Origin of the sequence: Streptomyces sp. NPDC048277, assembly GCF_040652235.1 — a bacterium.
Taxonomy (GTDB): Bacteria; Actinomycetota; Actinomycetes; order Streptomycetales; family Streptomycetaceae; genus Streptomyces.
Window position 1 is genome coordinate 176,155 of record NZ_JBEZLQ010000007.1, and the last position, 85,653, is coordinate 261,807.

Below are 85,653 nucleotides of genomic sequence, written 5' to 3' on the forward strand. Positions count from 1 at the left end.
GGCGCCCGCGGCTCCGCCCGCGCCGTCGTCGTACGGCTACCCGCAGGCGCCGTCTGGTCCGGCGGCTCCTTCGCCGGGTGCGTCGTCGTACGGCTATCCGCAGGGGTCGGCCGGTCCCGCCGTACCGCCGTCGGGTGCGCCCGGCTATCCGCAGGCGCCCGCGGCTCCGCCCGCGCCGTCGTCGTACGGCTACCCGCAGGCGCCGTCTGGTCCGGCGGCTCCTTCGCCGGGTGCGTCGTCGTACGGCTACCCACAGGGGCCGGCCGGTCCGGCCGCGCCTCCGCCGGGTGCGTCGTCGTACGGCTACCCGCAGGGGTCGGCTGGTCCCGCGGCACCGCCGTCGGGTGCGCCCGGCTATCCGCAGGCGCCCGCGGCTCCGCCCGCGCCGCCTTCTTACGGCTATCCGCAGGCGCCGGCCGGTGCTCCCGACGCGCCCCGGCCCCCGGCGGGACCGGACGCTTCGGGGCGGCCTCTCGCGCCGAACGCCGGTGACATAGCGGACGTCGCGACGAGCAAGGCCGCGCCTCCTCCGCGCAGGGCGCGCGGTGCGGCCGGTGCGCCGCCGCCACCGCCGGGCGCCCCCGGGATGCCGGGTGCACGCCCCGGGGGTACGCCTCAGCCGCCCGCGCCGGGTGCACCGGCGGGCGGGTACGCGCCGACGCAGCTGGTGTCGGCGTCGGGTTCCGAGGGGCCCGCTGGTCCGGCCGGTGCGGGTGCGGTGCAGACGCCGGGCGCCCCCAACTCACCTGGTGCGCCGGGTACTCCGGGTGGCACGCCCCCCGGCGCCGGCCATCACGCGGCCACGATGCTGGCCGACCCGAGCGGGATGGGGGGTGGGGTCGCGCCGCAGCCTCCGGGCGCCCCGGGCATGCCTGGTGCGCCGGGCGCGCAGGGCGCACCGAATGCCTCGGGGGTACCGAACCCGCCCGGCGCTCCTGGAACTCCCGGAGCCCCTGGCACCCCGGGCGTGCCCCCCGCCCCGGGGGCGCCACAGCCCCCGAGTGCTCCGGGTGCACCTTTCGCCCCGGGCGCACCGCAGGCTGCCGGTGTCCCTGGCGCACCCTTTGTCCCGGGCGCACCGCAAGCCCCCGGTACCCCCGGCGCTCCTGGCTCACCTTTCGCCCCCGGTGCTCCCGGCTCACCTTTCGCCCCCGGCGCCCCGCAGCCGTCTGGTGCCCCCGGTATGCCTCCCGCGCCCGGCGTGCAGGGGTCTGCCGGTGGGGCGGTTCACCATGCGGAGACCGTGCTGGCCGCGCCTCCGGTGGGCGCCCCGGGCGCATATCCGCCCCCGCCCTCCTCCGGGGCACCCGCGGCTGCCCCGGGCGCCCCCGGTATGCCGCAGGGCGCTCCGCGGATGCCGCCGCCGATGCCGGCCGGTGCGATGCCGCCGCCCCCCGTTCCCGGGCAGCAGCCCCCGGCGTACGGCTTCCCGCAGCAGGGGCAGCCGACGGTGGGCCCCGGCTACCAGGCGGTGCTGCGCTACCGGGCGCAGGACGGTTCGGAGCAGCAGCTGATCCGGCGTTCGGCGCCGGGGACACCGCATCCCGAGTGGCAGATCTTCCATGAGCTGCGGGCGATGAACGTGCCGCCGGACCAGGTGCTGGAGCTGCACACGGAGCTGGAGTCGTGCGAGCTGCCGGGTGCCTACTGCGCGCGGATGATCCGGGAGCAGTGGCCGCAGGCGCGGCTCGCGAGCATCGCGCCGTACGGGACGGATCACGCGAGCCGGCAGCAGGGGATGCGGCAACTGCTGGCGCACCAGGGCGAGTTGCACCAGGTGGCGGCGGGCCCCGCGCGGCCCGCGCCGGTGCGGGCGCCGTTGCCGCAGGTGCAGTCCGCTCCGCCGATCCCGCCGGAGGGGATCGCGCAGGAGCTGGCGGCGGCGTTCGGGCCGGGCGTGTTCCGGTTCGAGCAGGCCGCGGTGGACCGGCAGGGCGTGCCGCCGATCGTGGCGCACACGCTGGTGGCGGCGGGGCTGCCGCTGGACATGGGGCCGTTCTTCTGGGCGCAGGCCCAGCCGGGCCGTCCGGTGCCGACGCTGGCGGAACTGGCCCAGGAGCGCGGTGTGCAGCCGGCGCCGGACGCGGCGTCGTACCTCGTCATGGGCACCGACTTCGGCAAGGCGGTCTGTGTGCAGTACGGCACCGCGAACATCGTGGCCGTACCGGTGGAGGCGGGGCCGGGCGGGACGTCCGTGCCGCCGCAGTTCGTCAACACCGGGCTGCCGGAGTTCGCGCGCTGCCTGGCGCTGCTGGGCCGGATGTGGCGGCTCAGGTTCGGCCTGAACCAGGAGCAGGCGGGCCGCTGGACCGTCGACTTCCAGGCCCAGCTGGCCTCCCTGGACCCGGCGGCGCTCGGTTCGCCGGAGAGCTGGTGGTCGGTGCTGCTGGAGCAGATGTGGGACGGGCTGCTCTAGCGCGACGCTAGGACGACCGGTGGGGCCGGTCCGGGCGGATGTCCGGACCGGCCCCTCGTGCGTGTGCGTGTGTGTGCGTCTTCGCCACCCGGCGCGTGTGCTGCGCGGGCATGATGGGCGGGTGGACTTCGAGCCGTACCGGGGCGAGTTGGTGGCGTACTGCTATCGGATGCTGGGCTCGTTCCACGAGGCCGAGGATCTGGTGCAGGAGACCATGCTGCGCGCCTGGAAGGCCCGTGACCGCTACGACCCGGCGCGGGCGTCGGTGCGGACCTGGCTGTACCGGATCGCGACGAACGCGTGTCTGACGGCGCTTCAGGGGCGCGCCCGGCGGCCGTTGCCCTCGGGGCTCGGGGCGCCCGGCACGGATCCGGAGGCGCCGCTCACGCCGGTGCTGGAGGTGCCGTGGCTGGAGCCGTTCCCGGATGCCCGCTTCGACGTGGAGGCGCGTGCCGATCTGCGGCTCGCGCTGGTGGCGGCGCTGCAGGTGCTGCCCGCGCGGCAGCGCGCCGTGCTGGTGCTGCGGGAGGTGCTGGAGTTCAGCGCGGCCGAGGTCGCCGACCAGTTGGAGACGTCGGTGCCGGCCGTGAACAGCGCACTGCAGCGGGCGCGCGCCGCTCTTGCGCGCGTGGGCGCCGTGGACGAGGTGACCGAGCCGGACGATCCCGAGGTGCGGGAGACGGTCCGGAGGTATCTGCGGGCCTTCGAGGCGGCCGATGTGCCCGCGCTCGTGCGGCTGCTCACCGACGACGCGGTCCTGGAGATGCCGCCGCTGGCGCTCTGGTACCGGGGCCGTGGCGACTACGGCCTGTTCATGGAGCGGGTGTTCCGGCTGCGCGGAACCGGCTGGCGCGCGTCCCCCCTGACCGCCAACGGACAGCCCGCGCTCGCCGCGTACGCCCAGGAGCCCGGCGGCGGGCACCGGTTGCACAGCGTGCAGCTCCTCACGGTCACCGGCGGCGGCCGGATCGCGCGGAACGTGGTGTTCACGGACCCGCGCGTACTGGCGGCGCTGCGGTAGCGCCCCGTCAGGGGCGCGGGGCTGTGTCGATATGCGGCTCCGCCGCGTGGGCGCGACCAGCCCCACTGCCCCGCACCGGTAGGTCCGTCGAACAAGTTCCCCGAAGAGGTTCCGTCCCCGCCGATGAGTCCGCCCGGTGGCGCCGGTATGTACCGGTGACCATCGAGCGAAGGGACAACCGTCATGAGCGTTGTCGTCATCCAATTCACCACCCTGGACGGGATCGTGTCCGACCCGGACGGTTCCGAGGGCACCCCGTACGGCGGCTGGCTCTTCCGGTACGGCCGGGAGGAGATCGCCGGGGACAGGTTCCGCCTGGGCAGCACCCTGGACGAGGGGGTCGTACTGCTGGGACGGTCCACCTGGGAGGCCTTCTCGCGGCTGTGGCCGGGCCGTGCCGACCCCTTCGCCGCGCGCCTGAACGCCGCACCGAAGCTGGTCGCCTCCCGCACCCTGTCCGACGTGTCCGCGTGGGCGAACTCCCGTCTCGTCGAAGGCGATCTCCTGGACGCCGTCAAGGCCGAGCGGCGGGACGTGATCGTGATGGGCAGCATCGGTGTGGTCCACGCGCTGGCGGCCGCCGACCTGGTCGACGAGTACCGGCTGGTGGCCTTCCCCACCGTGCTCGGCACCGGCCGGCCGCTCTTCCCGGCCGGCGGCCCGCATGCCGAACTGGAGTGCGTGTCGGCGGAGCGGTCGGGCGCCACGGTGCTGACCCGCTATCTGAGGGCGCGCGGCTGAGCGTTCACGCCCCTTGACGCGCTTGTGCCCCCGGGCGGCGGTCTGTGGTGATTCGGCCGTGACGTATCTGCGGAGTGTCGCGTTATGAACACTTAAGCCCTATCCATCAAGATGTGCGCGAAATAATCATTTCGTGCGGGTCCGGTGGAGAGGGGTTCCCAGGGTGAGCAGCGCATCGCCGTCGCCGTACTGCTTCGTGACCGTCCGGGGGCGTGGCTACCGCCCCGAGCAGGTCGACACGTTCACGGCGGCGCTGTCGGACGACCGGGACGCCGCGTGGGAACGCGCCGCGCGGCTCACCGTCCTGGCCAAGGACATGGAGAAGGAGGTCGAGCGGCTGCGGGCCGTCGTCGCGGAGCTCCCGCCGCAGATGTACGAGTCGCTCGGGGACCGCGCGCAGCGGGTGTTCCGGCTCGTGCTGGAGGAGGCGTCGGCCCTGTGCGGCAACGCCCGGCGGGCGCTCACGGACGGGGTCGCGCAGGCCGCGGCGAGCGCCGAGGAGACGCGCTGTACGGCGCAGGAGCAGGCCGACACACTCCGCGCGGACACCGAGGAACGCGCCCGCCAGCTGCTCCTGGCCGCGCGCGCCGAGGCCGACGACATCCGCGTCGGCGCCCGGCTCGAGGTGAAGGAGCAGCGCGGCGAGGCGCTCGGGGCGCTGCGCGAGCTGCGGCTGCGCACCACCGGGATGCTGGCCGAACAGACCAAGGAGCACGCCGAACGCTGGGCCGAGGCCGAGCGCGAGGAGGTCGCGAGCGCCGCCGCGGTGGACGCGCACAACGCCGAACGCATCGCCCGTGCCGAGGCCGCCCTGGCCGAGGCGCAGTGTGCCCTGGCCGAGGCGGAGGAGTCCGCGCGCCGCTCGGAGGAGGCGGCACACGCGCGTGCCGCCGAGATCCTCGCGGAGGCCCGGACCCAGGAGGATCGCGTCGCGCGGGAGACCGAGCGGGTGCTGCGCGCGCACGGGGAGACCTGGGACGGCGTCCAGGCGCACATGGACCGCATGCGCAACAGCCTCATGTCCCTCACGGGCCGCGCGGCGGCGGCGGAATAGCGCCCCCGGCCCCGCCACGCGCCCTTCCGCGCGCCGTCAGCTCCCCCTGCGCACCGCGCCCGCCAGGATCCACCCCTCCACCGCCTCGTACTGCCGCCGCTGTTCCGCGGCCCTGCGCCGGCCGGAGACCACGGTCCCCAGCCAGCCCAGGAAGAACCCGGCCGGGATGGAGACGATGCCGGTGGTGGTGAAGGGGAACCAGTTGAAGTCGGCGTGCGGGAAGGCGGCCCCCGCCGAGCCGGAGACCAGGTTCGTGCCCGGCATCAGCAGCAGCACGGTGAGGGTGCCGCCGAGGAGCGTGCACATCAGGCCGGTGCGGGTGTAACGGCGCCAGAAGAGGCCGTAGACCAGGGCGGGGGCGAGGGCGGAGGCGCCGAGGCAGAAGGAGAGGGTGACCAGGGGCTGGAGGCTGTGGTGCTGGACCAGGGTCGCCAGGAGGACCGTGGGGACCCCTATGGCGAACGCGGAGGCGCGGGCCAGGTTCATCTCGCGGCGGACCGGCATCTCCTGGACGCGGGTCGCGAAGACGTCGTGGGCGAGGGAGTTGGCGCAGGCGAGGATCATGCCGGCGACGGAGGCGAGCAGGGTCAGGAAGATCGCCGTGGTGACGGTCGTGAACAGCAGCGTCCCGGCCGTCGACACGTCGGTTCCGAACGCCGCGCGGGAGCCCAGCAGATAGGCGGTGTTGCCCTGCGGGTCGGCGGCGGCGATGGCGGTGCGGCCGACCAGGGCGGTGGCACCGAACCCGACGACGCTGATGAGCAGCACGAACAGGGCCACGCCCGACACGGCCCAGGACATCGAGCGGCGGACCTGGCGGGCGCTGGAGGCGGTGTACATGCGCATGGTGACGTGCGGCAGACAGGCGCCGCCGAGGACGATGGTCAGCTCCGAACTGATCATGTCCAGCCGGGGCGCGGGGCCGCCCGTGAACTGGAGACCCGAGTGCAGGAAGGCGTCGCCGGCGCCGCTGCCCCTGGCCGCCGCGGCGAGCAGGGCGCCGGGGTCCCAGTCGAAGCGGTGCAGGATCAGCAGGGCGACGACGGTGCCGGAGCCGAGCAGCATGACGATCTTCAGTATCTGGATGAGAGCGGTGCCCTTCATGCCGCCGATGGCCGCGTAGCCGATCATCAGGGCGCCGAGCCCGACGACACAGCCGGTCTGCACGGCCTCGTTGGAGAAACCGAGGATGAAGGCCATCAGCTGTCCGGCGCCGGCGAGCTGGACGAGCATCAGCGGCAGCAGGGCGGCGACGGTCACCGCGCAGGCCGTGATCCGTACGCAGCGGCCCGGCATCCGGCGGGCCAGCGCGTCGCCCATGGTGAACCGGCCCGCGTTGCGCAGCGGTTCGGCCAGCAGGAACATCAGCAGCATCAGGGACAGCGCCGTGCTGAGGGCGAGGACGACGCCGTCGTAGCCGCACAGGGCGATCACGCCGCCGGTGCCGAGGACGGTGGCCGCCGAGATGTAGTCGCCGGCGATGGCCAGGCCGTTGCGCAGCGGCGAGAGGGAGCCGTAGCCGGTGTAGAACTCGTCGAGGTCGTCGCGGTCCGGGCCGGTCAGCACGCACAGCAGGAGGGTGAGGGTGGCGACGGCGGTGAAGGCGACCAGGGACATGGACTGCGCGGAGTCGCTGAAGCCGGTCACCGTACGGCTCCCCGCCTGGCGTCCAGCTCCGCCGTTCTGCGGATGCGGTCGGCGAGCGGGTCGACATGGCGGCGCGCGGTGTGCTCGTACAGGGCGATCGCCAGCCAGGTGACGGGGAGCTGGAGGAGCGCGAGGAGGAGGCCGGTGGGGACGCCGTCGGCGACGGTGCTCGTCATCACGCCCGGGGCGAACGCCGACAGCACCAGGAACACGGTGAAGTAGCCGAGCGCGGTGAGCGTCGCGGTGCGCCGCTGCAGCCGGTAGGCGCCGCGTAGCACCCGCAGGTCGCTGTGGTGCCCGATCGGCTCCCGGTGCGGCGCAGGGCGCGGCCGCGGCGGCTCGGGCGGCAACGGCTGCCAGGGGTAGGTGAGAGGTGAGGGCTCGCGCGGGGAGGGGTCGTAGGACATCCCGGTGCTCCTTGCGTGGCTCGGGTCCGTGGCGGCGGACCGCAGGGAGAGGAGGGAGCGGGGGACGCACGTTACTCGCAGGTATACGGGGCCCGGGGCGTTTTCCCCCAACTGGCCGGTCGGTATGCGCTTACTGTGCGAGGGCGTGTCTGACCTCGGCTGTTACCCGCGTTAACTCCGTGGCGGGAGTCAGTCCTTGAGGACCGGGAAGCGTCGCGGTGCCACGAACAGCAGGACCAGGAACGCCAGTGCGGCCGCGCAGGCCGCTCCGAAGTACACCGTGTGGACCGCGTCCGCGACCGCGTGGCGGGTGGCTTCGGGGGCCGTTCCGTCGTCAAGCGTGCGCGTGACGGAGTCCAGGTCGCCCGCGCCGCCGAGACGGGCGGCCAGCACGCCGTTGGCGATCGCGCCGAACACCGACGCGCCGATCGTCTGGCCGGTCTGCCGGCAGAAGAGCACCGACGCGGTCGTCGTGCCCCGCTCCTCCCAGCCCACCGTCGACTGGACGCCGACGATCAGGGGGAGTTGGAAGAGGCCCAGCGCGGCGCCCAGCAGGAGCATCAGCAGCGTCGGCTGCCAGGCGGAGCCCGGGTAGGGCAGGAAGGGGAAGGCGAACAGGATCAGCGCGGCCGTGCCGATGCCGATCAGCGCGGTGTCGCGGAAGCCGATGCGCCGGTAGACGTGCTGGCTGAAGGCCGCCGAGATCGGCCAGCTCAGCGTCCACACCGACAGCACGAACCCGGCGGCCACCGGGGCGAGCCCGAGCACCGCCTGCGCGTACGTCGGCAGGAACACCGTCGGTGCCACCATCAGCAGGCCCAGCGTGCCGAGCGCCAGGTTGACGGCCGCGATCGTCCGGCGGCGCCACACCCACCCCGGGATGATCGGCTCCGCCGCCCGGCGCTCGATCCACACCACGAGCCCCACCAGCGCCAGCCCGAGGGCGAACAGCGCGCACGACGGCGCGGACCACCACGCCCACGCCACCCCGCCCTGCACCAGCGCCGTCAGCAGCACGCCCCCGCACGCGAAGACCGCCAGCGCGCCCGCCCAGTCCACCCGCGGGGGCGTGCGCCGCGCGCGCTTCGGCTCGTGGAGATGACGCACTATCAGCCAGAGCGCCGCCACCCCGATCGGCAGATTGACGAGGAAGATCCACCGCCAGTCCGCGTACGCGGCCAGCACCCCGCCGATCCCCGGTCCGGCGACCGCCGACACCGCCCACACCGTGGACAGCTTGGACTGGATCTTCGGGCGCTCCTCAAGGGGGTACAGGTCGGCCGCGAGGGTCTGCACGGTGCCCTGCAGCGCGCCCCCGCCGAGGCCCTGCACGATCCGGAACGCGATCAGCGCGCCCATGTTCCAGGCGAGCGCGCACAGCAGCGACCCCAGCAGGAACACCGCGGCGCCGGCGACCAGCACCGGCTTGCGGCCGAAGGTGTCGGAGAGCTTGCCGTACACCGGGAGGGTCACGGTGACGGCCAGCAGATAGCCGGAGAAGAGCCAGGAGAAGACGGAGAAGCCGCCGAGGTCGCCGACGATCTGCGGTACGGCGGTGGAGACGATGGTGGAGTCCAGTGCCGCCAGCGCCATCGCGAGCATCAGGGCGGCCACCACGGCCCCCCGCCGGCCCGTCCCGGTCTCCCGCCCGGCCGCGCGTATCGAGGGTTGCGTGCTCCCCACCCCGGATCCCCTCCCCATGTGTCCCCCATGCATCTATGTCGTGTACGACAGCTTCCCATCCGTTTCCGGGTGGCGGGAGTACGCATCCGCATGGTGGGAGCGTGCCGCCGGGGCGTGCGCGGGAATCCGCTTGACCCTGACGCGGCGCGAGGGTGGAAGCTGCCTGGACCGACGGGTGGAGCCCGACCCCGAGAAGCGCTCCACCCGTCGGTGGACGTCCCCTAGGGGGTCCTCCGTACTACGGCTCGGGGAGGGTTCGTACCGCCGGAGGAGGAGACGGCACCCCGGTCGTCCTTAACCTGGCTTTACGCCGCCGGGGGGCTGTTGGCCGCACCGGCGGGGGTGGGGTTTTCCCCCGGGCAAGACGGGGCTTCGCACCAGCGCGGGACAGCCCCGCGCACCGCCAGACTCATCGTCGTACCAACCACTCGGCAACAGGACGCAGCACCGCGCTGTCCGTTCGCCGACCGACTTAGGAGACATACCGTGACATCGGCTGTGACCATTCCCAGGCACGGGGGTACTGGAGGGCGTCCGGCCGTTGCCGCACGGGCGCGGCAGGTCGTCAAGGCGTACGGGGCCGGGGAGACCCGTGTCGTCGCCCTCGACCACGTCGACGTGGACATCGCGCGGAGTCAGTTCACCGCGATCATGGGCCCCTCGGGGTCCGGCAAGTCCACCCTGATGCACTGCCTCGCCGGGCTCGACACCGTGACGAGCGGTCAGATCCACCTGGACGAGACCGAGATCACCGGCCTGAAGGACAAGAAGCTCACGAAGCTGCGCCGGGACCGGATCGGGTTCATCTTCCAGGCGTTCAACCTGCTGCCGACGCTGAACGCGCTGGAGAACATCACGCTGCCCATGGACATCGCCGGGCGCAGGCCCGACAAGGAGTGGCTGGGGCGCGTGGTCGACACCGTGGGGCTCGCGGACCGGCTCAAGCACCGTCCCGCCCAGCTCTCGGGCGGCCAGCAGCAGCGCGTGGCCGTGGCGCGCGCCCTCGCCGCACGCCCCGAGATCATCTTCGGCGACGAGCCGACCGGAAACCTCGACTCCCGCGCGGGCGCGGAGGTCCTCGGCTTCCTGCGGACCTCCGTCGACGAGCTGGGCCAGACGATCGTGATGGTCACGCACGACCCGGTGGCCGCCTCCTACGCGGACCGCGTGCTCTACCTCGCCGACGGCCGGATCGTCGACGAGATGTTCAAGCCGACCGCGGACACCGTCCTGGACCGTATGAAGGACTTCGACGCGCGGGGGCGTACGTCATGACCGTCATGAAGACCTCGATGCGCAACTTCTTCGCGCACAAGGGGCGCATGGCCCTGTCGGCGGTCGCCGTGCTGCTGTCGGTGGCGTTCGTCTGCGGCACGCTGGTGTTCACCGACACGATGAACACGACGTTCGACAAGCTGTTCGCGGCGACCTCCTCCGATGTGACGGTCAGCGCCAAGAGCGCCTCCGACACCGGTCAGACCACCTCCGACAACGGCAGGCCGCCGGTCCTGCCGGCCTCGGTGGTGGCCAGGGTCCGCGCGGCGGACGGCGTCAAGTCGGCGGAGGGGACGGTCTTCTCGACGACCGTGACCGTCGTCGACGCCAAGAAGGACAACCTGTCGCCGTCCAGCGGCGCCCCGACCATCGTCGGCAGCTGGAACGGCAACGACGCCCGCACCATGAAGATCAGCTCCGGTACGGCGCCGGAGAACTCCGGCCAGATCATGGTGGACGCCGACACCGCCACGAAGCACCACCTCGGGCTCGGCGACGAACTCGCCGTCATCAGCGCGGTCGGCACGCACACCGCGAAGATCTCCGGCATCGCCGACTTCACCGTCACCAACCCCGGTGCCGCGATCTTCTACCTGGACACCAGGACGGCTCAGCGGACGCTCGTCGGGCGGACCGGCGTCTTCACGAACGTCAACGTGACGGCGGCGCCCGGGGTGACCGACCCGCAGCTGAAGAAGAACGTGATCGGCGAGCTCGGTTCCGCCTACAAGGTGCAGACCGCCAAGGAGACCGCCGACGCCAACCAGAAGGACGTCGAGAGCTTCATGAACGTCATGAAGTACGCGATGCTCGGCTTCGCCGGGATCGCCTTCCTCGTCGGCATCTTCCTGATCATCAACACCTTCTCGATGCTGGTCGCCCAGCGCACCCGCGAGATCGGTCTCATGCGGGCCATCGGCTCCGGCCGCCGCCAGGTCAACCGGTCCGTGCTCGTCGAGGCGCTGCTGCTCGGCGTGGTCGGCTCGGTCCTCGGCGTCGGCGCGGGCGTCGGCATCGCGGTCGGCCTGATGAAGATCATGGGCTCCATGGGCATGCACCTGTCGACCAGCGATCTGACGGTCGCCTGGACGACCCCGGTGGTCGGCCTCGCCCTCGGCGTCATCGTCACCGTCCTGGCCGCCTACCTGCCCGCGCGCCGCGCCGGCAAGGTCTCCCCGATGGCCGCGCTGCGCGACGCGGGCGCCCCCGCCGACGCCAGGGCGAGCGTCGTACGCGCCTTGGTGGGCCTCCTCCTGACCGCCGGCGGCGGCTACGGCCTCTACCTGGCCTCGACCGCCGGCAAGGCCACGGAGGGCGCGAGCTGGCTCGGCCTGGGCATCGTGCTCTCGCTGATCGGGTTCGTCGTCATCGGCCCGCTGCTCGCGGGCGGTGTCGTACGGGTCCTGGGCGCCGCGCTGCTGCGGATGTTCGGCCCGGTCGGGCGCATGGCCGAACGCAACGCGCTGCGCAACCCGCGCCGCACCGGTGCGACGGGCGCCGCCCTGATGATCGGGCTCGCGCTGGTCGCCTGCCTCTCGGTGGTCGGCTCCTCCATGGTCGCCTCCGCCACCGACCAGCTCGACAAAACCGTCGGCACCGACTTCATCATCCAGTCCGACGGCGGCCAGCGGATCACCCCGCAGGCGGTCAAGGCGGTCAAGGACACGCCGGGGCTCGCGCGGGTCACCGAGTACCGGAACACCACCGCCGACTACACCACCCCCGACGGCAAGACCCTCAAGGACACCGACATCACGGCCGCCGACCCGACGTACGCGACCGACCTGCGCACCAAGACCGTCGCCGGGAACCTCAAGGACGCCTACCTGCCCGACTCGATGTCCGTGCACGACAAGTTCGCCAAGGCGCACGGCATCCACCTCGGCTCGAAGATCGCCGTCAAGTTCAAGGACGGGCGTACGGCCCACCTGACGGTCCGCGCGATCACCAGCAGCGACGTCGTCATCGACCAGGGCGCCAAGTACACGTCGATCGCCACGCTCGCCAAGTACGTGCCGGCCGACAGGATGCCGCTGGACCAGCTGGTCTTCGCCACCGCCAAGGACGGGCAGCAGGACGCCGCGTACAAGTCCCTCAAGTCCGCGCTGCACGACTACCCGCAGTACAAGGTGCGCGACCAGACCGACTACAAGCAGGCGCTCAAGGACCAGATCGGCCAGCTCCTGAACCTGATCTACGGCCTGCTCGCCCTGGCGATCATCGTCGCGGTCCTCGGCGTGGTGAACACCCTGGCGCTGTCCGTCGTCGAGCGCACCCGTGAGATCGGCCTGATGCGGGCCATCGGCCTCTCCCGCCGCCAGCTGCGCCGCATGATCCGCATGGAGTCCGTGGTCATCGCCCTCTTCGGCGCCCTGCTGGGCCTGGGGCTCGGCATGGGCTGGGGCGCGACGGCCCAGAAGCTGCTCGCCCTGCAGGGCCTGAAGGTCCTGGAGATCCCCTGGCCGACGATCATCGGGGTCTTCGTCGGCTCGGCCTTCGTGGGCCTGTTCGCCGCACTGATCCCGGCGTTCCGCGCGGGCCGCATGAACGTCCTGAACGCGATCGCGACGGACTGAACGGCCCGAACGGACCGAGGGGACAAAGAGACCACCGCATACGGGGGTTGCGGGGGACGTCCGGCGCCGAGGAGCCACGGGGGCTTCTCGGCGCCGGACGCGTCTGTGCCGCTCGGTTCAGTCGAGTACGGCGGTCGCCTCGACCTCGACCAGATGCTCGGGTACGTCCAGTGCCGCGACGCCGATCAGGGTGGCCGGCGGGACCGGGGTGACGCCCAGCGCCGTGGCCGCCCGCGAGATGCCCTCCAGAAGGGCGGGCATCTTGTCCGGGGTCCAGTCGACGACGTAGAGGGTCAGCTTCGCCACGTCGTCGAAGGAGGCGCCGGCCCCCGCCAGGGCGGTGCCGACGTTGACGTAGCACCGCTCGACCTGGGCGGCGAGGTCGCCCGCGCCGACCGTGGCCCCGTCGGCGTCCCAGGCGACCTGCCCGGCGACGAAGACCAGCCGCGACCCGGACGCGACCGCCACCTGCCGGTAGACGTCAACCGTGGGCAATCCGCTCGGGTTCACCAGGGTGATGGACATGCCGTACCGCCTCCGTGCTCTCTTGTGGTTACTCGGAAACCGTAGGAGAGTGAGCGCTGACGTGGAAGAACGCACTTTTCGGTGACTGGGGAACCAGATGGTGACCAAGCAGCTCGACGGCCTGCCCGAGGACGCGGACCTCAGGCGCGCGGACTCGCTCGCACGGGAGATCTTCTCGGACGTCGCCAACAAGTGGGCGCTGCTGATCATCGAGGCGCTCGGCGACGGCACCCGGCGCTTCAGCGAGCTGCGCGGCGAGGTGGAGGGCATCAGCCACAAGATGCTCACCCAGAACCTGCGGATGCTGGAGCGCAACGGCCTGGTCGGGCGGACCGTCCACCCCACCGTGCCGCCCCGGGTCGACTACACCCTCACCGAGGCCGGTCACGGACTGCGGGCGACGGTCGACGGGATGTGCGAGTGGACCCAGCGCCACCTCGCCCACATCGAGACGGCCCGGCGGCGCTTCGACGGCTGACGGTGCCGCCCGCGCCGCACCGCGGGCGTGGCATACGCGCGGCATATGTGACGTGAGGTGTTCGCGCCGGAGGTTGTCCACAGCCCCGGCGGTCGCGTCGGCGTCGTCGTACGCTGGAGACCCCCCGGCCGCAGCCCGCGCCGGGCCATTCGCGTTGCCCACCCCCGGACGAAAGCCGCCCTGAATGAGCCTGCACGGTCTGCTCGACGCCGTAGTCAAGGACGCCGCACTCGCCGAAGCGATCAAGGCGGCCACGGACGGCAACCGCATGCACGTCGACCTGGTCGGCCCCCCGGCGTCCCGCCCCCTCGCGGTCGCCGCCCTCGCCCGCGAGGCCGGCCGCCCCGTGCTCGCGGTCACCGCCACCGGCCGCGAGGCCGAGGACCTGGCGGCCGCCCTGCGTTCGCTGCTGCCGTCGGAGGGCGTCGTCGAGTACCCCTCCTGGGAGACGCTCCCGCACGAGCGGCTCAGCCCGCGCAGCGACACCGTCGGCCGCCGCCTCGCCGTTCTGCGCCGCCTCGCCCACCCCAGGCCCGACGACCCCGAGACCGGCCCCGTCTCCGTCGTCGTCGCGCCCGTACGATCCGTGCTCCAGCCGCAGGTCAAGGGCCTCGGCGACCTGGAGCCGGTGGCGCTGCGCACCGGGCAGAGCGCCGACCTGAACAACGTCGTCGAAGCCCTCGCCGCGGCCGCCTACGCGCGCGTGGAGCTCGTCGAGAAGCGCGGCGAGTTCGCCGTCCGCGGCGGCATCCTGGACGTCTTCCCGCCCACCGAGGAACACCCCCTGCGCGTGGAGTTCTGGGGCGACGACGTCGAGGAGATCCGCTACTTCAAGGTCGCCGACCAGCGCTCCCTGGAGGTCGCCGAGCACGGCCTGTGGGCGCCGCCCTGCCGCGAGCTGCTGCTCACCGACGACGTCCGCGCACGCGCGCGTGCCCTCGCCGAGGCCCACCCCGAGCTGGGCGAACTGCTCAACAAGATCGCCGAGGGGATCGCGGTCGAGGGCATGGAGTCCCTCGCCCCGGTCCTGGTCGACGACATGGAACTGCTGCTCGACGTGCTGCCCAAGGGCGCGATGGCCGTCGTCTGCGATCCGGAGCGGGTACGCACGCGTGCCGCCGACCTGGTGGCCACCAGCCAGGAGTTCCTCCAGGCCTCCTGGGCGGCCACCGCGAGCGGCGGCGAGGCGCCCATCGACGTCGGCGCGGCCTCCCTGTGGTCCATCGCGGACGTCCGCGACCGCGCACGCGAGCTGGACATGATGTGGTGGTCGGTGTCGCCGTTCGCCGCCGACGAGGAGCTGTCCGCCGACACCCTCAAGCTCGGCATGCACGCCCCCGAGACCTACCGCGGCGACACCGCGAAGGCCCTCGCCGACACCAAGGGCTGGCTGGCCGACGGCTGGCGCACGGTCTTCGTGACCGAGGGCCACGGCCCCGCCTCCCGCACGGTCGAGGTGCTCGGCGGCGAGGGCATCGCGGCCCGCCTGGACGTCGACCTGGCCGAGCTGAGCGCCTCGGTCGTGCACGTGTCGTGCGGCTCGATCGACTACGGCTTCGTCGACCCGGCGCTCAGACTCGCCGTCCTCACCGAGACCGACCTGTCAGGGCAGAAGGCGGCCGGCAAGGACGGCGCCCGGATGCCCGCCCGCCGCCGCAAGACCATCGACCCGCTCACCCTGGAGCCGGGCGACTACATCGTCCACGAGCAGCACGGCGTCGGCCGCTACATCGAGATGGTGCAGCGCACCGTCCAGGGCGCCACCCGCGAGTACCTGGTCGTCGAGTACGCCCCCGCCAAGCGCGGCCAGCCCGGCGACCGGCTGTACATCCCCACCGACCAGCTGGAGCAGATCACCAAGTACGTCGGCGGCGAGGCGCCCACCCTGCACCGCCTCGGCGGCGCGGACTGGACGAAGACCAAGGCGCGCGCCAAGAAGGCCGTCAAGGAGATCGCCGCCGACCTGATCAAGCTCTACAGCGCGCGCATGGCCGCGCCCGGACACGCCTTCGGCGGGGACACGCCCTGGCAGCGCGAGCTGGAGGACGCGTTCCCGTACGCGGAGACCCCCGACCAGCTGACCACCATCGCCGAGGTCAAGGAGGACATGGAGAAGTCGATCCCCATGGACCGCCTGATCTGCGGCGACGTCGGCTACGGCAAGACGGAGATCGCGGTGCGGGCCGCCTTCAAGGCCGTCCAGGACGGCAAGCAGGTCGCCGTCCTCGTGCCCACGACCCTGCTGGTGCAGCAACACTTCGGGACGTTCTCCGAGCGGTACTCGCAGTTCCCGGTGAGCGTGAAGGCGCTCTCCCGCTTCCAGACCGACACCGAGGCGAAGGCGACCCTGGAGGGTCTCCACGAGGGCGCGGTCGACGTCGTCATCGGCACGCACCGGCTGTTCTCCTCGGAGACCAAGTTCAAGGACCTCGGCCTGGTCATCGTCGACGAGGAGCAGCGCTTCGGCGTCGAGCACAAGGAGCAGCTGAAGAAGCTGCGCGCCAACGTCGACGTGCTGACCATGTCCGCCACCCCGATCCCGCGCACCCTGGAGATGGCGGTCACCGGCATCCGCGAGATGTCCACGATCACCACGCCCCCGGAGGAGCGCCACCCCGTGCTCACCTTCGTCGGGCCGTACGAGGAGAAGCAGATCGGCGCGGCCATCCGCCGCGAACTGCTGCGCGAGGGCCAGGTCTTCTACATCCACAACCGGGTGGAGTCCATCGACCGCGCGGCGGCCCGACTCCGCGAGATCGTCCCCGAGGCGCGCATCGCGACGGCCCACGGCCAGATGTCGGAGTCGGCGCTCGAGCAGGTCGTCGTCGACTTCTGGGAGAAGAAGTTCGACGTCCTCGTCTCGACGACGATCGTCGAGTCCGGCATCGACATCTCCAACGCCAACACACTGATCGTCGAACGCGGCGACACCTTCGGCCTCTCCCAGCTGCACCAGCTGCGCGGCCGCGTCGGCCGGGGCCGCGAGCGCGGGTACGCGTACTTCCTCTACCCGCCGGAGAAGCCGCTCACCGAGACCGCGCACGAACGCCTCGCCACCATCGCCCAGCACACCGAGATGGGCGCCGGCATGTACGTGGCGATGAAGGACCTGGAGATCCGCGGCGCCGGAAACCTGCTCGGCGGCGAGCAGTCCGGACACATCGCCGGCGTCGGCTTCGACCTGTACGTCCGCATGGTCGGCGAGGCCGTGGCCGACTACCGGCGGCAGCTGGAGACCGGCGAGATCGAGGAGGAGCCGCCGCTCGAGGTCAAGATCGAGCTGCCCGTCGACGCCCACGTCCCGCACGACTACGCGCCCGGCGAGCGGCTGCGCCTCCAGGCGTACCGTTCCATCGCCTCCGCCAACTCCGAGGACGACATCAGGGCGGTCCGCGAGGAACTCACCGACCGCTACGGCAAGCTGCCCGAACCGGTGGAGAACCTCCTCCTGGTCGCCGGTCTGCGGATGCTCGCGCGCGCGTGCGAGGTCGGCGAGATCGTCCTCCAGGGCACCAACATCCGGTTCGCGCCGGTGGAGCTGCGCGAGTCGCAGGAGCTGCGGGTCAAGCGCCTGTACCCGGGGACCGTCATCAAGCCGGCCGTCCACCAGCTGCTGGTGCCCCGCCCGAAGACCGCGAAGGTGGGCGGAAAGCCGCTGGTCGGGCGGGAACTGCTGGGCTGGGTCGGCGAGTTCCTGGCGTCGATCCTGGGGTCGTAGCGTCGATCCTGGGGTCGTAGCGTCGCTCCCGGGGTCGTAGCGTCGCCCCGGGGACGGGGGGAGTAACACCGGCGGACGCGGCCCGGTCCCGCGGCACCGGCCGCCGGCACCGGCCGCGCCGCTCCCCATACCCATGGCGGGCGACGCCTGCAGTCAAGTCCGCCTGCGGGGTGAGCGGCGAGGGGTGGAGCGGGGCGGGAGCCGGGCCGTGTTCGCCTCCCTGCCGGGCGTGAACCGTGTAGGCCGGGGCATTCGGATCCGGTGGGGCGTGAGCGGGCGCGTCGGTATATCGATCGGGCTTCAAGGCTGCGTCAACACGGCGAGGATTAGGGCAAGTTGTGCGTATTGGCCGCATTGGATGCCATCTGGCCCGAACCGTCTGGCGGTTACCGTGGGACCAGGAGAGATCCGCCCGTACGGAGGCGGATCGGGGTAAGCAAGAGGGGGCGCATGTGGCGCGTCTGAGGGGCGGGGCGGTCGCCGTCGGCGTCATGGTCTTCGCCGTGGCCGGCTGTACGGACCTGCAGGACAAGGGGACTTCGGGCGCCCCGGGCACCGGAAGCGGGGGAGTGGCCCTGACCGCCGCCGACTCGCTGACCGTCAAGGGCCGGGCGCCGAAGACCGGGTACACCCGGACCAAGTTCGGCTCCGCCTGGGCGGACACCGACTCCAACTCCTGCGACACCCGGAGCGACATACTCAAGCGCGACCTGAAGGACGTGAAGTTCACCGACGGGGACTGCAAGGTCTCCTACGGTCTGCTGGACCCGGACCCCTACTCCGGCAAGAAGGTCACCTACCGGCGCGGCCGCAGCCTGGTCGACATAGACCACCTCGTCGCGCTCTCGGACGCCTGGCAGAAGGGCGCGAAGTACTGGGACGCCAGCAAGCGCATAGCCCTGGCCAACGACCCGCTGAACCTCCTGGCCGTCGACGCGAGCGCCAACCGTGGCAAGGGGGACGGCGACACGGCCACCTGGCTGCCGTCCAACAGCTCCTACCGCTGCACCTATGTCGCCGCGCAGGTGGCCGTGAAGAAGAAGTACGGCCTGTGGGTGACCGCCGCCGAGAAGACCGCGATGAAGAAGGTCCTCGCCACCTGCCCGGGGCAGAAACTCCCCTCGGGCGGCAACCCGACCAAGGCGCCGTCGCGTTTCAAGGCGCGTTGAGACACCGGCCGTGCATGGCAAACACAAAACGCAGCCACAAGTGCATAACAGCTTCACGTAACGACCATGATGAGATAGTAAGGAAATAATAAAGCCCAAAAGGCGTCAGTCGCGATAAGTCAGGGCCGGTTCGGTAAGGACCGGTCAAGATCGTTCAAGGGCTTCTCTTCCCTTCTATTCACGGCGTGTCCACGACAGGCAGGATCACTGCGTTTTTGTTGCCGCTCCTCGCCTGTTGGAGTCATCACCGTGCGCATCCGGCCGTTCCGCCGTGCCCGCTCCGCCCGCAGCACCCAGCGCCGACGCCGCTTGGCCGCGCTCCTCGCTCTGGTCGGACTGGCGCTGACGCTGACGACCCAGCAGGCCGCGGCGGCGGGCGCGGTGCTCGGATCCGTAGAGCTGCCCAGCCTCAGCCTGAAGTCGCTGGCGTCCTGGTTCGAGGACCCGCACTGGGGCAGGCTGCCGCACCAGCAGTCCGGCACGGCCGCGGGCAGGAAGCACCACGTCTCCGCCGAGGCCACCGCCGCCCACCGCGGCAAGGGCCGGAAACCGGGCAAGGGCCACGGCGAGCTGTCCGCCTACCACGCGCACAACGCCCGGCCGGCGCACGGCCGCAGCGGCGGCGGGCACTTCAACGCCAGGACGAGCAAGCGCAGCGCCACCGAGTCCACGCGCACCGAGACCGTGTACCAGAACGCGGACGGCAGCACCACCCGCGAGATGTACACCAGCCCGGTGAACTACCAGGTGGGCAAGGGCAGATGGGCGCCCATCGACGTGGACCTGCGGGCCGGCCCCGACGGCCGCTGGCACGAGAAGGCCAACTCCCTCGGCGTCGACTTCGCCGCCGACGCCACCGACTCCGCCCTCGCCTCCCTCACCGACGGCAAGGGCCACCGCGTCGCCTACGCCCTCAAGGGCGCCGCCTCCGTCAAGGGCACCGCCGACGGCTCCACCGTCACGTACCACGACGTCCTCGCCGACACCGACCTCGCGCTGGCCCCGACCGCCACCGGCGTCAAGGAGTCCGTGGTCCTCGGCTCCGCCGACGCCGGCAACACCTGGACCTTCCCCCTCACCCTCAAGGGCCTCACGCCCGTCCAGCAGCAGAACGGCTGGACCGACCTGCGCGACCCGGCCGGCCGGACCGTCGAGCGCATCCCTCCGGCGTACGCCTACGACTCGAAGGTGAACCCGCGCTCCGGGGACCCGGCCACCACCCACGACGTCACCACCGAACTCGTCCGCACCGGCAGCGGTTACGCGCTGAAGATCACCCTGGACGAGGGCTGGCTGCACAGCGCCGAGCGCGTCTTCCCGGTCGCCGTCGACCCCACCGTCGACGACGGCTGGACCACCACCTACGCCGAGTCCGGCTACGCCGCCCAGGACCGCTCCTACGAGCAGACCATCAAGGTCGGCTCCTACGACTCCGGCACCCACAGCGCGATCAGCTTCGTCAACCACTGGGACACCGCCTGGGACGCCAGCGGCGCCACCGTCACCGAGTCCCACCTCGACGTCTTCGACACCTGGGCCGCCACCTGCACCGCCGAGCGGTTCGACGTCGCCCTGGTCACCGAGAAGTGGACCCCCGAGGGCGTCACCACGTACCCGGGTCCCGCCAAGGGCTCCTCCATCGGCAACCTCACCCCGAGCGTGCCCAACGCCTGCGCCAACACCTCCGCCGACCGCACCGTCGGCGACTGGCTCCAGGTCCCGCTGTCCACGTCCGCCATCCAGGGCTGGTTCAGCGGCACCACCGCCGACTACGGCCTCGCGCTGTACGCCTCGACGAGCGACACCCTGCACTGGAAGCAGTTCGGCTCCTTCAACGACCCCGCGGACGGCCCGCACATCCTGGTCACCTACACCGGCAACACCGCGCCCCAGCTCTACGAGCAGTTCCCGGCCGACAACGCCGTGCAGTACACCACCACGCCCGAGCTGACCGCCTGGGCCGGCGGCGCCAACTCCACCAGCGGCTCCGCCAACCAGTACCTCTTCCGCGTCTACGACTCCAGCGGCACCAAGGTCGCCGACTCCGGCCTGGTCTCCACCGGCGACTGGACCGTGCCCGCGGGCAAGCTGGCCTGGAACAAGAGCTACACCTGGACCGCGCAGGCGTACGACTCCACCACCGGCCTGTACTCCACCGCCACGCCGTACGCGATGTCCGTGGCGGTCCCGCAGACCGTCATCACCTCCGGACTGTCGCAGAACAGCAGCGACCACGGCTTCGACGCGACCAGCCGCAACTACACGACCAACGACACCGACGCGTCCATCTCCACCGTCGGCCCCTCCCTGGACGTCGAGCGCGACTACAACTCCCGCGACCCGCGCGCGACCGGAGCGTTCGGCGCGGGCTGGTCGAGCATCTTCGACGCGCGGGCCGTCGAGCACTACACCGCCTCCGGCGCGGTCTCCAGTGTCTTCGTCACCTATCCCGACGGCTCCGAGGTGGGCTACGGCAAGAACAGCGACGGCACCTTCACCCCCGGCAACGGACGCTTCGCCACCTTCCAGACGGTCACCGCCGGCGGCTACACGCTGACCGACAAGGACGACACCGTCTACGCCTTCACCAAGAGCCTGGGCTCCGGCGCCTACGGCCTGGACTCGGTCACCGACGCCAACGGCCGGTCCGTCGCCTTCACCTGGACCAGCGGTCACATCACCCTGATGAAGTCCGCCGTCTCCGGCCGCTCCCTCGCCCTGGGCTGGTCCACGCCCAGCGGCGCCTCGGCCGCGCACGTCGCCACCGTCACCACCGACCCCGTCACCGCGGGGAACTCGTCCACCACGGAGACGTGGAACTACGGCTACACCGGCGACCAGCTCACCACCGTGTGCTCGCCGCTGTCGACCACCAAGTGCACCGTCTACGGCTACACCAGCGGATCGCCGTACCAGACCGCCTCCCTCGACCTCGACCCGCACGCCTACTGGCCGCTGTCGGAGGCTTCCGGCACCACCATCGCCAAGGACGCGGTCGTCGCCAACGAGGGCACCACCGACGCCACCTACGAGAACGTCACCTCCGGCGCCGGCCCGCTGACCGGCTCCTCCGCCACGGCCGCCACCTTCAACGGCACCACCTCCGACATCGCGCTGCCCAAGAACCTCGGCAACGACACCGACTCCGGCGCGATATCCCTGTGGTTCAAGACCTCGGCCGGCCCCGGTGTCCTGTACTCCTACGCCTCACAGCCCATCAGCTCCGGCCAGGCGGCGGGCTTCTACACCCCGTCCGTCTACGTCGGCACCGACGGCAAGCTGAACGCCGAGTTCTGGTACAGCGGCGGCGAGAACCCGATCCAGACCTCCGCCTCGGTCGCCGACGGCAAGTGGCACCACGTCGTGCTGTCCGCGGCCGGCAACTCGCAGACCCTGTACCTGGACAACACCAAGATCGGCTCGCGGACCGGCACCGTCTCCATCAAGAGCGCGGACGCGTTCGGCAAGAACCAGGTCTACAACTACCTCGGCACCGGCTTCCTCGGCGGCGCCTGGCCCGACGAGCCGAACTACTCCACCTCGTCCTCGGCCGGCCTCGCCAGCTACTTCACCGGCTCCATCGCCGACGTCGCCTGGTACAGCCGCCCGCTGATGGCCGCCGACGTCAGCGACCTGTACAAGTACGGCACCCACAGCACCAGCCTGCTGAACTCGGTCAAGCGGCCGTCCGGCAAGACCTACGCCGCGATGACGTACGACACCGACTCCACCGCGCTCACCCAGCTCACCGACGAGAACGGCGGCGTGTGGAAGCTCGGCACGCCCACCGTCACCGGCTCCAGCGACACCTACCGCGGCGCGGTCCTCGGCGGCGCCCCCCTCCAGTACTACCGCTTCGGCGAGGCGGCGGGCGCGACCAGCGCGCTGGACGAGGTGCGCGGCGGCACCGGCACGTACAGCGCGGTGACACTCGGCGCGAGCGGCCCGTTCAGCGACCACACCACCGCCACCTTCGACGGCAGCACCTCGTACGTGGAGGTGCCCGCGTCCCTGCTGCACGCGAAGAGCGACCGCAGCGTCGAAATGTGGTTCAAGACCGCCACGCAGGGCGTCCTGATCGGCGACCAGTCCGTCGCCATCGCCGGCGCGACCTCCGCGTCCGGCACCTGGACACCGGTGCTGTACGTCGGCAGCGACGGCAAACTGCACGGCCACTTCTGGTCCGGCAGCGGCTCGGGCTCCACGGCGTTCGGCTCCACCGGCACCGTCACCGACAACGCCTGGCACCATGTGGCGCTCACCGTGAGCGGCACCACCCAGACGATGTACCTGGACGGCATCAAGCAGGCCGACTACACCGGCGCGCCCAACGACCAGTCCAACAAGCACCTCTACATCGGCGCCGGTTTCGCCAAGAGCTGGCTGGACACACCGGGCGAGGTCAGCCACTTCACCGGCTCCATCGCCGAGGTGGCGTTCTACGGCACCGGCCTCACCCAGGACGACGTCGACGCCCATGTCGAGGCCGCCAAGGACTCCACCGGCCTGCTCCCGGTCAAGACGGTCAAGGTCACCACCCCGACCACCGCCACCACCACCTACACCTACGACGTCCTGCACGACGACCGGGAGCTGAGCGAGACCGACGCCCTCGGCAACACCACCCGCTTCGGCTACGACACCGCCGGCTTCGAGCACACCGTCACCGACCCCAACGGGGCGATGACCACCACCGGCCACGACGTGCGCGGCAACATCGTCTCCTCGACGACCTGCCAGGACCAGGCCGCCGACAAGTGCAACACCGAGTACTACACGTACTACCCCGACGACACCACGGCCCAGCTGACCACCGCGGACCCGCGCAACGACCAGCTGCTGACCGAGCGGGACGGCCGCTCCTCGTCCGCGACGGACAACACCTACCTGACGTCGTACACGTACGACTCGAAGGGCGACCAGACCGCCATCACCGGTCCCGCCGTCCCGGGCTTCCCGAGCGGCCGCACCACCGGCACCGAGTACAGCGACGGCACCAGCACCTACCCCTCCACCGACGGCGGCGTGGTCCCCGCCGGCCTGCCGGTCAAGACCACCAGCCCCGGCGGCGCCGTCAACAAGGTCGCCTACTACGCCGACGGCGACGTGGCCTCCACCACGGACGCCATCAGCCTGGTCACCTCGTACAACTACGACGGCCTGGGCCGCGTCACCAGCCAGAGCGTGGTCTCCGACACCTACCCCGGCGGTCTGGTCACGTCGTACAAGTACGACGCCGCCGACGAGGTGGTCGAGGAGCACGACCCGCAGATCACCGACCGGCGAAGCGGCGCCACCCATGCCGCGGTCACCAGCACGGTCTTCGACGACGACGGCAACGTCACCTCGCAGACCGTCGCCGACGCCAGCGGCGGCGACAAGTCCCGCACCCAGGCGTGGACCTACGACACCTACGACCACGTCCTGACGGAGTCCGACGCCAACGCCGCCGACGGCGCGAGCAACGGCAACACCGACACGTACACCTACGACTCCTCCGGCAACCGCACGAAGGAGGTCGCGTCCAACGGCGACGAGAACCGCTACACCTACGACGCCGAGGGCAACCTGCTCACCAAGGGCCTGATGTACACGGGCGACCCGGTGAACCCGGGGACCGCGAGCCTGCTCACCGAGGAGTCGCGCGCCTACGACCCCTCCGGCCGCCTGGCGTCCGTCACCGACGCCATGGGCAGCACCACGTCGTACACCTACACGGACGACGGCCTGCTCTCGACGGCGACGAAGAAGAGCGCCGACGGCACCGGCAGCTACGTCCTGGAGTCGGACTCCTACGACGCGGCCGGCAACATGGTCGCGCAGACCACGGACAACGGCGAGACGGTCACCGACTACACGGTCGACGCGGCCTCCCGCACCACCTCCACCACGGTCGACCCGACCGGCGTGGACCGCGTCACCAGCGTCTCGTACACGCCGGACGACCAGGTCGCCACCCAGAACGACCACGACTCCACCGGCGCCGACCGCACCGTCACCAGCACCTACGACGACATGGGCAACCTCCTCGGCGAGACGCTGTACGGGGACGCCTCCGGCCACCCCGCGGGCTGGTGGAAGCTGAACCAGACCACCGGCCGCTCCGTCACCGACTCCTCCGGCACCGGCAACACCGCCACCGCCGGCAGCGGCGTGACCTGGTCGGACGACGCCGCCCAGTTCAGCGGCGACACCTCCGGCAGCGGCGACATCATCGCCACCAACGGCCCGGTCCTGGACACCACCGCCTCCTACACCGTCTCGGCGTGGGTGAAGCTGCACGACACGTCCACCTTCCGGACCTTCGTCGCACAGGGCGGCACCAACCGGGCCTCCTTCTACCTGCAGTACGCGTCCAGCCAGGGCGCCTACCGCCTCATCTCCCCCAGCCAGGACTCCTCCGGCACCCCGTCGGCGTACTACAACGCCTCCGCCTCCAGCGCCCCGGCGCTGGACACCTGGACCCAACTGGTCGGCGTCTTCGACGCGTCGACCGGCACCATGAGCCTCTACGTCAACGGCTCCCTCGCCGGCACCGCCGCCAACACCTCACCGTGGACCGGCACCGGCCCGCTGACCATCGGCGGCATGAAGACCGCCGGCGGCACCGCCGGGAACGTCGTCAACGGAGCGGCCGGCAACGTCCAGACCTACCAGCGCGCGCTGTCCGCCTCCGAGATCTCCTCCCTCTACGGCAAGGGCCGTTCGGGCGGCACGGTCGGCTCCTCCGACCAGCAGACCACCAAGTGGACATACGACAAGCGCGGCCTGCCGACGTCCATGACCGACGCCGACACCGACACGACCAACTACGCCTACGACGAGGCGGGCAATCTCGCGCTGACCACCGCCCCGGCCGTGCAGGTGGAGAAGGACGGCACCACCCCGGACACCGAGCGCCCGACGACCACCTCCGGGTTCAACACCTTCGGCGAGGCGGTCGAGGAGCAGGACCCGGACGGCAACACCACGACCACGGCGTACGACGCGGACGGCAACAAGGTCTCCGAGACCCTGCCGTCGTACACCCCGGCGGGAGCCGCGTCGCCGAACGCGGGCACCACGGTGTGGACGTACGACAGCCAGGGCAACCAGACCTCGGTCACCACCCCGGGCGGCAGGACGACGTCGTACCTGTACGACCAGATCGGCGACCTCGCCCAGATCACCGAGCCGGACACCACGAAGACGCACGCCACCTACGACGCGGCCGGCGACCAGCTGACCGCGACGGACGGCACCGGCGCCCAGACGCAGGCGACCTACGACTTCCTCGGCCGCCAGCTCACCCAGACCACCCTGGAGCGCTACCCGTCGACGCGCACGCTGACGACGCACTCCTCCTACGCGGTCACCACGGGCAACCCGTACGGGGCACACCTGTCCTCGGCGACGTCCCCCGCCGGGGTCGTGACGTCGTACGGCTACAACCGGGCCGGTGACACCACCTCGGTCACGGACGGCGCGGGCAACACGACCCGCTACACCTACGACTTCGCTGGCAACCAGCAGAAGACGATCCTCGCGGACAACACCTACACCCAGACGGACTACAACGCCTCCGGCGACCCGGCGCAGACCACGCAGTACGACGCGAACGGCACCGTCCTCGCGCAGTCCTCGATGACCTACGACGGCGTCGGCAACGTCACCTCGGTCACGGACGCCCGCCAGCACACCAGCCACTTCAGCTACGACGCGGCGGGCACGGTCACCCAGGAGATACAGCCGGTCGACGACACGACGTCGATCACGACGACGTTCGGCTACGACGCGGCCGGCAACCGCACCCGGTTCACCGACGGCCGCGGCAACTCCTGGCGCTACACGTACACACCGTGGGGCCAGCAGGAGAAGGTGATCGCGCCGACGACGGCGCAGTACACGTCGGCGGCCGACTCGACGACGACCTACGCGTACGACAACGACGGCCGGCTGACGAACGTGACGCTGCCCGGCGGTGTGACGACGTCGATGTCCTACGACTCCGTCGGCCAGCTCAAGTCGATGTCCGGCTCCGGCGCGGACGCGGCCACGGCCACCCGCAGCTTCACCTACGACTCGGACGGCCGGGTCCTCTCGGCGGACACGGCCGAGGCGGGCACCACGGGCGCGGCCGACCACCAGGCGTCCACGCACGACGCGTTCACGTACGACGACCGCGGCGACCTGCTGACGGCGTCGGGTTCGGCAGGCTCCTCCAACTTCGGCTACAACGACGACAGCCAGCTGCTGTCGCGCACGGACGCGGCGGGCACGACGAGCTACGGCTACGACACCGCGGGCAGGCTGTCGTCGCTGAACGACGCGGCGACGGGCACGCAGCTGACGTACTCGTACGACAACCTGGACGAGGTGTCGTCGATCAAGTACGGGTCGACGGGCCAGACCAGGTCGTTCACGTACAACACCGCGCACGAGCTGACCGCCGACACCCTGGTCCAGGGCGCGTCGACGGTGGCGAGCTTCGCCTACGGCTACGACAAGAACGGCAACCTGACGTCGAAGACGACGACGGGCGTCACGGGCGCGTCGGCCAACACGTACACCTACGACTACGCGAACCGCCTCACGTCGTGGAACAACGGCACCACGACCACGTCGTACGCGTACGACGCGTCGGGCAACCGGATCCGCAACGGCGCGGACGTCTACACCTACGACGCACGCGACCAGCTGACGTCGGACGGCGTGAACTCCTACGCGTACTCGGCGCGCGGGACGATGACGCAACAGTCGTCCACGTCGGGCACGGTGGCGCTGAAGGCGGACGCGTTCGGCGGCCAGATCGTGGCGGGCTCGCAGTCGTACACGCTGGACGCGACGGGCCGGAACATCACGGACACGAACACGACCGAGGGCACGTCGCGCACCTTCGCCTACTCGGGCGCGGACAACACGATCGCGTCGGACGGCGACACGAGCTACACCTACGATCCCTCGGGCGGCCTGGTCGGCATCAAGGCGACCGGCGGGACCGGCGCGCTGGCCCTCACGGACCAGCACGCGGACGTGGTCGGCACGTTCGCCTCGGGCGCGACGACACTGTCCGGTTCGACGACGTACAGCCCCCTGGGCAAGGTCCTCGCGTCGACGTCGACGGCCGGCCACCTCGGCTTCCAGTCCGGCTGGACCGAACCGGGCAGCGGTGACGTCGGCACCGCCTCACGCTGGTACGACCCGGACACGGGCCAGTTCCTGAACAAGGACAGCGTGTCGCTCGACGCGGTGCCGAACTCGGTGTCGGCGAACCCGTTCGCCTACGTCAACGACAACCCGATGGCGGGGACGGACGAGTCGGGCCAGTGCTCCATGTGGGACCTGGTCTGCGGCGTTCAGAAGGTCGCCCATCACGTCTCGCACGCCTACCACGCGGCCAAGCGCGCGGTGACGCACGTGTACCACCGGGCGAAGGCCGCGGTGCACCGTGTGATCAAGAGGGTGAAGCACGTGGTGCACAAGGTGGTGCACTACGTGCATGACGTGTACCGGGCGTCGGTGCGCTATACGCATCGCGTCTACCACTACGCGGCCCGGCACGTCAGACGCGTGGTTCGGGCCGCGGTGCACGCGGTGCACTCCGCGTACCACCGGGTCTCCCATGCGGTGCACCGTGTGGTGCACGCGGTCGAGAAGGCCGCGCACAAGGTCGCCCATGTGGTGCGGAAGGCCGCCCACGCGGTCGCCCATACGGCGCGGACGGCCTACCACGCGACGGTGAAGGCGGTGAAGGCGACCGAGAAGTTCGTCAAGCACCACGAAGCCGCCATCGCCTCGATCGTGGTCTCCACGGCGGTGTTCGCCGGCTGCGAGGCGGCCACGTGGGGAGTCGGCACGGTCGGCTGCGCGGCACTGGCAGGCGCGGCGGGTTCCCTCGTGGAGCAGGGCTTCAAGTGCGCGGACAACGGCGGCGGCGACTGCAGTGTGGGCGCGTTCGCGGGCTCGGCGGTCGAGGGCGCGGCGGCCGGTGCGGTGGGCGGCGCCCTGGGCGAACTGGGTGGCCAACTCCTGGCGAAGGCGGCCCCCAAGGCGATGAGCGCGGTGGGCGGCCTGTTCGGCAAGGGGGCCGCGGAAGCGGGGGAGTCGGCAGCCGCAGACGCCACGGACGGGGCGGCTTCGGCGGGCGAGGCGGAGTCGGCGGGGACGCATGCGCAGTCGCATTCGAATGAGCCGGCGGCGGAGGAGTCGGGCGCGAGCTGCCCGATTCCGCACAGCTTCACTGGATCGACCCGGGTGCTGATGGCGGACGGTTCGACGAAGGCCATCGACCACGTCAAGCTCGGCGACACGATCGCCAACTCGGTGCCGGGTGTGAAGGGCACGGAGGCGCACAAGGTCACGGCGGTGATCGTGACGTACACCGACCACGACTTCGTGGACCTGACCATCAAGCAGACGGCCTCCGAGGCGACGGCCAAGTCGACGCTGAAGGCGGGGGCGAAGGCCCTGGCCGGGAAGATCGCCAAGAAGGCGGCGCGTAAGGCGGCGTTCGGCCTGGCGGCCTCCGCGGCGGTGCTGGGCGCGCTGTCGGCGGGCCACGGCCACGCCACGGCCGACCAGCCGACGACGGCGACGGTAGCGGCGGTCAGCGACGCGACCAAGGCTCACCACGCCAAGGTCGCGGAGACCGCAGGGAACCGGGACGCGCGTCTGACGACGACGTTCCACCACCCCTTCTACGACGAGACCCAGTCGGCCTTCGTCGAGGCCAAGGACCTCAAGGCCGGCGACGTCCTCCAGACCCCGACCGGCACCGCCGAGGTCACGGGTGTGCGCCTGTACCACGCACACACCACGACCTACGACCTCACGATCGGCACCCTTCATACCTACTACGTGGAAGCTGGGGACACGCCCGTCCTCGTCCACAATATTTCGCTTCCCTGTCCAGAGGATCAGGAAGCGGGCCTGGAGAAGGCCAAGAACGCGGCCTCTCGGTTCAGGGAACCTGGAGGTATGTCCGGGTACACGGAATTGGACAACGGCGTTTCTTCCAATCTTTCTTCGGGTGGAGACGGCCGTAACCTCCGGCCTGACTGGGAGGCGCCGCCGGGGACGACAGACAAGAATTTCCATCATCTGGAAAATCAGACGGCAGCACTGATGCGTAAGACAGGAGCCAAAGAAGGGTATTTGTACCTGCACAAGGCTGAGGGGGCTGCTTACGGGCCTTGCCCTGGAGTGGATGGGTGTCTGGCCAACATGCGGGCCATGCTTCCGGAAGGAGCCAAGTTGATGATCATATGGCGAAATGCTGCCGGTCGTATCGAAAATCGAGTCTTTGTGGGCGGTGCGGATTAATTACATGGGGGAGAAACCTCTCCCCGCTTCACCGCTCAGGCTGGGTTAAAATCAACACGCAACGTCGCTGATAGATCGCGGTTGAAACACAGCGCTCGCGGGACGAACCAAGAGGACGTCGTGCGAGCGCTGTGTCTGATGGTAAGCGAGTATGGTTGCATCTGCGCTACCATGTGGGGATGATTGATCCGGCAGACATTGACATCTCTAACTTCCTGACCAAATGGTATGGCGTTCCTGATTCTAAGGAGCAGGAACGGTCTCACTGTGCATGGCTACCCGATCCGCTCAGAAGTTGGTATGACCTCATCGGACGCTGGACAAAATTTCTGTCAGCGGGTGTTCGAATTTATGATCCTCAGCAGATCCGGGTGGATAAGGGGAAGGCCGTGTTTATGGCCGACTCAACCGGGGACTGGTTCTGGGCTTTCGATGCCAAAGATTTGAAGACTGTTTACGAAGCCGAATTGCGTGGTGAATGGCGGCTGATTCCCGAGTCCCTCCCAGAGTTCCTTGTTCATCTGACGCTAATGGTGGCAGCTGACACTGCGAACTGTGCTCGACTGTGCTCCCAAGTGTCCAATGAAACTCTGCCTGCGGTGCTGGTGGCAATGGAGGAAATCGGATTTGGTGGCTGGAGATGGCCTCGTCCGGGTCGTCGAATGTTCATGAGTGAAAAATTGATTGCGAACGTTGGACCGGCGATGGATTTTAGGGCACCATGGCGCAATAGGGAGGGTTTCTCTTCTGTCGGCATTTCCGGAATTAACCAACAAGATCTTGAGTATTTGGACGGTATCACCTCGATCAAATGGGTGATTCCTGATCTGGGCGACTGTGTTTCGTAGATTGTGTGACAATTTTCCCAACTGGAATTGCTTCACTGTGAGCCCTGTCTCCGAGAGTGTTTTCTCGAAGATCTATGCGCTTTGCGCCGCGACATTGGTTACGCTCATCGAGGTTCCTGAACGGTGCCTCCAATTTTCGTTCCGGTGGGGAAAATGGTGGTTCGCATTCAGGTGAGGCGGGTGAACGGTGAAGGTCACCATGGACCTCGCGCGCCGGATCGAGCGGTTCCGTGTGGTGTTGGAACGGTTCGGGCCCATCGTGGAAGCAGGGCTTTCGCGGGAGTGGACCGAGACAGTCTCGAACGAGCCTGACTGGTTGGCATTGCGTGACCTGATGTCGAGGTTGCATGACGAATCCTCCCCGGTGAGAATCGATGATGTCGCCAGTCTTCTGGAGTGCATTGGAAATCTTCTTGATCTGTGGGACGAGGATCCGATGGCATCTACCTACTATCCCTACAAGGCTGCTGAACTGATCGAGCTACATGGCCGAATGGTTACCGGAGATCTTTCTGACAACGCACGGTTGGTTTGAACGAGTGGCTCGGTCGCTTTGCCCGTCACGTCGACTGGCAGATGGCCAAAAGCGGGATGAATCTGGAAGATCAGCAACGCTTCGCTACTCTTGAGGAATCGCTGAAGGTGGAGCGGCAGCAACTGGATGGAACGGACGTAGCTGCTTTCCGCAGGGCGATGGAAGCGTCGCAACGAGAAGCAGACCGATACGTCGAAGCGCTGCGTTCGGCTCTCGCCGATTCTCTCGGGCCTCGGTGAAGTAGCGCGCCCAAACGATGTCGGCGCTCCCTCAGTAGTTCCTGATGCGATAGTTCTCACCCTCAACCGAGTCGGCGGAATGCCAGATGCAACTCGAACGGGCAGAGGGGCATCTCGCGGAGTCCGGCGGCGGTGTCGGTGTGGTCGGCGGCTCGGAAGTGGGGGATGGCGAGGTGGAGGTGGGTGCTGAAGTGTGGTCTTACACGGTTGAACACGATGATCTCGTCATCCCGGTGGGGCCGGCCGGGAACGAGGAGAACATAAGGCTTGCCCTGGAGACTCTCATCATTCCGTTCGGGACTAGAGCGGAAAGTGCAGAGATCTACCTTCGAGAGTGGCGGAGGATGTGGCAAAGCTTTAAATCCGAGTACATTCTCGGGACGGCTAGTGCGACCGTGAAAAGAGTCGACTCGGGCCAGGTCGAGATTGGGGATTTTTACGGGCAGTTCGAGACGTGCATCATGAACGTGGAAGAATTTGAGCGTTCATTGGAATTCTTGATCCATTTTCTGAGGCTTCGGCATTCGCGATCGGCTGACCCCAGGAAATAGAGCGCCCGATGATATGTCGAAGTCCGAAGGAGACCAGCATCGTGCCATTCCTCAGAAAGGACCAGCACCCCGGAAAACGGAGCGCCCCGCCCGTTGCGCCATGAGGGAAGATGCACGGGCGGGGCGGCCGACACGCTGAGCGTTGTTGCTCGCCGTCACTCAGCGGGCCGGGGTCATTCGTCCCGGGTGACGCGGGCGTAGTCGGTCGCGACGCGGCGGAAGAGGTCATGGCCCGTACGGCCGGTATGACGCAGGCACCAGTTCTGGGCCGTTTCCTGTTCCTCCTGGAGGCCGGATGTCTCGTCGCACCCGGACCTCACACAGAAGGCCTCGAAGGTGACTCCGCCGTCCGGTGCATGCCGGATCGTGTGGGGTACGTAGCGCAGAACGACGCGGCTCATGCGGATGTCTCAACGGGACGCGAGGGGTCGTCTTCGTCCTCGTCCTCGATCACGTCGGGGTCATTCCATGCGGGATCGGGCAGGCGTGCGCCCCGGCTTTCCGCGACGCGGTGCACGTCGGTGAGAGCTTCGGCCAACTGAACGGCCAGCAAGTGGAGTTCACCCGGTGTCCATGAGCGCCCGTCGAGGATTCTCCTGGCTTCCTTCAGGAGGCCGGCGGCCAGGCCGAGTTGCACCGCCTCCATGTTGTCCGCGAGACGCGAGAGATAGTTCCCGGAGCCGTCCCCGGCGAGATAGCACGGCTTGCCTTCCGGACCCGCCCACGGCAGGAGTCGCACTACGTTGATGTGTCCGCTCACGCCGACGCCTCCACACCGTGGATCATGCGCGCGGATTGGTGGCACCTCGGAGAAGGGGGCCGGAGCCGCAACGGCGACTCGGCGAAGCGGGCGATACCTTTGCTCATGTCGACCTGCTCTTTCAGGTTGTCCATGCCCCCGGACCGTTCGCGCGGTCGCGGGGGTTTTGTCTCTCACCACACTTCCGTCCCCGGTGGTGCGTTCCTACTTCGTTCCGCGACCGTTAGGCACGGAGTACGCCTACCGTGTGAAGCGTGCCTAACGTCCCTGGGGGTACCAGTGAACGAGGCTCTACGCCGTGCGATGCTCCAAGCCCGCATGACAGACCGTCAGTTGGCGGAGAAGTGCGACGTCGATATCAAGACCGTTGGCCGATGGATTACCGAGACAGGGCGGGTTCCCCGTGCCCGCCACCGGTGGGCCGTCTGCGAAGCACTCGGGGAGGATGAAGCGGTGTTGTGGCCGGCAGCAGCGAAGAAGGCGATCAAGGTTGGTCCGGACCGTGAGGTCGTATCCGTCTATCCGTACCGGTCCGGTTGTCCGGCCTCTCTCTGGCGGTCACTGATCACCAAGGCCGAACGAGAGCTGACCTTCGCCGGGTACACCAACTACTTCCTGTGGCTGGAACAGGCCCGGTTCGGCACCGCGCTGCGGCGGAAGGCCGCACAGGGGTGCCGAGTCCGGTTTCTGATCGGTGACCCCGACAGTGATGTGACGCGGTCGCGTGAGCGGGATGAAGACGTTGCGCTCACTCTGTCCACCCGTATTCGCGTGACGCTCGCCGAGCTTGAGAAGATCAGAAGCCGGCCGGGCATTGAGGCGAGGTACAGCGACGGCCACGCCCACCTGTCCGTGTTCCGCTTCGATGACGACATGATCGTCACGCCCTTGCTGACGCACCGGGTCGGACACGACGCCCCCACGCTGCATCTGCGTCGTCACCAGGACGACGGCATGTTTGATCGCTTCGCGTCACACGTCGACGAACTGTGGAACCGGGGTACTCCGGTATGGGAAGGGGAAGCGAATGGCTAGGCGCGATTACGAGGACGATCCCGACGCGCCGGCCGCGAACAGCCTGGTTCCCGCCGCCTCCACAGTCGTTGTCGACGACACCGGGCGCATCCTCCTCCAGCGTCGCCGTGACAACGGCATGTGGGCCCTGCCCGGCGGTGCCATGAACATCGGAGAGTCGCTGCCCGACTGCGCCGTCCGCGAGACCCGCGAAGAGACCGGATTCGATGTCGAGATCGTCGGCATCGTCGGCACGTACACCAACCCTGGCCACGTCTTCGCCTATGACGACGGCGAGGTACGGCAGGAGTTCTCCATCTGCTTCCTGGCGCGGCCCGTAGCCGGGCGACTGGCGGTGTCCGAAGAATCGACGGATGTCCGCTGGTTCCGGCCCGAGGAGATTGACGCGCTGCCGATACTGCCCAGCATCCGCAAGCGCGTGAACGACTGGCGCGACGGCAACATGCCCGCAGCCCGATAGCCGGAAGAGGCGAGAACGCGAAGCACCCGCCCAGAATTGATGATTTGGTACGTGATGGGAGGCAATGATGCTGCTCTGGGACTACGAGAGCGATGGCTGGGATTCGTTGATCTCAGGCATGACCGAAGAGTTGCGAAGGGATTTGTCTCTCACCTGCATCGAGGGTACGACGGAAAGCTTTCACCCCTCGCTTGAAGCATCGTTCCGTGCCCATACTGTCAACTTCATTAGGGCTGCCTTGCGAGACTTCAGGGATAATTTGGGGGATTCTGCTTCCAGTATCGCTGTGAGGGATGAAGAGGTGTTCTTTGACGACCTTCATGCCTTGATCGATGAAGATCCAGCGCCAGGTCTCGCTGCACTCGTGATGGCTTTTTCCGATTATGCAGATTGCTTGCGGAATCGGCCACTGGGTAACGAGGATGTTCTGGGTATTCTTTCATCCTGTTATGAGGCAATCCTCAACGAGGAACGCATTCCAAGAGTTACCCCCGAAACTGAACGCGAAAACGAGAATTGTCGACGTGCGCTTGAAGCCCAACGTGACATGGTGATCAATTTCTCCAGGCGACAGTGATGCAGTAGCTGCACCGATCTGTAGCGAGGATTCGCGGCACTGTATCGATGGTCTGCAATGCCCGTGGGCGTGTTGGCGGTTCGCTCTCCGACTTGCACCCAACGACCTGCCTGCGTCCGCGCTGGCTCAACGAAGGCGCTCGCTGGCTCTTTCGTTGAGCCGCTTCTCCAGTGGAAGATGTTCGGGTTCGCGGACTCGTCGATCAAGGGCGCAGCCGCGATCGACAGGATGCGAGAGTCTACGCCGACCATCGACGCCTTGTGCCTGATGCGCTTGCTGCCGTTGCTTGACGTGCTTGAGTCCTCGGCGCGACAGCCGGTTGACGACGTCATTCACGGATGCCTGGGCTCCGATGGGATCGCTGACAGCGTCCTGATCAGCCTCGACGAATTCTGCGAAGCAGTCGGGCAGTTGGAGGCTGCGGCGGATGTTGAGCGTGCCGGTGGCCGCGTCGAGGCAGACGGTCGTGCGCGGGTGCGTCGTAGCGCGGGAATGAGTGGCTACCGCGGATGGGTGCCTTCTCGGCCGGGCCCCTGGAGAACCCTGGTCCGGCGAAGCTGCACGACCGAGGAGGGACTCACCCGCTTCGGCCGGTCGTGTGCCGATAGGCCGGTCGGTAACCCGCACAACAGGGAGGGCTGTTGCCGCTGAGGTTGAAAAGGCGGGGTGACAGCGGGCGTTGGCGGTGCTACATCCTCGTCATGAGGTAAGCGGATCGCGGCGGCCTGACCGCTGCGGGGCGGGCGAAGCGCGAGGCAGTGCGCTTCGAGGCCGCGGAGATGTTCGAGCGAGGCGTGCGTCCGCTGGAAGTGGCCCGCAGGTTACGGGTGTCGCGGAAGTCGGCGTACGCCTGGCGCGAGGGCGGCAGCGCGGCCCTGGCCTTCAGGGGGCCCGGCGGCTTCCCGTGTCAGCTCGGCGATGTACAGGCGGAACGACTGCAGGCCGAGCTGGAGGCGGGGCGGGCGGCGCATGGCTGGGCGGAGGACCAGCGGTGGACACTGGCGAGAGTCGCGGAGCTGATCCATGGCCTGTCCGGCTACCGGTACACCCTGCGTGGGGTGTCGTATCTGCTGCACCGGCTGGGCTGGTCACCGCAGGTCCCCGCGCACAGGGCCGTCGAGCGCGATGAGCGGGCAGTGGCCAGGTGGCGGACGGAGCAGTGGTCACGGGTAAGAGGACGGCCCAGCTCCTGGGCGCGTGGATCGTCTTCGAGGACGAAGCCGGGCAGGATCTGAAGCCCGGCAAGGGCCGCACCTGGTTAAGGCGGGGCACGACGCCGCTGGTCAAAGTGGTGGGCAAGGGTTCGGGCCGGGTCCTGATGGCCGGGATGATCTGCGTCCGGCCAGGCCACGAGACCCGTCTGATCTACCGGACCCAGACGTACCGGGGCCGTACGGGCGAGAAGAAGGGCTTCAGGGCCCGCGAGTTCGCGGACCTGTTGGCCTCTGCCCGCCGGCAGCTCGGCGACGTCTCGCTGATCGTGGTGTGGGACAACGCCAGCACCCATCAAGCCAAGCCCCTGCGGGAGTTCTGCGAGCGCAACAGCGACTGGCTGACCATCGTCAAGCTCCCGCCCCACGCGCCCGACCTCAACCCCGTCGAAGGCGTCTGGGCTCACGCGAAGAAGTCCCTGGCCAACCTCGCACCTCGCGCTAAGGCAGAGTCCCGGCAGGGGGCCACTGCCGATGAAATGGTGGCTGTCACCTCGGTGAGTGATGGTCGCTACCTCGTCTGTCTGTTCATCGTTGTTCCTTTTTGGCCCTGATGCCGTTTCTCCAGGGACGCGGCCGCGGCATCGGCCACGTCCGTCCTGGGGCCTGCTGCACAGGACTCCAGGAACGTATGGACTCGGTCACCGGGCCATTCTGTGGCCCCGACCGCGGCCCAGTAACGTAGCCCGTCATACGGATCCAGCGGATCGAGGAAGTCCAGGAGGCGGTTGACGCTCCCGGCGTCCGGAACCGCGTGTAATGCGGCAATGGCGCGAAGGACACCGTCGACAAGCGATGGATCTCCACGATCCAGACACCATTCCAGTGGGGCTGCGAAACCGTCTTGAGAGCTTCGCAGCCGTACGATCGAGTCCCCCAGGGCCAGGTACAGGGCGGTGTCGTCCGTGGGTTCCTGGGCTATTTCGGCCAGGAGTCCGATGGCGGGCCGGTAACCGCATGCCCCGAGGGACATGATTATTTCGTACTGGGTTTCCCAGGTACGGCGGTCGCCGATTTCGCGTTGGAGTGCGTGCAGCAGCGCCGGGCCCGCTGTTTCATTCGCCAGTTTGCCAAGCCGCTTCGCGGCCGAACGACGTTTCGCCGATGCTCTGTTGCTGAGCTGATTGATCGCCTCTTCCAATGTCAGCGCCATCGTCCATCCTGCTGAGAGTCCTTGACCGTGCATCAAACGCTAGACGATGTGGAAAGCGGGCCCGGGTCATGGCGCGGTCCACCAGTCGGCGACGGTGGCGGCGGTCAGCGATGCGACCACGGCCCATCACGCCAAGGTCGCGGAGAAGGCCGGGAACCGGGACGCGCGTCTGACGACGACGTTCCACCACCCCTTCTACGACGAGACCCAGTCGGCCTTCGTCGAGGCCAAGGACCTCAAGGCCGGCGACGTCCTCCAGACCCCGACCGGCACGGCCGAGGTCACGAGGGTGCGCCTGTACCACGCGCACACCACGACGTACGACCTCACGATCGGCACCCTCCACACCTACTATGTGGAGGCTGGCACGACCCCGGTCCTCGTCCACAATTGCGATGATGGAGAACTCCGGGATCTCCATAGCAAGCTTCCACAGAGGTCTGCAGGCGGACAAACTTCGGGCATTGCCAGGGATGGCAATGGCAACACGAGCAGCGTCATTACGAGCGACAAGGGGGCCCACAGGAATCTGATCGATCGAGCGAATAGCCGATTGAGCCAGTGGGGCTTCAATGCGCCTGCTGCGCGCGCCAGTGATGTCGAGCAAAAGGTTGCCGCCAGTATGCTCAATCCAGACGGAAGTTCGCGCATTGCAAGTGCAGACCTGGTGATCAATCACCCGGGCGGCCCGTGCACGGAGCCCTGGGGTGCGATATGGTGCTGCCATATATCCTCAACAAGGGGCAAACGCTATCGGTTCACTTTATTGACGACCTCGGGTGTGTGGAACAGCCATGTATACCAAGGGTTGGCTGACTTTGGCTAAGAAGGGATACGTGCGATGGTGATCGACAATCGGCTGGAGGCTCGTTATCGTCGCACTGACATGCAGAACCCTGTTCTGCTTTCCACGTCGGATGACGTGGATCGCCTCATCGATGCTCTGTTGACGGGGCCGGCACTCCATGACGCGGCACATATCCTGTCAAGGGCTCGATCACGAATGTCGGCAGGGATATTAATGTGGGTGCGCTAGCTCTAACGGCGCCCGAGGTCGGACATATTGCTTCAGTGGGTGCCCCTGGCTCTCGCAGGGGTGTCGCATACCATGTCGCCGGGCATTGGGCTGAGTTTCCAGATGATTCGGAGATTCCAGTCCTTTTCGTTCGAGAGGCGGTTAAGGAGTTATTGCACTCCGGGGGAAGTATTCCGACTTGCGTTGAATGGAAGCCCTTTGAAATTGCCGATGAAGGTGTCGAGGATGACCCTTGGGGGTCCCTTCCTGACCAGTAAACCTCGGCGCGATGCCCAAGTCATACCGGCAGAAGCGCTGAACTTGGTCGATCTCCAGGCCAAGGTGCTGGGCATCTTGACGGCAGCGCTAGTGGATGGTGGCGAGATATGTTTCCTCAAGTCGGCAGTGAAGTCATCGTCTCGTGTGAGTCGGCAAGTGCTCGGGTCGCTGCGGTAAATTCACGGTATATTACGCTGGAATGGCCGTGGAGGGTGATCGACAACTCCACGAATTTCCGGTGGAACGGAATGTTTTCGTTGCCGTACGGTGAATCTCATTCGGAATGGGTCCCGTATCAACTTGAGCCGGCCGCGTCCGAGCTTCGCGCGGGAGACGTCTGTACGGTTTCTATCCCGCCAACGCGTCTGTATGTAGGGCATTACGAGGAGTATAATCCTCCGCGCAATCTGGGCTGGGCTCCTGCACCCACTGCCGGCATCTATGTGATCCCGCCGGAAAACTCTGACGACGAGGACGCGGGATGCATGCTCTATCTAGGGGGTGCTGATCCTATTCACGTAGAGCCAGCCGAGGACTGAGATGAACTCCGAAATGTTCACTTCCTTGCATTCTTGGGATACCGGCGAGTGTGGTGGTGAGCCCGGTGGACTGGCGTTTTGACGACGTGTTGACGGCGGAGATCCGGAGAATGGACCGGGCTCAGCGGCACAAGGTCGTACTTTTTGCATTGCGCCGACTGCAGGCACCGCTGACGGACATCAGCATGCCGGAGGAGTGGGGCGTTGACCCAGCAGAGGTTGAGGTTCTCCTCCGCCAAGGTGCATCCCGGTTGGATGGTGAGACTGACAATTCCTTCCAGCAGGCCCTTGACTGGCTTAGCCAGGCACCCCTGTTCGGGTTGGAGCTCGATCCAGAGATTGCCGAGAGTTTCCAACTGGAAGCCCTCGGCGGTTGGATGATGGCGAGTGAGGCCGTGGGCGAGATGAGCGAGGGCCAAACGGACACCATCATCGTCCTCACCCGGGAACTGGCCGACTACCTTGACAGGTGCCTGAACGACACGCTGACAGTAGTGGCGGGAGACGAAGACCGCGAGCGCTACCTTGCGAACGTCGCCGTCCCTCTCCGAGCTTACGGCTTGGGCTATTTCGCCACCAGGAATCTCGAAGTCGAGGGGCAGTGCCACGAGGCAATCGTGGCTACCACGGACGGCACGGAATTGCTGAACTCCGCGACCGGACGTGATCTGTTGGCCCTCTGTGACGAATACAGCCGCGAGATGGTTTCGGTGCTCAAAGCGTTCCCATCCGACTGAGGTGCGGGTCGATCGCTGCAGACAGAAGTGCCGAACGCGATATCAAGCGGTCCGCCGCCCTGCGTGGGCCGGTCGGCTGGCGTGCTACGGATCGGGGCGATGCACTTGGGCGAGCCGGTGAAGCTGTGTGGAGTCGGACAGCCCCGTGGCTTCTTCCCGAAGTGCGACTGGACTTCGCAGTCCCCGCTGGCAGAGAGGGTGCCCGGCACTCAGCCTCGGCTGTACCGGGCCACCGTGTAGGCGGTCGAGCCGGTGAGCCCTTCCCCAGTGCCATCGGTCATGTCCAGCACCTCAAAGCCGGCACTCTCCGCGTAACGCTCCAGCTCGCGGGGGAACAGAACGCGCCTGCGGATCTCGTCCTGGGCCTCGTCGCCGGAGGGGAGCACCCAGTGCCGGTACATGGTGTTGATCTGGGTCCGAAGGTCCCACTCGTGGCGGATGGTGACTGTCGCGGGTCCAGTCGAGGTGTCCACCGTGGCCGCGACCGGCTCGGGTCCGGTCAGTGGGGCGACAGGGGAGCACAGCGCGAGCAGGGCGCCCGGCCGGGCGTGGGCCGCGAAGGTCGCGAAGACCTGACTGATCTCCTCGTTGTCGTGCACGTAGGCCAGGCTGTTGCCCATACAGGTCACCACGTCCATGCGCCTGCGGAGTCGTACGGTGCGCATGTCCCCGGCACGGATGTCCAACCCCGGCCGGGTTCGGTGGGCGTAGTCGACCATGCCGGGCTGGAGGTCCACGCCGATGCACTCGAAGTGCTTGGCCAGAATCTCCAGATCCCGCCCGGTCCCGCATCCGAAGTCGACCAGTGTTCGGGCGTCCGGCCGGTACGACTCGATCAGCGCCTGGCACATCCCGGCACTCGTGCTGTCGGACTGGACCACGTCATAGAGCTCCGGGTCCCGATAGAGGAGATTCGTGGCTTCCACGTGCTCGGCTTCCGTGTCGGGTCGGTCACATGAGGCTCCGCAGTCCGACCTCCAGGGCGAGCACATCGCACAGCAGATCGGGGACGACTGAAGCGGAGTCGGCATCCCTCCGTGCGTCAGCGAGCGCCTTCCCGTCAACGTATCCGAGATCCACCAGGATGGACTCCTTCACCATGTCTTCCAGCGCGGCCAGGCCGTAGGAACGCAGACCCTTCTCCAGGACAGCCAGGAAGTTCTCCGGCTCGGCCGGCGCTGCCACCCACCCGGGCAGCCCGGCCCGCCTGATCCGTTCACGGAACAGCGCCTTGCCGCGCTTGTGCTCGTGCGGTAGCTGCTCCATGAACCGCACGATCCGCGGGTGCACGAGCGGACTCATCGGCCAGACTCCGGCCCGGAGGAATCCGGGGATGTGCATCCCGAACGCCATCAGGGTCGGCACGGGCAGCACCGGGATGGGGGGCCAGGTGCTCGTTCACCTCGGCGAGCGATCGGGTCGCCAAGTCGCCGAGCCACGGCACGGGTTCCGGTTTCGGCAGCTCGGCCTGCGTCCGAGAGTGATGAGCGTTGATCTCGTCCCCGCCGCTGCCGGTGAACATGACCTCGCACCGCCGGGCGGCCGCCTGCTCGCGTACGAGGTCGAACGCCTCCTGGTAGAAAGCTCCCGCCGGGTCATGCGGCTTGCCCAGGGCGCGCACGCCTCCGGGGCAGAAGGGTGGATGCCGTATGGCGGGGGTGGCCGTGTCTTGGAAGCCGCAGTACTCCACGAGAGCCCGGCGCCGCGCGCACTGCTGCCTGCCAGTGCCTCCACCCACTAGCAACCCGAAGCTGTACACCTCAGGGAAGTGAGCGGCCTTCACGGCCAGGGCTACATTTCCGGAGTCCGCGCCGCCCGACAGCCCGACGCCCACGCACCCGGTTGCCGTCGGCGCCTGACGGATCACGTCAGTCAGCAGCCCGTCCAGAGCGGCGAGTGGATCAACGCCGGGCCGCAACGTACGCGGCTCAAGCACGTGTTCGGCAGGCTCTGGGACCTGGTCTACCTGACCGGCTACATGGCCGTGGACGAAGGTCTGCACGGTCTTGCGCAGCGCTACTACGTCAAGGCTTTGGAACTGGCGGGTGCGGCCGGGGATCACCTGACGTACTGCACGACCCTGCGAGGGATGAGCGTCCAGGCGGTCGACCTCCGCCACGGAGCGAAAGCCATGGAACTGGCCGATGCCGCTGCCGCCGCCTCCCCGAAGGCCGGGCCCCGGATGCGGGCCTTCCTCGTCGGTCAGCAGGCTCACGCCGCCGCACAGACGGGCGACCGGACGGGCGCGCTGCGCTACATCCGCGAGGCCGAAGCGGCCATGGACCGTGCCGAGTCACGCGGAAAGGCGTTCGGCTCGTACGATCCCTCTTCGCTCAACTACCACGTCAGCCAAGTACGTTACGAACTCGGTGACAGGATCGGAGCCGTCGAAGCCATGCAACAAGCGGACCGGCTCCGCCCCAGCGTGTACCAGTGCACTCGAGTACACCGTCGTGGCCTGTTGGCCGAGCGGCAACTGGAGCTCGGCCACTTGGAAGCGGCCTGCGCCACCTGGCACCAGGCCCTCGACGACTACCCCAAGGTGCAGTCAGGCCGCGCCGACGACCGCGTGAAGGCGATGGTCGGTCTCCTGCGCCCTCATCTGAAGAACACGGCGGCCCGCGACCTGTATGAGCGGGCACGGACGATCGCGCCACCCCCGCTGGTTGCCTGATTCCTCGCGGCTTCAAGCTCAGCCACAGAAAGCAAAGCCAGCCACGCCTTTTCGTCCAGGATCAGAAGATGGCCCAGGCTTCCCTCGGCAGGTAGTGGTAGACGTCGTCCATGGCCTCGGCGGCAAGGAAGACGGGGCGCGTGAGCAAATGATCGCCGGCTCGCTGTACGCAGAGAACCACCCCAAGAGTCAGCGATCCAGGCTCCGCGCCCGGCAGATAGAAGAGCTCCGCAAATGCTTCCCGGCTTTCCGCGCGATCGAACAGCCACTGTTCCAACTCGGAGGGAACCTGTCCGACCAACGCCCTCTCATCCGAATGGACCTGTGGTCCCCGGCGCGCATCGAGCGAGACGCCACACAAACCCTCAGCCGCGAAGTAGAGCTTCAGACCCAATGTGGAGTACGTGTGGCATGTGACGTCCCAACGCGCGCAATGTTCACGCACGGTCGCGGAGACACCGCCGAGTGCAGCGGGCGCCTCGTCGGCAGTCATTCCAAACCGCAGTGGACCCACGCTCACGAACGGACCGAAGGTCCACTGCTGTCGTTCACAGTCCGGCAAAACATCCCACAAGCCCATGCGCCGCAGCCTACGACGTGGCGCACGGCCAGGTTCCAGGGCCCCGCTCAACGCAACCGCATGATCGGCCGGACAGCTCCCAGCCCTGCACGGTCACCGCTCGCGGACCGTTCGAACGTCGAGACCGTGGTTGTGGATCGAAGCGAAGAGGAGACCATGCCTTCTGCTGGACGACAGATCCAGGTGCTGTTGTTGCCCGAAGACGAAGATCAAGTAATGCGAGCGATTCAGGCCATACATCCGGAGGTGCAACTCATCGACTATGTCCCATGGGTGGATGAGGAAACCCCGCCCGTGCGGGAGTCGGTCGGTTGCTGTGGAACCATCGCGACCATTTGGAACCCCACCCTTCATCCCAGATTGCCTGTGCGTGTCGGTTCGGATGGTGCGATTACTGGACCTGGAGTCGGGCCTGTAATCCAATGGGTGAGAAGTTTGGAGAAGGCGCCCGGAATCCTGGACAAGGAAAGGGATCCGGAAATGGCCTCCTTTATCAACTCCCTTTGGAGGGTACTGAATCGCTTCACTGTAAATCGATTGGAGCGTACAAAAGGGGCGGGACCGGATGCTTCTCCTGTTGCTCCTGAGCGACGTTTCAGGGTGGGTCGGAAGGCTGCACAGCGGGCATTGGAGGGCAGCCTGATGCTCCGGTCGGGGGCGATGTATATGCGCCCTGAGGTCGGCTGAGGCGATGACTCGTACGTCGTGCGTCCATCACGCGGAACTCGACGGCGAACGACATCGGACTCGACCTCACCGCGTCACCGCGTCACCGCCAACCCCGCCACGAACCGCGGCCCGTCCCCCCGGTGCTGCACCGGGAACGTCACCTTGAGGCCGCCCTCCTGTCCTGCCACCGACAGGTGCGTGACGTACTGCATCCCCAGGAACGCCTTCTTCGAGCCGCCCGCCGAGACGTACGGCCGGGGCAGGTTCAGCAGCAGCTTGCCCGGTCTGCCGCCCCGGTTGCCGTCGAAGAAGAGGAGGCGCTGGTCGGTCATGACTATGTACAGCGGGCGGGGCGTGACCGTGGCCATGACCGTGCCCGCGGTGAGGATGCCGACCGCGGCCGCGGTGAGGGCCTGCTTGCGGACGGAGACCGAGCCGACGCCCGCGAGGGAGGTGAACTCCACCTGCTCGCCCTGGAGCAGCAAGGGGGCCGCGGTTTCGAGCAGTTGGCGGGCGCGGCGGGCGTTGAGGGCCATGGGGGCTCCAAAGTCGTGAAGAAGGCAGACGGAAGAGAAGGGCCCGCGGTCATGGGCGGGCAGAAGGTGCGCAAGCTAGGGACATCAGGTGAACAGGAGTTGGCCGGACGGTGCGGCAACGGTCAAGCCGTACCCCTGGTTTGACCAGGTCGGAGCCCGTTTCGCCCGGCGGACCCACTGTCACAGCCCTCGCTTAGGATCCGCCGCATGTCGCACCCTTCCGCCCTGCCGCCTCCCGTCTTCGAACTCGCCTCCGCCTTCCCCGAGGCCGCCTGGCTGCAGCAGGCCGCCGCCGTGTCGGACTGGGCGGCGATCCGGCAGTACGTCGACGGGCTGCCGTACGGGACGGACCGCAGCTTCGCCGTCAGCGTGCTCTCGGACGTGGCCGGGATCGAGGAGTGGCTGCGCCCCCTCGTCACCGCCGCTCCCGAGGACGTGCTCGCCCTCACCGTCCTCGGCGCGCGTGAGGTGGGTATCGGCTGGGAGATACGGACCTCGGCGCGTGCCAAGGACGTCAGCCGCGCGCAGTTCGCCGGGCTGCACGCGCATCTGCGGCAGGCCGAGCAGCTGCTGATCCGGGCCACCGCGCTCGACCCGTCGTACGACGCGGCCTGGGCCGAACGGATCACCACCGCCATGGGGTTGCAGCTCGGGCAGAACGAGGCACGGCGCCGTTACGACCGGCTGGCCAAGCACCACCCGCACCACTTCAGCGCGCAGGGACGGTTGTTGCAGCAGCTGTGCCCCAAGTGGAGCGGGAGCTGGGAGGCGGCCCACGGCTTCGCCCGGGAGTGCCTGCTGGCAGCACCCGAGGGGGCCATGAACGGCTGCCTGGTGGCCGAGGTGCACATGGAGCACTGGCTCGCCCTGCGAGGGCAGGAGCGCGAGCAGTATCTGCGCCAGGACCACGTGCGCACCGAACTCGTCGAGGCCGCCGAACGCTCCGCCCTTCACCCGTACTTCCACCGCGGCTACGGCTGGGTCACCGGACAGGGCTACTTCGCCGCGATGTTCTCCCTCATGGGGGACACGGCACGAGCCGCCGCCTGCTTCCGCGCACTCGGCAACCTCGCCTCCAGCTACCCCTGGAGCGACCTGGGCAAAGACGCCGCCGCGACCTACACGAGCCACCGGGACAAAGCCCTCGCCCGAGGATGACCACCGATGCAGAGAACGAACAGAGGCCGAAGATGAACCACCAGGCCCACCAGGCCCACCAGGCCCCTCAGGACGGTCAGGCCCCTCAGGCCCACCACGCTCACCAGGCCTCCGCCGACCCGTCCCGGGCCGCCCTCCACCTCACCCAGGTCGACGGCATTCCCACCCTCTTCGCGTACGCCACCGGGCCGATGCGCGCGGGCCTCGTCTTCCGTGTCGGCGTCGCCGACGAGACCCTCGCCCGCGCCGGCGTCACGCATCTCGTCGAGCACCTCGCCCTGCACCGCCAGGGCCTGGCCGACTACCACTTCAACGGCGCGACCAAGGCCGCCTTCACCCACTTCCACGTGGAGGGCGCCGAACACGAGGTCGTCGCCTACCTCCAGGGCGTCTGCGCCTCCCTCGCCGACCTGCCCATGGACCGCCTGGAGACCGAGAAGGAGATCCTGCGCACCGAGGAGTCCCGGCGGGAGAACCCCCAACTCCCGCTGTGGCGCTACGGAGCCCAGGGGTACGGCCTGGTCAGCTATCCGGAGTGGGGCGTACGGAACCTGCGCCCGGACGACGTACGGCACTGGGCGCACACCTGCTTCACCCAGGGCAACGCCGTGCTGTGGATCGCCGGCGAACGACTGCCCGCCGGGCTGTCGCTCAAGTTGCCCGCAGGGGAACGCCGTCCGATGCCCGTCGCCACCTCCGCGCTTCCCACCACCCCCGCCTACTTCTCGGACGGCCGGGGCGGTGTCCTGCTGGACTCCGTCGTCACCGACACCACCGCCGCCCGGCTGTACGCGGGCGTCCTGGAACGCGAACTCTCCCGCGCACTGCGACAGGAGGGCGGCTATTCATACACGGCGGCCACCGACCACACCTCCCGGCGCGACGGCTTCGCCCTGCTCACCGCCTTCGCGGACGCCCTGCCCGCCAAGCAGGACGCGGTGCTCGGCGGCTTCGTCGACGTCCTCGCCGGGCTCCAGGCGGGCCGGATCGCGCAGAGCGACCTGGAGGCGGTGCGCACACGCCTCGACGCGACCCTGACCGGGGCCGACGCGGCCGTACGACGGCTGCCGGGGGCGGCGGAGGACCTGCTCGCCGGGCGGCCGCAGCGCACTCTCGACGAACTGCGCTCCGAGCTGTGGGCGGTGACGCCGGGTCATCTGCACGCGGTGGCCGTGGAGGCCGCCGGAACGGCGCTGCTGCAGGTGCCCGCGGGCCACAGCGCGGACTGGGCCGGGTACACGGCGGCCCCGACGAGCTCGCCGTACGCGGTCACCGGGCGGCGGTTCGCGTCCGTGGGCGGTGACGGTCCGGCGCTGGTGGTCGGGGACGAGGGCGTCAGCCTGACGGCGGGGACGAAGGACGGGACGCAGCAGGCGGTGACCGTGCTCCACCGTGCCTGTGCCGCCGTACTGAGCTGGCCCGACGGAGGCCGTCGGTTCGTCGGCACCGACGGCATCGTCGTCGAAGTGGAGCCCGCCCTGTACGGCGTCGACGCGCACACGATGGCGGCGATCGACGCCGCCGTACCCCCGGCGGCCGTGGTCCGGCTGCCGCCGCGACAGCAGCCGCCCGCACCGAAGCCGCAGCCGGCCGGCGCGCCCGAGCAGGAGCGGAAGCAGACACCGGCCCGGCCCACCCCTGCCCCCGCCCGGCGCACCGGACGGCAGACGGCCGCACTGGTCGTCTTCGGCCTCCTCGGCGGACTCTTCGCCTTCCTGGCCCTCGCCATGACCGTCTTCGGCGGCAGCGATCCCGAGACCAGCACGGGGGAGTGGATCGCCATCGCGGGCTTCCTGTGGGGCGTCACCGCGCTGTTCGGCTGGCCCGTTCTGCGGATCCTGCGGCGCACCCGGCGGGCGTGAGACGTGCTAGCGCAGGTACGGATTCCCCGGCACCGGCGGCGGTGCCATCGCGCCGTATGCCTGCCCGTGCACCTGCCCCTGCGGATTCGGCAACCGCTTGTCGAACAGGGCGAACAGGAGCATGCCCGTCGCGATCAGCATGGTCAGGACGAACACCGCGCCCAGCACCGCATCGCCGTTGCCGTCGGTGACGTCCTGCCACGACAGGACCACCGCCTCGTAGAGCGCGAACGACGCGAAGGCTCCCCAGTCCGAGCCCCGGCCGCGGCGGATCGCCGCGTACAGGAACGGCACCCAGACCAGCAGGCCCAGGGATCCCCAGGCCAGGGCCGCCCAGGCTATTCGCTGGAACCAGCCGGCCTCGAGACGCTTTTCCATGTCGCCCTCTCCCCGCCCCCGCAGCGGAGGCGGAGGGTGTGGCGCAAGGCTAGAGCAACGGCTCGGTGCTGTCAGCGAACGCCGGTTCGGCCGGAGCGCGCACCGCTCCTCGAAGGTTTGCCGTGTCTTGGGTGAATCTTGTGGCGGACCGGGAATCTGCTTTTCCGATCTTGGTGGTGGCATCGGTTACTGTGCGATGCCTCTGCGGTGCCGCGTGACGTGTCATCGTCAATCCGGCGTACCGTCTCGGGGGTTCGAAGGTTTTCAGCGGGCGTACGCCGTCGCCAGACGCCGCGGTACGCCGCTCAGACGCGTACGGGAGAGACGTACGCATGAAGGGGTGGGGATGGCCGAGCATCGGCAGTCCAGGAGACGCAGGTACATCACGTGGGGGGTGGCCGGGGCGGCCGTCGTCGCGGGGGCCGGGATCGCGGCGCAGACCTCGATGGCGGCCACGGCGTGGCCCGCGCAGAAGACGTACACCGGGCACGCCTTCGACACCTGTGCCGCGCCCTCGCTGAACGCGATGACGGCCTGGAAGGGCGGCCTCTACGGCGCCGCCGCCGTCTACGTCGGCGGCAAGAACCGCGGCTGCAGCCAGCCCAACCTCACCGCCTCCTGGGTCAAGTCGGTCAACTCCCTCGGCTGGAAGCTCATCCCGCTCTACGTCGGCGCCCAGCCGCCCTGCCAGAGCGGCTCCAACCCCGAGAAGCTCACCGCCTCCACCGCCGCTTCCCTCGGTGTGAGCGACGCCAACGACGCGGCGGCCAAGGCGTCGGCGCTCGGCATGAAGGCCGGCAGCCCGATCTACCTCGACATGGAGGCGTACGACACCACGAACACGTCGTGCAACAACGCCGTGCTGACGTACGTGCGCTCCTTCTCCAAGACGCTGCGCGCCAAGATCTACCGCAGTGGCTACTACGGCTTCACCAGCTCCAGCGCCAAGGCCGTCGCCACCGCGACCGACAAGACGGACCTGCCGGGCAACCTCTGGTACGCGCTGTGGGACAAGCAGTACACGACCACCTCGGACTGGCCGTGGGGATCCACCCAGTACACCGGCCACAGCCGCGCCCACCAGTACATGGTCAACAGCAAGGAGACGCGCGGCGGTTACACGATCACCGTGGACCGCGACGCGTGGGACGCGCCGGTCGCCATCATCGGCTGAACAACGCCATCGTCGGCCGAACCGGAACGAGCAACCAGGGAGCGGGATATGAAGCTTGTCGCCATGCCGGCCCTGCGCGGGGTCGTGGTGCGGACCGGGTTCGCGGTGCTGCCCCTGGTCAGCCTGGGGCTGCTGTGCAACGTCCCCTCCCTGGTGCTCGCCCTGCGGCGGCGCTCCCGCGCCGACTGGTGGGCCTTCGCCGGGTTCAGCGCGGTCCTCGTGGCCTGGGTCAGCGAGATCGAACTGACCCCGGAGGACAACCACGGCATCCTGTTCGCCACCGACCTGGTGCTCATCCTGCTGTCGATGGTGGGCGCCTCCCTGCACGCGTGGCTGGTCTGGCCCCGGCGGGCGGGGCGCCGCTGACGCAGACGCGGGCGGGGACGGGGACGCTGACGCGAGCGAGGTACAGGGCAAGGACCGGAAGCGGGCAGGCAAGTGGTCAAACAGGTCAGGCAGGTGTCACAGGCGCGTCCGGCTCCGCCGGAGCGGGCCGGGCGGGGCGCCGCCGTGGGACGCGCGGTCGTCACGCGGCTGCGCGCCCTGCGCGGGCGCACCGTCGTACTGGCGGCGGTCGCGGCCGCGGTCGTCGCCGGGGTGGTCGTGACGGTCGTACTCCTCTCGGACGGGGACGGCAGGCCGCCCGTCCCCGACACCCGGGCCCGGCACTACACCGAGGTCGACGCCTGTCTGCTCACCGACGAGAAGGGCATCACCGGCGGGACCGCCGCCGAGGTCTGGCAGGGCATGCAGGACGCCTCCCTGAAGACCCACGCGCGCGTGAGCTACGGGCAGGTGATCGGCGCGCAGAGCACCGGCAACGCACGCCCCTTCCTCAACAGCCTGCTCCAGCGCTCCTGCGATGTCGTCCTCGCCGTGGGCCGGCCCGAGGTCACGGTCGCGGCGCAGTCCGCGCCCACGCACAAGAAGGTGGGCTTCGTGCTGGTGGGCGGCGGCGGGACGGCCGCCGCCAACGTGACCACCGTCTCCGCCGGTGACGGAGTGCGGGCCGATGTCGCCGGAGCCGTGGAGCGGGCGGTGGCCGGACGGGACTGAGTGCCGCCGCGTTCCAGGGGTGCGAGGCGGTGCCCAATGTGCGGGTGAATCGTTGGTCGAATGGGTTGGCCAGAGCCTGCCCACTGCCTACCATCGATCACCGCAAGACTTTGTGCGCCCGCCCGTCGCCCGACCACCACCCCTGAACGAGCCGCTACGCGGCACACCTGTCTTCTCAATCTCCTCGGGAGGCACCCTTGCACCGCCGCCGTCGCACCGCGCTCGTCCTCTCCGCCGCGATCGCCGCCGCGGCCCCCTTCCTCACCGCCTGCGGAAGCGACGCGCACCCGGGCGCTGCGGCCGTCGTCGGCGGTCAGCGGATCACCGTCGCGCAGCTCCAGAACCGCGTGAACGAGGTGCGCCAGGCCCAGCGGGCCGCGGTGCCGGACGACACGCAGTACCAGCAGGTCCTGTCCACCACCAGCAGCCTCACCCGGGACACCCTGTACAACATGGTCCTCGACCAGGTGCTGCACCGGGCCGCCCAGGACGCGGGCGTCACCGTCACCCGCAAGGACGTCGAGGAGATGCGCTCCGGCCTCGAACAGCAGGTCGGCGGCGCCACGGCACTGCAGACCGCCTGGCTCCAGAAGTACGGCATTGCCCCCAAGCGCCTGGACGACAACCTCCGCTTCCAGGTGGAGGCCAAGAAGCTCGCCGCGCTGCTCGGCACCGACACCTCGCAGCCCGCCTTCTGGAAGGCCCTGGCCAAGGCCTCCGAGGAACTCCACGTCGACCTCAACCCGCGCTACGGCTCCTGGGACGTCCAGAAGAGCAGCCGGGTGGACGCCAAGACGCCGTGGGTACGGGACGTCACGTCGGGCGGGACACAGGTGTCGGCGTAGAGCGGCGGCCCCGGGCGCGGGCGGGGGCGAGCCGGCATGAGCGGTCACGAGTGGTCATGGGTGGTCATACGATCACTTGATCGTCCCGGCTCTGTGGACAGACCGCGAGGTCGGCGGCGGTGGTGCGTTACGTTCGGAGCGTGAACACCACCAGCCCCGAACCCACCACCCCGGAACCCCCTACTACGCCCGCGGCCGCCGACACCGAGCCCGCCGCCGCTGTCGGCGTCGGCCGTGTCGTCCTGCTCACCACCAGCCACCGGGTCGCCCCCGGCCTGTTGTCCTGGCCCGCCTGGCAGGCACTGCGCACGGCCGACCAGGTGCTGTGCGCGGACGGCGCGCATCCGCAGCTGCCGTATCTGCGGGAGGCCGGAATAGCCGTGGACGAGGCCGCCCCCACCGCCCAGGAGCTGGTCGACACCTGCGCCGGCGGCCGGACGGTGGTGGTCGTGGCGACGGGCGAGGGCGAGCCCGCCCTCACGGACGGCCTGGCCCGCCTCGCCGGCTCCGGCCGCGTCCGGATGCCCGATCTGGAGCTGCTCCCCGCCTCCTACGACCTGCCCGGCGCCCGCCTCCTCGACCTCGTCCAGGTCATGGACCGCATCCGCGCGGAGTGCCCCTGGTCGTCCCGGAAGACCCACAAGGGCCTGGCGAAGTACGCCATCGAGGAGGCGTACGAACTCGTCGAGGCGATCGAGGACGGCGACCGCGACGAACTGCGCGAGGAACTGGGCGACGTACTCCTCCAGGTCGTCTTCCACGCACGCATCGCGGAGGAGGACCCGGACGCCCCCTTCTCGATCGACGACGTGGCGGGAGGCATCGTCGCGAAGCTCATCCACCGCCACCCGCACGTCTTCGGCGAGGAGACCGCGACGACACCGGAGGAGGTCAAGGAACACTGGCTGCGCACGAAGGCGGTGGAGAAGCAGCGCGCGTCGGTGACGGACGGGGTACCCCTCGCCCAACCGGGTCTCGCCCTGGCGGCGAAGCTCGCCTCACGGGTGCGGACGGCAGGCCTGGAGGTGCCGCTGCCACAGGCGCAGGACATCGGCTACGAGCTGCTCGCGCTGGCGGTCCGGGCCGAGTCGGAAGGCGCCGACCCGGAGGCGGCACTGCGGGCGGCGGCGCGGGCGTATCGCGATGCGATCAGAGAGACGGAGGGCTGAGAGACCGCCGCGTCCGGTACGGGGACGGACCACGCCGCGCGGCGGGGCAAGCCGCAGGCTGCGGGCCCGACGGGCCTCCCGGCGACGTTCCCCCGCCACCCGGCCGTACCCCGTCCGGTGATCCGGATACCGTCAAGGAGTGACCGACCAGCCCATCCCCGACGACACCACCGCTCCCGACCTGTTCACCTGGGAGTTCGCGACCGACCCCTACCCCGCCTACGCCTGGCTCCGTGACAACGCCCCCGTCCATCGCGCCACGCTGCCCAGTGGCGTGGAGGCCTGGCTGGTCACCCGGTACGCCGATGCCAAGCAGGCACTCGCCGACCCCCGTCTCTCCAAGAACCCGGCGCATCACGACGAGCCCGCGCACGCCAAGGGGAAGACCGGGATCCCCGGGGAGCGCAAGGCCGAGTTGACGACGCACCTGCTGAACATCGATCCGCCGGACCACACGCGGCTGCGACGGCTGGTCAGCAAGGCGTTCACCCCGCGCCGGGTGGCCGAGTTCGCGCCGCGGGTGCAGGAGCTGACCGATCGGCTCATCGATGGGTTCGCGGACAAGGGGGAGGCCGACCTCATCCATGAGTTCGCGTTCCCGCTCCCCATCTACGCCATCTGCGACCTGCTCGGCGTCCCCCGTGAGGACCAGGACGACTTCCGGGACTGGGCGGGGATGATGATCCGGCACGGAGGAGGGCCCCGGGGCGGGGTCGCCCGGTCCGTGAAGAAGATGCGCGGGTATCTGGCCGAGCTGATCCACCGCAAGCGGGAGGCGCTGCCGGCCGAGGCCGGTCCGGGCGAGGACCTGATCTCCGGGCTCATCCGGGCGTCGGACCACGACGAGCACCTGACCGAGAACGAGGCCGCCGCCATGGCCTTCATCCTCTTGTTCGCCGGCTTCGAGACTACTGTGAATCTCATCGGCAACGGGGCGTACGCCCTGCTCACCCACCCCGAGCAGCGCGCCCGCCTCCAGGACTCCCTCGCCGCCGGGGAGCGCGGGCTGCTGGAGACCGGAGTCGAGGAACTTCTGCGCTACGACGGTCCGGTGGAGCTGGCCACCTGGCGGTTCGCCACCGAGCCGCTCGGCATCGGCGGGCAGCGGATCGCGCCGGGCGACCCGGTTCTCGTCGTACTCGCCGCGGCGGACCGGGACCCGGAGCGGTTCGCCGAGCCGGACACCCTCGACCTCTCCCGGCGGGACAACCAGCACCTCGGATACGGCCACGGCATCCACTACTGCCTCGGCGCACCGCTCGCCCGCCTGGAGGGCCAGACCGCGCTCGCCACCCTCCTCACCCGGCTCCCGGACCTGCGACTCGCGGTGGACCCGGGCGAGTTGCGCTGGCGCGGCGGGCTCATCATGCGCGGACTGCGCACGCTTCCCGTGGAGTTCGCATCGCAGGCCCGGTAAGCCCCTTACCAGCCAAAGGTGACCAGCACTCAAGTCTGTGATCTTCACGTGATCTGCGCGGCATTAACTTGTGACAAGTGATCGTCTGCCTATACGTTCACCCATCAGTGCGGGGCCCTGCGGGACCCGCCGCACCGGTCATCGCTGTCGCTCGAAAGGTTTCCGCATGCTCTCCGGGAACGGCCGTCATCGTCGCCCCCGCCAGGCTCCGGCCCTCCTCGTCGCGGCCGGCGTGACCGGCTCGGCCATCGCCATCCCGCTGCTCGGCGCGGCGAGCGCCAACGCGGCCGACGGCACCACGTGGGACAAGGTGGCCAACTGTGAGAGTGGCGGCTCCTGGAGCGCCGACACCGGCAACGGCTACTACGGCGGTCTACAGATGTCCCAGCAGGACTGGGACAAGTACGGCGGCTCGGAGTTCGCCACCACGCCCGACCAGGCGAGCCGTTCGCAGCAGATCTCGGTCGCCGAGAAGATCCTCGCCGACCAGGGCACCAAGCCCTGGCGGACCTGCGCCCTGCTCGCCGGGCTCTCGTCGGACGACGCCTCGGTGAACGTCGACACGGGCGTCGACGGATCGGATGATTCATCCGGTTCCTCCGACTCGTCGGACTCGTCTTCAGGGCTCTCGAATTCGTCCTCTTCGTCCTCCGCCTCTGATTCCGGCTCCTCCTCGGGCGCCGCGGACTCCGGGGACAGTTCCGCCACTCCCGCCCCCAGCGCGAGCGCGAGCACCGACTCCAAGGCGGACACTCCCAGCAAATCCGCCAAGACGGATAAGTCGGGATCTTCCGACTCCGGCGCCTCGAAGGCCGGTGAGAGTCCCGTCGTACCCGAAACCGACAACTCGGATAATTCCGGCCAGGCCGAGGGTTCTTGGAGTCTGGTCGACACGGGTGCCGTCACCAGCGGTGGCAAGCACCGCGGCGGCTCGGCGGACGAAAGCGTGACAAACGGTCAGAGTGCCGCATCCTCCGGCCGTCACGCCTCCCGGGATGCCGGCACCTACACCGTCCGGGACGGTGACACCCTCGCCTCCATCGCCGACTCCCTTGGCCTCGACGGCGGATGGCGTGCGCTCTATGCCGCGAACAAGGCGGACATCGGTACCGACCCGAACAACATCACCCCCGGTCAGACCCTGAAACTCGGCAGCGAATCGGGCGAAAAGTAGCGGGAGTTGGTGCCCCACTTGAAAGCCAAATGTCCGGTTTGGTGAAAGTGTGGGATGAGTCTCAGAAGCCCTGATCATCTTTGAAATTCACCGGATCGCCTGTTTACGGTCGAGGCCGCTCGTCACCGCGAGCCCCGGCCGTCGCAACGCCGAGTCCTGCCAGCGGCCACCCGGGAACAGTCGTCGCGTCATGCGCCGTAGGCAGGAGCGGGGGACCCAAGGTAAGTGCCGGGTCCGGTAGTTGAGCCCTCAGGGGCCTCACGGCCGAAAGGCCGCCGGAACCGGCTTGGGGTGAAGCCGCGCACCGATGGACAGGTGTGCGGCCGGGCAACTCAACCGGCCCGAACCCGACAGCTCACCTCGCAGGCGTCGGTGAGGGGATCCTCCATGCTGTTCTCCGGCAAGGGCAAGCACCGTCGTCCGTCCAAGGCCGTCCGCGCCATCGCTGTCGCCGGTGTCACCGGTGTCGCCGTCGCCGCCCCGCTCATGGCGGCCGGCAGCGCCTCCGCCGCCACCGCCTCCGAGTGGGACACGGTCGCCAAGTGCGAGTCCGGCGGCAACTGGTCCATCAATACCGGCAACGGCTACTACGGCGGTCTCCAGTTCTCCGCCTCCACCTGGGCCGCGTACGGCGGCACCGCCTACGCCCCGCAGGCCAACCAGGCCACCAAGGCGCAGCAGATCCAGATAGCCGAGAAGGTCCTCGCCGCGCAGGGCAAGGGTGCCTGGCCGGTCTGCGGCACGGGCCTGTCCGGCGCCGCCTACACCGGCAGCGGCTCCAGCTCCGCCGGCTCGTCGAGCAGCAGCACCGGTACCCGCTCGGCCGACACCCAGGCCGCCTCCCGCTCCGCCGAGCGTCCGGCCGCCAAGAAGACCGTCACCACCCCGACCGGCAAGAAGGTCAAGAAGGGCGACGGCGAGTACAAGGTCGTCAAGGGTGACACCCTCAGCTCGATCGCCGAGAAGCACAAGGTCAAGGGCGGCTGGCAGGCGCTGTTCAAGCTGAACAAGGACATCGTCGCCGATGCCGACTTCATCTACCCGGGCCAGCAGCTGCACCTGAAGTAAGACTCAGCTGAACCACAGCCCCCACACAGCCGTGGTCCCCATAGTGGAGACCGCGTGAGGGTCACCCCCGTCCCCCACAGACCCCCGCTCCGGTGCGTTTTCCCCCGTACGCACCGGAGCGGGGTTTCTCTTTGGCCCGTTCTTCTCCCGTTCTTCATCCGGCCCCCCTTTGTTCCGAGCGTGAACAATAGATACCGTCAGTCCTTGTCCACGGGACGGTCGGTCGACGGCCGACGGCCCCGGGACGGTTAGGCTCTAGTCGCAAGGCTGAGCAAGGGCCGACAAGGCTCACGTGCGCCCCGCACGACCAGCGTCACATCCCAAGAAGGAGATGCTCGTGCCGTCCATCGACGTCGTCGTAGCCCGGGAAATCCTGGACTCCCGAGGCAACCCCACGGTCGAGGTCGAGGTCGGCCTCGACGACGGCAGCACGGGTCGTGCCGCCGTTCCGTCCGGCGCCTCCACCGGCGCCTTCGAGGCCATCGAGCTCCGTGACGGTGACCCCAACCGCTACCTGGGCAAGGGCGTCGAGAAGGCCGTCCTCGCCGTGATCGAGCAGATCGGCCCGGAGCTGGTCGGCTACGACGCCACCGAGCAGCGCCTGATCGACCAGGCCATGTTCGACCTGGACGCCACCGACAACAAGGGCTCGCTGGGCGCCAACGCCATCCTCGGTGTCTCCCTCGCCGTCGCGCACGCCGCCTCCGAGGCGTCCGACCTGCCGCTGTTCCGCTACCTCGGTGGCCCGAACGCGCACCTGCTGCCCGTTCCGATGATGAACATCCTCAACGGCGGCTCGCACGCGGACTCCAACGTCGACATCCAGGAGTTCATGATCGCCCCGATCGGCGCGGAGTCCTTCTCCGAGGCGCTGCGCTGGGGTGCCGAGGTCTACCACACCCTCAAGAAGGTCCTGAAGGCCAAGGGCCTGTCCACCGGCCTCGGTGACGAGGGCGGCTTCGCCCCGAACCTGGAGTCCAACCGCGCCGCGCTCGACCTCATCCTGGAGGCCGTGAAGCAGGCCGGTTACGTCCCGGGTGAGCAGATCGCGCTCGCGCTCGACGTCGCCGCGTCCGAGTTCTACAAGGACGGCAAGTACGAGTTCGAGGGCAAGTCCCGCTCGGCCGCCGAGATGACCGAGTACTACGAGGAGCTCGTCGCCGCGTACCCGCTGGTCTCCATCGAGGACCCGCTGTTCGAGGACGACTGGGCCGGCTGGAAGGTCATCACCGACAAGCTCGGCGACAAGGTCCAGCTCGTCGGCGACGACCTGTTCGTCACCAACCCGGAGCGCCTCGCCCGCGGCATCGAGGAGGGCACCGCCAACGCCCTGCTCGTGAAGGTGAACCAGATCGGCTCCCTGACCGAGACCCTGGACGCCGTCGAGCTCGCCCAGCGCAACGGCTTCAAGTGCATGATGTCCCACCGCTCCGGCGAGACCGAGGACGTCACCATCGCCGACCTCGCCGTCGCCACCAACTGCGGCCAGATCAAGACCGGCGCCCCGGCCCGCTCCGAGCGCGTCGCCAAGTACAACCAGCTGCTGCGCATCGAGGAGATCCTCGACGACGCGGCGGTGTACGCCGGCCGCAGCGCGTTCCCGCGCTTCAAGGGCTGAGCGGATTCAGGGGCTGAGCAGACCGGACCGGTAATCGGTTAAGACTCAGCCAGTCGTACGTACGTCCCCGTACCCGGTCCCGTACCGTGTCCGGGGACGTACGCACGTATCAGGGAGGCGGGGACATGGCCGTGAAGGACCGGGACCGGTTCTCCACCGCGACCAGGCTCAAGCTGCTCGGCGAGCAGACGGCGGCCCGGGTCTACCGCTCCCAGACCCGGCGCCAGGCCCGCCGCTCCCGGCTCACGGGCCGCGCCGCGCTCCTCGCGATCGTGCTCTGCACGATGGTCGTCGCGCTCGCCTATCCGATGCGCCAGTACGTCTCGCAGCGCGCCGAGATCTCCGACCTCGAACGCCAGCAGCAGCAGGCCCGGCAGCGGGTCGAGCAGCTGCGGGACATCAAGGCGCGGTGGCAGGACGACGCGTACGCCGAGCAGCAGATCCGGCAGCGGCTGCACTATGTGATGCCGGGGGAGACGGGGTACGTCGTGATCGACCCCGGTGTGGCCAGGCAGGCGCACGTCTACCTCGGGGCGGCCGACCGGCCCTGGTACGCGAACGTCTGGGACGGCGTCGACAGGTCCGACGCGTCCGGCCGGTGAGCGGCGGCGCAGCGGCGCAGTAGGGCAAGCAGCGCAGTAGAGCAAGCAGCAGAACAGAAAGACGGGCATGGAAACGCCTCCTCCCTCCACTCCGCGTACCGAGCCGACCGACGCGGACGTCGAGGCCTTCAAGCAGCAGCTCGGGCGGCCGCCGCGCGGACTGCGGGCGATCGCGCACCGGTGCCCGTGCGGGCAGCCGGACGTCGTGGAGACCGCGCCGCGGCTGCCGGACGGGACGCCGTTCCCGACGCTGTACTACCTGACGTGCCCCAAGGCCGCGTCCGCCATCGGGACCCTTGAGGCCAACGGCGTGATGAAGGAGATGACGGCGCGGCTGGAGAGCGACCCGGAGCTGGCGGCGGCGTACCGAGCCGCGCACGAGGACTACATCCGGCGCCGCGACGAGATCGAGGAGCTCACGGGCTTCCCGAGCGCGGGCGGGATGCCGGACCGGGTGAAGTGCCTGCACGTCCTCGTGGCGCACTCCCTCGCCGCCGGGCCGGGCGTGAACCCCCTCGGCGACGAGGCGATCGCGATGCTGCCGGAGTGGTGGGCCAAGGGGGCGTGCGTGACGCTCGCCGGTGACAACACGTCGGCGCACACCCAGGAGGACGACCAGGAGGACGACCAGGAGGACGACCAGGAGGACGACCAGGAGGACGACCAGTGACCCGCGTCGCCGCCATCGACTGCGGTACCAACTCCATCCGGCTGCTCGTCGCCGACGCCGACCCGGAGACCGGGGAGCTCGTCGACCTGGACCGGCGGATGGTGATCGTGCGGCTCGGGCAGGGGGTCGACCGGACCGGGCGGCTCGCGCCGGAGGCGCTGGAGCGGACCTTCGCGGCCTGCCGGGAGTACGCGGCGGTCATCAAGGAGTACGGCGCGGAGCGGCTGCGGTTCGTGGCCACCTCCGCGTCCCGCGACGCCGAGAACCGGGACGACTTCGTGCGCGGGGTGCTGGACATCCTCGGTGTCGAGCCGGAGGTGATCAGCGGCGACCAGGAGGCCGAGTTCTCCTTCACGGGCGCCACCCGGGAACTGGGCGGCCGTGACGACCTCGCCAAGCCGTTCCTCGTCGTGGACATCGGCGGCGGTTCGACCGAGTTCGTGGTCGGCGACGAGCATGTGCGGGGTGCGCGGTCCGTGGACGTCGGCTGCGTGCGGATGACCGAGCGGCACCTCGTGCACGAGGGGCATGTCAGCGACCCGCCCACCGACGCCGAGATCGCCGCCATGCGGGCCGACATCGAGCGCGCCCTCGACCTCGCGGAGGAGACCGTACCGCTGCGCGAGGCGCGGACCCTCGTCGGTCTGGCCGGGTCCGTGACGACGCTCTCCGCCATCCACCAGGATCTGCCGGAGTACGACTCCGCCGCCATCCACCACTCCCGCATCCCCTACGTCCGGGTCCGGGAGATCACCGAGTGGCTGCTGCGGTCGACGCACGCCGAGCGCGCGGCGATCCCCTCCATGCACCCCGGCCGCGTCGACGTGATCGGGGCCGGTGCGCTCGTCCTCCGGTCGATCATGGAGCGGGTGGGCGCGGAGGAGGTCGTGGTGAGTGAGCACGACATCCTGGACGGCATCGCCTGGTCCGTCGCCTAGCCCTGTTCCGGCCTTGCTCCAGCCCTGTTCACGGCCTCGGCTGAGCAGGTCAGGTGTCGGATGAGCGGCTTTTCGGCCCGCGACACGCCGTGCCACGACACCCCGTCGGAAAACTTCGTGAAGTTCTTCACAAGGAATTCGGTGCAGGTGAGGGGTCCAAGGGGCCCCACTGGCCCGTTCGGGGGCTCAACGGGCCCTTGTGCGTACTCAGGAGAGCGTGCCGGGGGTGTTCCGGGAGGTGCTCGTGAGGGTGATATCGGGTGCCCTCACGGTGCCCCCGGAAGCCTGGAGAGGCAGCTCACGCGGCATTGACAACGGGTCGTATCGGAAGTGGGTTCCCGCTGTTGACCATGACCTGGGTCACGTGGGTCGCGGAGTGTAGCACGACCCGTGTGGAAGCTTGTGAAGGGGCGCACGAGCGGCCCCCTCGGGGCGGGTGGATACTCGATGCCATGAGCACCACGGAGCGTCCCAGGATCCTCGTAGTAGGCGGTGGGTACGTAGGCCTGTACGCAGCTCGGCGCATCCTCAAGAAGATGCGCTACGGCGAGGCGACCGTCACGGTCGTCGACCCCCGGTCGTACATGACCTACCAGCCCTTCCTCCCCGAAGCCGCCGCCGGCAGCATCTCCCCTCGGCATGTCGTCGTCCCGCTGCGACGCGTGCTGCCGAAGGCGGAGGTCCTCACCGGCCGGGTCACCACCATCGACCAGGACCGCAAGGTCGCCACGATCGCCCCGCTGGTCGGCGAGGCGTACGAGCTGCCCTTCGACTACCTGGTGATCGCGCTCGGCGCGGTCTCCCGCACCTTCCCGATCCCCGGCCTCGCCGAACAGGGCATCGGTATGAAGGGCATCGAGGAGTCCATCGGCCTGCGCAACCACGTCCTGGAGCAGCTGGACAAGGCCGACTCCACGACCGACGAGGAGATCCGCCGCAAGGCCCTCACCTTCGTCTTCATCGGCGGTGGCTTCGCCGGCGCCGAGACGATCGGCGAGGTCGAGGACATGGCCCGCGACGCGGCCAAGTACTACAAGAACGTGTCCCGTGAGGACATGCGCTTCGTCCTCGTCGACGCCGCCGACAAGATCCTTCCCGAGGTCGGCCCCAAGCTCGGCCTGTACGGCAAGGAGCACCTGGAGAGCCGCGGTGTGGAGATCTACCTCTCCACCTCGATGGACTCCTGCGTCGACGGTCATGTCGTGCTGAAGAACGGCCTCGAGGTCGACTCCAACACGATCGTCTGGACGGCCGGCGTCAAGCCGAACCCGGCGCTCGCCCGCTTCGGTCTGCCGCTGGGCCCGCGCGGTCACGTGGACACCGCCCCCACCCTCCAGGTGCAGGGCACGGACTACATCTGGGCCGCGGGCGACAACGCCCAGGTGCCGGACGTCGCCGCCCGCAAGGCCGGTGTCGAGAACGCCTGGTGCCCGCCGAACGCGCAGCACGCGCTGCGTCAGGCCAAGGTCCTCGGCGACAACGTGGTCTCCGGTATGCGGGGCTTCCCGCAGAAGGAGTACAGCCACGCCAACAAGGGCGCGGTCGCCGGTCTGGGTCTGCACAAGGGCGTCGCGATGATCGTCCTGGGCAAGACGAAGATCAAGGTCAAGGGCCGTCTCGCCTGGTACATGCACCGCGGCTACCACGGTCTGGCGATGCCGACCTGGAACCGCAAGATCCGCATCTTCGCCGACTGGACGCTCGGCATGTTCCTCAAGCGCGAGGTCGTGTCCCTGGGTGCCATGGAGAACCCCCGCGAGGAGTTCTACGAGGCCGCCAAGCCCGCGCCGGTCGCCGCCCCGAAGACCGAGGAGAAGGCCAAGGCCTCCTGACGCCAGGGCCGTTCCGGCCCCGGTCACCGGTCGCTGAACCACCCGAAGGACCTCCCGCCATCCGTGGTGCGGGAGGTCCTTCGGCGTTTCCGGGTACCTGCACAATTGCATGTCGGCTACATCTTTTTTGCCCAGTCGTAACTCCTTTGCGGGACTGCGCTGCTGCCTCCACGGTGTTTACGTGGTAACCGGCATCCGGGATCGATGTCTTGGAGGTGTGCGCCATGGCCGACGCCGCGTCGCGGCTGGGGAGAGTTGCCGAGCAGGTGCTGGGGGTCCCGCTCCCGGTACGGCTGCGGGCCTGGGACGGATCGCAGGCCGGACCACCGGACGCGCCGACGTTCGTCGTGCGCAACCGCCGTGCCCTGCGCCACATGTTGTTCAAGCCGGGGGAGCTGGGCCTCGCCCGGGCCTGGGTGGCCGGTGATCTGGACATCGAGGGCGACCTGTACACCGCGCTGGACGCGGTGTCGGAACTGGTCTGGGAACGCGGGGAGGACAGCCGTACGCTCCTCCAGGCCCTGCGCGACCCCGCCGTACGCGCCGCCGTCCGGGAGCTGCTGAGGCTCGCCGGACCGCCCGTCCCGCCGGCCCCGCCCCGCGAGGAGGTCCGCAGGAGCCGCCATCTGCACACCCGCCGCAGCGACAGGCAGGCCATCAGCCATCACTACGACGTGGGCAACGACTTCTACGAGATCGTCCTCGGGCCGTCGATGGTGTACTCGTGCGCCTATTGGGAGGACGACGGGACGCTGGAGACCGCCCAGCGCGACAAGCTCGAACTCGTCTGCGTGAAGCTCGGTCTGACCCCCGGTCAGCGGCTGCTCGACGTCGGCTGCGGCTGGGGCTCGATGGCGATCCACGCGGCCCGGGAGCACGGCGTGAGCGTCGTCGGGGTCACCCTCTCCCAGGAGCAGGCCGCGTTCGCCCGTAAACGGGTCGCGGACGAGGGTCTGACGGACCGGGTGGAGATCAGGGTCCAGGACTACCGGGACGTCAGGGACGGGCCGTACGACGCGATCTCGTCGATCGGGATGGCCGAGCACGTGGGGGCCGAGCGGTACCTGGAGTACGCGCAGAACCTGTACGGGCTGCTGAAGCCCGGCGGGCGGCTGCTCAACCACCAGATCGCGCGGCGGCCGCAGCTTGACGAGTCGGCGTACAACGTCGACGGGTTCATCGACGCCTATGTCTTCCCGGACGGCGAGCTCGCCCCGATCGGCACCACCGTCACCCTGCTGGAGCAGGCCGGGTTCGAGGTGCGGGACGTGGAGTCGCTCCGCGAGCACTACGCCCGCACGCTGCGGCGGTGGGTGGCCAACCTGGAGGCCGACTGGGCGCGGGCCATGCGGCTGACCAGCCCCGGCCGGGCCCGCGTCTGGCGGCTGTACATGGCCGCCTGCGCCCTCGCCTTCGAGCGCAACCGCATCGGCGTCAACCAGGTGCTGGCCGTGAAGGCCCCCGGATCGGGCGTCTCCGGGCTGCCGCTGCGCACCCGTACCTGGAACTGACGGCACACACGGAAGGGGCCCCACGGCGAACGTGGGGCCCCTTCGCGCCGTACCTCGTGCCGCTACTCGGACTTGATCGCCGACAGCATGTTCAGCCTCGCCGCCCGCCGGGCCGGCCACAGGGCCGCCAGGACGCCCACGGTGCCGGCCAGGAGCAGGAAGACCGCCATCCGGGTCCAGGGCAGGACCAGTTCGTACGTCGGCATCTTCGCGCCGACCAGCTGACCGGCCGCCCAGCCGAAGAACACGCCCAGGCCGATGCCGAGGACCCCGCCGAAGAGCGAGATGACCAGGGACTCCAGGCGGACCATCCGCTTGACCGCCTTGCGGTCCAGGCCGATCGCGCGGAGCATGCCGATCTCCTGGGAGCGTTCGAAGACCGACATGGCCAGGGTGTTGATGACCCCGAGGACCGCGACGATCACCGCCATCGCGAGCAGGCCGTAGACCATGTTCAGGATCAGCGTGAACACCTGCGCGATGGAGTTCGACAGGTCCTTCTTGTCCTGGACCTGGATCGCCGGGTTGGAGCCGAGGGCCTTCTCCAGCCTGTCCTTGGTGGCACTCGTCGCGCCGTCCGCCGTCCTGACCATGACCTGCATGTCGGCGGGGTCGGTCAGGTGCGGGGTGAGGACGGCGTTGTCGATCATGATCCCGTTGATCATCTGGTTGCCCTGGTAGACCCCGGCGACCGTCATCTTCTGCGCCTTCCCGTCCTCGTAGTGGACGGTGAAGGCGGAACCGGCCTTCCAGCCGTGCGACTTGGCGGTGTCGTCGTCCACGACGACGTCCGTGCCGCCGACCCTGAAGGTGCCGCTGTCCATGGTGAGGTCGGTCAGCCTGCCGATCGACGAGCCGTCGACGCCCGCGAGGGACTCGGTTCCGCCGTCGATGCGGGAGGCCGCGTTGCGCAGCGGGCTGGAGGCGGTCACGCCGTCGGTGGCCGCGAGCTTCTTCGCGACGTCGGGGGAGAGCGGGTTGCGGTTGGCCATCGAGACGACGTAGTCGGCGCGGATCGCCGCGCTCGCCATCCTGTCGATGGACTTCTGCAGGCTGCCCGCCATCACCGTCATGCCGGTGATCAGGGTCAGGCCGATCATCAGCGCGGACGCGGTGGCGGCGGTACGGCGCGGGTTGCGCACCGAGTTCTGGCGCGCGAGCTTGCCGGCGACGCCGAACCCGCGCAGCAGCGGGGCCGCGGCCGCGATCAACGGGCGGGAGAGCAGGGGCGTGAGGACGAAGACGCCGATGATGAGGAGGACCGCGCCCAGCCCCATCGGGGCCTGGCCGCTGTCGCCGCTCATCGACGTGGCCGCCACGACCACCGCCACGCCCGCCGCCGAGAACAGGGCGCCGATCGTGTTGCGCAGCACCAGGGACTTGGCGGTCGGGGCCGAGTGGAGCGCGCTCATCGCGGCGACCGGCGGGATCTTCGCGGCCCGGCGGCCGGGCAGCCAGGCGGCCAGCATGGTGATGACGACGCCGACGGCGAGCGCGGCGGCGACCGTGCCGGGGCTGACGACGAGCGGGCCGTCCGGGACGGACGCGCCGAACGAGCCCATCAGCGCGCGCAGTCCGGCGCCGATGCCGATACCGGCGGCCAGACCGGTCACCCCGGCCACCGCGCCGACCACGAACGCCTCGATCAGCACCGAGCGGGTGACCTGGCGGCGGGAGGCGCCCACCGCCCGCAGCAGCGCCAGCTCCTTGGTGCGCTGGGCGACCAGCATGGTGAAGGTGTTGGCGATGATGAACGTACCGACGAACAGGGCGATGCCGGCGAAGACCAGCAGGCCCTGGCGCAGGCCGCTCATGCCGTCGGCGATCTGCTTGGCCTGGTCGGCGGCGAGCTTCTTGCCGGTGGTGGTCTCGACGAGCTTCTGCGGAAGTGCCTGGTCCAGCTGGGACTTGAGGGCGGCCTGGCCGGTGCCGGACTTCGCGGTCACGTCGATCTCGTCGTACGCGCCCTTCGTGCCGAACAGCTGCTGCGCGGTCGCCGTGTCGAACAGGGCGAGGCTGCCGCCGGCCGTGACGTTGCCGTCGTCGGTGGTGAAGATGCCGGCGATGGTGGGGGTGAGGACCGGGCCGTTCACCGAGATGCGCACGGTGTCGCCGACCTTGTAGCCGGCCCGCTCGGCGGTCTTGGAGTCGATCAGGACCTCGTTCGCGCCGCTGGGCGCGTGGCCGCCGACGAGGGGGTAGCGGGCGTCCTTGGTGCCCCAGTAGTTGCCGCCCGCGGACTGCCAGCCGCCGCCTATCAGCTTGCCGTGCTTGTCGGCGATCGCGGTGAAGCCGGAGACCACGCCGGTGGCGGAGGCGGCCCCCGGCACCTTGGCCGCCTTGTCGAGCAGGGCCTGGGTGAGGTCGGGGGTCTTGCCGACCTTGTCGCCCTTGGAGTCCTGGTACTTGGCCTGGACGGCGACGTCGACGCCGTCGAAGCCCTTGGCGGAGCTGTTCTGGTAGGCGTCCGAGATGGTGTTGGTGAAGACGAGGGTGCCGGAGACGAACGCGACGCCGAGCATCACGGCGAGCACGGTCATCAGCAGCCGGGCCTTGTGCGCGAGTACGTTGCGCAGGGCGGTGCGGAACATCAGCTGGTGCGGCCCTTCGCGTCGAACTGCTTCATGAAGTCCAGGACGGTGTCCGCCGTCGGCCGGTACATCTCGTCGACGATCCGGCCGTCCGCCAGGAAGACCACGCGGTCCGCGTACGACGCGGCCACCGGGTCGTGGGTGACCATGACGACGGTCTGGCCCAGCTCGCGCACCGAGTTGCGCAGGAAGCCCAGCACCTCGGCGCCGGAGCGGGAGTCCAGGTTTCCGGTCGGCTCGTCACCGAAGATGATCTCAGGGCGGGAGGCGAGGGCGCGGGCGACGGCGACGCGCTGCTGCTGGCCGCCGGAGAGCTGCGAGGGACGGTGGCTGAGCCGGTCCTTGAGGCCGACCATCCGGATCACGCTGTCCAGCCACTCCTTGTCCGGCTTCCGCCCCGCGATGTCCATCGGGAGGGTGATGTTCTCCAGGGCGGTCAGCGTCGGCAGCAGGTTGAACGCCTGGAAGATGAACCCGATCTTGTCCCGGCGCAGCTTGGTCAGCTGCTTGTCCTTCAGGGAGCCCAGCTCGGTGTCGCCGATCCGCACGGAACCGGAGGAGAAGGTGTCGAGGCCGGCCACGCAGTGCATCAGCGTGGACTTGCCGGAACCGGAGGGGCCCATGATCGCGGTGAACTCGGCCTGCCGGAACTCGACGGTGACCCGGTCCAGGGCGACCACCTGGGTCTCGCCCTGGCCGTAGATCTTCGAGAGGTCCGTGGCGCGAGCGGCCACGGAGGTGGTCCGCCGGTCGGCGATGGGTGTGGTGGACACGGAAGGACGCTCCTGTCGGGACGGCGGTGTTCTTACGGCGGGACCATCGTCTCGGGCGTTCGGGCCCGTGTAGTCAGCCGCAGTTCCGGTTCCGGGGGCCGACCAAGGGCGGACCGGAGTGCCGTCGAGTCATACCTGGGGATGACACCGAACCCTGAGAGCCCGATCCGGAAGCGCTTGCCCCCGGTTGCCGAGAACAGGTGGAGCCCCCTTGTTCGGACGGTGAAATTCCGTCATTCCGCGTACGCGCGTACCCACCGCGCGTAACGCTATTGGCAAGTGCGGATGGCTCGTTCCGGGGGCTGATGCTCCCTCAGACGTCAATAAAATAAGACAACATCGGGTCGCCCGTCCGCTGTTCGGGGGACGCCTCCCGATAGGCTCGGAACCTCGTAGCGGAGCCCATGGCCTGCCCGGATGGTGGAATGCAGACACGGCGAGCTTAAACCTCGCTGCCCCTCGCGGGCGTACCGGTTCAAGTCCGGTTCCGGGCACTTACGCTGCCTTTGCACCTGATCTGCCGATAAGGCCGGTCGGCATGGTCACCCGTGCGTGTCGCCGGCGCACCGGTGGCGCACCCCTTCTCTGTCCGCAGATCCGCTTCGGGGTCCCGAAGAACCAAGTCGATCTCGTACGGCTCCAGTGAACCCTGCACCGCCGCCAGGCCGGGCCGACGAGGGCAGTGACGGCACTGTGACGTCGGGGTGACGGGGCCAGGCCACCATCGCCGTATGCGTATCCGGGGTGGAAGGTGCGGTGGGTGCCGGTGACTGGTGTGACGGATGCTCCGCGGGCGTTGCGGGGTGCGCTGGTCTCGGTGGACGAGAGCAACCCCGTGGCTTCCATGGTGGTGTTCCAGTACAACCCGGAGGAGATGACCCGCCGGCTGCGGGCGCGATCGGCCGCCGGGACGGACGGCGACACGTACGGCGGGGCCCGCGACGAAGCGCTGCGGCTGGAGGGCGCGCCGGTCGAGACGATCTCGCTCGCCGTGGAACTGGACGCCAACGACCGGGCGGCCGCGGAGGATCCGGCGGCCGCGCTGCTGGGGGTGTATCCGCAGCTCTCGGCTCTGGAGATGATGCTGTACCCGAAGAGCGCGACCGTCCTCGCGAACAACGCGCTCGAACTGCTGGGAACGATCGAGGTGGTGCCGCCGCGGGCGCCGCTGACGCTGTTCGTCTGGGGCCCCGGCCGGGTGCTGCCGGTGCGGCTGAGCGACTTCTCGATCGCGGAGCAGGCCTACGACGCCGATCTGACCCCGCTGCGCGCCCGGGTGGAGCTGGAGCTGCGGGTGCTCTCCTACAACGATCTGCCGGTCACCGACCCGGGGTACCACCTGTTTCTCGTCCATCAGGTCGCGAAGGAGGCGCTGGCCGTGCTCGGCAGCGTCTCGGTGCCCCTGCGGCTGGGAGCCTCGGCGGCCGGGGCGGCGGCGACCGGCAGCAGCACCGCGGGAGCGGCACGGTGATCGACCCCACGAGCCGGTACGCCACCACAGAGATCGCGACGGCCCAGGTTCCCGACCCCTCCGGCGGCACCCGTGAGGTGCGCTGTCTGCGCCGCAGGTTCCTGCCGTCGCCCGGCGGCCCGCAGACGCTCGCGCTGCACACCGTGGCCCGCGGCGACCGGCCGGACCTGGTGGCGGCCGCGTACCTCGGCGATCCCACGCTGTTCTGGCGGGTGTGCGACGCCGCCCTGGTCATCCACCCGGACGAGCTCACCGCCGACGACCGGATCGGCGGGACCGTCCGCGTCCCCTTCCCGCAGCCGTGATCCGCGGGCGGCGGCGGGCACGAGGGGAGGGCAGGGCATGCTGTCGGGCAGGACGACACTGACCGTGCTTCTCGGGCCGTCGGTGCCCGTTCCCGCTCCCGCGCAGCTGGTGCGGTGCATCGAGGAGGTCCAGGTGACGTCCTCCGCCGACGCCCGGTCCGGCTTCCAGCTGGTGCTGGGCGCCGGACGGGACCGCGGTACCGGACTGACCGACTTCCCGCAGCTGAGCGGCGCCTGGCTGCAGGCGTTCCACCGCGTGGTCCTGATCGTCACGACGGACGGGCGGCCGGTTGTCCTGATGGACGGAGTGATCACGCACCGCGAGCTGACACCGGGCAGGGTGCCGGGCTCGACCCGGCTCACGGTCACCGGCGAGGACGTCAGCGTGATGATGGACCTGGAGGAGAAGTCGGCCGCCTACCCCGCCCAGGACGAGGCAGCCATCGCGGCCCGGCTCATCCTCGGCTACGCCCGGTACGGACTGGTGCCGCAGGTGATCCCGCCGCCGGTGATCGACCCGCCGCTGCCGATCGACCGGATCCCGGTACAGCAGAGCACCGACCTGGCGTACCTGACCGCGATGGCCCGGCGGTTCGGCTACGTCTTCCACGTCACCCCGGGTCCGGCGCCGCTGGTCAACACCGCCTACTGGGGGCCGCCCAAGCGCGTCGGACCGCCGGCCCCCGCCCTGTCGGTCGCCGCCGGGCCGGCCGCCAATGTGCAGCAGATCACCTTCCGCAGCGACGCCCTGGCCCCGGTCCAGGTCTCCGGGTCCGTCCTCGACCCGCTGAGCGACACCGTGCTGCCGGTGCGCGGGGCCGGCAGTCTGCGGCCGCCGCTGGCGACCGAGCCCGACTGGGCGGTCAACCGGCAGAACATGCGCACGGTCGCCTTCCGCGAGAGCGGACCGAGCGCGGTGCAGGCGGCCGCTCGTGCCCAGGGCACGGCCGAGGCGTCCAACGACGCGCTGGTGGCCACCGGGACGCTGGACACCGTGCGCTACGGGGCGCTGCTCACCGCGGGCGGCCTGGTGGGCGTACGCGGGGCGGGGTGGGAGCACGACGGGCTGTACTACGTGCGGCAGGTCACCCACGCCATCGCCCGCGGCCGCTACACCCAGCAGTTCACGCTGTCCCGCGAGGGCACCGGGAGCACCGTGCCGCTGCTGCCACCGACATCCGGGGCGGGGCGGTGAGCCGGTGACCGCGACGATCCGGAAGCGGGCCATGATCCACGGCGGCAGGACCGCCGGCCGAACGCGGAAAGGTGCGCGATGAATCCCTTCTACGGCAAGTACCGGGGGAAGGTGACCGGCAACGCCGACCCCAGGCAGCTCGGCCGGGTGGAGGTCGGCTGCCCGGCCGTCCTCGGGGACAGCATCAGGGTCTGGGCGATGCCCTGCGTGCCCTACGCCGGGCCCGGGGTCGGCCTGTTCGCGCTGCCGCCGGTGGGCGCCGACGTGTGGGTGGAGTTCGAGGGCGGCGATCCGGACTACCCGATATGGGCGGGCTGTTTCTGGAGCACGGGCCAGCTGCCCGTCACACTGGCGGTCGCGCAGCAGAAGGTGTTCCGCACCGACGGGGTGACCGTGACCGTGGACGACGTGTCCGGCTCCGGCGGGCTGACCGTGCTGGTCTCGCCGCCGCTGGTGTCCTCGGAGCTGCGCCTGGCCCTGACCGCCGACAGCATCGAGCTGGTCAACGGCATCCGCAGCGTGAAGCTGACCTCGGAGAAGGTCTCGATCAACGGCGACGCCCTGGAGGTCAGCTGATGCCCGGCTTCCTGCTGCACGCCGGTGCCACCGTGAACTGCGCGCACACCGGCAAGGCGACGCCGACGAGCCGGCCCAGTACACGCGTCAAGGTCAACGGGTCCCCGGTGACCGTCGCCACCGATGCGTACACCGTCGCCGGCTGCCCGCCGCCCGCAGAGCCGGACCCCGGGCCGTGCGTCAGCGCGCAGTGGACCGGTGGCGCGACCCGGGTGCGGGCCGGCGGCGTGCCGGTGGTGCTGTCCGACAGCCAGTCGGTGTGCACGCCCACCGGCACCCCGCTGACCGTGCAACTGGCCGTCCAGCGCCGCGTGCGGGGGGTGTGACCGGTGCACATCGGCTTCCCCTTCCGCATCGACCACCACGGCCGCGCCACGAGCCCCGACGACGAGGAGTACGTCCGCGGGCTGATCGAGCAGGTGCTGTTCACCGCGCCCGGCGAACGTGTCAACCGGCCGGACTTCGGCAGCGGCCTGCGGCAGCTGCTGTTCGAACCCGTCTCCGGGGAACTGGCCATGGCCACCCGGGCGCTGGTGCAGGCGGCACTGCAGCAGTGGCTGGGAGCCGAGATCCAGGTGCAGGCCGTCGACGTCGTCGCCGCCGACACCACCGTCCGGGTCACCGTGCAGTACCGCACCCGCAGCGCGCCCGCCCCCGTCACCGCCGTCATCACCCGGGCGGCCTGACATGGCCACCCCGGTGTACGGCGCCCCGGGCGGGTCCGGTGACGCGACGCGGCTGCGGCTCGCGGCGGTGAGCGCGGACGGCCGCCTCAACGCGTTCGAGGGCCTGGAGGTGGACGGCGGGCATCCGCCGCAGGTGCCGTCCCAGCGGACCCTGCTGGTGCGCTGTCTGCACCCGGTGCCGGCCGGTCTCGACGCCGGCTCGCTCACGGTGGTGGGCGGAGTCCGCGGGGACCGGGCCCTCAACCCGGTGCCGGTGGTGTGGGCACTGCCCGCGAGCGGCCTCGCCGCCGCCCAGGCCGCGGGTGACGACGGGCTCGCTCACCCCGACCGGGTCACCGCCGGCGACGTGGCGGTCTTCGCGACGCTGCCCGACCCCGACCGGCTGCTGGTGGTGCGCACCGGCTCCTCCGGCGACTTCTCCCCGTACGTCCTGGTGCTCGCCGATCCGCAGCGGTACGGCTTCGACCCGCGGCTTTCCCGGGTGCCGTTCACCTTCAAGGTGGACTGCCCGACCGACCTCGACCCACGCCCGCCGCGCACCGTCCCGGCGGTGCCCGCGCCCGTGCCGGCCGCCGACTACCTCAGCCGCGACTACGCCGGGCTGCGCCGGCTCCTGCTGGACCGGCTGTCACTGCGGCTGCCCGGCTGGAGCGACCGCAGCCCGGCCGACCTCGGCATCACGGTCATGGAGATCCTCGCCTACCTCGGCGACCAGCTCGCCTACGCCCAGGACGCGGTGGCCACCGAGGCCTACCTCGGCACCGCACGCCGCCGCGTGTCGGTGCGTCGCCACGCCCGGCTGCTGGACTACTTGATGCACGACGGGGCCGCCGCCCGGGTCTGGCTCGCCCTGGACGCCGACCCGGGCGCGGACGGCACCGCGTTCCCGGCCGGCACGGAGACCGGCGCGGCGGACGGCGGCACCGATGCCGTCTTCCACACCCTGCACCCACTGACCGCCCGCACCGCCCGCAACGCCGTCGACCTGTACGCCTGGGGCGAGGAACGCGCCTGGCTGCCGGCCGGCGCCACCTGGGCGACCCTGGTCGGCACCCCCGCCGGGCTCGGCCTGACGGCAGGCGACATGCTGGTCCTGCAGGAGGTGCTGGGCGACGACGGAAGTACCGGGACGGCGGACCCGGCGCGGCGCCATGCGGTGCGCCTGGACGCGGACCCGGTCGCGGACACCGACCCGCTGACCGGCACCGAACTGGTGCGGGTGAGCTGGTTCCCGCAGGACGCGCCGCCGTTCCCGCTGCGGCTGTGGCGGTTCCCGGACGGCGACTCCGGCACCGTGGGGGCCACGATGGCCCGGGCCAACGTCGTGCTGGCCGAGCACGGCACCCTCGTCGGCCCCGAGCCGCTGGTGCCGGCCGAGGTCCCCGTGCGCGGCCGCTACCGGCCCCGGCTCGCACGCCCCGGGCTCGCCCACGCCGTACCGTACGACCACCGGCAGGCGCTCGGCCGGCCGGCCGCCGAGGCTCTCGCCGTGGACCCGGCGCTGGCGTTGCCCGCGCTGGTCGCGCTGCACGACGGGACGGGTCCCTGGACCGCGGTGCGCGACCTGCTGGACGCGGGCCCGTACGCCGCGCAGTGCGTCGTGGAGACCGAGGACGACGGACGGGCCTTCCTGCGCTTCGGCGACGGGGGCGACGGCCGCGCCCCCGTCCCGGGGACGGCCTTCACCGCCGCCTACCGGACCGGCGGCGGCACGGCGGGCAACGTGGGACGCGACACCCTCACCCGGCTGTCCGTACCGGTCACCGGCGTCCGCGTCGGCAATCCGCTGCCGGCCGCGGGCGGCACCGACCCGGAACCGGTCGAGCAGGTCAGGCAATGGGCGCCGCAGGCCTTCCGGGTCCAGGAGCGGGCCGTCACCGACGCCGACTACGCCGAGGTGACGGGCCGCCTGCCGCAGGTGCGGCAGGCGGTCGCCGACCGACGCTGGACCGGCTCCTGGTACACCGAGTCGGTCACCGTGGAGCGCGCCGACGGCCTGCCGGCGGACCGCGCGTTCCGGGCCCAAGCCGCCGCGTACCTGGAGGACTACCGGATGACCGGCGGGGACGTACGGGTGACCGCGGTCGTGCCGGTGGCGCTGGACATCGTCCTGACGGTGCACGTGGCGCCCGGACATCTGGGCAGCGACGTGCGACAGGACCTGCTGGAGGTGTTCACCGCCGGGCTGCGGACCGACGGCACCCCCGGCTTCTTCCACCCCGTACGCCTCGCCTTCGGCCAACCGGTCTATCTCAGCCACGTGGTCGCGGCCGCCTCGGGCGTCCCCGGCGTGCTCTGGATCGACACCGACGACACCCCGCCCAGCCCCAACCGCTTCCGGCGCTGGGGACGGCCGGCCGCGGGCGAGCGGGCGGCCGGGCTGATCGCCATGGGCCGCCAGGAGGTCGCCCGCTGCCTGAACGACCCCAGCCGGCCGGAGCACGGGCGGATCGACTTCCTGACGGAGGGCGGCGCGTGAGCCCCGACGACACCGCGACGCCCGCCGCCCCCGCCCGGCCGTCCAGTCCGGCAGGCCGCACCGCCCCGTCCTACCGCACCGGCACGCACGCCGAGGTGCTGGACCGCGCCCTGACCGCCCTGCGCCGACGGCTGCCCGCCCTGACCGCGCAGGACGCGGACGACCCCGCGGCCGCCCTGCTGGACGCCTGGGCCACCGTCGCCGACATCGTCACCTTCTACCAGGAGCGGATCGCCGACGAGGGCTTTCTGCGCACCGCCACCGAGCGCCGGTCGGTGCTCGAACTCGCCCGGGCGATCGGCTACGAACTCGCTCCCGGTGTCGCGGCCGCCACCTGGCTGTCCTTCACCGTCGAGGACGCCGTCGATCCCGGCGCCCAGGCGGTCGTCCCGGCCGGCACCCGGGTGCAGAGCGTCCCCGGCCAGGGCGAACTGCCGCAGACCTTCGAGACGGCCGAGGAGCTGACCGCCCGCGCCGAGCGCAACGCGATGCGACTGCGCCTGAGCCGCACGCAGCTGATCACCACCGGCGCCACCCAGGTGCTGCTCGCCGGGGTCACCACCGGCCTGCGCCCCGGCGACCCGCTGCTCGTCCGCCGCACCGACGGCCGCCAGCCCTGGCAACTGCGGGTGCTGACCGACGTCGAGCCGCACCCCGCCGACGCCTCCGGGAGCCCGGCGACCACGCTCGTCCGCTGGGACGAGCCGCTGGACCTGACCGACCCGGCCGCCGGCGAGTTCGTTCCGGCACCGGTGGAGGTGTACGCGTTCCGGCAGCGGGCGGCGGTCTTCGGCCACAACGCCCCGGACTGGCGGATCATGCCCGAGACCGTCCGGCGCAACTACGCGCCCTCCGACCCGGCGGACGGCGGCGGGACGGCCCCACTGCCCACCCAGTGGCCGGGGTTCGCGCTCACCGACCCCGCCGACGGCGGCGAGCCGGTCCTCGACCTCGACGCGCCCTACCCCGAGGTGCTGCCCGGCTCCTGGCTGGTGCTGCGCGCCCCGGGCCTGACGGAGCCGTACGAAGTGGTGACGGCGGACCTGTCCGCCGCCGCCGACTTCGGCCTGACCGCCACCACCACCCGGCTGGTGCTGCGCGGCTCCGGCCCGATCGCCCCCTTCGACCGCCGCACCACCACGGTGTACGCCCTGAGCGAGCGCCTCCAGCCGGCCGAGGAACCGGTCACCGAACCGGTGACCGGGACCGACCTCCTGCTGGACCGGCCACTGGAGCTGACCCCCGGCAGCACCGTGCTGGTGACCGGCAGCACCCCGGACGGCCGGCCCGCCACCCAGCCCGTGACCGTCGCCGACAGCGCCGCCACCGTCGACGGCACCCGGCTCACCCTCGCCGAGCCGCTGGCGCAGCCGCTCGATCCGGCCTCGGTACGGGTGCTGGGCAACGTCGTCGCCGCCACCGCCGGGGAGAGCATCACCGGCGAGGTCCTCGGCAGCGGCGACGGCGCGACCGCCAACCAGAGCTTCACCCTGCTGCGCGGAGACCTCACCCACACCACCGCGGCGGTGCCCGGCGGGGTACGCGACTCGCTGACCGTCCGGGTCGACGGCGTCGAGTGGACCGAGGCCGCCTCGCTGTACGAGCTGGGCCCCCACGACCGCGGGTACGTGGTCAGGATCGGCGACGACGGTTCCGTCGGCGTACTGTTCGGCGACGGCGAGCGCGGCGCCCGCCTGCCGTCCGGGCAGGACAACGTCCTGGCCGACTACCGCAGCGGCACCGGCCCGGCGGGCAACGTGGCCGCCGGGGCGCTCTCCCTGCTCCTGGTCCGGCCGCTGGGCATCCGGGACGTGACCAACCCCGTGCCCGCCACCGGCGGCACCGCCCCCGAAGGGCCGGACGACGGCAGGACCGCCGCGCCGCTGTCGGTGCGCACCTTCGACCGGGTCGTCTCCCTCGCCGACCACCAGGACTTCGCCCGCGCCTTCGCCGGCATCGCCAAGGCCACGGCCACGGCCCTGCCGGGCGCCCGCCACCCCTTCGTGCACCTCACCGTGGCCGGCCCCGGCGGGGCGGACGTGCCCGCGGACACGCTCGCCGCCCTGCGCACCGCGCTGGAAGCCGCCGGACGGTCCCCCGGCCGCCTCGGCCTGGACAGCTACCAGCCGCTGTCCTTCGCCGTCGCCGTCGCCATCCTGGCCGACCCCGACCGGGAATGGGAGCAGGTCGCCGACGCGGTGCACGAGGCGCTGCGCACGGCCTACTCCTTCGACCCGGGCGACTTCGCCCGGCCCGTGCCCGCCTCCGGCGTGCTCACCCTGGTCCAGCAGGTGCCCGGCGTGCTGGCCGCCACCGTACGCGCGCTGCACCTCGGCGACGCCCCCGACGGCGACACCGTCGCCGAGGTGCTCGTCGCGCACCCCGCCCGCCTGGGCCGGACCGGGGTGCTCCCCGCCGAACTGCTGCTGGCCGACCCCGGCCGGATCACCGTGACGGAGCTGGTGCCGTGACCCCCGCCGAACCCGACCGCCCCGTCTACCGGCTGCTGCCCGAGGTCCACCGCAGCCGCGACGCCGAACTCGGCCACCCCCTGCGGTCCCTGCTGGAGGTGGTCGAGGAGGAACTGCTGCGCCTGCGCGGGGACATCGACGGGCTCTACGACAACTGGTTCGTCGAGACCTGCGCCGAACGGGTGCTGCCCTACCTCGCCGACCTGCTGGGTCCGGGAGACCTCACCGGCGTCCCCGGCGGCGCGGTCCCGCGCCGCGCCCTGGTCGCCCACACCCTCGCCAACCGGCGGCGCAAGGGCACCCACGGCGCGCTGGAGGAGGCCGCCCGGGACATCACCGGCCGGCCGGTGCGGGTCGTGGAGTACTTCCAACTGCTGGGCACCACCCAGAACGCCAACCATCCGCGCCCCGGCGACGTCCGCACCCCCGACCTGCGGGACACCGCCGGGCTGGCCCTGATCGGCACCCCCTTCGACCGGACGAGCCGCACCGTGGACGTCCGCCACGCCGACCGCCGGCGCGGCCGGCACAACATCGGCGTGGTCGGCCTGCACCTGTGGCGGCTCACCGCCCATCCCTGCACCGGCGTGGACGCCCGGGCGGTGGACGCGGCGGCCGGCCGCTGGACGTTCGACCCGGCCGGGCGTGACCTGCCGCTGTTCAGCCGGCCCCGTTCGGCCGCGGCCCCCGCGGAAGAGACCGACGTCCCGGCCCCGCTGCGCCGCCTGAGGCTGCATCAGGAACTGGTGGCGCTCCGCACCGGATCCCCGTCCACGCTGCTCGACGGCCCCGACCCGCTGCTGACGGTCACGCTGCCCGACGGCCCGGTCGAGCCCGCCCGGCTGATCTGCGCCGACCTCACCGGCTGGGACCGCCCGCCCGCACCGTCCGACGGCGCGGCCCCGCAGATCGCCGTCGACCCGGCCCTGGGTCGGCTCACCCTGCCGCCCGGCATCACGCCGGAGCGGGTGCGCGTCGCCTACTCCTACGGCTCCCCGGGCGACCTCGGCGCCGGCCCGTACGACCGCCGGGCCACCCTGATGACCGCGATCGCTGCCGCCGGCACCCCCTGGCCCGACGCACCCGACTGGCAGATCGCCGTGAGCCGCGACCCCGCCGGCTCCGGCGACCCGTCCGTGGCCCCGCCGGTGCCCACCGTCACCACCCTCGGCGCCGCCGTCACCGCCTGGAACGAGCGCCCCGACCCGCGCCCCGGACAGGTCGGCGTCATCGCCGTCCAGGACAGCGCCACCTACCACGAGGACCTCACCGGCCCCCAGCGCATCCTGATCCCGCCGGGCAACCGGCTGATCGTCCTCGCCGCCGGCGGGCGCCCCGCGGCCCTGGGCGCCTTCGGCCTGCGGCCGCACCTGACCGGCACCATCGAGGCGGCGGCCCCCGGCGGCCGGGCGGCGGAAACGTCCCAACTGGTCCTGGACGGCCTGTCGGTCGAAGGCCGGATCACCGTCGCGCCCGGGAATCTCGACAGCCTCGTGGTCTCCGGCTGCACCCTGGCCGGCGACCGCGCCGCCGCCCTCCCCGACGGCGGCCTGATCTCGGCCGACGCCAATCCGCGACTGGCCGTACGGCTGCAGCGCACCGTCTGCGCCGGAGTCCGGCTGAGTGACGTCCCCACGCTGGATCTGGCCGACAGCATCCTCGGTCCCCGCGCCGACGGGCTCGCCCTCGACGCGCAGTCGGCGGACGTCGGCATCGAGGCGAGCACCGTGCTGGGCCGCACCACCGCCCGCAGCCTGACGGTCAGCGACAGCATCCTGCGCGACCGCGCCGAGGTCGTCTGGCGCCAGCAGGGCTATCTGCGGTTCAGCTACGCGCCACCGGACTCCCACGTCCCGCGCAGCTACCGCTGCCAGCCCGCCGACGACGCGGCGGCCGGCCGGGTCGCCCCGGCCTTCGACACCCTCGACCCGGCCGCGCCCGGCTTCGGGCGGCTCGCCGCGCGCTGCCCCGCGGAGATCGCCGAGGGCGCGGAGAACGGCGAGGAGATGGGCGCGTACCGCTTCCTGCGGCAACCCAGGCGGCTGGCCGACCTGGCCGGCCGGCTCGACGACCACGTGCGGTTCGGACTGGAAGCGGGTGTCTTCCTTGCGGACTGAGCGGTCTGATCGGGCTTACACGACGGCGGAGGTACAGCGATGAAGGGCGACTTCACCCGGCGGACGTTCCGTCCCGGCAACCACTACCGCGGCGTGCTGCTGCAACAGGGCCGGGTCGCGCTCGACGCCGACTGGAACGAGCAGCTGGACATCCAGCTGCACCTGGACGAGACCACCGCCCGGGACGCCGTCGGCGTCCACGGCGGGCCCAAGGACGCGGCCGGTTTCGCGATCACCACTCCCGAAGGCGGCACCCCGGCCGCCAGTCCCGGCGCGGACCTGACGCTGTCCGCCGGGCGGTACTACGTCAACGGCGTGCTGTGCGAGATCGAGACCCCGGTGCCGCTCGCCGCCCAGCCCGAGCTGCCCGGCGTCCCGCTGCCCACCGACACGGGCCGCTACGTCGCCTACCTCGACGTGTGGCGCGAACACCTCACCGCCCTGGAGCGCCCCGAACTGCGCGAGGTCGCCCTCGGCGGCCCCGACACCGGCACCAGGAGCCGTACCGTCTGGCAGGTGCGGCTGGAGCCGGCTCCCGGCCCCGAGGCGGTGCCCGCCGACGTCGCCGCGCCATGGGGACCGAGCGGCAGTCGGCCGTCCGGGCGGCTGCGGGCCCGCGCCGAGCCCGACCCCACCGCCACCACGCCGTGCGTCATCCCGCCCTCCGCCGGCTACCGCCGCCTGGAGAACCAGCTGTACCGGGTCGAGATCCGCGAAAGCGACGACGGCGTCCCGTCGTTCGTGTGGTCCCGGGACAACGGCTCGGTGGCCGCCCTGGTGGTACGCCTGACCACGGACGGGACCGCCACCATCCTGACGATCGACACCCCCGCCCGCGACGAACGGCTCGGCTTCGCCAAGGGCGACTGGGTGGAGGTCTGCGATCTGGCCCGCACCCGGCGCGGCGAACAAGGCTTCCTTGGCCGCCTCGACGAGGCCGACGGCACCACGCTGCGCGTGACGGAATGGAGCGGCCCCGCGCCGGCCGACGGGGACCTCGCCGACCCGGTCGTCGTACGGCGCTGGGACTCGCCCGGCGCCCTACCCGTCCGCGACGGATGGGTCGGCCTGGAGGACGGCGTACAGGTCCAGTTCGAGGACTACCGTTGGCACCGCACCGGCGACTACTGGCTGATCCCGGCCAGGACCGCCGCCTGGGAGGACACCGACCTCGACCCGGATCTCGCCGGCACCGTGGAATGGCCGCGCGACCCCGACGGCACACCGGAGTTCCGGCCCCCGGACGGCATCGAACACCACACCGCCGCCATCGCCCTGCTCGACCTCACCGACGGCGCCTGGACCACGGCATACGACTGCCGGGCGCTGTTCACCCCGCTCGCCGAAACACGCCCCGACCCGTCCACGCCGCCCTTCGCCCCCGGCCTGCACGTCGTGCAGGTCCTGCTGACGGGCGCCGGCCGCGAGCTGCGCAACGACACCGGGATCAGCCAGACCGACCTGCTGGGCGGCCTGGCCGTGGCGCTGGACGGCCCGCCCGCCCCGGTGACCGCCGGCAGTCCGGTGCTCACGGTCACCATGGACCTGCCGTTTCCGCTGTCGTCCGCCGACCGCGCCGACTGGCACCTGCCGGCCAGCACCGTCCTCGGCACCCAGCCGCTGACGCTGGCCGGCCGCACCGCCATCACCGGCCAGCAGCTCACCTGGGAACCGGCCGACCCACTCCACGGCTGGCTGGACCAGTTGGCGAGCCAGCTGCTCGACAGCACGCCGGCCTACCGGCTCTACTGCCGTCTCACCGTCAACGGACGCGCAGTGGTCCACGCGGACCACCCCGACCGGGTCCTCAACGGGCTGGCGCTTCCCCGGGTCCGCCCCGAGGACGGTGGCACCGACCTGCTGCTGCCGACCGTGGACGACGTGCGCGGCGCCGACTTCACCTGCTGGTTCTGGGTGCAGCTTTCCCGCGATCCCGCGGTGTTCGACAAATCCTTGTTCGACCAGGGGTTTTTCCAGTGATCTGCCGATGGCAGCGAGCCGATGAGGAGACACGGCGATGACACTCGACCAGAACACGGCCAACAAGGCCCCCGGCGACCCGGTCCGGTCCGCCGACTGGAACGACCTCGCGGCGGCCGTACTGCGGCACGAGACCGGCAAGCTCGACATCTCGGGCGGCACGATGACCGGCCTGCTCACGGCACAGGGCGGGCTGACCGCATCGGCGCTGAGCAGCCAGTCCCTCGGCGTGCAACTGCTGAAGCCGGACAACGGGCAGGCGAATTTCGACAACATCGGGGACACGGGCACGGTCAGGGTGATCAACCAGAAGATCCAGCTCCAGACGCCCACCAAGCTGTTGCTCATCGGCCACGGCCACGGCACGACCGCGGACCCGAAGTACCCCTTGAGAATGTTCATCCTGGTTGACGGGAAGCTCATTGCCGACGCTGGCAATGAGTGGGGATTCGGCCATCTGGCCGTTCCGGAGGGCACGTGGGCAAACGTCACCGCGATCAGCTGCTTCACGGTGGACGCGGGCAGTCGCACCGTGGAGCTCGTGGCCAGCGTTTCCTCCCCAGGGACGGCGTCCCTGCACGCGCCGACGCTGTGGGTCATCGGGCTGGGGGCCTTCTGACCCGCCGGGCGGCGTCCGTGAACGCCGGGTGATCGCGCAGCGCGGCCAGCAGCGCCGGCGCCAGGGCCTCGACACGGCCCTCGGCGACGGCGCGCGCGGTCGCCTCGTCCACCTCGACGACCAGGGTGTCGATGGCGACGGTCACGTCCGGGGTCACGCCGTGCCCCCTCCAGGCGTTCACCCCTCGTCGCAGGGTCACTCGTACCCCTCGTCCATACTGTCGCTCTCCTCCTTGGAGCCGACAGCCCCGGCCTCGTCGTCCGTGCCGTCTGCTTTGAACTGGTACTGCGGGCGGATCGACGCCGACTGCTCGGACGTGGTGAACTCCATGCTCGCCTTGGCCTTTGCACCGATGACCTTTTTGGCCGCGACCCGGTGCACCCCGTCTGCGGGTCCATTGACCACGGTGACGTACTGCTTGAACTCGCTGGCGGTGAGGATGCCCTTGACCCACTCGTTCAGCGTCGCGGCAGACCGGATGCCGAGTTCCGTCGCGACGCGCTGCAGCCCGAGATACGTCGTCCCGCTCCAGAAACCGCCGGCGTGCCGGTTGTACTTGACCTGGTAACCATGCGCGTCCACCAGCCTCAGGGTCACGAAACAGCAGACGCACGGGCGCTTCCTGCCCGCCACCTGTGCCCCGCCCTGGTACTTCGAGTACGCGAGCGCGAGCATGAGGTTCTGCTCCGCGTGGGTGCAGACGTCGTCTCCCGCCGAGGACGAGGTGGCGGCACTCCGCTGCTTCGACCTCGGGGCGGCGGCGCGCTTCCCCGCATCGACGATGATGATCCGGCCCGCGTATTCGGGGTCGGTGATCAGCTTCCCCGCCCCTTCGGCCGACCCGCCGGCATGCACCGTGAGATCCTCGGTCAACATCCGGCGCACCGTGGTCAGCAGCTCCCTCAGGTCCTGGGCCTCCTGCTTGTTGTCCAGGATCGCGGTGTCCAGCCGCATCTGCGCCAACGCCTGGGCACCGCGCTGCTGCTGGTCGTCCAGCCGCTCCCCGCTGTCGGCCCTCAGTACGGCGATCAGGTCGGCGAGCGCGGCCACGTTCTCGTGGGAGATCGAGCCGTTCAGCGCCCCGGTCAGCGCCGCCTCGTCCGCGAAGACGGCGTTCAGGTCGGCGCCCATGAGCGCGGCGACTGCGGAGGCCTCGTTGGCGCTGACCAGGATGCGGCCGTTCACCACCATCGCCTCGACCTCCTGAGTGGTGAAGGTCTGCGAGATCTTCGCGAAAAGCGTGGTGGAGAGCGCGACGAGCAGTTCGAGCACCCTGGTGTTCCACTTGAACGAACGTGACTCGCCCCTGAGCCGCTTCTTCCACTTGCCTTCGAAGGTCGTGGCGATCTGGCGCAGCCCGGCTTTGCCGGCGGCCTCTTCCAGGCCCCGCTTCGTGCTCGCCCCGGTGACCTTGTCCTTGCGCTGGGCGGCCGGCCCGGACGGCGGCGCGAGATCTGTGGGGAAGGTCCGGCTGACGACGCTCCGGTTCTCGTCGTACGCGGCGGACAGCCGGTGGGCGACGATGGCCGCCTCGTCCTCGGTGAGCGAGGTGTACCACTCGTACAAGGTCCGGAACACCGCGTCCGCCTCGGTCGGTACGTTTGCCGTCGCTTGCGAGCGCAGCCGCGGATGGTACTTGTTGATGTACGCGACCAGCCCCTCGGCGATGTACCTCATCTGCTGATTCACGGCCCGGGCCACGTGCGGCGGCAGACCGGGCAGCAAGGAATACGTCGCCTGCGTCGCCTCCTGCTGCATTGCGTCCTCGTCGTCGCCGACGTCGGCCTCGCGTGTCTCCTCCTGCCGCTGGCCCTGCGCCAGGGCGCGTGCCTCTTCGGCGGACGGACGCCGTGCCCGTTTGCCGCGTGCCGCCGACCCCGCCCTCTCCGCGCCCATGGAGACCGTGGCGAGGGCGGGGCCCGTCGGCGGCGAGGGCGGCACCGATTCTTCGGCCTTGCGCTTGCCCGTGACCTTCGGGAGGCCCGCGGTTCGCCGCCGCGCCTCGTCCCTGCCCGTGTGTACCGGCGTCGACACCAGCGACCCCCTTCGCTCACCGCGCCGTCCAACCGGTCAACTCCGCACCGGTCAGCGGGCGTTCCAACTTGGCGTACTCGGTGCGGGCGGCGGCCAGTAGGTGGTCCATGCCCAGCGGGCGGCCCGCGTCGGCGGCCAGGAAGGCGGCGCCGAGGGCGATGTTGCGGATCGTGCCGCCGGAGACGGACAGCCGGGCCAGGGCCGCCGGATCGAGGCCCTCGGCGGGCGTCCGCTCGGGGATGACGCGCTGCCAGATCTCCTCGCGGGCGGACGCGTCCGGGAACGGGAAGGGGACCGTGAAGCGCAGCCTGCGCAGGAACGCCGGGTCGAGGGTGTCCTTGAGGTTGGTGGTCAGGACGGCCAGCCCCCGGTAGGCCTCGATGCGCTGGAGCAGATACCCCACCTCGATGTTGGCGTGCCGGTCGTGGCTGTCCTTGACCTCGCTGCGTTTACCGAAGAGCGCGTCGGCCTCGTCGAAGAGCAGGACGGCGCCGCCGGCCTCGGCGGCGTCGAAGACACGGCTGAGGTTCTTCTCGGTCTCGCCGATGTACTTGTCGACCACCTGGCTCAGGTCGATGCGGTACAGGTCGAGCCGCAACGCGCCCGCGATCACCTCGGCGGCCAGCGTCTTGCCGGTGCCGCTGGGCCCGGAGAACAGCGCGGCGGTGCCCAGGCCCCGGCCGCTGCGGGCGGCGAAGCCCCAGTCCTCCCAGACGGTGAGCCGGTGCCGTACGTGGGCGGCGATCTGTCGCAGCACCCGTACCTGGACCTCCGGCAGTACCAGGTCCTCCCAGCGGGCGCGGGGCTCGATCCGCTCCGCCAGGCCGTTCAGGGCGGGCCGGGCCTGGTGGCGGCAGGCGTCCCACAACCGCGCCCCGGTCTCGTCCGGGTCGGCCGCCGTACCGTCGGCCGGTGGCGGAACCTGCCCGGCCACGGCGACTATGGCGTCCGGGTCCAGGTCGAACTGACCGGCGGCCATGTCGATCCAGCGGTCCAGGCCCGCGGCGGCCGGGCCGAGGGCCTGCCGCCAGACGGTGCGCAGTTCGTCCGCCGAGGCGCGGCCGACCGCCACCTGGACGGGACGGCGCGGGCCTGGTCCGTCCAAGGGCTCACGCGCGGTCACCAGGACGGGCGCGGCCAGCCGGCCGGCCAGGTCCATCGCCGTCCGGCCGCACTCGGGCACCGCGTCGTCCACGTCGATGATCCAGCCGATCCCGCCCAGGACCGACTCCCGTTCGCACAGCCGCGCCAGCCGATCCCGCGCCGCCGGGTCGGTCGGCAGATCGGCCGCCCGCAGGCAGACCGGCCGCAGCCCCGCCGACCGGTATGCCGCGGCCGCGGTGTGCCGCAGCCCGGGCCGCTGACGACCGTGCACCAGCACCGGCACCGCCCCTGGCGCCCCTTCGGCCGACCAGATCGCCGCCACGGCCCGCGCGGCCTGCCGGAGGGCGGGGGACAGGGCCTCGGGCTCGGCGAGCGGCGCGGTGTGCGGTTCCAGCTCGGGGTCGAGGTACGAGACACCGGTCAGCGCGTGCAGGATCCGTTCCTCGACGTACAGCGCGCTCGTCGTGGGGATGTCGGGATGGGCGAGCCGCAGCAGCGGTGTCCGGCGCAGCGGGCCCGCCGGGCTGAGGGCGCTCCAGTGCGCCTCGGGCAGCTTGGCCAGGCCCAGGGCGAAGGTCGCGTAGGTGCGAGCACCGTCGCCCTGCGCCTGCGCGCAGACGTGCGCGAAGGGCGTGTCGAGCGTGGGGCCCGCGGCCATCAGCAGCACGTCCCGCTCGAACGGCGACAGGCCGAAGCCGTCCGCGATCCGTTCCAGCGCGGGCGGCTCGGACATGGCACGCCGCACCCGGTTGCGGGTGCTCTGGGCCTTCCGCAGCGGCGCGGGATCGTCGTCGTCATCGAGCCGGCAGCGCAGGGTCTCCAGAGCCGCGACCAGGTAGCGGTGGTTGGCCGACAGCCAGGCGTCCGTGGGTTCGGCGGGCTCGGTGGGTTCGCTCATCGGGCGCTCAGCTTCCGCCGCCTGCGGGAACCGCGGCCGACGGCTGCACCGTCACCACCCGGGTGACCACCGCGGGCGCCGGTGCGGCCGGGGACTCCTGAGCGTCCAGCAGCACCACGGTCGCCTGGTAGGCGAGGGAGAGCCGGTAGGGGGAGTGGAAGAGCATCGACCACAGCTTGTTCATCTCCTCCACGTCCAGCGGGAGCAGGCTCGTGCGGACCACGTCCGGCTGCTGGTCCAGGTCCGTGTGCTGTTGCCAGCCCGCCGGATCCGTCTGCGCCGCCTGCTGGACCACGTACCGGACGAGTTCGCGGCTGAGCACCGGATGCGCGGCGAGCGTGGTGACCGCGAGCCCGAGCAGCCGCTGCGGTTCCAGCGCCGAGTCGTCGCCCGAGAAGGTCAGGAGGTAGTGCAGGTCGACCGCCTGCCTGGGGTGGTCCACCAGGGTGCCGTCGGCACGGCGGGTCGGCAGTGTGGACGCCGCCCAGGACGCGTTGGGGACGACCCGGTAGAGGTAGACGTTGATGCCGTGCGTGGTGTCGTCCGCCGCAGCCGCGAGGGTCCCCGGACGCAGGGTGGTCACGGTGGCGTTCTCCACACCGCCGGGCCCGGCCGCCGCCAGCGACTCGCTCAGCAGCCGGCTGATCACGGCGGTGACCATCGCCACGGAGAGGTGGTTGCTCATGCGCCACTTCCCTGGTCGCGGCCCGCGAGGTAGTCGGAGAGCGACAGCGGCCGGGTGCCGTCGGCCGGGTCGTGGCCCGGCCTGGGGCCGGCGGGACGGGTGGTACCGGAAGGGGCGGGCCGGGGCGCGGTCCGCAGCTCCACCCGGCCGACGTTGACGGTGATATGGGGCGCTGCGGCGGGCCGTTGCGGCTCCGCGGGACCGGTCGCCGCGGTCGGTTGCACGGGGAGGGCCCGCCGCAGCACGGCGCGGACCGCGGCCGGGTTGTCAGCCGGCCGGCCGGCCGGCTCTCCCGGGGGGCGGACGGGCCCGGGGACCGGGCGCGTGTCACCGGCAGGCGGGGGAGCGGCCGCGCCACCGTCCTTCCGGCCGGTGACCAGCGGGCCGTGTTCGCCGCGCGGCACGCCGGACGCGGTGGCGGGCGCCTGGCCGGGGCCGGTCGCGGCCGCCCCGATCCTGGCCGGCGCTTCCGACGCGGCGGACCCGTGGCCGGAACGGCGCCGCGGACGCCTGTCCACGGCGGCGCGCGGCTCCTCGGGGACGTCGCGGTCCGCGGCGGTCCGCACCTGGGGCGACGGCAGAGCAGGCTCCTCCGCGTCCGGCCGGTGCCTGTTCGGGGGCGGCGCGGGTGCCGGCCGCGGGGCGGCCCGTTCCCCCTGCCGAGGTGTCCCGTCGCTTACGGACAGGTATGGGGGCAGCGGCAGCGGCGCGCGCGGGTGCGGAGGTGCGTCGGCGTCGGGGGTCCCGCGTTCCGGGGCGTTCGGCCCCGTCCGCGCCGGTACGGGTCG

General features: G+C 70.3%; 69 protein-coding genes, 1 tRNA gene and 1 riboswitch. Of the genes, 51 read left to right on the top strand and 19 right to left on the bottom strand.

Features of this window, described 5'->3' with window-relative positions; translation table 11 throughout:
• The 4 genes from AB0D85_RS17970 to AB0D85_RS17985 form a co-directional block, all read left to right on the top strand.
• The coding region (locus tag AB0D85_RS17970; RefSeq protein ID WP_362320849.1) for an SUKH-4 family immunity protein at positions 1–2,416 on the top strand (2,416 nt) is incomplete at its 5' end.
• A 121-nt stretch (positions 2,417–2,537) separates the two neighbouring features.
• Entirely contained in the window at positions 2,538–3,437 is a 900-nt protein-coding gene (locus AB0D85_RS17975) for an RNA polymerase subunit sigma-70 (RefSeq protein WP_362320851.1), read from the top strand.
• Between the two features lie 183 nt (positions 3,438–3,620).
• Entirely contained in the window at positions 3,621–4,178 is a 558-nt protein-coding gene (locus AB0D85_RS17980) for a dihydrofolate reductase family protein (protein ID WP_362320854.1), read from the top strand.
• 163 nt (positions 4,179–4,341) lie between these two features.
• Positions 4,342–5,232, top strand: a complete 891-nt coding sequence (locus tag AB0D85_RS17985; protein ID WP_362320857.1) for a cellulose-binding protein — start codon at positions 4,342–4,344, stop codon at positions 5,230–5,232.
• A 36-nt stretch (positions 5,233–5,268) separates the two neighbouring features.
• On the opposite strand, the gene AB0D85_RS17990 is transcribed toward AB0D85_RS17985, so the two are convergent.
• The 3 genes from AB0D85_RS17990 to AB0D85_RS18000 form a co-directional block, all read right to left on the bottom strand.
• A complete protein-coding gene (locus AB0D85_RS17990; protein WP_362320859.1) occupies positions 5,269–6,879 on the bottom strand; it encodes a cation acetate symporter in 1,611 nt (536 codons plus the stop codon).
• The gene (locus AB0D85_RS17995; protein ID WP_362320862.1) at positions 6,876–7,286 is read right to left on the bottom strand and encodes a DUF485 domain-containing protein; all 411 of its coding nucleotides are present in this window, start codon (positions 7,284–7,286) and stop codon (positions 6,876–6,878) included. Before AB0D85_RS17995 ends, AB0D85_RS17990 begins: the two co-directional genes overlap by 4 nt.
• A 189-nt stretch (positions 7,287–7,475) precedes the next feature.
• The gene (locus AB0D85_RS18000; protein ID WP_362320864.1) at positions 7,476–8,969 is read right to left on the bottom strand and encodes an MFS transporter; all 1,494 of its coding nucleotides are present in this window, start codon (positions 8,967–8,969) and stop codon (positions 7,476–7,478) included.
• A gap of 486 nt (positions 8,970–9,455) precedes the next feature.
• On the opposite strand from AB0D85_RS18000, the gene AB0D85_RS18005 reads away from it, so the two are divergent.
• Both AB0D85_RS18005 and AB0D85_RS18010 read left to right on the top strand, forming a co-directional pair.
• Entirely contained in the window at positions 9,456–10,244 is a 789-nt protein-coding gene (locus AB0D85_RS18005) for an ABC transporter ATP-binding protein (RefSeq protein WP_362320867.1), read from the top strand.
• On the top strand, positions 10,241–12,820 hold the full coding sequence (locus AB0D85_RS18010; protein WP_362320870.1) for an FtsX-like permease family protein: 2,580 nt from the start codon (positions 10,241–10,243) through the stop codon (positions 12,818–12,820). The genes AB0D85_RS18005 and AB0D85_RS18010 overlap by 4 nt, the downstream gene beginning before the upstream one ends.
• Before the next feature lie 117 nt (positions 12,821–12,937).
• On the opposite strand, the gene AB0D85_RS18015 is transcribed toward AB0D85_RS18010, so the two are convergent.
• Complete coding sequence (locus AB0D85_RS18015) at positions 12,938–13,345, bottom strand: RidA family protein (protein ID WP_362320872.1); 408 nt, start codon at positions 13,343–13,345, stop codon at positions 12,938–12,940.
• A gap of 97 nt (positions 13,346–13,442) precedes the next feature.
• On the opposite strand from AB0D85_RS18015, the gene AB0D85_RS18020 reads away from it, so the two are divergent.
• The 8 genes from AB0D85_RS18020 (at position 13,443) to AB0D85_RS18055 (ending at position 32,184) form a co-directional block, all read left to right on the top strand.
• Positions 13,443–13,823, top strand: coding sequence for a helix-turn-helix domain-containing protein (locus AB0D85_RS18020; protein WP_362320875.1), 381 nt, complete (start codon positions 13,443–13,445; stop codon positions 13,821–13,823).
• Between the two features lie 184 nt (positions 13,824–14,007).
• Positions 14,008–17,541, top strand: coding sequence for a transcription-repair coupling factor (gene mfd / locus AB0D85_RS18025; protein WP_362320878.1), 3,534 nt, complete (start codon positions 14,008–14,010; stop codon positions 17,539–17,541).
• 452 nt (positions 17,542–17,993) lie between these two features.
• Positions 17,994–18,710 carry an HNH endonuclease family protein gene (locus tag AB0D85_RS18030; RefSeq protein WP_362320881.1) on the top strand — a complete coding sequence of 239 codons (717 nt, stop codon included), beginning with the start codon at positions 17,994–17,996 and terminating at the stop codon, positions 18,708–18,710.
• A 249-nt stretch (positions 18,711–18,959) separates the two neighbouring features.
• The gene (locus tag AB0D85_RS18035; protein ID WP_362320883.1) at positions 18,960–30,011 is read left to right on the top strand and encodes a LamG-like jellyroll fold domain-containing protein; all 11,052 of its coding nucleotides are present in this window, start codon (positions 18,960–18,962) and stop codon (positions 30,009–30,011) included.
• 179 nt (positions 30,012–30,190) lie between these two features.
• Positions 30,191–30,859 (top strand): hypothetical protein, encoded by a 669-nt coding sequence (locus AB0D85_RS18040; protein ID WP_362320887.1) that lies wholly within the window; start codon positions 30,191–30,193, stop codon positions 30,857–30,859.
• 187 nt (positions 30,860–31,046) lie between these two features.
• Positions 31,047–31,394 (top strand): hypothetical protein, encoded by a 348-nt coding sequence (locus AB0D85_RS18045; protein ID WP_362320890.1) that lies wholly within the window; start codon positions 31,047–31,049, stop codon positions 31,392–31,394.
• Positions 31,391–31,633: a hypothetical protein gene (locus AB0D85_RS18050; protein WP_362320893.1), complete on the top strand. Its 243-nt coding sequence runs from the start codon at positions 31,391–31,393 to the stop codon at positions 31,631–31,633. Before AB0D85_RS18045 ends, AB0D85_RS18050 begins: the two co-directional genes overlap by 4 nt.
• An 86-nt stretch (positions 31,634–31,719) precedes the next feature.
• Positions 31,720–32,184, top strand: coding sequence for a hypothetical protein (locus AB0D85_RS18055; RefSeq protein ID WP_362320896.1), 465 nt, complete (start codon positions 31,720–31,722; stop codon positions 32,182–32,184).
• A 173-nt stretch (positions 32,185–32,357) separates the two neighbouring features.
• On the opposite strand, the gene AB0D85_RS18060 is transcribed toward AB0D85_RS18055, so the two are convergent.
• Together AB0D85_RS18060 and AB0D85_RS18065 are read right to left on the bottom strand one after the other, a co-directional pair.
• The gene (locus tag AB0D85_RS18060) at positions 32,358–32,585 is read right to left on the bottom strand and encodes a hypothetical protein (protein ID WP_362320899.1); all 228 of its coding nucleotides are present in this window, start codon (positions 32,583–32,585) and stop codon (positions 32,358–32,360) included.
• Positions 32,582–32,944: a hypothetical protein gene (locus tag AB0D85_RS18065; protein ID WP_362320902.1), complete on the bottom strand. Its 363-nt coding sequence runs from the start codon at positions 32,942–32,944 to the stop codon at positions 32,582–32,584. The genes AB0D85_RS18060 and AB0D85_RS18065 overlap by 4 nt, the downstream gene beginning before the upstream one ends.
• Positions 32,945–33,262: 318 nt before the next feature.
• On the opposite strand from AB0D85_RS18065, the gene AB0D85_RS18070 reads away from it, so the two are divergent.
• From AB0D85_RS18070 to AB0D85_RS18090, 5 genes are all read left to right on the top strand, one after another.
• A complete protein-coding gene (locus AB0D85_RS18070) occupies positions 33,263–33,979 on the top strand; it encodes a DUF5919 domain-containing protein (protein WP_362320905.1) in 717 nt (238 codons plus the stop codon).
• The gene (locus AB0D85_RS18075) at positions 33,972–34,439 is read left to right on the top strand and encodes an NUDIX domain-containing protein (RefSeq protein ID WP_362320908.1); all 468 of its coding nucleotides are present in this window, start codon (positions 33,972–33,974) and stop codon (positions 34,437–34,439) included. The genes AB0D85_RS18070 and AB0D85_RS18075 overlap by 8 nt, the downstream gene beginning before the upstream one ends.
• Before the next feature lie 67 nt (positions 34,440–34,506).
• On the top strand, positions 34,507–35,016 hold the full coding sequence (locus AB0D85_RS18080; protein WP_362320911.1) for a hypothetical protein: 510 nt from the start codon (positions 34,507–34,509) through the stop codon (positions 35,014–35,016).
• Positions 35,017–35,774: 758 nt separating this feature from the next.
• Entirely contained in the window at positions 35,775–36,251 is a 477-nt protein-coding gene (locus AB0D85_RS18085) for a winged helix-turn-helix domain-containing protein (RefSeq protein WP_362320914.1), read from the top strand.
• Complete coding sequence (locus AB0D85_RS18090) at positions 36,176–36,781, top strand: transposase (RefSeq protein WP_362320917.1); 606 nt, start codon at positions 36,176–36,178, stop codon at positions 36,779–36,781. The genes AB0D85_RS18085 and AB0D85_RS18090 overlap by 76 nt, the downstream gene beginning before the upstream one ends.
• Here the strand turns inward: AB0D85_RS18090 and AB0D85_RS18095 are convergent.
• A complete protein-coding gene (locus tag AB0D85_RS18095) occupies positions 36,739–37,380 on the bottom strand; it encodes a HEAT repeat domain-containing protein (protein WP_362320920.1) in 642 nt (213 codons plus the stop codon). The two genes, AB0D85_RS18090 and AB0D85_RS18095, sit on opposite strands and share 43 nt — an antisense overlap.
• Positions 37,381–37,426: 46 nt before the next feature.
• Here AB0D85_RS18095 and AB0D85_RS18100 point away from each other — a divergent pair, with 46 nt between their 5' ends.
• The 3 genes from AB0D85_RS18100 (at position 37,427) to AB0D85_RS18110 (ending at position 39,950) form a co-directional block, all read left to right on the top strand.
• A complete protein-coding gene (locus AB0D85_RS18100; protein WP_362320923.1) occupies positions 37,427–38,206 on the top strand; it encodes a polymorphic toxin-type HINT domain-containing protein in 780 nt (259 codons plus the stop codon).
• A gap of 191 nt (positions 38,207–38,397) precedes the next feature.
• Positions 38,398–38,673 (top strand): Imm1 family immunity protein, encoded by a 276-nt coding sequence (locus AB0D85_RS18105; protein ID WP_362321352.1) that lies wholly within the window; start codon positions 38,398–38,400, stop codon positions 38,671–38,673.
• Positions 38,674–39,269: 596 nt separating this feature from the next.
• Positions 39,270–39,950 (top strand): hypothetical protein, encoded by a 681-nt coding sequence (locus AB0D85_RS18110; protein WP_362320926.1) that lies wholly within the window; start codon positions 39,270–39,272, stop codon positions 39,948–39,950.
• 209 nt (positions 39,951–40,159) lie between these two features.
• Here AB0D85_RS18110 and AB0D85_RS18115 read toward each other — a convergent pair whose 3' ends face one another.
• Both AB0D85_RS18115 and AB0D85_RS18120 read right to left on the bottom strand, forming a co-directional pair.
• Entirely contained in the window at positions 40,160–40,876 is a 717-nt protein-coding gene (locus AB0D85_RS18115; RefSeq protein WP_362320930.1) for a class I SAM-dependent methyltransferase, read from the bottom strand.
• A gap of 25 nt (positions 40,877–40,901) precedes the next feature.
• Positions 40,902–41,216: a hypothetical protein gene (locus AB0D85_RS18120; RefSeq protein ID WP_362320933.1), complete on the bottom strand. Its 315-nt coding sequence runs from the start codon at positions 41,214–41,216 to the stop codon at positions 40,902–40,904.
• Between the two features lie 502 nt (positions 41,217–41,718).
• Between AB0D85_RS18120 and AB0D85_RS18125 the strand changes: the two genes are divergently transcribed.
• Positions 41,719–42,624 carry a transcriptional regulator gene (locus AB0D85_RS18125; RefSeq protein ID WP_362320936.1) on the top strand — a complete coding sequence of 302 codons (906 nt, stop codon included), beginning with the start codon at positions 41,719–41,721 and terminating at the stop codon, positions 42,622–42,624.
• A 61-nt stretch (positions 42,625–42,685) separates the two neighbouring features.
• Here the strand turns inward: AB0D85_RS18125 and AB0D85_RS18130 are convergent, their stop codons facing one another.
• Positions 42,686–43,117 carry a hypothetical protein gene (locus AB0D85_RS18130; RefSeq protein ID WP_362320939.1) on the bottom strand — a complete coding sequence of 144 codons (432 nt, stop codon included), beginning with the start codon at positions 43,115–43,117 and terminating at the stop codon, positions 42,686–42,688.
• An 848-nt stretch (positions 43,118–43,965) separates the two neighbouring features.
• Complete coding sequence (locus tag AB0D85_RS18135) at positions 43,966–44,409, bottom strand: hypothetical protein (protein WP_362320942.1); 444 nt, start codon at positions 44,407–44,409, stop codon at positions 43,966–43,968.
• Positions 44,410–44,616: 207 nt separating this feature from the next.
• Between AB0D85_RS18135 and AB0D85_RS18140 the strand changes: the two genes are divergently transcribed.
• A complete protein-coding gene (locus AB0D85_RS18140) occupies positions 44,617–45,567 on the top strand; it encodes a hypothetical protein (protein ID WP_362320945.1) in 951 nt (316 codons plus the stop codon).
• Positions 45,564–47,429: an insulinase family protein gene (locus AB0D85_RS18145; protein ID WP_362320947.1), complete on the top strand. Its 1,866-nt coding sequence runs from the start codon at positions 45,564–45,566 to the stop codon at positions 47,427–47,429. Before AB0D85_RS18140 ends, AB0D85_RS18145 begins: the two co-directional genes overlap by 4 nt.
• 6 nt (positions 47,430–47,435) lie before the next feature.
• On the opposite strand, the gene AB0D85_RS18150 is transcribed toward AB0D85_RS18145, so the two are convergent.
• A complete protein-coding gene (locus AB0D85_RS18150) occupies positions 47,436–47,807 on the bottom strand; it encodes a hypothetical protein (protein WP_362320950.1) in 372 nt (123 codons plus the stop codon).
• Positions 47,808–48,153: 346 nt separating this feature from the next.
• Here AB0D85_RS18150 and AB0D85_RS18155 point away from each other — a divergent pair, with 346 nt between their 5' ends.
• The 14 genes from AB0D85_RS18155 (at position 48,154) to AB0D85_RS18220 (ending at position 62,881) form a co-directional block, all read left to right on the top strand.
• Positions 48,154–48,981: a glycoside hydrolase domain-containing protein gene (locus AB0D85_RS18155; protein ID WP_362320953.1), complete on the top strand. Its 828-nt coding sequence runs from the start codon at positions 48,154–48,156 to the stop codon at positions 48,979–48,981.
• Positions 48,982–49,029: 48 nt separating this feature from the next.
• Positions 49,030–49,347, top strand: a complete 318-nt coding sequence (locus tag AB0D85_RS18160; protein ID WP_362320955.1) for a hypothetical protein — start codon at positions 49,030–49,032, stop codon at positions 49,345–49,347.
• A gap of 93 nt (positions 49,348–49,440) precedes the next feature.
• Complete coding sequence (locus AB0D85_RS18165; protein WP_362320958.1) at positions 49,441–50,037, top strand: hypothetical protein; 597 nt, start codon at positions 49,441–49,443, stop codon at positions 50,035–50,037.
• A gap of 197 nt (positions 50,038–50,234) precedes the next feature.
• On the top strand, positions 50,235–50,882 hold the full coding sequence (locus AB0D85_RS18170) for a SurA N-terminal domain-containing protein (RefSeq protein WP_362320961.1): 648 nt from the start codon (positions 50,235–50,237) through the stop codon (positions 50,880–50,882).
• Between the two features lie 140 nt (positions 50,883–51,022).
• Positions 51,023–52,051, top strand: a complete 1,029-nt coding sequence (locus tag AB0D85_RS18175; RefSeq protein WP_362320964.1) for a nucleoside triphosphate pyrophosphohydrolase — start codon at positions 51,023–51,025, stop codon at positions 52,049–52,051.
• A gap of 139 nt (positions 52,052–52,190) precedes the next feature.
• Positions 52,191–53,468, top strand: a complete 1,278-nt coding sequence (locus tag AB0D85_RS18180) for a cytochrome P450 (protein WP_362320967.1) — start codon at positions 52,191–52,193, stop codon at positions 53,466–53,468.
• 166 nt (positions 53,469–53,634) lie between these two features.
• On the top strand, positions 53,635–54,642 hold the full coding sequence (locus AB0D85_RS18185; protein ID WP_362320970.1) for a transglycosylase family protein: 1,008 nt from the start codon (positions 53,635–53,637) through the stop codon (positions 54,640–54,642).
• Between the two features lie 183 nt (positions 54,643–54,825).
• Positions 54,826–55,026: riboswitch (cyclic di-AMP (ydaO/yuaA leader) on the top strand.
• A gap of 3 nt (positions 55,027–55,029) precedes the next feature.
• Entirely contained in the window at positions 55,030–55,710 is a 681-nt protein-coding gene (locus AB0D85_RS18190) for a transglycosylase family protein (RefSeq protein ID WP_362320973.1), read from the top strand.
• 331 nt (positions 55,711–56,041) lie between these two features.
• Complete coding sequence (gene eno / locus AB0D85_RS18195; protein ID WP_362320976.1) at positions 56,042–57,328, top strand: phosphopyruvate hydratase; 1,287 nt, start codon at positions 56,042–56,044, stop codon at positions 57,326–57,328.
• A 125-nt stretch (positions 57,329–57,453) separates the two neighbouring features.
• Positions 57,454–57,930 carry a septum formation initiator family protein gene (locus AB0D85_RS18200; protein ID WP_362320979.1) on the top strand — a complete coding sequence of 159 codons (477 nt, stop codon included), beginning with the start codon at positions 57,454–57,456 and terminating at the stop codon, positions 57,928–57,930.
• Positions 57,931–57,997: 67 nt separating this feature from the next.
• Positions 57,998–58,600, top strand: a complete 603-nt coding sequence (locus AB0D85_RS18205; RefSeq protein ID WP_362320982.1) for a DUF501 domain-containing protein — start codon at positions 57,998–58,000, stop codon at positions 58,598–58,600.
• Complete coding sequence (locus tag AB0D85_RS18210; RefSeq protein ID WP_362320985.1) at positions 58,597–59,538, top strand: Ppx/GppA phosphatase family protein; 942 nt, start codon at positions 58,597–58,599, stop codon at positions 59,536–59,538. The genes AB0D85_RS18205 and AB0D85_RS18210 overlap by 4 nt, the downstream gene beginning before the upstream one ends.
• Before the next feature lie 452 nt (positions 59,539–59,990).
• Positions 59,991–61,370, top strand: a complete 1,380-nt coding sequence (locus tag AB0D85_RS18215) for an NAD(P)/FAD-dependent oxidoreductase (RefSeq protein WP_351489219.1) — start codon at positions 59,991–59,993, stop codon at positions 61,368–61,370.
• 224 nt (positions 61,371–61,594) lie between these two features.
• On the top strand, positions 61,595–62,881 hold the full coding sequence (locus tag AB0D85_RS18220) for a cyclopropane-fatty-acyl-phospholipid synthase family protein (RefSeq protein WP_362320989.1): 1,287 nt from the start codon (positions 61,595–61,597) through the stop codon (positions 62,879–62,881).
• 62 nt (positions 62,882–62,943) lie between these two features.
• On the opposite strand, the gene AB0D85_RS18225 is transcribed toward AB0D85_RS18220, so the two are convergent.
• Both AB0D85_RS18225 and AB0D85_RS18230 read right to left on the bottom strand, forming a co-directional pair.
• Positions 62,944–65,472, bottom strand: coding sequence for an FtsX-like permease family protein (locus AB0D85_RS18225; protein WP_362320991.1), 2,529 nt, complete (start codon positions 65,470–65,472; stop codon positions 62,944–62,946).
• Positions 65,472–66,245, bottom strand: coding sequence for an ABC transporter ATP-binding protein (locus tag AB0D85_RS18230; RefSeq protein ID WP_362320995.1), 774 nt, complete (start codon positions 66,243–66,245; stop codon positions 65,472–65,474). Before AB0D85_RS18230 ends, AB0D85_RS18225 begins: the two co-directional genes overlap by 1 nt.
• Before the next feature lie 411 nt (positions 66,246–66,656).
• Here AB0D85_RS18230 and AB0D85_RS18235 point away from each other — a divergent pair.
• The 12 genes from AB0D85_RS18235 (at position 66,657) to AB0D85_RS18290 (ending at position 80,144) form a co-directional block, all read left to right on the top strand.
• Positions 66,657–66,739, top strand: a tRNA-Leu gene (locus AB0D85_RS18235).
• A gap of 266 nt (positions 66,740–67,005) precedes the next feature.
• The gene (locus AB0D85_RS18240; RefSeq protein WP_362320998.1) at positions 67,006–67,716 is read left to right on the top strand and encodes a hypothetical protein; all 711 of its coding nucleotides are present in this window, start codon (positions 67,006–67,008) and stop codon (positions 67,714–67,716) included.
• The gene (locus AB0D85_RS18245) at positions 67,713–68,021 is read left to right on the top strand and encodes a hypothetical protein (protein ID WP_362321001.1); all 309 of its coding nucleotides are present in this window, start codon (positions 67,713–67,715) and stop codon (positions 68,019–68,021) included. The genes AB0D85_RS18240 and AB0D85_RS18245 overlap by 4 nt, the downstream gene beginning before the upstream one ends.
• Positions 68,022–68,058: 37 nt before the next feature.
• Positions 68,059–69,216: a hypothetical protein gene (locus AB0D85_RS18250; RefSeq protein ID WP_362321004.1), complete on the top strand. Its 1,158-nt coding sequence runs from the start codon at positions 68,059–68,061 to the stop codon at positions 69,214–69,216.
• 78 nt (positions 69,217–69,294) lie between these two features.
• Complete coding sequence (locus AB0D85_RS18255) at positions 69,295–69,792, top strand: phage baseplate assembly protein V (protein WP_362321007.1); 498 nt, start codon at positions 69,295–69,297, stop codon at positions 69,790–69,792.
• A complete protein-coding gene (locus AB0D85_RS18260; RefSeq protein WP_362321010.1) occupies positions 69,792–70,118 on the top strand; it encodes a hypothetical protein in 327 nt (108 codons plus the stop codon). The genes AB0D85_RS18255 and AB0D85_RS18260 overlap by 1 nt, the downstream gene beginning before the upstream one ends.
• A gap of 3 nt (positions 70,119–70,121) precedes the next feature.
• Positions 70,122–70,478, top strand: coding sequence for a GPW/gp25 family protein (locus AB0D85_RS18265; protein ID WP_362321013.1), 357 nt, complete (start codon positions 70,122–70,124; stop codon positions 70,476–70,478).
• Between the two features lies 1 nt (position 70,479).
• Positions 70,480–72,957, top strand: coding sequence for a putative baseplate assembly protein (locus AB0D85_RS18270; RefSeq protein WP_362321016.1), 2,478 nt, complete (start codon positions 70,480–70,482; stop codon positions 72,955–72,957).
• Positions 72,954–75,428, top strand: coding sequence for a putative baseplate assembly protein (locus AB0D85_RS18275; protein WP_362321019.1), 2,475 nt, complete (start codon positions 72,954–72,956; stop codon positions 75,426–75,428). The genes AB0D85_RS18270 and AB0D85_RS18275 overlap by 4 nt, the downstream gene beginning before the upstream one ends.
• Positions 75,425–77,545 carry a phage tail protein gene (locus tag AB0D85_RS18280; RefSeq protein WP_362321022.1) on the top strand — a complete coding sequence of 707 codons (2,121 nt, stop codon included), beginning with the start codon at positions 75,425–75,427 and terminating at the stop codon, positions 77,543–77,545. Before AB0D85_RS18275 ends, AB0D85_RS18280 begins: the two co-directional genes overlap by 4 nt.
• A gap of 39 nt (positions 77,546–77,584) precedes the next feature.
• A complete protein-coding gene (locus AB0D85_RS18285; protein ID WP_362321024.1) occupies positions 77,585–79,525 on the top strand; it encodes a DUF6519 domain-containing protein in 1,941 nt (646 codons plus the stop codon).
• 37 nt (positions 79,526–79,562) lie between these two features.
• Positions 79,563–80,144, top strand: coding sequence for a hypothetical protein (locus AB0D85_RS18290; protein WP_362321026.1), 582 nt, complete (start codon positions 79,563–79,565; stop codon positions 80,142–80,144).
• Here AB0D85_RS18290 and AB0D85_RS18295 read toward each other — a convergent pair.
• The 5 genes from AB0D85_RS18295 to AB0D85_RS18315 are packed head-to-tail and all read right to left on the bottom strand — an operon-like array spanning position 80,122 to position 85,431.
• Positions 80,122–80,301 (bottom strand): hypothetical protein, encoded by a 180-nt coding sequence (locus AB0D85_RS18295; RefSeq protein ID WP_362321029.1) that lies wholly within the window; start codon positions 80,299–80,301, stop codon positions 80,122–80,124. The two genes, AB0D85_RS18290 and AB0D85_RS18295, sit on opposite strands and share 23 nt — an antisense overlap.
• 38 nt (positions 80,302–80,339) lie before the next feature.
• Positions 80,340–82,178: a hypothetical protein gene (locus AB0D85_RS18300; RefSeq protein ID WP_362321031.1), complete on the bottom strand. Its 1,839-nt coding sequence runs from the start codon at positions 82,176–82,178 to the stop codon at positions 80,340–80,342.
• 16 nt (positions 82,179–82,194) lie between these two features.
• Positions 82,195–84,180: an ATP-binding protein gene (locus AB0D85_RS18305; RefSeq protein ID WP_362321033.1), complete on the bottom strand. Its 1,986-nt coding sequence runs from the start codon at positions 84,178–84,180 to the stop codon at positions 82,195–82,197.
• A gap of 7 nt (positions 84,181–84,187) precedes the next feature.
• Positions 84,188–84,865 (bottom strand): DUF4255 domain-containing protein, encoded by a 678-nt coding sequence (locus AB0D85_RS18310; protein ID WP_362321036.1) that lies wholly within the window; start codon positions 84,863–84,865, stop codon positions 84,188–84,190.
• A complete protein-coding gene (locus AB0D85_RS18315; RefSeq protein WP_362321039.1) occupies positions 84,862–85,431 on the bottom strand; it encodes a hypothetical protein in 570 nt (189 codons plus the stop codon). Before AB0D85_RS18315 ends, AB0D85_RS18310 begins: the two co-directional genes overlap by 4 nt.
• Positions 85,432–85,653 lie beyond the last annotated feature (222 nt).

What these genes read in the sequence shown, in the direction of transcription:
- AB0D85_RS17980 (WP_362320854.1), top strand. Translation starts at nt 3,621, where the DNA reads ATGAGCGTTGTCGTCATCCAATTCACCACCCTGGACGGGATCGTGTCC.
- AB0D85_RS17995 (WP_362320862.1), bottom strand. Translation starts at nt 7,286, where the DNA reads ATGTCCTACGACCCCTCCCCGCGCGAGCCCTCACCTCTCACCTACCCC.
- AB0D85_RS18010 (WP_362320870.1), top strand. Translation starts at nt 10,241, where the DNA reads ATGACCGTCATGAAGACCTCGATGCGCAACTTCTTCGCGCACAAGGGG.
- AB0D85_RS18015 (WP_362320872.1), bottom strand. Translation starts at nt 13,345, where the DNA reads ATGTCCATCACCCTGGTGAACCCGAGCGGATTGCCCACGGTTGACGTC.
- AB0D85_RS18020 (WP_362320875.1), top strand. Translation starts at nt 13,443, where the DNA reads ATGGTGACCAAGCAGCTCGACGGCCTGCCCGAGGACGCGGACCTCAGG.
- mfd (WP_362320878.1), top strand. Translation starts at nt 14,008, where the DNA reads ATGAGCCTGCACGGTCTGCTCGACGCCGTAGTCAAGGACGCCGCACTC.
- AB0D85_RS18040 (WP_362320887.1), top strand. Translation starts at nt 30,191, where the DNA reads ATGATTGATCCGGCAGACATTGACATCTCTAACTTCCTGACCAAATGG.
- AB0D85_RS18055 (WP_362320896.1), top strand. Translation starts at nt 31,720, where the DNA reads ATGCAACTCGAACGGGCAGAGGGGCATCTCGCGGAGTCCGGCGGCGGT.
- AB0D85_RS18060 (WP_362320899.1), bottom strand. Translation starts at nt 32,585, where the DNA reads ATGAGCCGCGTCGTTCTGCGCTACGTACCCCACACGATCCGGCATGCA.
- AB0D85_RS18070 (WP_362320905.1), top strand. Translation starts at nt 33,263, where the DNA reads ATGACAGACCGTCAGTTGGCGGAGAAGTGCGACGTCGATATCAAGACC.
- AB0D85_RS18075 (WP_362320908.1), top strand. Translation starts at nt 33,972, where the DNA reads ATGGCTAGGCGCGATTACGAGGACGATCCCGACGCGCCGGCCGCGAAC.
- AB0D85_RS18080 (WP_362320911.1), top strand. Translation starts at nt 34,507, where the DNA reads ATGCTGCTCTGGGACTACGAGAGCGATGGCTGGGATTCGTTGATCTCA.
- AB0D85_RS18095 (WP_362320920.1), bottom strand. Translation starts at nt 37,380, where the DNA reads ATGGCGCTGACATTGGAAGAGGCGATCAATCAGCTCAGCAACAGAGCA.
- AB0D85_RS18100 (WP_362320923.1), top strand. Translation starts at nt 37,427, where the DNA reads ATGTGGAAAGCGGGCCCGGGTCATGGCGCGGTCCACCAGTCGGCGACG.
- AB0D85_RS18120 (WP_362320933.1), bottom strand. Translation starts at nt 41,216, where the DNA reads ATGGAGCAGCTACCGCACGAGCACAAGCGCGGCAAGGCGCTGTTCCGT.
- AB0D85_RS18130 (WP_362320939.1), bottom strand. Translation starts at nt 43,117, where the DNA reads ATGACTGCCGACGAGGCGCCCGCTGCACTCGGCGGTGTCTCCGCGACC.
- AB0D85_RS18135 (WP_362320942.1), bottom strand. Translation starts at nt 44,409, where the DNA reads ATGGCCCTCAACGCCCGCCGCGCCCGCCAACTGCTCGAAACCGCGGCC.
- AB0D85_RS18140 (WP_362320945.1), top strand. Translation starts at nt 44,617, where the DNA reads ATGTCGCACCCTTCCGCCCTGCCGCCTCCCGTCTTCGAACTCGCCTCC.
- AB0D85_RS18145 (WP_362320947.1), top strand. Translation starts at nt 45,564, where the DNA reads ATGACCACCGATGCAGAGAACGAACAGAGGCCGAAGATGAACCACCAG.
- AB0D85_RS18150 (WP_362320950.1), bottom strand. Translation starts at nt 47,807, where the DNA reads ATGGAAAAGCGTCTCGAGGCCGGCTGGTTCCAGCGAATAGCCTGGGCG.
- AB0D85_RS18155 (WP_362320953.1), top strand. Translation starts at nt 48,154, where the DNA reads ATGGCCGAGCATCGGCAGTCCAGGAGACGCAGGTACATCACGTGGGGG.
- AB0D85_RS18160 (WP_362320955.1), top strand. Translation starts at nt 49,030, where the DNA reads ATGAAGCTTGTCGCCATGCCGGCCCTGCGCGGGGTCGTGGTGCGGACC.
- AB0D85_RS18185 (WP_362320970.1), top strand. Translation starts at nt 53,635, where the DNA reads ATGCTCTCCGGGAACGGCCGTCATCGTCGCCCCCGCCAGGCTCCGGCC.
- AB0D85_RS18190 (WP_362320973.1), top strand. Translation starts at nt 55,030, where the DNA reads ATGCTGTTCTCCGGCAAGGGCAAGCACCGTCGTCCGTCCAAGGCCGTC.
- eno (WP_362320976.1), top strand. Translation starts at nt 56,042, where the DNA reads ATGCTCGTGCCGTCCATCGACGTCGTCGTAGCCCGGGAAATCCTGGAC.
- AB0D85_RS18200 (WP_362320979.1), top strand. Translation starts at nt 57,454, where the DNA reads ATGGCCGTGAAGGACCGGGACCGGTTCTCCACCGCGACCAGGCTCAAG.
- AB0D85_RS18205 (WP_362320982.1), top strand. Translation starts at nt 57,998, where the DNA reads ATGGAAACGCCTCCTCCCTCCACTCCGCGTACCGAGCCGACCGACGCG.
- AB0D85_RS18215 (WP_351489219.1), top strand. Translation starts at nt 59,991, where the DNA reads ATGAGCACCACGGAGCGTCCCAGGATCCTCGTAGTAGGCGGTGGGTAC.
- AB0D85_RS18220 (WP_362320989.1), top strand. Translation starts at nt 61,595, where the DNA reads ATGGCCGACGCCGCGTCGCGGCTGGGGAGAGTTGCCGAGCAGGTGCTG.
- AB0D85_RS18225 (WP_362320991.1), bottom strand. Translation starts at nt 65,472, where the DNA reads ATGTTCCGCACCGCCCTGCGCAACGTACTCGCGCACAAGGCCCGGCTG.
- AB0D85_RS18250 (WP_362321004.1), top strand. Translation starts at nt 68,059, where the DNA reads ATGCTGTCGGGCAGGACGACACTGACCGTGCTTCTCGGGCCGTCGGTG.
- AB0D85_RS18255 (WP_362321007.1), top strand. Translation starts at nt 69,295, where the DNA reads ATGAATCCCTTCTACGGCAAGTACCGGGGGAAGGTGACCGGCAACGCC.
- AB0D85_RS18260 (WP_362321010.1), top strand. Translation starts at nt 69,792, where the DNA reads ATGCCCGGCTTCCTGCTGCACGCCGGTGCCACCGTGAACTGCGCGCAC.
- AB0D85_RS18270 (WP_362321016.1), top strand. Translation starts at nt 70,480, where the DNA reads ATGGCCACCCCGGTGTACGGCGCCCCGGGCGGGTCCGGTGACGCGACG.
- AB0D85_RS18285 (WP_362321024.1), top strand. Translation starts at nt 77,585, where the DNA reads ATGAAGGGCGACTTCACCCGGCGGACGTTCCGTCCCGGCAACCACTAC.
- AB0D85_RS18290 (WP_362321026.1), top strand. Translation starts at nt 79,563, where the DNA reads ATGACACTCGACCAGAACACGGCCAACAAGGCCCCCGGCGACCCGGTC.
- AB0D85_RS18305 (WP_362321033.1), bottom strand. Translation starts at nt 84,180, where the DNA reads ATGAGCGAACCCACCGAGCCCGCCGAACCCACGGACGCCTGGCTGTCG.
- AB0D85_RS18310 (WP_362321036.1), bottom strand. Translation starts at nt 84,865, where the DNA reads ATGAGCAACCACCTCTCCGTGGCGATGGTCACCGCCGTGATCAGCCGG.